Here is a 115,343-nt window from a genome sequence, read left to right as displayed (position 1 = left end):
GAGTATAGGTCACGCGGCTGCGAGTGCGTCCGCTCCCCGCTGGCGTAATACAAAACATTCAAAAACCTGCATCCCGCGCGGAAGGCCGCAAGGCTCTACCTCAAATGTCGGGCATTCGCTGGGGTCCAGTGCGCGCGGGACAAGGGGAGCAGGCGGTCATTATGAAGTCTGGCCGACGACGAGTAGCCGGCGTATCGGCTACACTCGTCAGTTGACGGTCTGCGTCAGGGACGCTGACGCGCTGCTCGCGGACTTGTCCGGCGGGCGACCGGACGGGGAGGCCATATGACCAGATTGGCGAGCATCCTCTTGCCCGTGGTGGCAGGCATGGTGCGCGTCGAACGCGTGCCGCGCCTGATTGTCGACGCGCTCCACCCGCTCCCGCAGGGCGTGTGTCCGCTGACCCTGCTACGACAGCGCGCTGCTTGCTGGGCGGAGCACAAGTCAGCAGTATCAGCGACCATCGGCCGGGGTGAACTGGTGGTGCGCAACCCTGTAGGTATGCTGCCGCAGGCGGGACCATGGAGCAGTGAGCCGGAAAAGGCAGTTGTCGCCGTCCAGGACCTGGCCCGATATCTGGAGCGCTTCGGGATTGGGGTGAAGTGGCTCGAACTGCCTACGGAACTGCCCGACGACCAATTCAACTGCAACCGGTCCGTCCCCATCAACTGGACAGAGGTCGCCACCATCACCCACCTGCCGGCACGCGATGCCGTGTTGCTCATGCATGGGCTGAATCCACGGATGCATCGCAATCTCGCGCTTCCTCTTTCGCCCGAACACAGCGATGACGTTGCCCGTTTTTTTGCGACGGTCCGCGACGTGCTTGCCCTTGCGGAGGCTCAGAAAATTGCGGCAAGGCAAGCTTCCGAATGGCTGCAGTGGGCGGATGACCTCGAGATTGTCGTGCATTCGGACTTCCGTCGACTGGTCGAATCGCAGCGGGCATGGCGAGGGACGAGCGGCGCATCGTTGGCGGTGAGCGGAGGCGCGCCGCTGACGCCCGCGAGACCACTCACGGTTTTCCACAAGAATCCTCATAGGAAAGCCAACATCCTGGACGCCCCGGTTGACCTCGCGCGATGCCAAGCGCTCGACCCAGGCGATTACCAGAGCGTTTGGGCGTCGCTGGTGAAAATTGCCCAGGCCCCGAGGCGACCGGCCCCGCTTACCGGCTACGTGGAAACGGAGGGTATCCTGTACCAGGACGAAAACAACCCCTGCAAGCGACTAACCAAAGTGGGATTTGCAAAATATTTTAGTCGCCGTTTTCAGCCCTTGAGCTGATACCTCGTCGCGGTTGTTTTTCCGCTCTCAGCAGCCAGATTCGTCCACATTCGGCCGTTTGCCGCGCGATTGATTGACCGGGGTGACGGGACTCCTATTCTGCAAGCCATGACGAATGGCCGGAGGAAGGAGGGCCCCTCATGAAAAACCTTGAAACAGGATTGCCGGAAGTGCTGCCGACTGATGCTGCCGCTGCTGCACTTAACAGAGCTCCCCAGACTCTGCGCAAGTGGGCGTGCCTCGAAACCGGTCCAATTCGGCCGATTCGTATCAACCGTCGCCTCGCTTGGCGAGTGGATGACCTGCGCGTGCTGCTCGACGGCTCTTCGGCTGCTGGCCCAGCGCGACAGGCGCGACGTTCACCGTCTCGGCAAAGACCTCGCGATGTCGTATGAGGCGTCCGAGGGTTCCCTAGACCAGTCCGGGCCGATTAGAAAACCGGCCTCCAGTTGAAAGTATGACTTGGGGTCGTGGCCAGCCTCTCGCGGGGAATTGCGGGGAATGCACGTCAGGCAGAGGGCGCACGTTTTTTATCATCGACCGGCTTCCCAGGTTGCAGCAGCACAATCGGCGACACCTCAAGGGCTTCCGCAAGCCTTTGCAGGTTATCGACGCTGACGTTCGCCAAGCAGCGCTCGACCTGACTGACATACGTGCGATGAAACCCGCATTGTTCGCTCAGGTCTTCCTGCGTAACGGCCTTCTCATTTCGGATACGACGAAGGTTGTGTGCCAGCAACCCGCGCAGCCATGGGTCAATTTCTTTCTTATTCATGGGGCTGAAGATTCAACCAACCACAAGAGGTTGTCTACCGCCCTATGCTCTACTGCTTTTTTCCATACTGGATTTACACATACTGCTTTTTTCCATACAATGGTCTCAACAGGGCGGCAAGCATCGCGTGCCGCTAGCCCAATCTGCCAGCTGATGTGTTCGGCGTGACGTATTTGGGTCGCACTCTTTCGCGCGCATCTCAAAGCCCGTTCGCTGGGCCCGCAACGGTGAACGTGCACGGCGCGGAGCAATGGTCGGAGTCAGATTACAAATGGAAGCAATCTATGACCTGGGGGCGTTGTTGCCCAAGATTTATCAAATGCCCCCCAGAATCTGCTTCCTGCTTCACCTGCGGGACAATCTCGGTGACGAAATGCGCGTCGTAACATCCAGCCCGAACGTGATAATAAGCCTGCTTACGGCCCCCGATGCGCTGTCGGCAGAAATACACATGCTTCTACCGATAGCTGACCGGGAAGACGCCCCAGCGCTTCAGCGAATTACCGAAGTGCATCTTTGCAATGACGGAAAATGTGTTTTCCGGGTGGAAACCGGCGAGCAGTTTCTCAGCGTGGACGGCGAGGAGCCGATAGCAATGTTGTGTCTTTGCTGTGATTCCGAGCATTCCGAGCCCCGGGAGCGCCGAGCAATGTGAAATGCACGGGTGCTCGTTTTTGAAATTATTAGCATGACGAATCATAGGATTTCCGCTGTTCAGCAATGGAAATCCAGGCATCTGTCGGGTCGTCCGATTGGCAGGAGGCTATTGAAAATGGAAGTAGTGGAGTTCGGTAGTGAGGACGCCGTGACGATGTGGGAGCAGCCATCATCATCGGCTGATGGTCGTCTACCACTGGTTAAGCTCAAGTGTACAACCGTCTTCCTCGTCGAGCTTGCAGTGGTCAAGTCAGGGGAAGACTTTGTGACATGGCGGCGCTTGGCTACGTATTCGCTTCTTAACGTCGCACGCTTGGTAAATGGACCTGATATCGCAAGTAGCTCGATATATATGCTTCCCTTCAAATCTCACCTATCCCAGCCTCAGACGTGCATTCGAATCACTGAGCTGCATACTACCGCATACGGCGAATGGCTTATCCGCACCGAAGATGGAGAGCAGCTACTCAAATCGGTGCCGCACCGAGAGCCGGCTCATCTTCAACGAGTCTATGAACTGAGTCAGAGTTCTGAAGAAAACGCGCAATAGCGCGGAGCCGATGTCGCATCAGGGATACTTCGTCATTAAGTTCGTAATCCTATGTGGATGTCCGTGCGACCACGCGTTCGCTTCCTAGGAAGCCAGGCAGTCGATGGACAAAGAGGAAGCGTGACGATGCGGGACGAAAGAGCGAGAGCCTCTCGCTGACGCGCGGAGCTCACTTCTGCAACTGTCCCCTGGGCGACCCAGCAGTAAAGAACCATCTCGCCAGCGATTGCGACTGTCATTCTGAAAGGCACCTATACATGACACCAGTGAGTATGCCGGAGGAGCTCGAAGAGCTCTCGCTTGATGCCACCGCGCGACTACTGGGCGTTCCGCGCATAGTCGTCAGGAAGCTCATCGAAGACAACGTGCTCCCGAGTCGCATCGTCAAGACGGGTTGCCGAGAGATACGACGGATACCGACGGTGGCCGTACAGGCGCATCGAGAGAAAATGCGTGCAATACACGATGCGGGGTTGCGTCGATTTTTGGACATCGGGGCGTGCGGGCCTCGACGACGCGGAGAATGAGGCCTTCCCGAAGCACATGAAGTCTGATGACGAGAAAGAATTAAGAGTGGTTACTTATCTCCGCGCACTAGAAAGGCCGCGCTCGCTGATGAAAAATTGCGGTGCCTCCGGCGAGCCGGGTCCCAACCGGAGTGGGAGTTCTGTTGCTGCAGATAGAGAGCCCAGCGCTACGGCGGCAGCGTTTGCTGGTCGCCCGGTCTCATTCGCATCTTACCCACAGCGAAAATAGGAGTTAAGTGATGGAACAAGGTGGCGGTACCGAGCAGCCCACCCCCCTAACTCAGCGAGGTCTATTGCCCGTTAGAGTCTCCCATGGCGCTTTCTTTTATGTTCGCTACGACGGAAAGACCTGTGATGCCTCACAGAACGAGAACGCGTTTATTGCACACACGCTCGACAGCGTTCTAACTTTGCTGGCGACAGCGAACTGCGATACGCCCGCTGTGTATCTCTGTTCAAAGAGAGTCGATGGAGACATTGCGGTCCGGCGCATAACAGCACTCAGTGAGCTTCCGGACACAGAAATGTGCATCCTTTTTTTCGGGGACGGTAACGGTGTGCTTTGGGATGAGAGCAAGCATCTAGGGGCCGTCAGCACTTACGCCGATGTAAATGCGCCGTTGAGCCTGAATCAATTGGCCAACATTGCGGCTCGTGTGGCAAGCGCCAGCGATGCCGAGCGTGACCCGAATGATACGGGTCAAGACGGAGGCTGACATTCAGCGGCTGCAATGAACAGAAAGGTCGACAGCATCGGCAAAACGGAGCGGAATCGCCAGGTCTTATTTCTGGATTTCGACGGAGTGCTTCACCGCTTCGGGGCGGTTCGCACCCGGAGAGGCATCGTTAGTATCTCCCCGGCCGTTCAGCTATTCGAGTTTGCTCCGATACTCGTGGAATGCCTTGCCCCGCACGACCGTTTGGAAATCGTTCTTTCGACGTCGTGGGTATACCTCTTGGGTTACCAGCGGGCAAAAAATGCGTTGCCCGGGGCATTAAGTGAGCGCGTGGTCGGTGCAACATATCATTCGAAGTATTTCGACTCCGACATGTGGGCATCGAAGGCGCGCGGCACCCAGATTCTGCGCTACGTGTTAACTCATCGTCTGACGAGGTGGCTCGCAATTGACGACGAAATCGTCGGTTTCGGTGAGCATTTGTCTCACGTCGTCAGGTGCGATGAGAATTCTGGCTTAGGTGACGTCAGCACTCAGACGTTACTCCGCACTCGACTGGCGGAGCAATTTGGATAACGAAATCTCCGGAAAGTAGAGAAATGCGAAATGTGCTCTTTCTTGATATCGATGGCGTGCTTCACCGAGGTATCGCTCGTCGTTCTGGAAACCGTGTGATGAGCAGCGCGCCTGACATCAAGCTTTTTGAGTATGCCACTGTGCTTGATGACTTGCTAACTCCTTATCCTGATTTAGAAATTGTCCTGTCTAGTGACTGGTCGTTGGTCTTCGGGACCGAGTTGACGCGCAACGCAATTCCGTCTCCAAGTCTACAGAACCGCATCGTCGGTGCGACCTTTGATGGATGCACTTTGAATCCCGTCGTTTGGCCGCTTCTTCCACGCGGAGAACAGGTTTTGGACTACGTCTCGCGGAACACACCACTGAGATGGCTCGCCGTAGACGACCGTGCTGACGGATTCGAAGCGCACCGGCAGAGACTCGTCCACTGTCAGACCGATGTAGGACTGGGCGACAGTGCAGTCGTCGAGCAATTCCGCGAGCGCCTACAGCGCTTCTTCACTAGAGCTCCTGATGATGACGCCGAGAACTGACGCGCACCGGAAAGCCGCCAATCCTGACGAAGGCTCCGCCCCGATATCTCAGAGCCAACCGGACAGGCGATTGAAAAGGCAGCTATCGTTTGCAATTGACCTCGGTCTTGCTCATGTCTTGACTGAGATTACTCCGCGCCGCTACGTCGAGTGGAGGACAACGGGGAGTGCCGAAATTGGGCGGGCGCTGAGGCGGGCGATTCTAGACGAACAGTTTGAGCGGCGACGAAAAGCAAGAGCAAAGACTGGTTTGTAGTTGTTGTGAATCGCCCTTTATTCGGAACGACGTTGAGGAGAGAAAGTATGTCCATCTACCTCGAGCTAGCTGGAGAGGGTGCTGAAATTGTCTGGCTCAAGGATTGGTCGATACGCGAGTCCGCTGACGGTTCGTGGCATTTCGTGGGTTACAGCCTTGAGACGTCTAACGGCCGTCTCAGTACAAAAATCGTTCACTTAGATAGGGCGACACGTACCGCGCAGACATTGAATGGGCAAATCTACCAGCTCGTTGGTGCGAGCGGGCATAACCTCGATGCCGAGTTTGTGTTCAACTCGTTCGCCAAAGGGCTCGGCAACGGAAAACCATGGCGGAATGTGTCGGCCGAGCTGATTCCTGATTGTTACGAGCGCAAGCATGTAACAGCTAACTGCCAGGAGGTGACGCTCGAAGCCGCTGCACGTTTGCTCCTTCTATCGCGCTCATATGTGAGGTCACTCATCAGTGACGACAAACTCCCAGGTCGAGTAGCCGAAGACGGTGTCCAATGGATACCGATTGACGCTCTGACGGAGTACCGCGCGAGGATGCGTGCCTCGCTACAAGAGGCGCTCCTTGCTCTGATGGAGACATCACAGCGTATGGGGCTTTACGACCCTGAAGCTGAGGAGCTTCAAGAGCATCAAAAGCTTGACGTAAACAACAAATAGGTGCTCCTCAGCACGGGCGGGCTGTTCTATCGTTGTCCGGTTGGTGAAGATAGAAAAGCGGCGTAACCGTCGAGGCGATGCAAGTGCGGTCCGTTCGGTCACATGTCCGTTGAAGTGGGCCGATTCATCTATAGACGAAGGGACTGATGCATTGCTTCGACTGCTCGGGTCCGAGTAGTGACATGCGAAGGGAGCCGAACATGAAAGTTTGCGAACTGCTTGCTCTGCTGCGGGACGTTGACCCGAGCAGCACTGTGCTTTTCCTCGAAGACTATTCGGACCTGAGCGAGACCGATGAGATTCTCGACGTCATCGTTCCTGACCAAGTTTGGACTTATGAGACGGGGCGCTGTGGTCGTGAGCGATACAGCGTGCGATATCCAGAACCGTTCGAGCAGCGCGGCGAAGCGGATGGTTACCGCGACGTGGCTCACACTACCGAACGGGTCGTCTTGCTCGTCAACGGCGTTACGAACTATCGGCGTATGAGGCTACCGGAGCGCCTTCCACCACCGAGAGGGCTGGACGATGCGAAGACTTAGCGAACTGTCGAAGGTCAACATGAAGCTCGCGCTCATGCAGGCGCAAAGCTACGGATGGCGCACTCGATTCAGGAACTGGAGCAGTTGTTGAATACGTGTTTGTTCGGGCGGCAAGCTTGTGTTCAACGTCCACGCTCAGACTCTAGGAAATCGCGACTTGTTATGCCGCGAGCCGGTGCTCGTAGTACGGACGGTCCCTGTCATCAAGTATTGCATACATGCGCTCAAGCTCCGATGCCTGCGGGTTGAGCCACGCGTCGATATTCTCAAGCTTGATGGGAATGATGCACCGGTCGTGCCCCGCAGCGGCAACCTCTGGCGGGGGCTCGTCTGTGATAGCCGCAAAGGAGAGGAGGTCTGGCTCATTCGGCGCACTCCATCGGGACCACAGACACGCGACGTGCATCAGTTCGCCGTTGCTAGGACGGAACTCGAGAACGACATTCTCATCGCGTTCATGTGTCTCCAGCAATGTTCCCTCGAACTTTGCCTTGCTCACATTTTCGTAAAACACTTCGACGAGTAAGACGCCGTGCGTGTGCCCGAAGCAAGGTTTCCAGAAGCCTTCCAGGTTATCCCGTCGAGCGTTATACGTTCCAGGAAATTTGACATCGTAAGAAGCAGGCTTGCCGGCAATGCGGCACTGGTAACGCATTGGCTTCACGACGCGCTTTCCGTTTTCCATAACCATCACGGGCGCAAAGCTCGCGGGGAATATGCGCGCGTCTCGCGGCTGCAGTTCGGGTCGCTGCAAATCGTCAAGCTTGCTTTTGGTCCACGCAATCTTGTCAGTCGCGATGCGCTGGTGTTCCGTTGCCGCTTTGGTAACCTTAGTCTGCAAGGCTCTTTCCGCATCGGCCAGACGTTTGCGCTGCTTGAACAGTTCCTGTTCAAGCTTAGTAGTTTGGTCAGAATTGAATCTGCGAATGAGCGCTGCAATCTCAGCCTGCTCTTCATTCTCTGGATACGCGAAAGCATTGCGAATTTGAGGACTCCCTTCGGTCAGCCAGCTTCGGCGCGTCGACTATTGACTTACTGTTTGCGAGGTCTCATGTCGACTCCGACCATCTTCAAGGTGGCATCTATGAATTGCAGCTCGGGTTTGAAATCAAGCGCCCACTCCTCACCGTCGCACCGCACGGTCATGCCGTTGTGTTTCACGCTCGGCCTCGCGAACCCAGTCGGTTGCGTTCACGATAAAAACTCCTAGTAGTGAATTGTTCAGTCGATGTATTGCGGCTCAGGCGAATGCGTCGGCAGTAATTCGGTTCTTGGCTGGCATGACCGCACGGCGCTGTCTTCCATGGGGGCTCAAGAGCGTTGCTCCGGGTCGAAGCTCAACTGTCAGGTCGCCTTCAAATCGTGGCCCCTTGCGTTTCACTATGTCCACCCGCACGCCTCGCTCGGCTGTGCGGAGCGAGATTCGCAGTTCTGCGGGGGATGCATCGCAGGCTTCCTGTAGGGGACGAAAGACGAAAAACAGCGATGTGCTCGAGCGCGAGGCCAAAAGCAGTCGCCGAAGTGCGTCCGTTCGAGCGTGGGTTTGCCAGAGCAAGACCGCGCCGCACGTGCCAGCCTTCAAAGACTGTTCCGTTGCCCACAACTGGTCGCTCATGCTCTTCGCCCGTAACAACAGAACCTGGGCCACCGGAATACCTGAATACGCGAAACCTTGGCCGGACGGCTCACATGGAGGTGCCACCAGGACGATGGGCTTCTTGAGTGCTGACAGTGCCGGCGCTAGAACCCGTAGCTCCCCCGACCCCGTCGCTTGGGGCAAGACTTCCGTGAGCGCGCCGACCGGCCATCCTCCACCTGGAAGCTCTCGAGACAATGCCGGATAGCCCGTATCCACAGTCGACAGGCGTCCGCGCGCCAGCTTCGACGCCCGCCACAGGGACGGGTGGATTGATTCCGGTAGAGGTTCGGGAGCGCTGTTCATGGCTTTGAAAATACTGTATGGATATACAGTACCGCACCGACGGTCCGAATGCAATCGTGCACCAATTCAACGCTACCGCCTCTGGCTGACCGCGCCTGCGGCAAACCTAGCCGACCCGAGAATTCCGGAGACGCCCAATGACCTTCCGGAGCGTTGTCCGACATATCGAAGCGTGTCTGATTCGCGGTACGGCAGTTGCTAGGCGCTATTTATACTGAACCCAACGGAGGCGACGATGGCAGGCGACAACTCATATAAACCAGGAGAGATAGTGAAGGTCGCTTTCATTTTCTCTCCTTTATTGTTCGACCTGTAAATCGGTCAGCGCAGAGTGTAAGTTGGAAGTCAAGGCCTCGTGTGTCTGATAGAACACGTGTCCTTCGCGATGGGCTGGCCTGGACCTTAAGACGAAATCAGGAATCCGACCAGGCGGCGCTCATTTGGTCGGGCGCATATGTTAGAGTCCGAGCGCTCTTTTGGAGCGGAGTATCTACTTGATTGAATAACTAAAAATGAGCGACGAAAAACTAACCACGGAAGAAATCGAACTTCAGCGGAGTAAGGCAGGCCTCGTTTTGCAGCAGGCTGCAACGGTTTGCGATGCGAATCGAGATGCACTTCTCGCCGTCTGCAAGCTGAACGCACCTGCATTCGGAGGCGACGACCAGAACGCACGGGTACTAGTCGAATCGATAGTGCAGATGTTGTATAAGTTCGGCTATCATCTGCGCCCCCGAAACCCGCGTCGGGTCGAAGCCGGAATCGAGAAGCTTCCCAAGGAGAAAGTCCGAGCCATGATGAGCAGAAGCGGGCGCGCTGTGCGAAATGCAGCCTCCATATGCAAAGCTAATCGCGACATGCTTGTTTCTCTCTTGAAGACACAGGCAGACGCAGTGACTGATTCCCCGGCTCTTCCAGCATTGGTTGACAATGTGGCCGCAGTCTTACTCGCTTATGGGCTTCAGCTAGAGTACGATAAAGGTATCGAGGGCTTCGAAATAGCTGACAATCCGTTTCGGTTTTAATGGCTTTCGCACGCCCCCGAGACCTATTCTTCGTCATTACGTCGACGCGGTGACGGCACGCCGCATCTTGAGTGCAGGCAGGGGGCGGGCGGCTGCATGGCGCTAACTTACATGCGAGGCGGGCGGGACAATTGTACACACACCGAATGCTCCGGAACGCATGGATACAGCCGAGAAACACGTGATGGTCGTGTCAGCACTGAGATAGTCCAGCTCGATGTCGCTGCACGGATAGGGCGCACCGCCAGCGGCCGCGTCTATTGCCCGATACTTCTCAGTGGCTGGAGCAGCGACAGCAAGTACGTGTTCAATCGTGTCGCGGATATTGTCGGTGACGGTGACCCATGGCACGACGTGACTGCTGAGTTGATTCCTAATTGCCGGTTGCAGGGCCGGACAACTCCGAAGAGCTTTCGCTCGAAGTGGCTGCTTCAATGCTTTTCGTTTCGCGTGCTTATGTGCGGCGGCTCATCGACGATTGGACTACTTCCCGCTCGCATAGATAAGTACGGCAGCCACGATGCCCTTCGTAGCAGGCTGGTGACCCTATCGTTTTAGCGTTTTATACGCGGCCCGAAGCGGCCTTGTACTTTTGCATGATGTCCTTGATGTACTGCGACTTGCCAATCAGCGAGAGCATGTCTTGGCCAAAGGAATACGGTAGAGGATGAGTCATTACCGTGATGCCGCCGTTGTTTCTGACCGCAACGGCCACGACTTCCTCACCGCCTAAACGCACATAGCCTGCGTACAACACGACAGGCGTGAGCATCGACTCGAACTTCTTTTCCGTGGTGCCGTAGACTTCAAAAAACTTCGAAGCGGCAGCCGTTGTCCCCGTCGCGACGGTCACGGGCTCGTCTGTTGCAAGGGATTCATTGGCTGCGTCGTGGATGAGCTCGAAGTTCTGCGCGTTACGGGCGCTCCAGGACTTGGCGTAAAAGTAGAAAATCACCAACGCGACAAGAATCAGAATCAGGAAGAGCATTTGTTTTTCGTTTTGGAGGAGTTGGCCATTGGTGCCATGGCGCATCACGAACGCGACGGCTTCTTGTGGACATGAAGTGTACGTCTTGCACTCTGTTGACGGAACGAGCTTTCATCAAGTTTTTCGTAAGTTCCGCACATATCATAGCCTCAACGACCTGAACGGCAGTTGGAAGAAAGGGGCAACTCGACGGCACTCCTCCTTGAAAATCGCTTGTCAAGATGCCGGACAAAACCTTATCGACATAAATATCGCCTCGCCTCCCGTACCACTAAGGGCCCGGGGCGGCGCAACAACGTATCCGCCAGCATCTATCCCATTCAGCGCGCGTTTCCATAGGTTGGTCCTGCGGGAGATTGGCTTGAGCGAAAGTGACCCCGACTATGCGTGTGAGGTGGCTTTGTCGAATCCCTCGTGGAACCCATGACCAATAGACCAAAAGCCGCTTCGAGCGCTTCTGGGCCGCGCGCTTGGGAAGGCGCGCGACCATCTGCTTAACTGCGCGCATGCATCCCAAAGCGGCGAGCTCGTCTCATGAGGAGTGCGGCCGCCCTTCTGTGAGGGCGGGGCAAGAAGGTCTTTCTGTCCGATGACGGGCTTCAGAACGTTACCCCATTTGTCCCTCAGATGGGGAAGGGCTAAACAGATGCGGGTGGCCCGCAGACACGCCTAGCGATAATCCGGCAGGGTTCGAGCAATGAGGCCACATAGTTGGTCGCGTCAGACCAAATGTGGTACCGAATAGCGCCTCTTGTGTTTAAATTCCACACAAAAGTTAAGCACACTCGGGGGCGAATATGCGCATCGAATCAATCCGCATTAAAAACCTTAGGTCCATCAAGGACGCGGAGGTTTTCCTTAACCATTACAACTGCTTTGTCGGACCGAACGGCGCGGGGAAATCCACATTTCTGTTCGCACTGAATGTCTTCTTTCGTGAGACTGATGGTGCATCTACCGACGTAGCTCTTTTGTCGGCCGAAGACTTTCACCGAAAGGACACATCTCAGCCTATCGAAATCACAGTCACGTTTTACGACCTTGACGCCGAAGCAAAGGAGGAATTCAAAGCCTACTTCCGAATGGACCGGCTGACTGTGACCGCGAGAGCAACGTTCAATGCCGCGACAGGAAGGGCTGAGGTTCGGCAATTCGGCCAGCGCCTCGGGATGGCGGAGTTCATGCACTTTTTCGAGCGGATGGGCGACAAGGCCAAGGCCGATGAACTGAAGCAGATATACGGAACTCTACAGACCCAGTTCGAGCTTCCGAAAGCCGCAAGTCAGGCTGCGATGGCAGATGCCCTCAAGTCCTACGAGGCAGACCGGCCCGGTGACTGTATTCTGATTCCCAGCGAAGACCAGTTCTACGGCGTCAGTAAAGGCGCGAACCGACTTCAGAAGTACCTCCAATGGGTCTATATTCCTGCAGTCAAAGATGCTACCGCTGAGCAATCTGAAGGGAAGGCGACAGCGCTCGGCAAATTGGTCGCCCGAACTGTCCGTTCCAAGGTGAATTTCGTTGAGCGTCTGACGGAAATGGCGCAGCGTGCGCGAGATGAATATCAGCAGCTTCTCGACGAAAGTCAGGGCGCGCTGGCAGATATATCTGACTCGCTACAGAAGCGTTTGATGCAGTGGGCGCATCCTGACACCAGCCTGCGCGTGAGTTGGCAACAAGACCCGGACAAGTCGGTCAGGGTTGAGGAGCCGTTCGCAAAGATAATTGCCGGCGAGGGGACTTTTGAAGGAGACCTCGTTCGCTTCGGTCACGGTTTCCAACGCTCCTTTCTGTTAGCCCTGCTGCAGGAGCTGGCAAATCAGGGAGAGACGACCGAGCCTCGACTCATACTTGGCTGCGAGGAACCGGAACTATACCAACACCCACCACAGGCTCGTCATCTCGCAGGCGTTCTGAATGCATTGGCTGAGGGCGGTTCACAGGTTCTGGTAACGACCCATAGTCCCTTGTTCGTCTCGGGCAACTCGTTCGAAAGCGTTCGGATGGTGCGACGCGATTCGGACACGAAGGCTTCTTACACCACCCAGCCGCTACCAGCCAAGATTGGTGAGAGGTACGCGGAGCTGACCGGCGAAAAACCGCTCGACCCACGGGGGTCGCTTGCGCGTATCGCACCGATATTGCAGCCGACACTGACCGAAATATTCTTCGCCCAGCGGGTAATCCTGGTGGAGGGTATCGAAGACGTCGCGTACATCAACTCGTGGTTGACACTCACGAACCGCATGCCCGAGTTTCGTAAGGCCGGATGCCACATTGTTCACGTCGATAGCAAGAGCAACATCCTGCGTCCGGCAATCATCGCCCAGCAACTAGAAATCCCGGTCTTTATCGTCTTCGACGGCGACGCGGACTGCAAAGAGGAGTACAAGCACCATCATGTGAGAGATAACACAGCCCTGCTGAAACTAGTGGGCGGCGACGACAAGACGCCGATACCGGCAGCCACTGTTTGGGCCAGCAACTACGCAATCTGGCGCACAAACCTCGGAGATACTGTCGACGCGGAGCTATTAGAGGGCATGGGCGCAAAGGCCTACGAGAAAGCGAGGAACGAGGCTCACGCATCCTATGGAAACGCCAAAGGCCTTCACAAAAATCCATTGCTCATTGGGGCAAAGCTCGCTTTAGCTGTCGACAATGGGGGCAAGTCTGCGTCGTTGGACAAGCTCTGCGACCTCCTCCTCGAATTCGGCAAACGCTGACCAGTGAAGACTATGAGTCAGACCAGGCAACCGTAGAGGCTGATTTGACCATCGCTGCTGTCTGTGATTCTCTGCGACGACGATGAAGCGTGGGCAACGCTGATTTAGACTTGCCCACGGTCGCCAGCCGACACTTATCAACGCAGTTGCGATGAAGCAGGGCAAGCGGTACGCTTGACTACAACCCTGCCTCCGCACTCCATTTCAGTCTGCCCCAGCCCCGGTGCGAATGTTTCCTCCGTCAGGAATCAACGGCGAGGCGGAGGTAAAATCAACGCTACGTCCACCGCTGCCGACGGCACATGGCAGCGGTACCCCCTGCACCCGGTTGCTCCAATAACGAGCATATAGGCAAAGCCAAAATAGAATGAACCACCAGGCACTATCGTCATTTATCTGGTCCGTAGCGGACCTATTGCGCGGTGATTACAAACAATCCGAGTACGGGCGCGTGATTCTGCCCTTCACAGTGCTGCGACGCTTGGATTGCGTGCTCGAATCCACGAAGCCGGCCGTGCTTGCGGAATTCGACGCAAAGACAAAGATGGGACTCAATCCAGAGCCCTTCCTGTTGCGCGTCGCCGGCAGCGCGAGGTTCTACAACACATCGTCGCTTGACCTCGTCAGGCTGCTGGGCGACCAGGACAATATTCGCCAAAACCTGTACTCGTACGTTCAGGCGTTCTCGCCAGCAGCGCGCGATATTTTTGAACGCTTCGACTTCTACACGCAGGTCGAACGGCTCGCCAAGGCCAACCTTCTCTATCTGGTGACGGAGAAGTTCGCGAATATTGACCTGCATCCGGATGTGGTCGACAACACCCAGATGGGTCTCGTGTTCGAAGAGCTCATCCGGAAGTTTGCCGAAATCTCGAACGAAACTGCTGGGGAGCACTTCACCCCGCGTGAAGTCATCCGCTTAATGGTGAACCTGCTGTTTATCGAGGACAGCGACGTACTCACAGCAGGCAACGCTGTCGTGCGAACCATTTACGACCCTACGGCCGGCACGGGAGGCATGCTTTCGGTTTCCGACGAATACCTGCGTGAGCACAACCCAGCGGCACGGCTGACCATGTTCGGCCAAGAGCTGAACGACGAGTCGTACGCCATCTGTAAGGCGGACATGCTCATCAAGGGCCAAGATGTCGCGAACATCGTCGCGGGCAACACGCTGTCTGACGACGGCCATGCCGGTCGCAAGTTCGACTACATGCTCTCCAATCCGCCGTTTGGCGTCGAATGGAAGAAGGTTGAAAAAGCAGTGCGCACCGAGCATGAACAGAGAGGCTTCGCAGGCCGCTTCGGTCCCGGCTTGCCGCGCGTCTCGGATGGCTCGATGTTGTTCCTACTGCACCTCATCAGCAAGATGCGCCCGGCGCAGGACGGCGGCAGCCGATTCGGAATCGTGCTGAACGGCTCGCCGCTTTTCACGGGTGGCGCAGGCAGCGGCGAAAGCGAAATCCGGCGCTACGCGCTAGAGAACGACCTGGTCGAAGCCATTGTCGGCTTGCCAACTGATATGTTCTACAACACCGGTATTTCGACATACGTGTGGATTCTGTCGAACAGGAAGCCCGTGGCGCGCAAAGGGTTCGTCCAGCTCATCGACGCGTCGAGCTTTTGGCAGAAGATGCGCAAGAGTCTGGGCAGCAAACGCCGGGAGATGTCGGACGAGCAAATCGCGACGGTTACCCGGCTATTCGGGGACTTTGTCGAAGCAGAACTGGCAACTGTGTTGGATGCTAAAGGTGCCGAGGTCGGGCGCTGGGTTGTGCCGGCGGGCAGCAATGCACCTGACTTGCCTGCGGGCGGCACGGTGAAGTCGGTCCCGATTTCCCGGATTTTCCGGAACCAGGACTTTGGCTATACGACGATTACGGTGGAGCGCCCGCTGCGCGATGAACAAGGCAACATTGTGCTGGGCGTCAAGGGCAAGCAAAAAGGCAAGCCGCAGGCGGACAGCGCGCTGCGCGACACCGAGAACGTCCCGCTTTCGGCGGACATCGGAGCGTATTTCGCGCGGGAGGTGCAGCCGCACGCGCCGGATGCTTGGATTGATGAAGAGAAGAGCAAGGTTGGCTACGAGATTCCGTTCAACCGGCACTTCTATGTGTTCGAGCCGCCGCGCGACCTGCACACGATTGACGAGGAGCTGAAAGCAGTGTCGGTCAACATCATGAAGATGCTTGAGGAGTTGGCGGAATGAGCTTGCCTAGCTACCCGGAATACAAAGACAGTGGCGTAGATTGGTTGGAGAAGGTGCCAGCGAATTGGTCTATCGCCCCGCTAAAATGCTGCTTCATGATTTACGGCGGCTCAACGCCAAAATCAGACGAGACGAGCTTCTGGGATGGGGAAATAGTTTGGGTTAGCCCTGCAGACCTGAGCAAGCTGTCGACCCTCTATATTAACGATTCTGCTCGCAAGATTACTTACGCGGGGCTCAATTCTTGCGGCACCACGTTAGTACCCGAGGGAAGCATTGTTTTATCGACACGAGCACCGATTGGTTCCCTTGCCATTGCAAAGACAGAGCTGTGCACGAATCAGGGCTGCAAGTCACTCGTACCAAAGGCAGGTATCGACGAGCTTTTCTATGCCTACTGCCTTCTGGCGTCCACTAAGGCCCTCAACCTCCGAGGAAAGGGCACGACCTTCCTGGAGTTGTCTGCGGACGAACTCGGCGCGTTCAAAGTGCCCCTTCCGCCGTTTGATGAACAAGCGGCGGTTGCCGCCTTTCTAAACCGCGAGACCGGCAAAATCGATGCGCTGATTTCCGAGCAGGAAAAGCTCCTCATCTTGCTGGCGGAAAAGCGCCAGGCGACCATCTCGTATGCAGTAACGCGCGGACTGAGTGCAGGGGCACCGATGAAGGAGTCTGGCACGAAATGGCTGCAAAAAATACCAAGCCATTGGGATGTTCGGACGATAGCGAAGTGCACTACGAAAATAACCAATGGCTATGTCGGGCCGACTCGCGACATACTCGTTGACGAAGGCGTTCCATACATCCAAGCCACGCATATCAAGAACGGGCGAATCAACTTTGGGAACGACTATTTTGTTACGCGGGAATGGAGTCAAGGTCGCGCGAAGTCAATATTAGAGGACGGCGATGTGTTAATTGTACAGACTGGGGCCGGTACAGGAGATGTTGGGCTCGTGTCTAGTCAGGAAGCCGGATTCAATTGCCACGCCTTAATTATTCTCTCTCCCGACCCTACCGTATTAAGTGGAGCATTTTTATGCGCGACTCTACAGTCAACGTACGGGAGAGAAACGTTGGCTTCCATTCAAACGGGTGCAATGCATCCTCATTTGAACTGCGGCGAAGTTAAGTTTGTAGACTTGCCGGTACCACCGCTTGTTGAGCAAGCGAAAATCGTCGACTTTATTCTTTCGGAAACCGCAAAACTAGACGCCCTCAAGTACCAGGCCGAACGCGCTATCAAATTGCTCACGGAGCGCCGCGCTGCTCTAATTGCCGCCGCCGTCACCGGCAAAGTCGACGTCCGCAATGCCGCGTCCGAGGAGCTGGCCGCATGAGCGACGTTCAGTTGTTCCGCCTGTCGAACGGTTCCGCAAACGAGCTGCCGAGCCAGGCCGCGAAACTCGAAAAGCAGCTACAAGGCCTCGTCGAAGCGAACATGCCAACCTTTCTCGGCGCTCGATTCCTGGCCAGCGAGTACGTAACCGGCAAGACACATAAGGGCCGAATCGACTCGCTGGCTCTCGACGAAAACGGCTGCCCGGTCATCATCGAGTACAAGCGCCACAGCAACGAGAACGTCATCAACCAGGGGCTCTTCTATTTGGACTGGCTGCTGGACCATCAGGCGGAGTTCCGCTGGCTGGTGATGGAAAAGCTCGGGAAGGAAGTGGCAGACCAAATCGAGTGGACCGGCACGCGCCTGCTGTGCATTGCTGCTGATTTCACGCGCTATGACCAGCATGCGGTACGGCAGATTCCACGTAATATCGACTTGATTCGCTACAAGTTGTTCGGCGATGACCTCTTATTGCTCGAACTCGTCAACGCGCAAAGCGTTCCGGATGTCACCGCAGTCAAGCCTGCGCAGCCCGCCCTAGTCGCTGAGCCTGAAAAGCCGAAGGCGGCGGGCAAAGACAAATCAGTGGACGAACAGCTTGCCATTGCGTCCGCCGAGATTCGTGACTTGTACGGACAACTCGCAAGCGCCCTGACTGCGTTGGGCGACGACGTACAGGAAAAGCGCCTGAAGCTCTACACGGCCTTCCGGCGTCTGAAGAACTTCGCGTGCGTCATCGTCTATCCGAACAGGCTCCTCGTGACGCTCAAGCTTGACCCTGCCTCCGTCGAGCCGGAAGAAGGGTTTAGCCGTGACGTCAGGCAGGTCGGGCATTGGGGCACCGGCGACGTCGAACTGACATTGCGCGGGCAGGCCGACCTGGAACGCGCCAGGCCGCTTCTCGAACGAAGTTACGACGAGAGCTAACCGGCCTACAGGCCTGTGCCGACTATCTCAAAAAAGCAAAAATCGAACGCATAGGGGGCATCCATGAGCAACCTGCACCAGGAACATCACTTCGAAGCCGCAATCTGCCAGTCCCTTGCCGCTAATGGATGGCTTCATGCTGACGGCGACGCCGCCAATTACGACCGCGTCAGCGCGCTCTTTTTGCCTGACCTGCTCGCCTGGGTAGAGACAACGCAGCCTGACGCCTGGCAGCGCCTGACGAAGACGCATGGCCCAGCGCTCTCCGAGCGTCTTGCCGAACGGATGCGTAAGAGCCTCAACGAACGCGGTACTCTGGATGTGCTTCGCCGGGGCGTCGAAATGCTTGGTCTCAAGGAGACGCTCTCGCTGGTGCAGTTCAAGCCCGCGCTGGCCATCAACCCTGTCATCCAGCAGCGCTACACATCCAACCGGTTGCGCGTCGTGCGCCAGGTTCGCCATTCGCCGAATCACCCGCAGGACGCGGTGGACCTCGTGTTGTTCGTCAACGGCATACCGGTTGCAACCGCCGAGCTAAAGTCTGACTTCACCCAGAAAGTTGAGGATGCAGTTGACCAGTACCGATTCGACCGGAACCCCCAACCGAAGGGTGGACAGCTTGAGCCGCTCCTTGGCTTCCCAGGCGGTGCGCTGGTGCACTTCGCAGTGAGCCAGACCGAGGTCAAGATGTGCACGCGGCTCGCAGGTCCGTCCAGCAGGTTCCTGCCGTTCAACAGAGGCAACCACGGCGCGGCAGGCAACGCGCCGAATCCAGACGGCTTCGCGACGGCTTACCTATGGGAGGACGTCTGGTCACGTGACAGCTGGCTCGACATTCTGCACCGCTATCTCATCGGCAAGCGGAACGAAAAGCAGCAGCTGAAGACCGTGATTTTTCCGCGTTTTCAACAGCTCGATGCGACCCGAAAGGTCGTCGCGGACGTCCTCGCTCAGGGACCTGGCCAGCGATACCTGATTCAGCATTCCGCTGGCTCGGGTAAGACGAATTCAATTGCCTGGACCGCGCACTTCCTCGCGGACCTGCACGACGCCGAACACAAGAAGATGTTCGATAGCGTGCTTGTGGTGTCGGACCGCACCGTGCTCGCCGCCCAGCTGCAGGAGGCCATCTTTGATTTCGAGCGCACGACTGGCGTTGTAGCCACCATTACCAATGAGCACGGAAGCAAGAGTGCGCAGTTGAGCCAAGCGCTCAAGGGTGGCAAGAAAATCATCGTCTGCACCATCCAGACGTTCCCCTTTGCATTGCAGGCCGTGCAGGAACTCGCGGCGACCGAAGGCAAGCAGTTTGCGGTCATTGCCGACGAGGCCCATGGTTCGCAGACCGGCGAAGCGGCGGCGAAGCTCAAGCAACTGCTGTCAGCCGAAGAATGGGCCGCCTTCCAGGATGGCGGCGAAATCGACACTGAGGCTTTGCTGGCCGCCCAGATGGAAGCGCGCGCCGGCGGCAAGGGACTGACTTACGTCGCCTTTACGGCCACGCCCAAGCAGAAAACGCTCGAACTGTTCGGCCGGCCGGGTCCGGATGGATTGCCGCAACCCTTCCATGTCTATTCGATGCGACAGGCCATCGAGGAAGGGTTCATTCTCGACGTCCTGAAGAACTATACGACCTACAAGCTGGCTTTCAGACTCGCGCACGACGGGCAGGAATATGACGAGAAGGAGGTCGAGCGCAGCGCCGCGATGAAGGGCATCATGCAGTGGGTCCGGCTGCATCCGTACAACATTGCGCAGAAGGTGCAGATTGTTGTCGAACATTACCGCGAGAACGTGCAGCCACTGCTCGATGGGAAGGCGAAGGCGATGGTGGTCGTCGGCAGCCGCAAGGAAGCAGTGCGCTGGCAGAAGGCCATTCGTGCGTACATCGAGAACCGGGGTTATCCGCTCGGCGTGCTCGTGGCGTTCTCTGGCGAAATCGACGACCCCGAGAGCTACCCGGTGCCGGTGACCGAAACAAGCAAGGAGCTGAACCCCGCGCTCAAAGGACGCGATATTCGCGATGCCTTCGCCGAACGTGAGTATCACCTGCTGCTTGTCGCCAACAAATTCCAGACCGGCTTCGACCAGCCGCTGCTCTGCGGCATGTACGTCGACAAGATGCTTGGCGGCATCCAGGCTGTGCAAACGCTCTCTCGCCTGAACCGTGCACATCCGGGCAAGGACGACACATACATCCTGGACTTCGTAAACGACGCGGATGAAATCCTCAAGGCATTCAAGACCTATTATGAGACCGCAGAACTCGAAGCCACGACCGACCCGCATCATGTCTATGACCTGCGCGCAAAACTCGATTCCGGTGGCTATTACGACGATTTTGAGGTTGACCGGGTGGCCAAGGTCGAACTGGACCCGAAAGGTACCCAGGCTCAACTGCAAGCTGCTATCGCACCGGTAGCCGACCGGCTGCTCAAGCGCTACAAGGCGGCACAACTGGACAATGTTGCGGCAGAGGCACAGCAGGACGGGAAGGCCGCCCAAGCAGCCAAAGACACGCTCGACGCGCTGGTGCTGTTTAAAAATGACATGGGTGCGTTTGTACGTCTCTACGCGTTCCTCTCGCAGATTTTTGACTACGGCAACACGGACATCGAAAAGCGCTTCCTGTTCTACAAGCGGCTCATCCCGCTGCTGGAGTTCGGTCGCGAGCGCGACTCCGTAGACCTGTCAAAGGTCACGCTGACGCACCATAGTCTGAAAAACACGGGTCGCCAGAATCTGAATCTGAGTCACGGTGAGGCACCTAAGTTGCCTCCGATGGATGCCGTCGGCAGTGGTGCAGTTCAGGAGAAAGAAAAGGCGCTGCTCGACGAAATCATCCAGAAGGTCAACGGCCTTTTCGAGGGAGAGCTGACCAACGACGACCAGCTTGTGTACGTGAACGGCGTGCTCAAGGGTAAGCTGCTCGAAAACGAGCTACTCGTCCAACAGGCTGCGAGCAACAGCAAGGAACAGTTCGCCAGCTCACCTGACCTGAAGGACGCGCTGATACACGCCATCATTGATGCGTTCGACGCTCATACGACCATGAGCAGACAGGCGCTCGATTCAGAGCGCGTGCGGGACGGCCTGAAGGACATTTTGTTGGGGCCAGCCCAACTCTATGAGGCGCTACGAGCTCGTTCTGGTTCCTCTTCGAGTCCTGGGGCATAGCCTCCTTGAAGTTATGGGAGCGTCAGAGAATTTTTGCGGTGAGCTGGCAAGTGGCATAGCGAACGCGGTGCACACCTGTGTCCTATGTCACGCCACACCAGCGTCGATAGCGTTGGCCGTGGAGGTTCGTCGGATGGGGGCTTAGCTTCTGGGTGACCGCACGACGAGGCCTTTGGACCGCTGAGCGAAGCATGTCCAATCGTGCCAAAAAGCGCTATTTCCAAGAAATCGCCCGACTTCTTGTGTTGGGCACACGCATATCTGCTCATTGCCCTGAGAAGGAGGCCCACCAAATGCCAATCGACATCAACGGATACCTAAAATCGATTACTGCGGAGTTCATGGCTCAGAAGAATCGCGTGCGACATTTCATTGGGCTAGACCACCTTCCGTCTGACGGAGCATGGAAAGAAGCGGTGCTGCGCGCGATGATTTCAAGGACTGTCCCCAGCCGCTATGCAGTGGCGTCTGGCTTTGTTATTACCGAAGAGGCCGCATCTTCGCAGATTGATGTGTTGATTTACGATACGTTGGTTCCGGTCTTGTACAAGGGTGGCGACCTAGTCTTTGTCCAACCATCTGCCTGCGCTGCCGTTATCGAGGTAAAGTCAAGTCTGAACGCGACTACTTTTCGGAACGCTGCGAGAAAGCTGGCGGATATCTGCGACCTAATCCACCAGTACGAGAGAGGTACTCCGTTATTTAGCGGGATATTTGCGTACGAAGAGGACGGGGGGAGCAGCAGCACACTGTTGCGGCATATCGCCTCCGTCGCTCGCCGCGACCACAACCGCGTCGTCAATCACGTTTCAATCGGCCCCGACACATTCATCAAATATTGGAATCGTAACCCCGACGACAGATTAGCCGATTACAACCATTGGCACCATTACACCCTCAGGCGTATGGCACCAGGCTACTTTCTACATAATTTGATGTCGTTTCTGGCGGGTGAGGAATTGGTTCGCGGAAACAATATTTGGTTTCCTGCGGAGGGTAAGGAGGCGAGGCGCAATGACAGGCAGCCATTGCGTTGAATGTCTGTCGATGCTCGTACATCGGTTACTCATCCCAGAGTGGAAACGTCGACTCCAAATGGGGCGCACCAATTCTCAAGAAGCACTCTAGTATCGCGCACAACTGCTAGTGTTCCCCTCCGCAAGCCGCTCTGATGGGACGTCAGAATATGCGACCACTATTCTGAGAGAGCTGCAGCTTTTCGCTGGATAGATATCTGAATTGATTCAGACGCTTTTATCTCGCCAATTCACTATCGTAACGCCGTCGAACGAGCCGTAGTGAGCGAATAAATCCGTATCCAGTTCCACTTTGCCGTCGTCGCTTATACGCAGAAGTCCTCGGTCGTAAAGCGCGTGCAGGTCGCGGCGAAGCAAGATGCCGTCGGAAGCACTGTTATGACCCTGTCGCCAGTCTCTGCCGGCTAAATGCGCGGCCTCGAGGGCCTCCGGAACGGAGCAGCCGCTAATAGCGCAACGTCCTGCATATGCGTAAAACACCGATTCGCGAAAGGTCCTTTGTTCTGGGCGCACTGGGACCCTTGCAAAACGGGCTGCGCGAATAGCGAGGTCCTCGTCGGAAGCTAACGGTCGTGCAGTATCAGACGCCCCTGCTGGAATCGGAGGAGTCGTTTCCCCTGTCCAGTAGGTATAGCAACGTTGCCGCTCCTTCTCGTCATCGTCGATGCCAAACTCAGCGAATAGTCCGTCTGAGCAGCGCCCGGTCTCGTTAACGATGAGCGAAGTGATGACGGGAACGCCGGAATCTATACATTCGTGACCTAGCTTGCTCATAGCGTTGCGCAGTGGATAGAACGTCAATCCGAAGCGGTTCATGACTTCGGAATATGTCACTGTTCCTCTGCTGCGGCTTATTTCCTCAAGCCACGCGCGCACGGCTGGTATCTTTTGCAGGTATGTATTCGTGGATAGCCCGGACCGTTGGGAATCATCGATGGGGAAGGGACCTTCCGCAGGCTGAGTTCGATAAGATTGCGCATGCGCAGTTAGCCTGGTGACGGGCACAAGCTCGTCTAGTGCCGCCGCTATAGACCCATCGCTAATCATCTCGAGGCGGCGAATTGCAAACACCGCATCGTCTCGATAGTCTGCGATATGTCGCGGCCGAGCGTCTTTGTCGGTCGCGGTTGCGATGACGGTGTAGCCGGCCACATCGCCATCCCAGAGGGTGCGCAAATGAACAATGCGTTCGTCTAGGCCGAAAGACTCAGACTCATCGCGAGCGGCGGGTTCGCGAAGGACTAGCACCTTGCGAGTTTTGCTGGAGTAGTCGTCGGCCCATGTTCGCAACAAGATTGTGCTTCCGTTTCCTGCGCCCCAGGACCAGCGAACGTTGCGAAGAGGAAGGCCCAACCGTGAAAAGAACTGACTGATTGGCTGCGCCATTACGCCCCTCCATCCCTGTAGTACGTTGTCTCGGTGATATTGCCGTTGGCAGTCAACGCTTCGCAAACATGTATGACACAGTTCTAGTAGGTACAGTCAATGGCGAAGGGGTTAGCGCTGCCCCCTCAGCGGAAGCAGCGTCGCATACTGCGAAAATCGCGTCGTAGCACGCATTGAATGTCTTGCCCGGCACGAGTTTTCGCGTTTCCTGCTTTCTACGGTCGTCATTGGCCCACCTGTCGCACAGAAACCACATGACTAGGTAGATGCCGTAGGCGGCGCTGTACGCCTTCATGTAGTTGTCGCGCAATTGTGAAGCTGGAGCCGTCATCAGCTCTTCGTTCCAACAACCCTTGACCTCAATCACTAGCCGAAGAATGTTTTCGGAATTCTGGCTATTTGCCCGAGGTGCTAGCTCGATGAGAATATCAGTTCGCTCGCCCATGCCTTTAGGGTTATGAGACCGCACCTGAACTTCTCGGTTTACGACTGCACCCTTATACGATAGACGGTCCTTCAGTTCGCCAGCGAGCCAATCGCACAGTCGAGGTTCATGCTTTGGGCGTCGGGATGTCTCGTCCCACAAATGGTAGACGGCAGGCAACGAAGCGCGCGCCGAGACCTTAGCCACAATCAGCTGAAGCTCATCAAGAACAGCATTGTGCAATTCAGCTTCCGTTCTAATAACACGACCCGCCAACATCCCCAAGGCGGCAGCGACTTCCAACACTTTATAAGGGACCCACGAGTCGCGGGCGGCCCGCTGCTCCGCGTCATGTCGCATTCGCGCAATCCAGGGAAGATGTGGATGCCGTGCGGAAATTCTATCGAGCGCGGCGATACCCGCAGCGTCCGCACGGTCACGCAGGCTGACGATGCAACAGTTCCTGAAGTCTTGGATATGGTGCCGAGCGGTAACGATACCGTTAGTCTTTATGTCGGCAGACGTCGGATACTGTTCCTCGAGAATCTCGAAGAACTCCTCAGTGACAGTTGTGTCAGCACGCAACAAGAGTACATCCTGACTAGCCACGATAATTTGCATTTCAGCTGCCAACAGCGTTACCGCTTCCGGAAGCGCTCGCAATTTTTCCCAGACGTGTTTAATCAGTTCGTCGGGAGCGTGCTTGGCTAGGAGCGCCACCAACTTGACTGCCGATGTGGACGACAGGTCCGAGGACAATTGAATTCGCTGAAGCAGGCTTCCGATTGCACGTCGGCTTTTTCGGTTGATGAGGAACGAGACGAGTGTCAGAAAGCCCTGCTCACTTGTCATACCAGGCAGCATTGCTTCCAGTATGCTGAGAAGTGGCTCCGGCATGAAGTCCGCAGTGAAATCTGGCAGTCGAGGAAGTCCGCCGCCCGACAAGCACTCGTCACAAGTCTCCGACAGCAGCGGTAGCACCGAGGCCTCCGCGCGAGCGAAAGCCTGCCGGATGAGCTCATTTACAATCGGGCGCGGTTGCTCCTCCGGCAGATATCGAGCGAGACCGCGAACCCACTTCACGACTAGTTCGCCGAACTCATCAGATTTGTCGTGGCCAATCGAGTGTAGGAACACGAGCGCTGCGATACCGGCATCTTCGAGGTTGTTTACTTCAGTTGAAGAAAGGGAGGCTGCGGGGCGCATATTGCGCAGATACGCTAGCGCAATGTGAGCCAGCCGCGATTGCATTCCGGCAGCTAGCGTTTGCCACAGAGGCGACGTCGTAACCTCGGGGAAGGGAAATAGATAGTGCTCGAAATCACCTTCATAACGGAGGTAGGACAGGATGTTGACCCACTGCTGCGTGTCCCCGCACTCGGCCCGTGTCAATGCGGCCGACAGCAAATCCACCGACTGCATCCTACCGACGATGGGCTCAGGCGGCGAACTGTGTTTGAGCCGCAAAGCCAGAGATTTCCGCAGGCTATCAGCTACCGAAGAATCCAGCGGAACAAAGTCGACGTGTTCGGCCGCAACTTCAGCTAACAGCGCGTCTCTATCCTCAGCATTCGGCCCCGCCATGTTAAGCAACCACTCACGGACATCATCATTGTCGAATATGTACCAGAGAACTAGGCTAGCGATTATTCGCTTCTTGAGTCCGGTGCTTGCCTCTCGCTGGTACGCGTCTATTAAGTAGTGCCCATCGGCGTCTGTGAGCAAGCCTGTACCAAAACGCAGTTGACCGGCCGCGATGCGTGGGTCCCCTTCGGCCGCACGCAGGATTGAATCCAAGAGTTTTAGGCGTCTTTCGGGATGTGTCTCGAGCTCAAGTCCTTTGTCAAAGCCCCGGGTGTCCAGTGATGACGAAAGATTGTGGTGATTGCAAATTGCTAGCCAGGCAGCTTTTCCCAGGGCAGTCCACCCTTCGTCGAACGACATGACGGCAAACGCCGCCTTGCTGAACATGTGGATGACAAAACTTTCCCACGCTGCGTTCAGGCTCTGCCTTCGAAGTTGTTGCTCTAACCAAGTGAGCAGTGGCGCGATGTCCTGCGCTTGCAGGTCCACGTTCTCTAACTGACGTAGAGCCAGCGCGTACATTCCCGTGAAATTCGAGCGCCGCTCTTTCGTGAGATGGCCAATGAGGTCCCCCACAGGTACTCTCGCGTCAAGCGCGCAAATTAAGGCGATGCCCCTCAACTCATCATCGGGGTCGTCCGGACGGTCGCCTTTCATCAAGGGTAAAAGTGCCAATCTCGAAGCTAATGCCCCGCCGTCATGCACGGCACTCGCAGCGCTCTGCCGTACTTCATAGTTTTCGCTTGGGTCAAGCGCTATGTCGAGCAGCACCGGGATGTCGTCGACAAGCCCGCAACCATGTGCGACGTCAGCCGCGAACTGACGCAGGGCACTAACGCGTGTGTGGTCAGCAAGAATACTCTTCAGTCGCTCACTCAGAGTGCGATGGCGCAGTTTGTGGTATGACCGTATCAGTCGGCGGTCGTATATTGGAAATTTGTGTCGCTCTACAAGCGTTGTCAGTTCGTCGAAAACGGCAGAAACCTGCTCTTCGTCAACGAGCGACACGCTGCTGTCAAACACCATTTCCGGCTCAGTGCATAGCACCAGCGCGAGCACTTGGGGATTGGTGTGACTCAGCCAAGCAGATAGCTCACGGAGTTGCGGCACTAAGCGACCGGAGTCGTCTGCAAGACTGAGAACGGTCATTACCTGTTTGACCGATGTGCCAAGTGACGAGATGAAGTGTGCCGCGAGAAATTCGGCGTACGTCCTGTGGGCGAAGACGAACACGCCGTCCTCTTTTGCTGTAAACAAGCCAGACTGCAGGGTTTCCGCATACTGCTCAATGGACGCATGCCAATCGCCGCTTTCGGACGTAAGTGGGAGTGCCGTCAGTCGCGCGATATCCAGGCACAGCGCACCCTCTGGCGCAAAGTCACCTGTGCTATCCAGCACAATGTCTGCAGAATTTGTTAGTAAAACGCACGTTGCTATCAGCCCGGCGAGTTGCAGCCGAGACTGCACATTTGGGAGTGAGAGGCTATGCCCATCGAGTCGACGCTTACTACTTTCTTTCAGTAGTGCGGCGCAGCCCCGCTCATAGAGCCCCCATCTGTTGGTCGAGAACGCAGGGACGTCTTTGAACTGGGACATCAAAAATCCAAGACCCAATGGCTGCAGCGCGAGACCGTGTGCGCCGGAACTATCAAGGGCTTCAAAGAAGGTGTCCTTGTCGATTCCGTTGTCCTGCAGGCGTGCCGACACCTGACCCCGAGTATATGGTGCGATTTCTAAGACTGAAACAGCAGACTCTTCGGTGTCGTTCCAATGCTCTCGCAGGAATTCTTCCAGCGAGTCCGGCCACGCAGGCGTGCGGCAAGTGACAACTAGTTGAAGTGCGCTTTGAGGGACATCACGAAGGACATCCTCCACCACTGTTTCCGCGCACTTGATGTTGACCCGAGATTCATCCAAGGCGTCAAGAAATAGAACAGAGCGAACTCCATCGTTTATGCAGCCTTTCAACAGACGACGTAGCGCTGAATCCAGAAGTCCCGCGTCTGCATATTTTCCAAGGTCAAGACTGAGCACTTGCCGACTTGCGATAGCTTGCGCGCGAGTACGAAGGAGGTCGAGTTCAAACGACTTGCCAGAGCCTGGTTCGCCGAGGAGGACGATAACATCCGATGCGTCTGGCAGTTCGTGCGTCTGCTTCACGTGGGCGTTGAAGTACTCGCGCCATTTCCCTTCTGCGAACACCGTGTAGCCATGCTCGTCTGTTTGGATGATGTGTCCGCGCGGAGCCCAGAGCCGTCCGCCTTCTGGCAAAGCGATATTCATAGTCATTTAGTACGTCGTTCCAAGATTTCCTCTGAACCCACGGTGCCGAAAACCCAAACCAAGTCGGGCTATGCATCAGCGGGGGTGCCAGCCCTCAAGTTAAGCGCGGAGTTGCCGATATGGCAGAGGAACAGTATAGACAAGGTCATTCTTTGCCCGGACTCGTTTCAACATGCAGCCAGTACGTTTTCCTCGCTATTTGCATCAACGTCAAGCGACCAAGCCTCAAGAGACCACGAAGCCGGTGGTTACCTGGGTTGCCATTGCAACGGTATTCATCAGCAGCCTTGCCTTGTTGGGCACGCTTTTCTATTGGACCCAAAAGAATGCTGGACGTGCCTATCGGGAGGCGTACCTCGAGATGTTTGGATTTCGTTCGGACGCGCTTCCATGGAATACCGACGACCTCGCACTGTTGGGCTATGTCGCTCAAGCGGATGTAATCGTGAAAATGCTATTTGCATTTTCTGCCTTAACCTTATTTGCGGTGGTCGTGATGCTCGCGGCCAACTGGGCACGTCAGTACTTTTCCAAAATCAGGGAGAGAGAAGACGTTAAGTCGGAGCGAGACAAAAGGGATAGCATCGTAACTTCAGAGGTCGTCGTTTGTTGGGCGATTGTCGTGGCCCTTGTAGTTCTGGGATACTCCGTTGTCGTTCCCTTGGTGCTTTTTCAGCAAGCGAGAGCCGAGGGATGTCATGACGCGGAGCAGCAGATGAGCGCCATTCGGACCTTGAATCTGGCTGCCCTCAGGGAATATCGACTCAACTTTGTTGAGATTACTCGCGAAAAGGCGGAGACGGTCTCGGGTGCCGCAATTTCATGTACAGAAAAATTCTGCGCCCTTTACTCGCCTGATGGTCCCATTCATGCACGCATAGTGCCACTCTCTGATGTAAAAATGTGGTCGAAGCTGGAGTGGGAGGATGTGCTCGCTCGTAGGCAAACCGAAGCAAGTGAAAACAGCAAGACGGGCGCGGAGCGAGCGGCGAGACCGTCGACCCAACCCACTTCGGGACTTCAACGTGCACAGGACGGGGCGCGCGGCACGCGCCCCGTTTCGTCTCACGCGCCCGACCAGAGAGGGAGTCAGGTTTAAATGGCGGATGAATCTACTTTTGCAGCCAACACAGGCATGACTAAAGACATCAAAATTAAGGAGCACCATCTCGTCAAGGCTGCTGACAGACACCTCCGCAGCTACTTTCAGTCAATAGGTACTGCGTACTCGTCATGCCTCCCCGCCAACGCCGAGCAGAACTTCTTTGACCTCGGTCAACACTGCGCTGATTTGGTTAGTTGCGTCGGCGATTGGCAGACACTGTTGCTCGAGTTCAAGGTCCGTCATGAAGGAATTCTGCCGTCATTTGACAGCGCGCAGCACGCGGGACTCGTCGTTCTGAACAACTTCGGCATTCCCGTCGAGTATTGTTTCAATAAGTCCGTGCCGCTCCCCAAGGCTTCGGATGAAGCATTTTTAGGCAATCTCTTGGTTTGCGAGGCGTTACCCTTGCCTAACGAGACGCCGGCTCTGACTCATCCGACGTTGCTGCAACGGATAAGTAGTATGGGAAGTGGCGTACCGCCTTCGCTCAGCCCCTTAGCTATTTGCGACAGTGCGCTGTACGAAGAAGAACGCATGGGCCAGTTGAACACCGCGCGGCTCCTCATCCTAGCCGATGGTACCGCAACGCATCTCGGCCTTGCGGAGGGCACGACTTTGGTCGAGATGCTTCTTGCAGACAAGCGGTGGGCCAAAGAGAAGAATCTCGCCCGCTTGCAGCGAGACATTGAAGGATTATTGAAATCGAGGGACAAGCTGCTTCAGGAACTAACCACCGCCGGGTGGGGCTCCGTACAGTCGCCTCGAGCCGCACTCCCGGGCAAGCTTGGGGAGCCGAGTGGCAGTGAAAAATCGTCCAATAACAGATTTAGCCCCTTCTAAGAATGAACTTCTGCGACAGTGGTGAGATGTTTTCGATACTAATGGAAGACTAATCGACAATGGCAAGGTCCACATTTCAAACCAATCCGATAGACCTCCGAGAGCTTCTCGACGATTGTCACCGGGGTGCCCTTCAACTTCCTGATTTCCAGCGTAGCTGGGTATGGGATGAAGACCGCATCAAGAGCCTAATCGCGTCAATCTCGCGCGCATTCCCCGTTGGCGCGCTGATGACGCTTGAGACCGGAGGCGAAGTCGAATTCAAACCGCGCCCTGTTGAAGGTGCACCGAGTGACGCACGGGCAGTCCGACCACGCTCTTTGCTCCTCGACGGCCAGCAGCGGATGACGTCGCTCTATCAGGTAACGCTTCGCGGTAAGGTCGTGGAGACCGTCACTCCGAAGAACAAGAAGGTCAAACGCTGGTTTTACATCGATATAAGGAAGGCGCTTGACCCGTCTTGTGACCGGGAAGACGCAATCATCGGCGTCCCGGAGGACAGGGTCATCCGTGCAGATTTTGGTCGCTCCGAAGTTCTTGACCTCGCAACTCCGGAGCGCGAGTATGACGCGCTCATGTATCCCGTATCGCAAGTGTTTGACTGGGACTCGTGGCAGGATGGCTTTCACGAACATTGGCGCGGAGACGCACACACCGAAATCCGCCAACTCTTCCGTACGTTCAAGCAGACAATCCTCGATAACTTTAAACAGTATCGGGTGCCGGTCATCGCTCTCGACCGTTCGACTTCCAAGGAGGCCGTATGCGTCGTGTTCGAAAAGGTGAACACCGGCGGCAAGCCACTTGATGCCTTTGAGCTGGTAACTGCGATGTATGCGGCAGAGGGACATGAACTCCGCAAAGACTGGTACGGTAACGAGAATGTCAGGGGACGCCAGAGCCGGTTCGCAGAAACATTGCGGCCTGCGGGCGCAACCTCCGGCATCATCGCCGATGTGACGAACACAGACTTCTTGCAGGCAATCTCGCTATTTCATACTCGCGAGAAACGACGGGAAGCGGAGCGGTCCGGAAAATCCGGAAGAGACCTGCCGGCCGTTACCGGCAACCGGCAGGCGCTCTTGAGCCTGCCACTCAGTGCCTACAAGAAGTATGAGGCACAGGTTGAGACCGGCTTTGTACACGCAGCAAAGTTCCTGCACATGCTGCACATCTACCGCGTGTTCGACCTTCCCTATCAGTCACAAATCGTCCCGCTAGCGGCGATTCTCGCCGACATCGGGAACGCTTGGGAACATGACACCACCCGCGCAAAACTGGTGCGGTGGTACTGGAATGGAGTGTTCGGCGAGCTCTATGGTTCGGCAGCCGATTCGCGTTTTTCTCGGGACTTCCTGGAGGTCCCGGCGTGGCTCAACGGCGGACCGGAACCGACGACGGTAAGCGAAACCATTTTCCGCGCCGACCGATTGAAAACGATGCGAATGCGTCTGTCAGCCGCATACAAAGGGGTAAATGCCCTGTTGATGAAGAGGGGTGCACAGGACTTTCGCTCGGGTCAGGAATTCGACCATATTGTGTTCTTCGGCGAAAACGTCGACATTCACCACATTTTCCCTCAGGACTGGTGCAAGTCGCACAACATCAAACCCGCCGTGTTCGATTCGATTATCAATAAGACGCCATTGTCCTATCGAACCAACCGGATTATCGGTGGAGTCGCACCGTCGGAGTATCTCGCGAAGCTTGAATCAGGAAACGCAACGTCGCCATCAATTGAGCGTGGGCGGCTAGACGAGCATCTCCGCTCACATTTCATAAATCCAGAGCTGCTTCGCGCCGACGCCTTCGAAGCCTTTATGACTGACAGGCAAGGCAGACTTTTGGCATTGATTGAAGAAGCGATGGGCAAACCAGCTTACTCGGGAGAAATTCGCGAAGAAGGTGAAGACTACGAGTCAGACCAAGCAACCGTGGAGGCTGATTTGACTATGGCCGCTGTCTGAGACTCGTTGCGACAAAGCGTGGGCAAGACTAAATAAGCTTGCCCGCGTCCTCAGCCGACACTTGTCAACGCAGTGGCGGGAAGCAGGCGAGCACTCGCGCTTAGGCCCCGAACTCGGCGGGGAAGAGGGAGCGGTTGCACTGGCAATCGAGACCGTCGAGCAGCGGTGGTTCAATTCAACTTCTGAGCTCATTGCGGAACGCAATCGTCTACTCTCTAGATTGCGTCTCGTATCGCATGGCCGAAAGCTTGCATCGGGAAACCTCCCTTCCGAGTAGGTAGGTCCGCTCCGGTCAACGGCCACCCAGCAGGGAAATTCGCCGAACGGCACCTCTCCGAGACAAAGTCAACTCGGCCCGCTTCAAGCTTGCGTCATGCCTTGAGTTTGTCTGTGCGATAGCACACTGTTCGTAGCCGTCTGCACTAGTTGCAATTGACCTCATTCTTTGACGACCTTCGAGCGTCGCTGGCGTCCGAGTCAGGTGGCGGTGACAGACGCGCCAATTCTCGGCCTGCATCTACGCGTTTTGCATGAAAATCGTCTGAACGGCAGCTTCAACGTTTGCGACGGGCGACGCGACCATTCTTTCGAAGATTATGTCCGGTCCGACGTCTCGATAAGAAGGATATTTGAAGTGGCAAAGGCGTCTTGGCAAATAAAGAAAGGTAACCGTTAGTGTTGGCTGCCATTGAGTTTCCTTGTTCGCAACGGCTCCCGTTAGCTTGGTTGGTTGGGCCTCATTGCATCGTTGCATAGGGTCGGCTGCCGATGTATTGTGAAGCGCAATACACTACGAATACGCTATGGGACCAGAAAAAAATATTGGCCTGACTTTCCGTGTCACGCCAAGAACAAAGCGCATGCTCGAAGCTGCCGCGACTCACGAACGGAGAAGCTTGACCAATATGTTCGAAATCCTCGTCGAGGATTATTGTCGCCGACAGGGCATTGGAGCAGAAGATTGTGTCAACTCGAACGAAGATAAAAGCATGGGAACGGGGGCTGCATGAATGCTATTGCTGGGGTGCTGGGGACAATTTATCCTTCGCTCGGGACTTTGCACGGATTTCCGCTTTATATTTTCCTGACGGTGATTGTCCTGACCGGCGCATTTTTGCTTGGGTACCTCGTCCAGGGAACGAGGGTTTGGCTGCAGCTTCGGTCTGTGGTCCGAGCCATTCAATCACACTCGAGCGATAGGGCTCCTCCTCAACCGGCGGACGTCGGACGAGCCTTTAAATGGGAACCGCTCAAGCATCTGTGGGAGGAGTACGCGGACACTCTTCACGAATTGCGGAAGGCCGGCTCTGGCGAAGCCATGCTGGCTGAGGTGCGCGCCACGGTTCCTGCAGACACGATGTTCACGCGGGAGGCGCTGGTCGACAGTAGGCTGTTCGACGACTTCACGCGTCACCTCCCCGGCGTGCTCACTGGACTGGGTATCATTGGAACGTTCTCCGGGCTCCTTAGCGGGCTGAGCAAGTTCAAACCCACCCCAATTGAGACCGCAGTCAACGGTCTGGGTCCATTGCTGTTGGGGGTCCAGCATGCTTTTATTGCCTCAGGCTTCGCCATTGCCTGCGCGATGGGTGTCGTCTTTATCAGTCGTCTCGTATTGGCGTACTTCTATCGACTCGTCGAAGAGCTGACTCGAGGTATCGATAGCCTGTATGCCACCGGCGCTGGCGAAGAATACCTTGCACGCCTCGTCAAGTCGTCGGAGCAAAACTCCGCGAGCACTGCTCAATTGAAAGACGCGCTTGTTGAGGACCTCAGCAAGATGATGACGAACTTGGTCGATAGGCAAATTGCTGCCCAGGAGGCCTCGGTCGCTGCTCTTGGTCAGCGCATTGGCGAGAGTATTTCTGCAGCGATTGCCGAACCTATGAAACGCGTGGGCGAAGTGATGGAATTGACCAGCAAAGGAAACGGTGAGCAGGTCAACTCGATGCTTGAGACGCTGCTGACCGGCTTCATGGCGAAGCTGGAAGATGCGTTCGGCGGCCAGATGCGAGGCATCAACGACCAGATGCAACGGTCCGTCGACGCCATGGCTTCAGTTCAGTCTTCGCTGCAGGGCCTGCTGGCCGATATAAAGCAGACCAACGAACAGGCCGCGAGCGCGATGAGCGGCACCCTGGAAGAGGCGATGAAGAAGGCCGCTGATAACCAGCAGCTCCTCACCGACCAAATGCGTGAATTCGTTCAGGATTTCCGTCGCCTAGTGACCGAGGAGCAGAACAAGTCCAAGGAGGCAATGAACGAAGCCGTAATGAAGATACTCGGAGAGGTCACTGCTGCGATGGAAAATTTGGAGGGCTTACGCAAGGCAGCGGCCGTCGATGAAGCCGGGCGTGCGGACAAGCTTGCGAACCAAACCACCCAGCTCGTGGGAGGACTGACGAACCAGGTGGAGTCGCTTCTTGGCGCGGTTTCCGAACAAGTATCAAAGACCCAAAAGAATATTGAGGTTTTCGGCCAAGTGTCGCTGCGCGCCATTGACGGCATGAACCAAGGCGCGTTGACCATGGGCACGGCGGCTCAGCGATTTGAGACCGCAGGAAACGCGGTCAACACAGTCTTCGAGCGCTCATCCAAGGTCGTCGAAACACTGGTTACCGCCTCGTCGGCCTTACAAGCGGCATCCACTGCGGTTCAGCGAGGGTTTGAACAATATGACTCCACACGCAAGACCGTAGAAGGGCACGTTGCGGCGCTCACTGCCCTAATCGAGTCCGCAAAGAAAGAAGCCGGTGTGTCCCGGCAACTCGTTGCGAGCATCAAGGAAAGCGCCGAGGCCATGCGCGAGTCGGAAGCCGAGAGTCGTGCGCATCTGGAGAATGTCAATTCCGCCCTTGTTAAAGCGTTCGCCGAATTTGGGAATCAACTCGTTAGTCAGGTTAAGTCCACCATTGCTGAGACAGACCGACATCTGGCGAATGGTACCGGCCATCTCAACGGGGTTGTGCAAGAACTCGCCAGCGCAGTTCAACGCATGAAGAGGGCGTGAGATGTTATCTAGCATTGTCCTCAAGCGAGGAGCCAAGCATGAAGGCGAGAGTCCTTTCTGGATTTCGTTCTCCGACCTCATGTCGGCGCTTATGGTCCTGTTCCTGGTCGTGATGGCAGTCACGTTGGTGGCGGTCACTCAGAGCATTGATGCGGCGACTCGCGCGAACATTGAACGAAGCGCGGCGATTAGCAAGATTATGGCTATGATTGCAGATGACCCCAAGAGTGCCGGCGTCGGCGTTGACCAACAAAACTATCGTATTGACCTCGGCAAGGAAGTTCGTTTCGACAGTGGTAGTTACACCATTAGCGTGCCTGCTGCTCAGTTCCTACGAAGCTATCTCCCCGTGCTCTTGAAGGCCAAAGATACCCCGGAGGGGCAGCGCTGGATGCGCGACGTTGTGGTCGAGGGTTTCACTGACGAGGATGGAACGTACCTGTACAACCTGCAGTTGAGTTTGGACCGGAGTCGCAGTGTGGTCTGCTCGCTTTTCCAAAACGCCCACGGGAGCGACGCGCTTTCGCCCGAACAGCTCCACAAGGTTCAGGAACTCTTCCTTGTTGGTGGTTATTCGTTCAACTCCATCAAAAAGGACAAGTCAGAGAGCCGGCGTGTCGAATTTAAAATCGACTTCTGGGGGCTTGATGAAAATAGGCCAGCGCCGAACGACGTACTGAACGGCAAGGAGTTTGGTAAATGCTAGCCGTCGAAGCTTTGGAAGTCCTCAGTCGCAAATTGGGCGTCGCCATCGGGGCCATGGGCTTGCATGCGGGCGAATTCGGCAAGCCGGAGTTAGTAGAGAAACCGGTTCGAGAAGCCGAGCGCATCTTTCAGGGATATTCCAAAGCGACGCCTAGCGGAGAAGATGCATATGACGCTGCGAGAGCTTTTCTGCGCGGCAAGGAGCTAGACCCCTGGCAGCGCGAATTTGTCGCTTCAGCGCTCGCGACCCCTATCCGCGAGCAGAACGGCAGGATGGTCCTTGGGGCCAGGCGGTTTCCGGCGCTTCTTGCAGAGTACGAGAAGGAAGCAAAACGTGGCGACCTTTGGCGCTTGACCTGGTATGGACTGCTCTATTCGTACTTTCAGTTCGACCCAGTTATCTCCAAGGACGAGGTCACGCACAATGGTTGGGAAGCTCTTCGGTCTTTCCTGGAACAATCCTGGCCACTTATCGACCGCCAGGCGGGCGAAGCCCTTGTGCCCGAGTGGGTAAAAGTCCTGCGAAAGGAATCTTCTGTCCTGACTCGCACGCCGGTAGAGAGATATACCGCTGCCTATCTAAGAGGGGATACAGCGGCGGTAGAGCAACTTTCTGCTGACTTAGGTATCCCGTCGTCTAGCTGGTTCTGGCACGCTCTGGTGCTTGGCGTTGTGAAGCGTGCGAGTGAAATCAAAGATGATGCAAGGTTCCGACAGCAAATTCCATTGCTGCTGCGTCTAATCGAGAGCAAGCCAGCTTTCCGGGATGACGCGCTGGAAGCAATATTGATTCGGTATGAAGCGAGTAAGGAGGCACCCCAAGATGAGCGTCTGCGGGACTACGTGTGCCAGCCATCAGTGTGGAAGAATCCCAAAAACAGGGACGAAGGTCTTGCGCCAGCATGGAATCGCGTCCCGGACGAGGTGTGGCGCATGGTGCTCAGCTGGGTCAACGAGCAAAACCTAAAGGATTTCTTTGACATTCTTGCCGCGCGAAATAACGCAGATGAGGGCCGTCTGGCGTTCTGGTCGAGCTATCTGAAGCAAATTACCTGGACTCGGCTCATTTTTGGAGCCGAAACGATGATGCTCAGGCACCGAAATCCGGAGGTTCGCGCTCTCATTGCCCGCGAGGAAGGCGCTTATGCCCAGTTGACCGCAAAGAGAGAGGTCGATGCCTTCATGATGCAGATTGGTTCCTACGTCATCGTTGAGTTCAGTAAAAAACCCAACGCCTGCTATGTCTACAATGTTGGTTCGCTGCCGTTTGGGCGCTACGACAAGTACTACCACGGTGGGACGTCGGACCTAAGCACGGGCTTTCACCAAAGCTGCCCGGCCCGCATCGTGCATACCCCGGGCTGGCAGAAGCGAGCGGATATGGAGCTCAGAGACCTCGGTATTCGGCCGGACAATCCCAGCGCCCACCGAGAGCTATCGACGGGCGCTACTCAACCGGCGTCCATATCGAAGCGCTGGAGCGGTGCCCCTGCGAATCATCGCGATGGAATCCAGCAAGGACCTGATTTGGCTGTGCTTCGAGCCCTGCTTAAGCGCTTCGGCGGCGCTTCGATTGACGATAGACGCAAATCGGAGACGAGTGGGGGGCGACTTTGGGTCGAGGACCCAATGCAGCGAATGCTCCTAGCGCGGGAGCTCAAGGCAATGGGCTTCAAGTGGGCGAATAGCAGGCAAGCCTGGTACTTTCCGGAGTCTTGATGGGCTTCTTCGATTTTTTTAAAAGAGTTGCAGCACAGAAGTCGGATGAGCCGACCCTGAAAACTACGTGGACCGCTGAAGGCGTTCGTGTCGAGTTTGCTCGGCATTTGCCGGAGTCGACTGCGGAAGGCCTGCTGGAAGCTATTCACGAAGCGGGTCCCGAGGACACCGTACTCGGGGCCTATGTTGCGCAGCTTGCCGCAGAAGCGAGATGTCAGCTCGACAGCAAGGGGGCTTTGATTCGCTGGCAGAACGTGTATGAATTGCAGGGTACGGCGGAACACGTAAGCGCACTTCGACTCTTGGCATTACCGCCGCTGGGGCAGATGCGGCCAATTCTGGATTGTTCGGGGTCGTTGTCGGAACCGGAATTTCAGCTCGCGGTTACGGGTTGGACGGATGGAGTTCAAGAGGTCCAGCCTGAGCGACTGGATGGCGCAATCGCCACAGTCAATGGTGAAGCACAAATGCTCACGGCAGCGGCATGGGCAACGCTGAGCGAGATTGCGCGCTTTGGAATGCGCGGACAGGACGAGAAAAGACAACACTTTCAAGAACTCGCGTGGGGGCGGATTCGCCACTTTGCAGACCAGGCAGGCGCTTTATACGCGAGCCGATTCCTCGAAACGACGTATGTTCTGACTCCCGAGACGCTCCGGCTTCCTCTTTCAAGGACAGAGACCCCATTCGGTCGAGTGCTTACAGTCTGCCCAACATTTGACGGCGCGCCCGATGGTTGGTTGAACGCCTTCGACGGTTTCAATTCGGTCCAGCCGCACTATAACCTCACTCGGGGCTCCGGTCGCGTTCGAGTTGTTATCTCGGAACCGGTCCGCAAGGTGCTTGACATCATCAAGCGGGAAATGCCCGGTCGCAAGGTTGCCGGGTCCAAAGCTGAAAAATTCGTGCACAACCCTTTCGCCTTCCTTGGTGAGAGCGCCTATGACGTTCTCCGTGAGGATGAGTTTGAAATAGACCGCGCAGCGGCGGGGCCTGTGGCAGCTGTTTTCAGTCTTGTCGGGCGGTTCAATAGCGGCAGGATAACTAAGGTAGAGCTCCTTGTTACAGAACACTACGGGGGCGGTGGCGCAAAGACTGACATTGAGGCATTTAGCGCACCGGAGCCGCTCGAGGACTTCCTGAAAAAACTGAAACATGCGCTCGAGCAGGAGCGAGAGTTCTTTCCCTGGAACGAATTCGACCTAACCTTGGATGCCGACTCGACGTTGCAACTCGAGCAAGGCTTACAGCTTTCTCATCTTTGGCGGACACAGCCCGACGAACGCATCGACTTTGACGATATCTACGAGCTCGACGGATATAGTGGTCGAATCGAAGGTATTGGGGCCGCAAAGCCCATCTACGTCCCGGTGTTTCAGAGGGACAAGAACGAAGGAGAAGAGGGCAGCGGATGGCTGCCGTCGGACCTCATCCCCATGGTAAAGGTCACGCTTCAAGGCCATGAGGGCCAGGTTCTTGTCCCTCTAACGAAAGAGTGGGCACTCGAGTTTGATAAGCAGGTGCGAGAGGCTGAGGTTAGTGGACAGGCGGAGATAAAGAACGCCAGCCTGCCCACGGCCATCGCGACGCCGCAAGCGCGAACGCTCGCCGATAGCTTCTTAAGTATGATGGGCGCGCAAGAGCGTGTTAAGGGTGAGAACGCCAGCCGCCCGAAGGAAACGAAGAAAGCGCAACAAACGCTGCTGGTTAAAACGAACTTCCATGGTGTCGACTATTTCGAGGAACGGCGTGCGTCTTTGGCGCTGCCGGAAGGCCGGAAGCCACACCTGCCGCGATGCCTGCGCCCTGGAATCGAGCTGAAGAAGCATCAGTTGCACGGGGTCGCCTGGTTTCAGCATCTCGTGTCGAAGGCACCAACCGAATGTCGTGGGGCCCTGCTGGCGGACGATATGGGGCTCGGTAAGACACTACAACTGCTGTCTCTTTTGGGTTGGTACTACGAAGCCAACCCAGATGCGGCTCCTTCAGTCATTCTTGCGCCCAAAAGCCTTCTCGACAATTGGGCGAATGAGGCGAAAAAATTCTTCACCCCGTCATTCCCGGAACTGCTGGTTCTCTATGGTGAGGAACTGATATCTCGCAAACAGCCGGTTGCACTCATCGATAATCGACTGCAGGAAAAGGGTATTGTCGAATTGCTCAGGCCGAGCTGGGTGGGCATGGCAAAGGTCGTTATAACTACATACGAAGTGCTGACATCCTACGAGTTTTCGTTCGCAAAGCAGGCGTTCGCATTTGTTATCTGCGACGAAGCGCAGCGCATCAAGACTCCTGGAACGCTGGTTACCTTGGCGGTCAAAAAATTGAAGGCTGAGTTTCGCATCGCGTGCACTGGAACGCCGGTCGAAAATTCGTTAGCGGACCTGTGGTGTCTCTTCGACTTTGTGCAACCCGGATTGTTGGGTGCCCTTGAGGAGTTTGGCAGGACCTACCGACGTCCCATCGAGTGTAATACGGAAGAGCTCAAACTCGTGCTGAAGCGCTTGCAGGATGCCATCGCACCTCAGACACTGCGCCGTACGAAAGCTGACATCGCTGCTGAGCTTCCTAAGAAGTATTTCGCCGCCAAGAAACTTGACCAAAACACGCTAGAATTTAAGGCGCGCTTGGAAGAGGACGAACGGCTCGAAATCGCCATTACTGAGCATCAGCGCATCCTTTACAAGGGTGGCCTCAAGAAACTTCAGGATGCCGCGAAGGAGTCGAACGGTCGCAAGCGGGCGCAGCTCTCGTTCGGGGCATTACATTTAATGAAGGCAGTTTGCGCTGAGCCGTACTGCTTGCCCGGGACGAAATTTCTGGTCGATAAGTCCGGGCGCGAGTCTCATCTGGGCAACTCGCCGAAGTTACGCTGGTTGCTGGAACGCCTGGCCGAGGTTAAGTTGGCACAGGAAAAAGCCATTGTATTCACGGAACTACGTGAGACCCAAGCTGCGCTCTACTACTTTCTGAAAGAGACCTTTGGAATCCGCCCGTTCATAATTAACGGGGACTCTCAGGGGAGACAAGGCAACATCGACAAATTCTCCGCAAAACTAGGCTTCGACGTCATTATCTTGTCCACCTTGGCTGCTGGCGCAGGTCTAAATGTCACGGCGGCGAACCATGTCTTTCACTTCACGCGCGCGTGGAATCCATCTAAGGAGTCCCAGGCGACTGACCGGGCATTTCGCATCGGACAAGAACGAGACGTTTTCGTCTACTGCCCGACGGTAATCGCGGACGATTTCAATACGTTCGAGGTTCGTTTGGACCAACTGCTTAAGCGTAAGGCTAGATTGGCAGGCACTACGCTGGACGATGGTGGCCTCACCGCAATGCTAAATGGAACTGGCAAGGACGCCGCCTTTTCAGAACTAGTGGGCGACGGCGACGGCGGTGAGGAGCTTCCGAAACGCTACCTAACCCTGGACGACGTCGACCGCATGGACGGCGATGGTTTTGAGGCGTTTTGTTGCCTCCTGTGGGGCAAGCAGGGTTTTCAGGCTAGCGTTACGCCCAAGCGGGGCGGGGACGGCGGTATCGATGTAGTTGCGCTCAAAGGACGTGAGGGAGCGCTTCTACAGTGTAAAAGCTCGAGGTCCGCTGATATTGGTTGGGACGCAATCAAGGAGGTCACTGCTGGCGCAGCAAAGTATCAGGCTCGATATACCGGAACACGCTTTAGACGGCTTGCCGTCACGAACCAGCATTTCACAAGTGGTGCCATTGCGCAGGCGGAAGCAAACCACGTCGAACTCGTCACTAGGTCGAAACTCGAGGAGCTTCTTGGCCAGCACCCGCTGAGCAATATTGAATTTGATGAGGCTCTGCAGGATTGGTTCCACGCGGCATGAACGGCATTTTGGTTGGGGTATTCCGACAGGTGACTATCGGGAATTGACGAAGAGGCCGTGACAAATCCCTTCGCTGCTGGGCCGCTAACGTTGGGCTATCCTGCGCTTGTCTCGCTGCGCAACATGCTGAACGCAAGAGTGTCGTCTAGGAGGAACCTGATATGGGAAAACCAACGGCGGGCATTCGGTCCGATATGGGAAAACCGGGGACACGCAGTCGGACCACTGTTGACGAGAAAAACGTTTCAAGTCTCCATCAATATATCGAACTCGTAAATAGGGAGACCGATAGCGACGCAATGCCACCCAGCCTCTTCCGTGGTCAACGACAGGACTTCCCCCTGTTGCCGAAGCTTGCGCGACTCTACAACGAGAAGCGTTTGAAGGGCCGCTTTCGCGAGGTTGAAGAAGCGATGGTGCGAGAGTTTGCCCGACAGGCGGGTGTATACATAGCGCAGGAACAGACTCCATGGGACTGGCTCGCCATCGCACAGCATCATGGGATGGCAACGCGTCTGCTGGACTGGACCGAGAACCCTTTGCTGGCATTGTGGTTCGCCGTTCAGAGGGAGTCAGAGAAGGGGCAGCCCGGCGTCGTATGGATATTCAATCCGACCACTGACGACTACGTGGACCCTGCTTCAAGCGCGTCGCCGTTCGCATTGGGCCGAACAAAGGTGCTGCAACCGCGACATTCCAATATGCGATTGCGAGTGCAGTCCGGGCGATTTACGGTACACCACTTCCGCGAGCAGGACGGGCGTTTCATTCCCCTAGAGAAGCACAGGCGTTATGGAGGCCAGCTTAAGAAGGTCTTGATAGACGGCGGTTCATTTGTGCAGATACGATGTGACCTCGACCGATGCGGCGTGAACGCGGGAACGATGTTTCCGGACCTGGGGGGCTTGGCACAGCACGTCGAATGGCAGTTTTCTCTGCTGGATGACGAGCGGTAGTGGCTTGGGCCTCACTTCGCGTACGCGAGGGTGCCATATGACAAACCTGTGGGCACCGCATCAAAAAGTTACCCTGAGCGCATCAGGCTTGCACACCGAACAGACGAGCGAGCGCCGCGTGTGCCTTTTGAGCTTCCTCAGCGGTGCGCTCGGCCGCCGGGTCCGGTGGAAGCTCGATTCCTGCCTCGTTCAAGACCCAATCTTCCACGCGCTGGAGCCACATCCGGAGCATGCTGATTGGGCGAACGGTATAGTGCCTTTCCGCGATGGCACTCGGCGCATGCCCCATGATTTGGGCGACAACGCCTGCGGGGCACTCTATCCACTCGGAATTGGTCTTGAAAGTCCGGCGCAGTCCGTGCGTTGAGACATGCGGGAGTCCGGCCGCTTTCGTCGCGGCATTGATTGCGTACCGAGCCTCCATCAGGTGTCCACTTTCAGAGTTGGACGCAAACACAAATTCGCTTACCTGCGGTAGAGCACTCAGGAGCAAGGCCACGTAGTTTGTCAGCGGAATAGTTCGCGTGCCGATTGCCGGGTTCTTGTCATGCAGCTTCACCGTTTTCCACTTGAAGTCGATGTCCCCCCAGCGAAGTGCTGCCATTTCCTGTCTTCGACTGCCTGTAAGCAGTGTCGCCTGTATGTAGGCGCTCATCGTCTGACTGGGCCCCGCGCGCACGGCCGTGAGAAAGGGCTTCAGTTGCTCGCGTTGCAGGCAGTCGGACCGGGCCTTCGTTTGAGGTACCGCTTGCCTCACCGTTCTCGAGGCAAATAGACGCGGGTTTAGCAGCCCGGCGTACTCGGGCTGGTCCTCGCACCAGTTGGCGAAGGTCCTGAAGAGGCGGAACGCAATCGCGACGGCGCTTGGGCGGCGTGCACTTTCGCTCTCTAACCAGTTGGTCAACTCGGCCGGCGTAAGGCTCGACAACGTTCTGATATAGAAGACGGCAAGCGGACCCGCGACCCTGAATCCCTCTCCCTGTTTCTTGGGTTCCCCCTCGAGTCGCATCGCGTTTTCATGGGCTTCGCGGTGATGAGCGCCGGCATACTTCTTGACGCGTCTCTCGTAGTAATCCTCCCACGCCTGCCCGACCGTGACACCCGCGCGGCGCGCGACTGCAGCCTTGGCATCCGCCTGCCTTTGACGCTCCTTTTCGACCTCGCGCGGGTCTTTGCCAAGGTCGGTGAGGCGGCGCAACTCATGGGCGCGCTTCCGCGCCTCTTCTAGGGGCCAGTTTGATATGTTCCCGATTGTTGTCCGAATCGGGCTTTTTTGGCTATCAGTGCGGGCTTCAAAGATGTACGTCCGCGCGCCGCCGGCACTGACACGCAATCCAAGTCCCGGCGCTTCGGAGTCGTAGTAGAACGAGGATTTGTGTCCCGGTTTGCAGGGCCGGGATTGGACCTCTTTGGCTGTGAATTTAATACGGTTGACGGTCGGCATGTCTGCCTCCTCGTGCAGCGAATAGTCACTGCGTAGACATAGAGTAGGTCAATCAAGCAATGCTGGGGAACACCATTACGGCCCTCCGCAGGGAGCCCGGGGGGTCTGAGGCCTGTGATACGGGGCCTTGGGCATCACAATCAACGTACCGGAAAAAAACGGAACACATGACGAAGTATCACTTGTAATCATGAGGTGGCGGGTTCGAGTCCTGCAGCCGCACCAGTAGTACGAAACGGGGTTTCTGTTCAGTCAGAAACCCCGTTTTTTATTTCGGGTTCGTGAACTGTCGCCCAATCGATCGCAAGTGTGCGAGGGCGATCAAATCGCTGGCGAAAAAGGAGTTGCGGACGTGTGGGAATCCGCAACTGAAGCTTTTGTTTTGACCGATGCGCTGCCCATGCAGGCCTGTCGCACCGCTGTCGATCTCTCAGGTTCTTTTTGCGCAGCCGTTTTGCTCCCCGGCGACTATACGCAGCCGATATCTATCGGCTCGCCGGAAACCCTGTTAAAACTTGATCTGGTGCAATAAACAAGTGAAAAAAATCAAGTCAATCGCTTTTTTAATCATTTCGCATATTTTATCGACTAGGGCTGTCGCTTCGGACAGGCACGGATGGGTTTTTGACGTCGCGCCGATCCCCGATTCCATTCAGCGAGCGTTCGGCCCTACGACTGTGGCCTGACTAGCATGAGCGCGAACTTCACCGCCAGCACATTCGCATATGCCGCTACGTTGCGGCTTGGCGCAGTTGAGGATCGCATCGGTGAAGCCGAAGGTGGCCCAAAACCACCATATCTCTTTCACCTTGTCGATAATGGACTTTCTAGTCTACGTTTTCCGGAGCATCCATTTCAAGCACACTCTGTCGAATAGCGCCCCGCTAATCCGCGCGACGGCGGTACTATTCGGGCGTCAGTCGGCATCGCTATCAAAGTACTCCGGCGGGCATTCCCGACGACGCAACGTCTCATCGCGTCACGCCCGCAACACCGATCCCCCTCATCATGACCAGCCCTGCAACCATTACCTGGCCCGAAGCCGACGGCCCGCGCACCGCACGTTGGCGCTCCGAAGCGGCGGTGCCGCCACCCAGGCGCGTTATCGTCGCGGATGACCGCACCACCGCCGATTCGGCCTACCGACTCGCCTGCGAAGGAACGGCGCTGCTCTGGAATGGCGACTTTCAGAACGCTCGTCAATTGCTGCAGGCGGTCACGCGCCGGCTCGAGCGCAAACCGCGCAAGCAGGGTCAAACGCCGATCGACGCGTTCAACCTGCATCGGCAGGCGCAGTCGCAGCGTGCGCGCACGCTCGGCATGATCCTGATCCCGCTTGACGCCAACTACGTCATTCCGCTGCGTCGCGCGCCCGATGTGCAGCAGGCCTGTATCGAAACCTACGGACCCTCCGCCGACGAAGCGTCGGTCGTGTCGTTGCGCGAACTGCTCGGGATGATCGGCGCGCACGAGTGGCGCAAGAAGGGTGTCGAGATTCCCGCACTAGGCGAGCGGATTCATCCGCACTACGGGGTGTTTTCGCCGGTGCGCGGCGAATACGTCGATCTCGTCGCGCGCGCGCCGCTGCCGTCGCTGAACGAGGCGTTCGATATCGGCACCGGCACGGGTGTGTTGGCCGCGCTGCTCGCCAAACGGGGTGTGAAGAAAATCATCGCCACCGATCAGGACCCGCGAGCGCTGGCGTGCGCACGTGAGAACCTGACGCGGCTCGGCTTCGACCAGCAGGTCGAACTCATGCAGGCGGATCTGTTTCCGCAGGGCCGTGCGCCGCTCGTCGTCTGCAATCCGCCGTGGGTGCCAGCAAGGCCCGCGTCGCCGGTCGAATACGCGGTCTACGATCCGGAAAGCCGCATGCTGCTCCGCTTCCTGAACGGGCTTGCGGAGCATCTGTCGCCGGGCGGGGAGGGCTGGCTCATCATGTCGGACTTCGCAGAGCATCTTGGCTTGCGCACGCGCGAGTGGCTGCTCGCCGCGATCGACAAAGCGGGGCTGACCGTCGCAGGGCGCGACGACATTCGTCCGCGCCATCCGAAGTCGACGGACGAAACCGACCCACTGCATACCGCGCGTGTCGCTGAAGTGACGTCGTTGTGGCGTCTCAAGGCGCGCTGACGGGCGGGCCGATGAATTGCGTTGCGACGAGGCTTGGCTGCAACGCAATTGCGAGTCTGGGAGGCCGGACGGCAGAACAGCAGAACAGCAGAACAGCAGAACGCCGGCGCGTCACGCCGATCCGCGACGCGCCTCCAGATACGCCGACGCGCCCCGACCAGCCACCAGCCCACTGGCAAAACAGGCGGTGAGCAGGTAACCGCCGGTCGGCGCTTCCCAGTCGAGCATTTCCCCCGCGCAAAACGCGCCGGGCAGTTGCTCGATCATCAGTCGCTCGTCGAGCGCTTCGAACGGTATGCCCCCTGCGGTACTGATCGCTTCCGCAATAGGCCGGGCTCGCGTGAGCCGTATCGGCAGCGCCTTGATGGCCTGCGCGACGCGGTGCGCATCGGTGAACGCTTCCTTCGACAGAATCTCGTGCAGCAAAGCCACTTTTACGCCGCCAATCCCGATTCTGCTGTGCAAATGACTCGACATCGAACGTGAGCCGCGCGGCCGGGTGACTTCGGCGACGACACGCTCGAGCGCCAAGCCTGGCGCAAGATCCAGCGCGATCGTCACGTCGCCGTCCGCCAGAATCCGCTCGCGCATCGCCGCCGACAGTGCGTAAATCAGACTTCCTTCGAGGCCAGTTTCCGTCAGAAGTATTTCACCTTGTCGATTGTGGACTTTTTCGTCTATATCGGTGAGCGTAATGGCGACCGGCTTGACGGGTTGGCCCGCGAAACGCTCGCGCAGATAGGGACTCCAGTCCGCGTCGAAGCCGCAGTTCGCGGGCCGCAACGGCGTCACCGGGACGCGGCGCGAGGTCATCAGCGGCACCCAGGCGGCATCCGATCCGAGGCGCGGCCAGCTTGCGCCGCCAAGCGCGAATATGACGGCGTCGCAAATCACGGTGCGTTCGCCGTCGGGCGTCGCAAACCGCAGCGTATGGGTGGCGCCCCGACGGGCCGGGTCGGCGTTCGCTGCATCGGTGTCCCAACCGCACCACTTGTGGCGCATGTGAAAATGCACGCCCGCTTCTCGCAGTCGATGCAGCCACGCTCGCAGCATGGGCGCGGCTTTCATATCGGCGGGGAAAACACGCCCGGAACTACCGACGAAGGTCTCGATGCCGAGCCCTCGCAACCAGGCGCGCAACGCGTCGGGTCCGAACGCATCCAGCAGCGGCGCGATCTGTGCGCGACGCGCGCCATAGCGACTGAGAAACGGTTCGAGCGGTTCGGAATGCGTGATGTTCATGCCGCCTTTGCCCGCCATCAGGAACTTGCGGCCGACCGACGGCATGGCGTCGTAGACGTTCACCTGGATGTCGCGCTGGGTCAGCGCTTCCGCTGCCATCAAGCCGGCAGGGCCGCCGCCTATCACGGCGACGCGGACGGAATCGAAGGAGGAGGGCATGCGGGCTTGCGGATCAGCGGAAGAGTGACGGCACACCGGCCTGGATCGAAGGCAATCAGGCGGTGCGAAGGGCGCTATTTTCACACCGCGCGCAGCGCAGGGCAAACGCGCGGGCGAGACGACAGGCCGAAAAAGACTCGGCTTGGTCGTTTCACGTGCCGTCTGACGTGCGTTCGCCGCTTTGTTATTCAACTGCGCGAACTATACTTTTCAAACACCTTCCATCGGACGCCGTTCGCGTCTTTCTCGCGTTAAACCAGCACACCGCCTTTTCGCGGCCCCACACGGCCCATGCTGCGAGCGCAGCGGCGCAGTCGTTGTCGCCGTGCCGCAACCAGTGACGCGGTTCGCGGATTCGCTCATCTGCGTCCGCTGTTGGCGTGGAGGTTGATCGTCTGGATCAAGGAGACTGCCATGACCCGCAAATACATCGACTGTCGCGAATTTCCGAGCGAAATGAATTGCACCGTCGCCATGTCCGCCGACAGCGAAAGCGAATTGCTAGAGGCCGCCGTCCAGCATGCGGTCACCGTCCACAAACATGCGGATTCCCCGGAACTGCGTTCGCAACTCAAGACGCTGTTTCATGAAGGCACGCCGCCGGTCGAAGCACCGCGCGCGTAAGTAATCGTCACTGCGAGTCACTGCGAGTCACTGCGAGTCACTGCGAGTCACTGCGCGTCACTGCGAGCGGAAAGGGCCGCGCGGCCCGCGCGAGCGGCGCAACGCCGCCCGCGGGTTGCGGCGTGGTCGCGTGACGGGCGTGGCTGTCCTAACCGGGATAAGCCTCGTCCACCTTTAGCCCGGCGAGCTTGAAGATGACCCGCAGCGTTTGTGGCTTGATGTCGCGTCGCGATGCAAGCGTCGTCATCACGAAATCGAGCACCTTGGCGTACTTCAACATGGTCAGGCACGTTTCCATGTCGACATTGCCGTCGCGCATGACTTCCGCAAGCCGGAGCATTTCAGTGGAGATGTCGCGCGCCATCTCCAGTTCCAGCTGTTGCTTCTCCGACCAGACCGGCGTCGTGGTGAGCTTAGCCAGCATTTCCTGAAACTTCTGTTCGACGTTTCCGTTGGGTACCGTATCCATTGCCGCCTCTTCTGTCATCCGAGCGCGCAGCCGTTTGAGATCCCGGCGCGCTGCTGGTTACGTAACGTTCGGCCCATGTTGCTGGGGCCGTCCTCCCCACATGCGTTCGGTGAGCGTGACCGGTACTACGGCCGGCAGCTTCCTGTTCTTGGTGGCGACAGGGCTTGCGCCGTTGGTAGAGTCGGTGCGCAAGCTGTTTTCAGCCGCTTCCGAAAACGTCCTGTCCGATGGTTTTGCGGGCAGGAAGCGTCCCAGTCGACGGCCATTCTTGTATGGTTCGGCTGACTCCCTCGGTCAGTAAGCCGCACTTTGGGTAAACTGGCAGCAACTTTTTCCTTTTTCCGTCACCTGTCGCACGTTCGCGGTGCAATCGGTGGCCGTCCACACGATGTCCAGCCAAACCCACGAAATCCGCCCAAACCAGTCCGTCGAGTTGTTGAAGGAACTGCATATCCTCACGCGCGACGGCAAGATGAATCAGGACAGCCGCCGCAAGCTGAAACAGGTCTACCATCTGTTCCAGTTCATCGAGCCGTTGCTGAGAGACCTCAAGGACACGCAGGGCGACGTGACACTCGTCGACCACGGCGCCGGCAAGTCGTATCTAGGTTTTATTCTCTACGATCTTTTCTTCAAAGAGTTTCAGGGCGCCGCAGGTGGGGCTTCGCACATATACGGCATTGAAACCCGCGAGGAACTCGTTACGAAGTCCGAACAATTGGCAGCCCGGCTGGGGTTCACGGGGATGTCATTTTTGAACCTGTCGGTGGCGGAGTCGATTACTTCGGCGCGCTTGCCTGCACAGGTCGACATCGTCACGGCGCTGCATGCGTGCAATACCGCCACTGACGACGCGATTCGCTTTGCGCTCGAGAAGCGGGCGAAATACATCGTCGTGGTGCCGTGCTGTCAGGCCGAGGTGGCCGGCGTGCTGCGGCAGAACAAGGGCAAATCGCTCGGCAATGCGTTGACGGAGATCTGGCGACATCCGTTGCACACGCGCGAATTCGGCAGTCAGATCACCAATGTGCTGCGCTGCCTGCAGCTCGAGGCGCATGGGTATCAGGTCAGCGTGACCGAACTGGTCGGATGGGAGCATTCGATGAAGAATGAACTCATCATCGCGCAATACAAGGATCTGCCGAGGCGCAGGCCGGCCGAACGGCTCAACGAGGTGATGCAGACGCTCGGCATCGAGGAACTGAAAGAGCGGTTCTTTGTTACTGGCTGATTTTTTGTCTTTCGCGGCGGCGAACTTCTGCTACCGAACGCAGCCGCGCTGGCGGGGCTACCAGCGGGCCGCCAGCGGGGGCTACCAGCGCGGCCATCACACTCGCCGCCACCAGCATCACCGCTTCATCAGCTCGTTCCAGCCGGCCAGGCCGATCCGCCGCAGGGTGGCCTGATTACGCTCGTAAATATCCTCAGCGTCGGGAAACGCCTGAACAGCACGCTCGATGCTGTCCTCGCGCAGCAAATGCAGAATCGGATACGGGGCGCGGTTCGTGTAATTCTCGATGTCGTCAGGCTCGCTGCCTTCGAACTGATAGAACGGATGGAAGCTCGCGATCTGAACGATCCCTTCGAGCCGCAGCTGCTTGACGAGCCGTTCGGCAAAAAACACACAGCCGTTGAAGTCGAGAAAATCGCCGAGCGCGTGCGGCAAAATCAGCAGCGTGGTGTCGACCTCGTCGGGATCGGCGGCGACCAGCGTCTGAAGCTCGGCTTCGAGATCGGTCAACACGGCTTCCATGTCCACGGCGTCGCTGACGGCGTAGCGGATCTGTCCCTTCACGTGCACAGCCTTCGCAAACGGACACAAATTAAGTCCGATCACGGCCTCGGTCAGCCAGTGACGAGTAGCGGCAACGACGGCTTCATGGGATTCGGCAGGCGACGACATGGCAAGCAGGGCGGCGAATAAAACCGCCATTTTAACGGCGCGGGCTGACCGCGCTTTGCGGCGCAAACAGTGTCGCGGCGAATGCAAACCATGGCATCTACTGCGCGCAAACAATGCCGATCTACGCCCGCCGCAAACGGCGGTGCGCAAAAGCGTAGCAATCAGGCTCAAGCAGCCCCTCTTTGCCGACACGCGGCGGCGATCAACTGCGCGGCGACCTTCGGCGCGGCCAGAATCGGCCCGCATCCCGGGCCGTAAGTCTGGCTGGCCGCATATACGCCCTCGATCAGCAAACCGAGCGCATTGGCAAGTGCCGTCGGGTCGTCGGCGCCTGCCGCTGTCGTGAGTTCGGTGAGGCGCGCCATCAACCGCTGCTTGTTGCGGAATACGAATTGTCGCGCTGGATGCGCGGTGTCAGGAAACTCCACCGACACGTTCACGAAAGGACAGCCACGATAGTCGTCGATCGACGCGCGCACCGCGAGGTCGTCGAAATACTGTTGAAGCTGGCGTGCCGGCTCGCCCGGATATTTGGCGAAGCTTTTCTCGACGTAACCGAAGAACTGCTCATCCTTTTGCTCGAGATAAGCCATCACCAATTCATCCTTCGACGAAAACTGGCGATACAGACTCATCTTGTTCACGCCCGCGCGTTCGACCACCGCGTCGACGCCGACCGTTCGCACCCCTTCGCGATAGAACAGCTCAGCGGCGGCGCGCAACAGATTCTGCTGCGCCTGCGCGCCGGCCGTCTGCGCGCTGCGCACACGCTTTGCACCTGACGGGTTGAGGGTTTCGCTGCCGGACATGATGGTCACCTGAATTCAATTGACGCCTTGACATGTTACCGACCAGTAACTAAGATCGCAACACCATTGTGACTGATCAGTCACTAGTCATTTACCGAAGCCGTAACAATGCGAGCGACGTGCCTTGTGCGGGCTGAAGCGTCGACTGGAGAACCGATGAACTGGGCAGCGAGACTGATTGGCGGACGTTTCCATTATGGCTGGTTGACCGTCGCGGTGGTGTTTCTGGTATTGCTGGCGGCGGCCGGCACGCGCGCCACGCCGAGCGTCATGATGGTGCCGCTCGAGCATCAATTCGGCTGGAGCCGCGCGACGATCTCACTCGCGATTTCCGTGAACATCGCGCTCTATGGCCTGATGGGACCGTTCGCGGCGGCGGCGATGCAGCGCTTCGGCATCCGTCCCACGCTGCTGGTTGCGCTTGGCACGATGGCTGCGGGCGTCGGGCTGTCGTCGCTGATGACGCAGCCGTGGCAGATGGTGTTGGTCTGGGGCGTGATGGTCGGCGGCGCGACGGGTGTCGCGGCGCTGTCGCTGTCGGCGACCGTGGTGACACGCTGGTTCACGACGCGTCGCGGCTTCGTGATGGGCATTCTCACGGCCAGTTCGGCCACTGGCCAGCTGGTATTCCTGCCGATGCTCGCGGCGATCGCCGAGCATTACGGTTGGCGTCAGGTCGTCTGGGTCGTCGCGCTCGCGGCCGCGGTCGTGATTCCGCTGGTCGCCTTTCTGCTGCCCGAGCGCCCGGCCGACATGCAGTTGCGCCCGTACGGCGAGCCGCACGACGCGCCCGTCGCCAGCACCGTGACCCGCCAGAATCCGCTTGCGATTGCGTTCGGCACGCTGGCGACGGCGAGCAAGACCCGCGACTTCTGGCTGCTGTTCTTCAGCTTTTTCATCTGCGGCGCGAGCACCAACGGCTATGTCGGCACGCATCTGATCGCGATGTGCGGCGACTACGGTATGAACGAGGTGCAGGGCGCGTCCCTGCTCGCCGCGATGGGCATCTTCGATCTGTTCGGCACGACGCTGTCGGGCTGGCTGTCGGACCGCTTCAATAGCCGCGTGCTGCTGTTCTGGTATTACGGTCTGCGCGGCCTGTCGCTAATGTATCTGCCGCACGCTTTCGGCATCGACTTCTTCGGTCTGCCGCTGTTCGCGGTGTTCTACGGGCTCGACTGGATCGCCACCGTTCCGCCGACCGTGCGTCTGGCGACGGATGTGTACGGCAAGGAATCCGCGCCGGTGGTGTTCGGCTGGGTGGTCGCGGGCCATCAGCTCGGCGCGGCGTTTGCGGCGCTCGGTGCGGGCATGCTGCGCGCGAGCCTCGGCACCTACACGGTGGCATCGATGATTTCGGGTGGTCTGTGCCTCGTCGCCGCGCTGATCGTGTTGCGCATCAATCGGCCCGAGAAGGTGCCGCAGCCGCAGACTGTGTGATGCTTCTCAGCACTTACGGCAGGCCGCAATAAGCGACGGCCCCGGGTTCAGTGACCCGGGGCCGTTTCCTTTTGCAGCCAGCGTGCAAACGAACCGCTCGCTTGTTGGAGCGCCTGCGCCGAAGCACGGGTATGCTATGTGGCCGCGGGCAGCCCGCCCGTTCATAAATTCGACCGAGAGACGCGCATGACCCACAAACCCGCCCCTACTGAAGTTGCCATTCACGAACTGATTGCCGGCCGCTGGAGCCCGCGCGCCTATTCGAGCGAGCCGGTGAGCCGCGAGCATCTGCGTGCCGTGCTCGAGGCGGCGCGCTGGGCGCCGTCGTCCTATAACGCGCAGCCGTGGCGTTTCGTCGTATTCGATCGCAGCGTCGATGAAATCACGTTCAAGCAGGCGTTCGCGACGCTGGTGCCGTTCAACCAGGGCTGGAATGCACGCGCGCCGGTGCTGATCGCCGTGACCGCACACACGCTGACCAGCAAGGGTGAAGTGAACCGCTGCGCGCCGTACGATGCGGGCGCCGCGGCGATGGCGCTAGTGTTGCAGGCGCATGCGCTCGGGCTTGCCGCGCACCAGATGAGCGGGTTCGACGTGAACGCGTTCCGTAGGGCATTTGCGCTGCCGGACGACGTCGAAGTGATTGCGATCATTTCGCTCGGCCACTATGGCGAGGTCGACAAGCTGGATCCAGTGCTGCGCGAGCGCGAGAAATCGGTGCGCCAGCGTTTGCCGCTCGCCGATATCGCATACGGCGGCGGCTGGAAAAAAGCGTTCTGAGCGGCTCGCGGCGCCCGCTGCCCGTAACACGCAAAAAAGCGGGGAAAAACCAGGAAAAAACGCGCGGCCCGCTGCCTGCACCGCGCATTTTTTTATTCCGCGTCGTCCAGGACGCTCGATAGCGGCCTCGCCACGTGCTCGAGCGGTTTGCGCTCCGCATCCACGCCCCAGATCGCCGCGACCACGGCCGCCCCGAACATCAGCGCCGAGCCCACCAGATAGCCCGAAAACACTTCGCTGCGCTGATGCGTGTCGATCAGCCGGCCGAAGAACGCCGGCCCGACGATACCGCCAAGCGCGGTGCCGAATGCGTAGAAGACGGCAATCGCCAGCGCGCGGATTTCGAGCGGAAACGACTCACTGACCGTCAGGTACGCCGAACTGGCCGCCGCCGACGCGAAGAAGAAAATCACCATCCACGAAATCGTCTGGGTGACGACGGTGAGCAGTTGCTGCTCGAACAGGTAGCCGCTCAGTGTCAGCAGGACCGCGGACATACAGTAAGTCCCGGCGATCATCTTGCGCCTGCCAATCACGTCGAAGAAGCGGCCGAGCACCAGCGGTCCGAGAAAGTTACCAAGCGCGAAGGGCAGCAGATACCAGCCGATGTGATCGCCCGGCACCTGATAGAAATCGGTGAGCACGAGCGCATAGGTGAAGAAAATCGCGTTGTAGAAGAAGGCCTGCGCGGTCATCAGCGTGAGGCCGACTAGCGAGCGACGCCGGTGCGCGTTGAAGAGCGTGTGGAATACCTCGCGCAGCGGCGTGTGTCGGCGGGCGCGCAACCGGAGTTGCGTGAGGTTGTCGTCGGACAGGGCGTGGCCTTCGTTGCGAAAGCGCGTCTCGATTCCTTCGACGATCGAGCGCGCGTGGTGCTCGTGGCCGTGTGTCAGCAGCCAGCGCGGGCTTTCGGGCAGCCAGATGCGCATCGGCAAAATCCCCAGCGCCAGCACTGCGCCGATGAAGAAGCATGCGCGCCAACCCCAGTCGGTCGGCAGCAGCTGCGGGTCCAGCAGCACTAGCGAGCCGGCTGCGCCGAGCGCCGCGCCGACCCAGAAGGTGCCGTTGATGCCAAGATCGGTCCAGCCGCGCACACGAGCCGGTGTGAACTCCTGGATCGTCGAATTGATCGCCGTGTATTCGCCGCCGATGCCCGCGCCGGTCAGGAAACGAAACAGCAGGAAGCTGGCCAGATTCCACGACAGCGCGGTCGCCGCGGTGGCGGCGAGATAAATGGCGAGCGTGATGAAAAACAGCTTGCGGCGCCCCAGCCGGTCGGTCAGCCAGCCGAAACCGAGCGCACCGAGCACTGCGCCGGCGATATACGCGCTGCCCGCAAGACCCACGTCGGCGTTGGAAAAGCGCAACGACGGGCTGGACTTCAACGCGCTCGCGACGGCGCCCGCCAGCGTCACTTCCAGACCGTCGAGCAGCCATGTCACGCCCAGTGCCACGACGATCAGCGAATGAAAGCGGCCCCACGGCAGGCGGTCGAGCCGCGAGGGCAGGTCCGTTTCGAACAGGGTGGCGTTTTTTTCGTGGACGGCGGTAGTTGGCGGCGCGCTCATTGCTGAAAGTCTCCTGATCTCGAAATTTGTCGGCGTATCCTGTGCGAAAAAGCAATCTTCGTTCCGTCGAGTGCCATTCGGCGATGTCGCGGCCGTCCCGATAGCGCGAGTTGAGCCAATTGAGCTTTCGTGATACAAAGCCGCTCCCCCTTCTGTCCGCGCCAGCCGTGAGCGGCGATTCCTGCCATGAACTATTGCGCGATTGACTTTGGTACTTCCAACTCGGCCGTGGCCGTTCCCGACGGCGCTCTGCTGAAGCTCGCCCCCGTCGAGGGCGCTTATACGACGCTGCCGACTTCCGTCTTCTTCAATACCGACGAAGACACGCGCGAATTCGGCCGGGCGGCGCTGGCGGCTTACATCGACGGCTTCGACGGCCGCCTGATGCGTTCAATGAAAAGCATTCTCGGCTCGCCGCTCGCCGAGAACACCACCGATCTGGGCGACGGCTCCGCGATCAAGTACACGGATGTCATCGCCATTTTCGTCGATCACCTGAAGCGCGCGGCCGAAAAAAGCGCCGGTGGCGCGATCGAGCGCGCCGTGTTGGGCCGCCCGGTGTTTTTCGTCGACGACGACCCGCGCGCCGATCGGATGGCGCAGCAGCAATTGGAAGCCGCCGCGCGATCGGTTGGTCTGCGGGACATTCACTTTCAGTATGAGCCGATCGCGGCCGCGTTCGACTACGAATCGCATCTGACAGAAGAAGGACTCGTGCTGGTGGCCGACATCGGCGGCGGTACGTCGGACTTTTCGCTGGTGCGGGTGGGGCCGGACAGGATGAAGCGCGTCGAGCGCAAGGATGACGTGCTGGCTCACCATGGGGTGCACGTCGCGGGCACGGATTTCGACCGCCGCGTAGAACTGTCGACGATCATGCGCGAACTTGGCTATCAGACGCTCGATCCAGAGGGGCGTGAGATCCCGAACCGGATCTATTTCGATCTGGCGACCTGGCATCTGATCAACACCGTCTATGCGCCGAAGCGCGTCAGCGAACTCGCGCTGATGCGGCACCTGTTTACCGATGTCAAGCACCACGACCGTCTGATGCGCGTGGTGGAGCGGCGTCTCGGGCACGCGCTGGCGGCGCATGCGGAAGAGGCGAAGATCGGCGTGGCGGCGGGCGGCGAGACCGTGATCGATCTCGACGAAGTGGAAGACGACCTGCGCCTCGCGTTCGATGAAGCTCAGCTCATCGAGGCGGGTCAGGATGAAACGCAGCGCATCGTGCAGGCGGCACGCGACACGGTGCAGTTGGCCGGTGTCGCTGCGCGCAACGTCGGTGCGATTTACTTTACCGGCGGCTCGACCGGTCTGGCGTTTCTATCCGGCGCCCTTGCGGCTGCATTTCCGGATGCCAAAGCGGTATTCGGCGATCGTCTCGCCAGCGTTGCAACGGGACTCGGCATTCACGCCCGGCGTCTGTTCGGATAACCAATCAATTAATCGGCCGCATATTGCGAAGATAATCGACCTATTCAGTTGTTATGCAAATAAAAAAACCCCGCCGAGGCGGGGTTTTTTTGCGTCCAGAAGGAAGCGAGTTGCTTACACCGGCTTGATGTTAGCAGCTTGCTTGCCCTTCGGGCCCGTCTTCACTTCAAACGTAACCTTTTGGTTTTCTTGCAGCGTCTTGAAGCCTTCCGTGCGGATTTCCGAGAAATGCGCGAACAGATCTTCGCCACCGCCGTCCGGCGTGATGAAGCCAAAGCCCTTTGCGTCATTGAACCACTTGACGGTACCGGTTTCCATATTACTTATTCCTAAAAATGGTAAATAAGGCCGAAGCCCAGAGAGTGCATGAAAATCAAGGAAGGGGTAATGGGACCAACCGGAGTACCGTTGATGGGCGAACTACGAAAGACCAATTCACTCGCCACTTGAAATCCTGCCCGAACGTTATACGGCGATTTCGCTCGAAGGTCAACACCTGCGTCAAATCTTTACGAGTTTTTGGCTCGAATGTGCAATTTTTGCTTACAAAGCTTGCCATTCACCAGAAGTTTTTGCTAGGGATAACCCTTGGTTTCGCTGCAGCCGGACGGTGCAACCGTTAAACTACGCGCCGCGCGTCCGGTTGCACTCAAGCAGGGCAACCGCCGCGCATGCATGCGCGTCACCCGTCTCCAACGCCACAAGCGATGTCACGCGGTGCCGACGTGGTTTTGATTTAGGAGAAGATGTGAAAAGTTCTATACAACGGAACATTGGGCCGTTCGCGCTGTTGCTGACCGGCCTCGGCTCGATCATCGGATCGGGCTGGCTGTTCGGCGCGTGGAAGGCCGCAAAAATCGCCGGTCCGGCCGCTATCTGCGCATGGATCATCGGCGCGGTCGTGATTCTCGCGATTGCATTGACCTACGCTGAGCTGGGCGCGATGTTCCCGGAATCCGGCGGGATGGTGCGGTATGCGCGCTATTCGCACGGTGCGCTGGTGGGCTTCATCAGCGCGTGGGCCAACTGGATCGCGATCGTTTCGGTGATTCCGATCGAAGCGGAGGCATCCATTCAATACATGAGCACGTGGCCCTACCCATGGGCGCATGCGCTGTTCGTCGACGGATCATTGACCACCAACGGGCTATTGCTGTCCGCCGTGCTGGTGATCATTTACTTCCTGTTGAACTACTGGGGCGTGAAGCTGTTCGCACGCGCCAATTCGGCGATCACGATCTTCAAGTTCCTGATCCCCGGCGCGACGATCATCGGCTTGATGGCGACGGGCTTCCATAGGGAGAACTTCGGCGAAGTGAGTACGTTCGCGCCGTACGGCTGGTCTTCGGTGCTGACGGCGGTGGCCACGAGCGGCATCGTGTTCGCATTCAACGGTTTCCAGAGCCCGGTCAACCTCGCCGGTGAAGCGCGCAATCCGGCCAGGAGCGTGCCGTTCGCGGTGATCGGTTCGATCCTGCTCGCGCTGGTGATCTACGTGCTGCTGCAGATCGCGTATATCGGCGCGGTGAATCCGAGCGACGTGATGAAAGGCTGGAGCCACTTCAACTTCGCTTCGCCGTTCGCGGAACTGGCGATCGCGCTGAATCTGAACTGGCTGGCGATCCTGTTGTATGTCGACGCATTTGTCAGCCCGAGCGGCACCGGTACGACCTATATGGCGACCACCACCCGCATGATCTACGCGATGGAGCGTAACAACACGATGCCGAAGATGTTCGGCAACGTGCACCCGTTCTATGGCGTGCCGCGCCAGGCGATGTGGTTCAACCTGCTGGTGTCGTTCATTTTCCTGTTCTTCTTCCGCGGCTGGAGTGCGCTGGCGGCGGTGATCTCGGTCGCGACCGTGATCTCGTACCTGACCGGTCCGATCAGCCTGATGGCCTTGCGCCGCGCGGCGACGGATCTGGAGCGGCCGCTGAACATCGGCGGCATGAAGGTGATCGCGCCGTTCGCGTTCGTGTGCGCGTCGTTGATCCTGTACTGGGCCAGGTGGCCGCTCACCGGCGAAATCATTCTGCTGATGGTTGTCGCATTGCCGGTGTACTTCTACTTCCAGGCGAAGTCGGGCTTCGCCGGCTGGGGCCGCGATCTGAAGGCGGCGTGGTGGATGGTCGCCTACCTGCCGATCATGGCGCTTCTGTCGCTGATCGGCAGCAAGCAGTTTGGCGGCTACGGCATCCTGCCGTACGGGTGGGACATGCTGGTGGTGATCGCGTTCTCGCTGGTGTTCTATTACTGGGGCGTGAATAGCGGCTACCGCTCTGAGTACCTGGACGAGCGCGAGGTCCACGACGAAGTGCTCGAAGGCATCGGCGTGCATTAAGCGCGCGCTGAGTTTCAACCGGATCACGCGTGGTCCGGAATAAAAGAAAGCCCGCCTGATTGCTCAGGCGGGCTTTTTGTTGATGGCCAGGTGTTGGGTGGGGCCGCGTGTCAGCGCGGAATCAGGCGGTGCCGAATACGTAGTTGGTCATCGCGAGCGAGCGCTGGTACGTCCCGAGCGACTGGACGGCCAGCGAATAATCGTCGTCCGCCGCGCCCAAGGCGGCGAATACGGGCAGCAGATGCTCGTCGGTCGGGTGCATCAGCACCGCGTGCGGGGCCTGCCGGCGGTAATCGAGCAGCGCGTCGATGTCATGCGCGGCGAGCCGGGCCTCGAACCAGTCGGTGAATTCGGCGACACGCGGATCGGCGTCTTCCGGGCGCGCCGAGAAATCGGCGGCGCGCAGGTTGTGCGTGATCTGGCCGGAGCCGATCACCATCACGCCTTCGTCCTGCAGCGAGCGCAGCGCGCGGCCGACGCGGAAGTGATGCGCGGCGTCCTTGTGCGGCTGGATCGACAGCTGCGCGACCGGCACGTCGGCATGGGGGAACATCAGCAGCAACGGCACCCACGCGCCGTGATCGAGCCCGTGCGGCTCGACATCCGCGACGATGCCGCTGTGCGCGAGCAGCGCGGCGGCGCGGCGCGCGACATCGGGCGCGCCCGGAGCAGGGTACTGGATTTCATACAACTGGCGCGGAAAGCCATAAAAATCGTGGATGGTTTCCGGCGCCGTGGCGATGCTCGCGATCGGCTGCGCGGTGCCCCAGTGGGCCGACAGCATCAGCACGGCTTGCGGACGCGGCAGCTGTGCGCTGAGCGCGCCGAATTCCGCGGACGGCATCGATGGATCGATCGGCAGCGTGGGCGCGCCGTGGGACAGGAAAAGCGAAGGCAGACGATTCATGGCAGCAGCGCCGCCGCAAGGGCGCGGCGAAATAGGTTGGGTTGGTATCAATATAGGTCCGCACTTCCATTTGATAAACGGGCGGAAACGGAATTGATTGTGTCGCTGCTGTTATTAATTGAGCGTGTATTCGGGGATAGAAACTTCGCGGATAGAAACGCATAACGCGATACCGCGGCGCGTAATGCGATACCGCGACGCGTAGTGCGATACCGCGCGCTACTCCTGCGCGTCGCGCAATCCCGACCACGCGGGCGACAAAGCCGGCCCAAGCGCGAACAGATCGAGCACGCGCGCCACGGTGTGATCGACCATCTCGTCGATGGTGGCGGGTTGGTTGTAGAACGCGGGCAGCGGCGGAAAGATCACGCCACCCATTTCGGTGACGGCCGTCATATTGCGCAGATGCGCGAGGTTGAACGGCGTTTCGCGCACGAGCAGCACGAGGCGGCGGCGCTCTTTGAGCGTGACGTCGGCGGCGCGCGTGATCAGGTTGTCGGAGAAACCATGTGCGACGCTAGCGAGCGTCTTCATCGAGCAGGGGGCGATCACCATGCCGTCGGTGGCAAACGAGCCGGACGCGATGCTGGCGCCGACGTCGCGCACCGAATGGACGACATCCGCGAGCGGATGCACGTCCTCTTTGCCCAACTGAAGCTCATGCTGGATATTGAGCCAGCCGGCGCTCGAAATCAGCAAATGGCTCTCGACGCCGCCTAGTCTGCGCAACGTCTCCAGCAGTCGGATGCCGTAAATGGCGCCGCTCGCGCCGGTGATCGCGACGATCAGCCGGCGTGGCGCCGCAGCGCGTGTTTCCATGGCTCGCGGCGCCTTGGGAAGCAAAGGTTCGAACCGTGGGCCGCTCAGGCCGCGGCGAACAGTTGCTGCAGTTCGCCCGATTCGTACATTTCCATCATGATGTCCGAACCGCCGATGAATTCGCCCTTCACGTAGAGCTGCGGAATGGTCGGCCAGTTCGAGAACTGCTTGATGCCCTGGCGCACGTCGTCGTCTTCGAGCACGTTGACGGTCTTGATATCACTGACGCCACACGCCTTCAGGATCTGAATGGCGCGGCCCGAGAAGCCGCACATCGGAAACTGGGCGGTGCCCTTCATGAAGAGGACGACGTTGTTTTCGTCGACGATTTGCTTGATGCGTTGTTGCGTATCCATGACTGACCTTGCGGTTCGGTGATGTGTGGGGAATAGGCTGAAATGATAGCGGATTTCGGTACGGAAGGCCGGGGCCGCTTCGTCGGTCTTTGTCCCCGTGTTTGTCCGCTTTGGTCCGCCTATCGACGATGGGCGCGACCATGCGTCGGCCATGGGTATTCAGGCTGCGCGACCTGGCTAGCCGGCGAGTCGCCCGCCGCTGATCCGTTCGATTCCAGCGAGATCGCGTGCCGAGCGTACCTGCGCGAAACCTTGCGCGCTGAATAGCGCGCGCACGGCTTCGGCCTGATCGTAGCCGTGCTCGATCCACAAGACACCATTGCTGACGAGGCGTGCGGGCGCGCCGGCGACGATCTCCCGGATCGCGCTGAGGCCGTCGGCTTCGTCGGTAAGCGCGCCGCGCGGCTCGAAGCGCAGATCGCCTTGCGCCAGATGCGGATCGCCGCTCGCGATGTACGGCGGATTGCTGACGATCACGTCGAAGCGCAGCGTGGCGTCGAGCGAGTCGTACCAGTCACTTCGCGTCAACGCGACGGCGCCGCCCGGGCGTTTCGCATCCAGCAGGCGAGCGGCGTTGCGGGTGGCCACCGCCAGCGCTTCGGCCGAGCGATCGAGGGCCCAGACCCGCGCGTCGGGCCGCATCGACGCAATTGCCACCGCAATCGCGCCGGTGCCCGTACCGAGATCGAGCACGCGCGGCCGCGAGATGTGTTCCAGTGTCGCCAGAGCGGTTTCCACCAGCAATTCGGTTTCGGGCCGCGGAATCAGCACGTGCGGCGTGACTTCGAAATCCAGCCCGAAAAACTCCCGCGCGCCGACCAGTTGCGCCACCGGCTCCCCCGCGATGCGCCGCGCTTCCAGCGCCTGATAACGCTCGACGCTGGTTCGTTCGAGCGGTTCATCGCCGCGTGTGATCAACTGCGTGTGTCGCCAGCCGAGTACATGCGTGAGCAGAATCCGCGCTTCGAGCAGCGGCAGCGGCGACGCGCGCAACAGCGCGGCGGGCGTGGTTGGCGTGGTGGGCGTAGGAATGGCCGGCATGGCGGGTGTTATCGGCGCGTCAGTCCGCGTCGCCCAGCGAAGCGAGCAACTCGGCCTGATGCTCGCTGACGAGCGCCGCGATCAGTTCGTCGAGATCGCCGTCCATGATTGCGTCCAGGCGATACAGCGTCAGGTTGATCCGGTGATCGGTCAGGCGCCCTTGCGGGAAGTTGTAGGTGCGGATGCGCTCCGAACGGTCGCCCGAGCCGATCAGGTTCTTGCGCGTGGCGGCTTCCTTCGCCTGCTGCTCGTGCGACTGCTTGTCCTTGATGCGCGCGGCGAGCACCTTCAGCGCGCGATCCTTGTTCTTGTGCTGCGACCTGTCGTCCTGACATTCGACGACGATGCCGGTCGGCAGGTGCGTGACCCGCACCGCGGAGTCTGTCTTATTGATGTGCTGGCCGCCCGCGCCGGACGCGCGGAATGTGTCGATGCGCAGATCGGCCGGATTGATTTCGACTTCGCCGATTTCGTCCGCTTCCGGCATCACCGCGACCGTGCAGGCCGACGTGTGAATGCGCCCTTGGGTTTCGGTCGCCGGCACGCGCTGCACGCGATGTCCGCCGGACTCGAACTTGAGCTTCGAATACGCGGCTTCGCCGGCGATCCGCACGATCACTTCCTTGTAGCCGCCGAGATCCGACTCGCTCGCGGACATCATTTCGACCTGCCAGCGATTGCGCTCGGCAAAGCGCAGGTACATGCGCAGCAGGTCGCCCGCGAACAGCGCGGACTCGTCGCCGCCCGTCCCAGCGCGGATTTCGACGAAAATGTTGCGGTCGTCGTTCGGGTCTTTCGGCAGCAGCATTTTCTGCAACTCGGCGCCGAGCGTGTCCATGCGCTCACGCGCCGCGCGGATTTCCTCTTCCGCGAAATCGCGCATCGACGCATCCGCCAGCAGTTCCTGCGCGGTATCCGCGTCGGTCATCGCCTGACGCCATAGCGCGTAATGCTCGACCACCGGCCCAAGCTCCGCATGCTCGCGCGTGAGCTTGCGGTATTGATCGAGATTCGAGGTGATGTCCTCGCGGCTCAACAGGTCGTTCAGTTCGGCCAGCCGGGTGGTGAGCTGGTCGAGCTTGCGTTGCATGCTCGTTTTCATCGGACGGGTATCGGAGCGGGCTCCGGCAAGGACGGCAACTAGGGGATGGGCGGCTGCCCAGGTCAGAAGCGCGGCGTGGGCCACTTGCGAGTGGCGCGGACCGCGCGGCGCTGGCGACGCCGCTAACGCTCGGTGGAACCGGAGTGTTTGTAGAAACCGCTCATCAGTTCGATGAGCGTGTCACGATTCTCGCTGCTCGCGCGATTGAGCGCGTGCGTCGGACCGTGGATCAGCTTGTTGGTGAGCGCCTGCGACAGCGCGTCGAGTACAGCGGCCGGGTCGTCGCCGCGCGCCAGCATTTTCTGCGCGCGTTCGAGTTCAGCGCGCCGCAGCACGTCGGCCTGCGTATGCATGTGGCGGATGACCGGAACGATGCTGCGCGTGTCGAGCCATTGCATGAAATTCTGCACGCGCGTTTCGATGATCGTTTCGGCCTGCGCGACCGCGGCTTGCCGTGACGCGTTGCCTTCGCGCACGATCGCGCCGAGGTCGTCGACGGTGTACAGGAAGACGTCTTCGAGCTGGCCGGCTTCTGGCTCGATATCGCGCGGCACCGCCAGATCGACCATGAAAATCGGCCGGTGACGGCGTGCTCTCACGGCCCGCTCGACCGCGCCCAGACCGATGATCGGCAGCGTGGAAGCGGTGCACGACACGATGATGTCGAATTCATGCATCCGCGCCGGCAGTTCCGACAGTGGAATGGCCCGGCCGTTGAAGCGCTCGGCGAGCCGCGAGCCGCGCTCGGCCGTGCGGTTGGCGACCACGAGTTCACGCGGCTGCTGCGCGGCGAAGTGCGTCGCGCACAACTCGATCATTTCGCCCGCGCCGATGAACAGCACGCGCTGGTTCGAGACCTTGTCGAAAATCCGCTGGGCGAGCCGAACTGCGGCCGCCGCCATCGAAACCGACTGCGCGCCGATTTCGGTGGTGCTGCGCACTTCCTTGGCGACGGCGAAGGTGCGCTGGAACAACTGGTTCAGATAGGTGCCGAGCGCACCGGCTTCGGACGCGGTACGCACCGCATCCTTCATTTGCCCGACGATTTGCGTTTCGCCCAGCACCATCGAATCGAGCCCGGACGCGACGCGAAACGCATGGCGCACGGCTTCCGACTGCGGCAGCGCATAGACGTGCGGCGCGAGTTCGTCGATGGGCAGATTGTGGTACCTCGAAAACCACTGGATCGCGGCTTCGCGTGCGGCGTGCTCGTCGGTGACGCAGTAGAGTTCGGTGCGGTTGCAGGTGGACAGGATCGCTGCTTCCGGCGCGGTGCGGGCCGTACGGACAGGCCAGACGCTTTTGAACGTGTCCAGTGCAGGCTTGATCTGTTCGAGCGGAAACGCCACGCGTTCGCGCAAGGCGACAGGCGCGGTGTGGTGATTGATTCCGATCGTTAGAAGCTGCATTTGGGGGAGCTATGGTTTAGCGCAATATTATAGCGTTTCCACGATTCTCACATCCTGCACGCGTTACCCGGTTTGCACGGCGGCTTCCTGCGGGATCGCGTCGAGCTGGTAGCCGTAGCCGTACACCGGTGTCAGGCAGTAGCCCAGTTCGGGGCGCAGCTGCAGTTTGCTGCGCACGCGCGAAACGTGGGTGCCGATGGTACGCGACCTTACGTCGCGGCGACGGGCCCAGACGGTCTCGAGAATATGTGCGCGCGATACCGGGCGCGCCAGATTGTTGAACAGCAGCAGGGCGAGGCGGAATTCCTTGGGCGTGAGGATCACGGTCACATCGCGGAAGCTGACCGCGAAGTGAGCCGCGTCGAATGCATAGCCGCCGATCACATCGTGCCGCCGGTTGGCCGGCCGCCGCAGGCCCGCGCGGCGCACCAGCGCTTCGACCCGGGCCAGCATTTCAGGACCGCGGACCGGTTTGCTCAGGCAGTCGTCGGCACCGGCATGAAGTGCAGCGACGATCTGGCTTTCGCGCGGCGCGGACATCATCACGATGACCGGCAAGCCTGGCAGGATTGCACGGGCGTGCGGGATCACGTCTTCGGCGGGATGATCGCCGGCCCAGCCGGCGGTGATCAGAAGATCGAAGAACTCGTCCACGGCCTGCTGCAGGAACGGGGCGCTGGTGGTGAAGTGCCGGCACACATGTCCGCCGGCGAAGATCAGCCGGTCGACCAGTTTGGCGTGTCGCACGTCCGGCTCGATGAGGGCGATTCGCATGGAGCGGTTTCAGCCTGGCAACGACCGGGAAACGGGTTCTTTCGTGAGGCCTGCAGCTTGCCTAACACTACCCCGGCCCCTAAACTCAACCGCTATGCGGAAAGCGCCGTGCTGAACTTCTTTAGTTAATGAGGCAAAAATGCTAGCTGTCTTGGTCCTTTGCGCCTATAAGACGAATCCTAAAATGCGCGGGACCGACTGCTGATGGGGTGGCCCGGTATCATCGTGTTGGGTGCGGCGATTGGTTTCGCGGGCTGGTGGCTGCATCCGCTGTGCCGTTCGAGCCGCGTCCGCTGGTGGTGGGCGTTGCTGACCGGCGTGCTCGGCGCGACTGTTGCGCGCATGGCCGGCAATGTAACCGGTCTCTTTCATGATGGCGAAATGCTCGAGTGGCCCGTATGCACGGCCGTCGCGTTGGTCGTCGTCGCCGTGACGGTCGGCTTGCTTTCCCGTCGATGAATCTTTGCAGGTGACTCCAATGAATGTCCGACTCCCCGAAACTTCCTCCATTCCCGAACGGCTCGCGAGCTTGCGCAACGCGATGGCCCGCGAAGGCGTCGCCGCCTGTCTTGTGCCGTCCGCGGACCCGCATCTGTCCGAGTATCTGCCGGGACGCTGGCAAGGCCGGCAGTGGCTGTCCGGTTTTACCGGTTCGGCCGGCACGCTGGTCGTGACTGCAGACTTCGCGGGTCTCTGGACGGACAGCCGCTATTGGGAGCAGGCCAATGCGCAACTGGCCGGCACCGGCGTGCAATTGATGAAGATGACCGGCGGGCAGCAGACCGCGCCGCATGTCGAGTGGCTCGCGCAGCACGTGGCGCGGGGCGGCACCGTCGGTGTGGACGGCGCCGTGCTCGGCGTGGCGGCGGCGCGCGCATTGAGCGAGGCGCTCAGGGTGCGCGGCGTGCAATTGCGCACTGACGTCGATCTGATCGAAGCGATCTGGCCGCAGCGTCCGTCGCTGCCGGAGGCGGTCGTGTTCGAACACGCCGCGCCGCATGCGAGCGTCGCTCGCGCGGACAAGCTGGCGCAGATTCGTCGCGCGATGGCGGACATCGGCGCGCAATGGCACTTCGTCTCCACGCTCGACGACCTCGCGTGGCTCCTGAACCTGCGCGGCGCCGACGTCAGCTACAACCCGGTGTTCGTCGCACACGCGCTGATCGGTGTCGATCACGTGTCGCTCTTCGTCGCCGACGGCAAGGTGCCGCAAGCGCTGACCGATGCGCTGGCGCGCGACGGCATCCGCGTCGAGCCGTACGCGAAGGCGGCGGACGCGCTCGCCGCGCTGCCCGCCGGCAGCACGCTGCTGATCGACCCGCGCCGCGTCACCTATGGCCTGCTGCAATCGGTGCCGTCGACGGTCAAGGTGGTCGAGGCCGTCAACCCGTCGACGTTCCTCAAGTCGTGCAAGACCGCGGCTGAAGCCGCGCATGTGCGCGACACGATGGAACAGGACGGCGCGGCGCTGGCCGAATTCTTCGCGTGGTTCGAAAGCGCGCTGGGCCGCGAGACGATCACCGAGCTGACCATCGACGAACGCCTGACGGCAGCCCGTGCGCGCCGTCCGGGTTTCGTCTCGCTGAGCTTCGCAACGATTGCGGGTTTCAACGCGAACGGCGCGATGCCGCACTACCGCGCGACGGAGGAATCGCATTCGGTGATCGAGGGCAACGGTCTGCTGCTGATCGATTCCGGTGCGCAGTACGTGAGCGGCACGACCGACATCACGCGGGTCGTGCCGATCGGCACTCCCAGCGACGCCCAGCGGCGCGATTTCACGACCGTGCTCAAGGGCATGATCGCTTTGTCGCGCGCACAATTTCCGCGTGGCATCCGTTCGCCGATGCTCGACGCGATCGCCCGCGCGCCGATCTGGGAAGCCGGCGCCGATTACGGCCACGGCACCGGTCACGGGGTGGGCTACTTCCTGAACGTGCATGAAGGCCCGCAGGTGATCTCGCACTACGCGCCGGCCGAACCGTGGACCGCGATGGAAGAAGGCATGATCACGTCGAACGAGCCGGGCCTTTACCGGCCGGGCAAGTGGGGCGTGCGGATCGAGAATCTCGTGCTGAACGTCCCCGCCGGGAAAACGGAGTTCGGCGACTTCCTCAAGTTCGAAACGTTGACGCTGTGCCCGATCGACACCCGCTGTCTCGACCTTTCCCTGTTGCGCGACGACGAGCGCGCGTGGCTCAACGCGTATCACGAGACGGTGCGCACGCGCCTGTCGCCGCACGTGTCAGGCGACGCGAAGGCGTGGCTGGAGTTGCGCACGCAAGCCATCTGAGTGCGGCAAGCACTTTGCTAACGGAGAGCGCATGGCTATCAAGGCAGTCGTGTTCGATTTCGGCGGTGTGCTGATCGATTGGAGTCCTGAGTATCTGTATCGCGAGCTGATCCCCGACGAAGGCGAGCGCCGCTGGTTTCTGACGCACGTCTGCTCGATGGACTGGGTGGTCCGTCAGGACGGGGGCCAGCCGATCGTCGAGGCCACCGATGAACTGGTCGCGAAGTTTCCCGAGCACGCGGCGCTGATCCGCGCGTTCTACGAGCGCTGGCACGAGATGGTGGCTGGCGTGCTGGAAGACGGTGTCGCGATCATGGAAAAGCTCGAAGCCGCCGACGTGCCGCTCTTCGGGCTGACCAACTGGTCGGCGGAAACCTTTCCGTACGCGTGGGAGCATTACCCGGTGTTGCGGCGGTTTCGCGACATCGTCGTGTCGGGACAGGTGAAACTGGTAAAGCCCGACCCGGCGATCTTCGCGGCGATGCTTCAGCGAATCGAAGCGCAAATGCCGGGCATCCAGCCGGCCGAACTCGTCTTCATCGACGACAACCCGAAGAACGCGCAAGCCGCCACCGCGCTTGGCTGGCAGGGCGTGCATCACACTGGCGCCGCGCAGACCGAAGCGAAGCTGCGCGAGTTGGGGCTGCCGGTCTGAGCGCGAGTCCGATCTAACGGCGTGCGGGGCGTTAGCTGTTTATAGCCGCGCATAGCCATTCGTGCGACGCCGCTGCGTGGTTCGCGCCAGCGTTTGGCCGGATGGCCCAGACCTCTCGGACCGTTTCGAGCCTACTGCTTGTGCCTTACTGGCCACGCTGTCGCCACAGCGCGACCACAGCGCGACCACAGACCACAGCGTGACCACCACAGCATGACCACAGACCACAGCGTGACCCCAGTGCGACCACAGCGCGACCACCTCGCACCCACTGCGTGTCCGCTGCGCCAATGCAAGGCAAGCGACCGCATCGACAGTCACCCGCGCGGCCACCGGCCCACCCGGCAAGCCGCGGGACTTCGCACTTACCGCGTGATCGGCTTATAGCGCAGACGCTTCGGACGCGCACCCTCTTCACCGAGACGCGTGCGTTTGTCCGCTTCGTATTCCTGGTAGTTGCCGTCGAAGAACGTGACTTGCGAATCGCCTTCGAACGCCAGGATGTGCGTCGCGATCCGGTCGAGGAACCAGCGATCGTGCGAGATCACCAGCACCGAACCCGCGAACTCGAGCAGGGCGTCTTCGAGCGCGCGCAGCGTTTCGACGTCGAGGTCGTTGGACGGTTCGTCCAGCAGCAGCACGTTGCCGCCTGCGATCAGCGTCTTGGCCAGGTGCAGCCGGCCGCGCTCGCCACCCGACAGGTTGCCGACATTCTTCTGCTGATCGCCGCCCTTGAAGTTGAAGCGGCCGATATACGCACGCGACGGCGTTTCGTACTTGCCGACCGTCAGCACGTCCGCACCGCCGGAGATTTCCTCGAACACGGTCTTCGAGCCGTCCAGCGCGTCGCGGCTCTGGTCCACGTAAGCGAGCTTGACGGTCGGGCCTTGCACGATCTCGCCCGAATCCGGCTGCTCGCGGCCGGTCAGCATGCGAAACAGCGTCGACTTGCCGGCGCCGTTCGGCCCGATGATGCCGACGATCGCGCCCGCCGGAATCTTGAAGCTCACGTTGTCCAGCAGCAGGCGGTCGCCATACGACTTGCTGACGTTCTTGAACTCGATCACTTCATTGCCGAGGCGGTCGCCGACCGGAATGAAGATTTCCTGCGTTTCGTTGCGCTTCTGATAGTCCTGGCTGTTCAGCTCCTCGAAGCGGGCGATACGCGCCTTCGACTTCGCCTGACGGCCCTTCGGGTTCTGGCGCACCCACTCCAGTTCCTTCTTGATCGCCTTCTGACGCGCCGATTCCGACGACTCTTCCTGCTTCAGGCGTTCTTCCTTCTGATCGAGCCAGCTGCTGTAGTTGCCCTTCCACGGAATGCCTTCGCCGCGGTCGAGTTCGAGAATCCACTCGGCGGCGTTATCGAGGAAGTAGCGATCGTGAGTCACGGCGACCACGGTGCCTGGGAAGCGCGTGAGGAACTGTTCGAGCCAGTCGACCGATTCCGCATCCAGGTGGTTGGTCGGCTCGTCGAGCAGCAGCATGTCCGGCTTCTCGAGCAGTAGCTTGCACAGCGCGACACGGCGTTTTTCGCCGCCCGACAGATGCTCGACCTTCGCGTCCCAGGCCGGCAGGCGCAGTGCGTCGGCGGCGATTTCGATCTGCTGCTCGGCGCTGCCGCCGTCCGAGGTGGCGAGGATCGCTTCGTACTTCGCCTGTTCGGCGGCGAGCGCGTCGAAGTCGGCATCCGGCTCGGCGTAGGCCGCGTAGATTTCGTCGAGCTTCTTGTGCGCGTTGAACACGTCGCCGAGACCTTCTTCGACCGCTTCACGCACCGTCTTTTGCGGATCGAGCTGCGGTTCCTGCGGCAGATAGCCGATGTTCAGGTTCGGCATCGGCGTGGCTTCGCCTTCGATGTCCTTGTCCACACCAGCCATGATGCGGATCAGCGTCGACTTGCCCGAGCCGTTCAGGCCGAGCAGGCCGATCTTCGCGCCAGGGAAAAACGATAGCGAGATGTTCTTGAGGATTTGACGCTTGGGCGGCACGATCTTGCCGACCCGGTTCATGGTGAAGACGTATTGGGCCATTTGCTTGCTATAGACGTTGACGACGCCGGCCGCGCGGGGGGCGGGCGATCGTGGTGGATGGGTAGTCGGTGTTGGGGCCAGGCGGAGCGCCTGGCGCCGGCCGGCGCGGCATCGAGTTTAACGATGCACCGCACGCGGGCGGTTGGTTCAGGTGGCATTGTACTTCGGGGCGGGGGTGGGCGGCAGAGGGAGTCGGTTCGCGCGCCGGCCGATGCGTCTTCAAAGCCAGGCCGCCACGCCTGCGTGCCGCAGGCGTGTTGCCGCCGTGCCTCAGTTCGCGCGCAGTCCCGTCGCGGGATCGAAGAAGTGCAGATGCCGCGCGGGCAGCGCCACCTGCAGCGCTTCGCCCGCCGCGGGCCGATGCGCGTGCGGCAATCGCACCGTCACATCGTGCTTGCCCCAGCGGCCGTGCGCGAGATTGTCGGCGCCGAGCAGTTCGCAGGAGTCGACGGTGAGCGTCGCGTGCGGTGTGTCCGGCTGAGCCGGGCTCATGTGCTCGGGGCGAATGCCGAGCGTCCATGCGCGTCCTTTGACGACTTCCCGGCCGATCGATGCGACGCCCGTCAGAGGCAATTTCGGACCGTTGCCGGCGACCTCGAAGCTGGCGCCGTCGTCCGACACGCGGCCTTCCAGCAGGTTCATCCCCGGCGAGCCGATGAAGCTCGCGACGAACACTGTGGCCGGCCGTTCATAGACCTCGGTCGGTGCGCCGATCTGTTCGGCGTGGCCCTTGTTCATCACGATCACGCGCTGCGCCAGCGTCATCGCTTCGATCTGATCGTGCGTCACGTACAGACTCGTGGTGGCAAGCCGCGCATGCAGACGCTGGATTTCGAGGCGCATCTGCACACGCAACCGCGCGTCGAGATTCGACAGCGGTTCGTCGAACAGAAACACCGCTGGCTCGCGCACGATCGCGCGGCCCATCGCCACGCGCTGCCGTTGCCCGCCGGACAACTCGCGCGGCTTGCGTTGCAACAGCGCTGCGAGTTCGAGGATCTGCGCGGCGGCGTGCACGCGCTTCGTAATCTGCGCCCGCCCGACGCCCGCGATCTTCAGTGCATAGCCCATGTTCTCGGCCACGCTCATATGCGGGTATAGCGCGTAGTTCTGGAACACCATCGCGATGTTGCGATCCTTCGGCTCCAGCGCGTTGACCACTTTGCCGGCGATCGAAATGTGGCCTTCGGAGATGCGCTCGAGTCCGGCCACCATCCGCAGCAACGTGGACTTGCCACAGCCGGACGGTCCGACCATCACGACGAACTCGCCATCGGCCACATCCACGTCGATGCCGTGCAGCACGAATTGTTTGCCGTCGTAGGTTTTTTTAACGCCTTGCAGAGTCAGCGCAGCCATGCTGTTTTAGCCTTTTTTGCTTGCCACCGGGTGAGCGGTGTGTGTGCAGTGTTGTTTATTTCGATGCCGCAGGAGGCGCGCCCAGGTGAGATCGCCGGGTGGGATCGCCAGGTGAGTTCGCCAAGTGAGTTCGATCACTTTTCCGAATCCACCAGTCCGCGCACGAACCAGCGCTGCATCGTCAGCACGACCGCGAGCGGCGGCAGCATCGCGAGCAGCGTCGCGGTCATCACGAGATGCCATTCGGTCGCGGTGTCGCCGGACGCGATCATGCTGCGGATGCCGATCACGGCAGTCGTCAGCGACTGCTGGCTCGTGATCAGGATCGGCCACAAGTACTGATTCCAGCCGTAGATGAAGGTGATCACGAACAACGCGGCCATGTTCGTTTTGGACAGCGGCAGCACCACATCCCAGAAGAAGCGCATGGCCCCCGCGCCGTCGATGCGCGCCGCTTCCATCAATTCGTCCGGCAGCGTCATGAAGAACTGGCGAAACAGGAACGTCGCGGTGGCCGAAGCGATCAGCGGCAAGGTCAAGCCGCTGTACGTATTGCTCAGATGCATCGACGACACGACTTGCACGGTCGGGAAGATCCGCACTTCGACCGGCAGCATCAGCGTGATGAAGATCAGCCAGAACGCGAGATTGCGCAACGGAAAGCGAAAGAACACGATCGCGTATGCGGAGATCATCGAGACGGCGATCTTGCCGATCGAAATCACCAGCGCCATCACGAGGCTGTTGAACAGCATGCGGCCGAACGGCGCTGCCGCGTTGCCGCTGCCATGCGACCAGATCGTCGCGATGTTTTCGAACAGATGCGTGCTCGGCACGAGCGAAAGCGGCACGTTGAATACCTCGTGCTCGCTCATCGTCGCCGCGCAGAACGCGACGTACACGGGAAACACCACCAGCACGACACCGAGAATCAGCACAGCGTGGCAGAAGAGGTCGAAACCGCGGCGGTTCTCGATCATGAGTATTGAACCTTGCGTTCGATGAAACGGAATTGCACGACCGTCAACACGGCGACGATCACCATCAGGATCACCGACTGCGCGCCCGAGCTGCCGATATCGAGCCCCTGGAACCCTTCGGCGAAGATCTTGTAGATCAGCGTGCGGGTCGCCTGAGCGGGACCACCGCCGGTCGCGGCGTCGATCACCGGGAACGTGTCGAAGAACGCGTAGATGAGGTTGATCACCAGCAGGAAGAAACTGGTCGGCGACAGCAGCGGTAGCGCGATGCCGAAAAAGCGCCGCACCGGACCGGCGCCGTCGATCGCCGCCGCTTCGACCAGCGAGCGCGGAATCGCCTGCAAGCCCGCGTAGAAGAACAGGAAGTTGTAGCTGATCTGTTTCCAGACCGACGCGAGCACGACCAGGAACATCGCTTGACCCGCGTTCAGCGCGTGATTCCACACGATGCCGTACTTCGCCAGCGTGTAGGTGATGAGGCCGATGCTCGGGTTGAACAGGAACGACCACAACACCGCGGCGATCGCGGGCGCGACCGCGTATGGCCAGATCAGCAGCGTCTGATAAGTCTTTGCGGCGCGCGTCACGCGATCGGCGCAGACCGCCAGCAACAGTGAGATCACAAGCCCCGACACTGTGACGAGCGCGCAGAACACCAACGTCGTATTGAACGACGACAGATAGAGCGGGTCGGCGAGGAGCTGCCTGAAATTGGCGAGTCCGACGAACTCGCTCGACGTGCCGAACGCGTCCTGGCTCTGCGTGGATTGCCAGAGCGCCTCGCCGGCCGGCCAAAGGAAGAACAGCGCCGTAATCACGAGTTGCGGCGCGACGAGCAGGTAGGGCAGCACGCTAGTGCCGAAGCTGGAACGTTTTTCCATCGAGAATTTCCAAGGTGTGCTGCAACCAGGGTTCCGGCGAGCGCACCGGAACCCTGCTAGCGAATGGCTAGCTGCCGGCCTTCTCGAAGCGGCGCAGCAATTCGTCGCCGCGTGCGACGGCCGAGTCGAGTGCCTGTTGCGGCGTCTTCTTCTCTGCCCACACCTGTTCGAGTTCTTCGTCGATGACCGTGCGGATCTGCGGCATGTTGCCCAGACGCAGGCCCATCGTGAACGGCAGGGGCGGCTTGTTGAGCATCTGCCGGATCGCGATGTCGCTGCCGAGGTTCTTCTCGTAGAAGCCTTGCTGCCGGGTCAGATCGTACGCGGCCGTCGTGATCGGCAGATAGCCGGTGTCCTGATGCCACTTCGCGGCCACCGGCGCCGACGACAGATAGGCGAGGAATTTCGCCACGCCCTTGTAGACAGCCGGGTCCTTGCCCGACAACACCCACAGGCTCGCACCGCCGATGATCGCGTTCTGCGGCGCGCCCTTCACGTTCGCGTCGTACGGCAGCATGCCGACGCCAAAATTGAACTTCGCGTATTTCCTGATCGTGGCGAGCGAGCCTGACGAGTTCGTGATGATCCCGCAGTCGCCGCTATAGAACTTCGAGATCGGTTCGTCCTTGCGGCCGACGTAGGTGAAGGTGCCGTCCTTCTGCATGCTCTGCAGGAACTGGATGTGCGCGACCTGCAGCGGCTTGTTGAATTCGAGCTCGGCGTCGGGGCCCTGGAAACCATTGTTCCTCGATGCGAACGGCGCGGCATGCCACGCGCTGTAGTTCTCGAGTTGAATCCAGCTCTGCCAGCCCGACGAATAACCGCACGCCATGCCCGACGCTTTCAGCTTCTGCGCGTCGGTCTGCAATTCGGCCCAGGTTTTCGGCGGCTGATTCGGGTCGAGCCCGGCTTTCTTGAATGCGTCCTTGTTGTAGTACAGCACCGGCGTCGAGCTGTTGAACGGCATCGAAATCAACTGGCCGGTTCTGGCGTCGCTGTAGTAGCTCGCGATGGTCGGCACGAATGCCTTCTGGTCGAGCGGCATGCCGGCTTGTTTGAACACATCCGTGACTGGGACCACGGCCTTCTTCGCCTGCATCATCGTCGCGGTGCCGACTTCGTAGACCTGAAGAATCGCCGGCGCATTGCCGCTGCGATACGCAGCGATGCCGGCGGCCAGCGTCTGGTCGTAGGTGCCTTTGAACACAGGCACGATCTTGTAGTCGCTTTGCGATGCGTTGAAGTCGTTGGCGATGTCGTTCAGACGTTCGCCCAGCGCGGCTTCCATGGCGTGCCAGAACTGGATTTCAGCGGCAGCATGGGCTGTCTGACTGATGCCGATGCCCAATACGGCGGCAACGGAAAGCGAACGGAACAGCGGCTTGCAATTCATCGATTTGTCTCCTGATCGGAACGGGCGCGAAAGCGAATCGCGCGATTCTAGTTGTGTTCGATGACAGTCCGGCGTCGGTGACCGGGCCGCGCGCACGGTTTCTGACGGGCGCCGGCAGCCGCAATGTAACACCGGCTGTCATGAAACAGAAAGTATCGAGGCCGATCGGGTGGACGGATGCGATGTGAAGAAGAGCGAGTGCCGGCGGCGCGCAGACGTCGGGCGCGCTCGTGTAGCAGGCCGTCACCAAGTTCGTTCGTGGCTAACCATTGGCGTGGCACGCGGTCAAGACGCCTTTTCTCGCCAGAATGGCAAAGTAAACATCTGCTTCAATCGGCTCGCATCTGGCAGCCATTCCATGCACCTCGAATCGGGGAAAATCAGAATACAAAAGTGTAGACACTCATGTAGTCTAAAAGCGTTTTCGCGCAGCTATGCCCGCAAGCGCAGGTGGCGTAAGCGACAGAGAACGAGTCGAATGAAGCATGCCAGAATCCGCGAAAGCCTTGTGCTGGCGAGGCATAACGGCCTCGGGCTGACCGGCGGCATCCTTTCGGCTTCCGATGTTTTTTATTGACACAGTTTTTTTACGCTAAATTGTCGACACTTGTGTAGTTTGACTGTCATCGTTGAGAGGAGCGTCACCATGAAGTTTGCGAAGGAGCTGTGCATTAGCGCTGTTGCGAGCGCGTTGCTTTCTATTGCGACCGTTTCAGTCGCGCAGACGATCTCGCTGGGCGCGGTGTTGCCGCTCACGGGAGCAAGTGCCTCAGTTGGCGAGGACCAGCGGCGCGGCATGGAGCTGGCAGTCGAGCAAATCAACGCAAACAAGGGGGTGCTGGGGCAAAAGCTCCAGGTCATCGTCGAGGACTCAGGCGGAACGGCGGCAACGGCCTTGAGTTCAGCGCGAAAGCTCGTGTCGGTGAACAAGGTTCCGGTGGTGATAGGCGAGTTTTCATCGGGAATCTCCATTCCCGTCGGTGAGTACGTGGTTCAGCAAGGTGACGTACACATCAACATCGGCTCGTCGAGTCCGGCCGTTCGCAAAATCGGCGACGGGTCGTTTAGCGTCATCGGATTGGATGACCTCTCGGCGAAGTTTGCTGCAGGTGACATCTTTGCCCAGAACCTGAAGGATGTTGCGTTCATCGCGCCAAACAACTCCTACGGTCAAGGCGTGGCCTCAGAATTCAAGAGGCGCTTTGAGGCACTGGGAGGCAAAGTGTCGTCGGTAGTGCTGTACAGCGAGGGACAATCCACCTATCGGCGCGAGTTGCAGCAGATGTCTCGTTCATCCCCGCAGGCATACGTCTACACCGCCTACGGACAGGAGGCCGCGACTATCAATCGTGAAGCGTATGAGCTGGGTCTGGGCAAGCAGAAGTGGTATGGCATCTACCTCACGATGTGTACAAGCGACACGGTGCCCCAGGCCGCTCAGGGACAAGAAGGCCTCGAAGTTGCGTCGATTGGCGTGGGTGGTAAGTCCTATGAGCAGGCATACCGCGCGAAATACAAAGAAGCTCCAAAATCCTCGTTTGGAAGCTACGCATACGACGGCGTGATGGTCGCTGCAGCGGCAATCAACAAGGCCGGTTCAGCCGACGCTGCCAGGATTCGTGCCGCGATGAAGGCGGTCGTTCCGTACAACGGTGCCACGGGCACGATCGCTTTCGACGATGCGGGCCAACGGAAAGAGCAGCCGTACGACAAGGTGAAGTTCGATACCAAGGTCGTTTCCCGCTAAGCTCCGCCGCGCTGCGCCAGCAGCGCGGGCGCCTCAGGAGGACCCCATGCTTCAATTCATCGTCGATGTACTCATACGCACCTCGGACATCATGCTGGTGGCGGTGGGTCTGAGCGTCGTGTACTCGCTGGTCAAATTTCCGAACGTTGCGCATGTTCAATACGCGATGCTAGGTGCTTTCTCCACGCTTGGTCTGACTCGCGCTGGATTGCCGTTCTCGATAGCGCTGATTGGTGCGTGCGCAGTAACGGGCATCATCGCAGTGCTGCTGAACGTGCTCGTGTTCCGACGGCTTCTACGTTCTGGCAGCTCCATCGCAATGATTGGCTCGCTCGCCATCTCGATGATTGTCATTGCGTTCATTCTCGGCGTCGCCGGTTCGCGTCCTTTGCGGTACTCGTCGGGACTGTCGAGTCCGATAACCCTCGGCTCCACGGTCATCTCCGTCGACCAGATCACGTCGATTGCTTGCGGGTTTGGCTGCGTCGCGTTGCTGGCAATTCTGCTGTTCAAGACGGGCGTTGGCCGTTCGATGCGTGCCATGTCGTCGAACCCCGCACTTGCCGCGGCCACGGGCGTTGACGGTGCGCGGGTGGTCAATGGCATCACCTTCCTTAGCGGTGCTCTGGCAGCCCTGGGCGGAACAATGTTGGGGCTCACCGAAACGGTCCATGTGGGGCTCGGGACGAACCTGTTACTTCCCGTGTTTGCAGCGGCCATCCTCGGGGGGCTCGGTAACCCGCTCGGAGCCGCAGCTGGCGCCTTGCTGATTTCCATCGCTGAGACGCTTGTCACCAATCTCGACTTCGGATGGATGTTTGGAAGGTCCGACGTGTATGTGCCAGTCACGTACATCAGTGCGGCATCATTCCTGATTCTGCTCATCGCGCTGCTTTTCAAGCCGTACGGACTCTTCGACCGGGAGGTGCGTCGTGTCTAGCTTCCTTCTTCACGTCGCGACGCTCAGCTGCGTGTATGCGTTGCTCGCATTGGCGCTCAATCTCCAGGCAGGCTTCGCGGGTCTCTTGAACTTCGGCTTCGTGGCATTTGCGGGCGTCGGTGCATATTCGTCGGCCATCATGTCGTCGCTTGGATACCCCGCACCAGTGGGTATGCTCCTCGGAGCCGCAGTCGCGATGGCCGTGGGTTTTGCTATGGCGCGGTTGGGTCGAAACCTCGCATCAGACTATTGGGCCATTGCCACGCTCGCCATCGCGGAGTTAATCCGCACGGTTGCGCTCAACGAGAACTGGTTGACAGGAGGCGCCCAAGGTATGAGCGGGGTGCCGACTCTCTTCAGGAGCGCGTCTGGCGTCCAGAATGACCTCGCATTCTTCCTGCTCGCACTGGCGATGGTCACGGTCGCCTTATTTGCCTGCGTTCGACTGACACGCGGACGTTTCGGTCGTGCCATCAGGTTGATGCGGGAGGAGCCGGCGCTCGCTGCCAGTCTTGGCTACCAGCTCGTTCCGCTCAAGGTCAAGGCGACGGTGACAAGCGCGGCGCTTGCGTCGGTTGGTGGTTCATTGCTAGCCCACTACATGAGCTTCGTTGGCCCTGACTACATGCTCGCTTCCGAGACCTTCGTCATCTGGACGATGGTGATGATTGGCGGCCTTGGTAACAACCTTGGTGTCGTGCTTGGTGCGCTTCTCGTCGAAATCATCTATAGCGCGGTCCCGTTTGCGAAGGACTACCTCAATATCAACAGCGACATTGCAGGCGCAGTCCGATTGGGCACCATCGGCGTCGTCCTCCTTGCCTGTCTTCTGGTTCGTCCTGCTGGCCTGCTTCCCGAAAAAATCCGGAGCGCTACATGAACACAATGCTTCGCTTGCACGACGTTCACAAGTCCTTTGGCGGCAATACCGTACTGACTGGCCTTAGCTTTCAGGTACGGGCGGGCGAAATCGTAGGCCTGCTCGGACCGAACGGTTGCGGCAAGAGCACGGTGCTCAACACTATCACCGGCTACTGTCCCATCGATAACGGTCTTATCGAAATCCGTGGAGAGCCGGTCAACGGTATGTCGTCGCATGAGATTGCTGCGAAAGGCGTGCGCCGGACGTTTCAGCTGCCGTCGATGCCCACCCGCATGAGCGTAGAAGAAGTGGTGATGGCAGCGTCGATTCAGAAGCACGGCCTGTTTAGCACGTTCTGCAGGTCGGGTTCGACTCGCAGGCTTGAGCGCGACACACGCTCGCGAGCCCAGCATCTCCTCGCAGAATTGCTACTCACGAAGGTGGCGCACCTTCCCGCCGCGTCCATCTCTGGTGGCCAGAAAAAGTTGCTCGGCATCGCGTGCGCGATGATGGAGCAACCCGCGCTGCTTCTGCTCGATGAGCCAATGGCCGGCGTTCACCCCAATTTGCGCGCGGAGCTTGTATCGACACTCAAGCGCATCAACGAGCAAGGCATCACGCTCGTCATTATTGAGCACGATATGCACTTCATCTCGGAAACGTGTAGCCGTTGCGTCGTGCTGGACAAAGGCAAAACGGTTGCGGACTGCCTCCCGTGCGAACTCGAGAGCCACGAAAGTGTTGTGGAGGCTTACCTTGGCAAGAAGCCGAGTGGCCAATACCAGGTCGCGGGGGTGACTGCATGATTGCCGTCAACAACGTCGTCGCCGGTTACACACGCGATGTGGACATCCTTCGCGGCATTTCAATCATCGCGAAGCAGTTGGAAATCGTCACAATCCTCGGTCCGAATGGCTGCGGGAAATCGACATTACTCAAGACCGTTGCCGGCTTCCTGCATCCGCGCGAAGGAACAATCACCCTGGACGAGAAAAATATCGGTCAGGTCCCTGTCTTCAAGAAGGTCAGGAAGCACGACATCGGCTTCGTTCCACAAACGGATAACGTCTTCGGGTCACTCTCGGTATGGGAGAACCTGGTCTTGGGTGGTCAGTTCATGCAGGAGCATGACAAAAAGCAGCGACTTGATGAACTGTGCATCGCGTACCCAGTCCTCAAGCGGAAGTTACGTGCACGTGCATCCAGCTTGTCTGGCGGAGAACGCCAGATTCTGTCGCTTGCCCGTGCGCTGATGCCTCGTCCGCGTTTTCTGCTTCTCGATGAGCCGTCGGCCGGGCTCTCTCCGAAGATGCTCGGCGAGGTATTCAATGCCATCGTCGAACTGCGGAACACGGAGCGTATCGGTGTGTTGATGGTCGAGCAGAATGCGACGGAAGCTCTGCGCATATCCGACCGAACCTACGTGCTCTCAATGGGCCAGGTCGCCCTCGAGGGCAAGGCGTCGGAGTTGCTGGAGAGTGACGAGATGCGCAGACTCTATCTCGGTGGACGCCCGCATTAGCGACAACTCGCAAAAGTCAGGTTGGTGGTCGCTGCGTCAATACGCAGGCAGCGCCACCATTTCCTCATTCCGGTGGACAAGCTGTCTCACTCGTCGAGTTCGGTGTTCACGCGCAGGCGGGGACTTGATGGTGGCCAGGGCTGGTCCAAGACCGTCATTGCGGCCATGACGCCCCATTGCAGGAGTTGTGTATGAGCAAGCTTGAGAATACGAAGAATGCGGTCTCAGGACTGCTGCATGAATCGACAGTTCCGAGCCGCGAATCTATTGGCATTGAAGGTCTGGCGGATGACGGCGCGCTCGCGCGGGTCGGCAAGTGGCTAGCCCTGCACGACATCTCGGATTCGCGGGTCGCCCGGGCATCGCGATTGTCCGGTGGTGCAATCCAGGAGAACTGGCGGCTCGAAATGACCGATGGCTCCTCGCTGGTCCTACGTACCGATGCGGACGCGGCTATTCCGACAAGTTGTACGCGAGAGGAAGAGTTTTACCGTTACCGGTTGGCGTTTGAGAACGGTGCACGCGTGGCGCGGCCCGAGGGCTTTTGTAATGACCCACGTGTCATCGGGAAGCCGTTCTTCATTCTGGAATTCGTGTCCGGCATCACCGCTGGCCATCTGCTCGCAAAGAACGACGAGTATGTGCCCAACCGCGAGGCACTCTCATTCGAACTCGGTGTGCTTCTCGGCACCGTGCACCGTACGCCGGCCAATCATGCACGCGCCGTCTTTGGTGAGCCTCCCCGATTTCCCGCGTCTGCATCGATTGACCATATTCGCAAACAGCTCGATGATCAACCAGAACCTCATCCCGCGCTCGAGTTGTGCCTGCGCGAACTGGAAGTAAGGCTGGGCGGCGTAACGGAGGCGGTTTTCTGTCACGGCGACTATCGGACCGGCAACTACATGGTCGACGAGGGTCGCGTGACGGCAATTTTGGATTGGGAGTTCTCCGGATGGGGGCATCCCAATGAAGACCTGGGGTGGTTTACCGCTCCGTGCTGGCGCTTTGGCCGTAACGAGATGGGCGGCGGCGGTGTCGGTCCGCTCCAGAACTTTCTGGACGGATACCACGAAGCAACAAGGCGCCGCGTTGAGCCTGCTGAGCTGCTCGACTGGCAAGCCCTTGCGCAGGTCAAGTGGGCAGTCATCGCGCTTCATCAGGAGCAGCGCCATGTATCTGGCGCTCAGCGCAGCCTTGAGCTCGCGCTATCGGGTCGTCTCGTGTCGGCCCTCGCTTTGGAAGCGCTGAACCTTCTGGAGATTCGCTGATGGATGCCACGAAGAAGATGGTCGACCTCCTCGACATTGCGCAAAGCACGTTGACCAGCGAGGTCGTTCCCGCTCTGACAAAGCACGGCCGCTACAACGCCTTGATGGTTGCCAATGCTTTGCGCATCGTCGCGCGACATTTTGGCGTTTCAGAGCACGACAGCTCTGGCTTCACGTGTGCCGACGACTTGCTGGATGACGCTGCGGTGGTGTGCGGCATCCGTGCGGGGCAGTTCGATGAAGGCTCCGCGATGCGCGAAACGTTGGTCTTGAGTCTTCGCAAGCGGCTGGTTCGACAACTCCTGGTCGACAACCCGCGGGTCCTCGAACAATTCGTCAAAAACTCCTCACAGGCGCACTGAAAATGGATTTCTCGATTGACAGCACCACGCGCAAGTTGCGCGACCAGATTCGCAGTTTCGTCGACGATGTTCTCATTCCTCTCGAATCGCGTTCCGAATCCTACGATGAGCACGAAAACATTGAAGAGGGACTGCTCGAGGAACTGCGCGCTCGAGCTCGCGAAAGCGGCATGTGGGCGCTGCAGATGCCGCGCGAACGCGGCGGTGGTGGGTTGTCCGTCGCGCGGATGGCAGTCTGCTACGAGGAGATGAACCGTTCGATTTTCGGACCGGTCGTGTTCAACTCAGCCGCGCCGGACGACGGCAACATGATTCTCCTCAACAAGGTCGCGACGCCGGCTCAAAAGGACCAGTGGCTGCAGCCCATCATCGATGGCAAAGTTCGCTCCGCGTTCGCGATGACAGAACCGGCTCCCGGCGCTGGCTCCGACCCGTCGATGATGCTGACGACGGCGCAACGCTCAGGCGACAAATGGGTGATTCGCGGGCGCAAATGGTTCATCACCGGCGCAGAGGTAGCGACCCACTTCATCCTCATTGCGCGCACCTCTTCCGATTCGCGCAAGGGTCTCTCTGCATTCCTCTTCCACGCGGACACGCCGGGTTGGCGTATCGTTCGGCGCATCCCGATTATGGGACCGGAGGAGCACGGTGGTCATTGCGAAATCGAGTTCGATGGTCTCGAGATTCCGGACGAACATCGACTGATGGAAGTCGGCGATGGTCTGAAAGCCACCCAAATCCGGCTGGGTACCGCCCGCCTGACTCACTGTATGCGGTGGAATGGTATGGCGCGCCGAGCCCTTGAGCTCGCTGTCGGCCACGTCAATTTCAGAAGAACTGGTGCAGACCTGCTCTCAGCGCGCGAGGGCGTCCAATGGATGCTTGGTGAAGCCGCAATGAAGCTGGACGTGGCTCGCCTGCTAACCATGCGTGCCGCTTGGTGCCTCGACACCGGGGACTTCGCTCGGCCGGAAATTTCGATGGCCAAAATCGCGGCCTCCGAGACGTTGCATCAGGTCATTGATACCGCCATTCAACTGCACGGTGCCAAAGGTTATTCCAAGGACACTGTCCTCGAGTGGATGTATCGGTATGCCCGTCAGGCGCGACTCGTCGACGGCGCTTCGGAAGTTCATAAGATGGTCGTGGCGCGCTCGCTTCTCGAGCCCGAAAGTACGATGTGGGACTGGCAAGAGCAATCAGCCGAAGGCGTTGCCTCGAAGGAGGAATCGTGACTCTGCGCAAAGTAACCCTCGACGACAAGTTCGCACTCGACGACGGACGGATTTTTCTGACCGGCGTCCAGGCACTTGTCCGGCTGCCTCTGATGCAGCACCGCCGAGACAAGGCGAACGGCCTGAACACGGCCGGGTACATCTCGGGCTATCGTGGTTCGCCGCTCGGCACCTATGACGCCGAGTTAGGCAAGGCCAAGAAGTTTCTAGGCGAAGCGAACGTCGTTTTCGTGCCTGGGGTGAACGAGGACCTCGCAGCATCCGCTGTCTGGGGAAGTCAGCAGGCCGAGCTGACTGGCGAAGGCAAATACGATGGCGTCTTCGGAATCTGGTACGGCAAAGGCCCGGGCGTTGACCGAAGCGGTGACGCCTTCCGCCACGCAAATCTGGCCGGTAGCTCAAAGCACGGCGGTGTCCTGCTATTGATGGGCGATGACCACACTTGCGAGTCGTCGACGACATGTCACCAGTCCGAGTTCGCATTAGTCGATGCGTGCATTCCTGTTTTGAGCCCGAGCGGCGTGCAGGAAATCCTCGACTATGGTCTGTATGGCTGGGCGTTGTCGCGGTACTCCGGGTGCTGGGTTGGCCTCAAGTGCGTGAAAGACACGGCAGACGCGTCAGCGGCAATCGACGTTGAGCTCAATCGTGTGGCACCGGTGCTGCCCGAGGCGGTCCCGATGCCCGCGGGCGGCCTCAATGTTCGTCAGCCCGATACCCCGCAGGAACAGGAATTCCGCCTTCACAATTACAAGCTCGATGCTGTTCGTGCTTTCGTTCGCGCCAACCACCTCGATCGGGTTACGTTGGGCAAACCGGGCGCGCGAATTGGTATCGTCACGCACGGCAAGAGCTACCTGGACCTATTGCAAGCCATCGACGACCTCGAGATTTCAGCGGCCGAGCTCGAGTCCATGGGCGTGTCCATTTACAAGGTCGCGTGCACCTGGCCTCTCGAACCGGAAGGGCTTCGTGAGTTTGCCGCTGGCCTCGACCTGCTCATGGTCATTGAAGAAAAGCGAAGCCTTCTTGAGTTCCAGGTCAAGGACTTCCTGTATCGGGAGCCCAATGCGCCTGTCGTCATCGGCAAGCACGATGAGAATGGCAAGAAGCTATTCGCTGTCGAGATGTCGCTGAACTCGCTTGAGGTCGCTATCGCGCTGGGACAAAGGCTCGCGCAACGTACCGGCGACAAGCGCATCACCGACCGTGTTTCGTTCCTCACCGAACTGAGCAAAGTCGAGTTCGCGCCCGAAGCCATGCTGCGCAGCTTCTACTTCTGTAGCGGCTGTCCTCATAACTCGTCGACCATTATTCCGGAAGGCAGCAAGGCATACGCCGGTATCGGCTGCAGCTGGATGGCGCAGACGATGGACCGCAACACGCTGGGTTACACGCAGATGGGCGCCGAGGGAATGGCATGGGTCGGAGAAGCACCGTTCTCGAAGCGGCAGCACATGTTCCAGAACATGGGTGACGGGACGTATTTCCACTCTGGGCTGCTTGCTGTTCGGGCAGCGGTCGCGGCGAAAACGAACATCACGTTCAAGATTCTCTACAACGATGCGGTGGCGATGACTGGTGGCCAGCGCCACGACGGTACGCTCAATCCGATGACCATCACGACTCAGGTCCACGCCGAAGGTGTGAAGAGGATTGCTGTCGTGACGGATGACCCCTCGAAGTACCCGGCCGACGCTGGCTGGGCTAAGGGCGTCACAATTCACCACCGGTCTGAGCTGCAGAAGGTACAGGAAGAACTTCGAGACATCCCCGGCGTGACGGCGCTCGTCTATGACCAGACCTGCGCCGCAGAGAAGCGCAGGCGTCGCAAACGCAAGCAGTTTCCCGACCCGGCCAAGCGTCTTGTCATCAATGACTTGGTTTGCGAGGGTTGCGGCGACTGCGGCGTCAAATCCAACTGTGTGTCGCTTTTGCCTCTCGAGACGGAATTCGGGCGCAAGCGCGAAATCGACCAGTCGGCGTGTAACAAGGATTATTCGTGCAACAACGGCTTCTGCCCGAGCTTTGTCACGGTCCACGGCGGCAGCTTGCGGAAGGCCGGAACAGTCAAACCGAATGTCGAGTTTTTTCCGGCCTTGGTTGAGCCGCAACTTCCGTCTCTCGAAGATGGTGTGTATTCCATCATCGTGACGGGCGTGGGGGGCACTGGTGTCGTGACTATCGGTGCAATCCTCGGCATGGCCGCGCACCTCGAAGGCAAGGGTTGCGGGATTCTCGACATGGCCGGTCTCGCCCAGAAGGGCGGCTCGGTGTGGTCGCACCTCCGATTCGGCAAGAGTCCGGCGGATATCAAGGCCATCCGGATTGCTGCGGGCGGTGCCGATGCAATTCTCGGCTGTGACATGGTCGTCGCGGCCAGTCGAAAGACGCTCGCCGCGACGCGTAAGGGCTCGACTCGCATGCTCATCAATACGCATGAAGTCATGACGGGCGAGTTCACTCGACACCCTGATCTCAAGTTTCCGGCTTCGGAACTGTGCGACAGCATCAGGAAAGCCGTTGGCAGCGAGTATGTCGAGTTCGTAGACGCGACGAAATATGCGCTCAACGTCTTCGGCGACACAATTGCCGGAAACATGTTCATGCTCGGCTACGCTTTTCAGCGGGGCCTCATCCCGATTGGCTCCGACGCAATTGACGCTGCTATCGAACTGAACGGAGCCGGCGTGAAGATGAACAAGGAAGCGTTTCTCTGGGGACGACGTGCGGCGCTGTCTCCGAGTTCTGCTGAGCGGGCGCTGGTTGCAGCAAAGCCGGTTCGCGAGTCGCTGCGTATTTCGACTTCACTCGACGAACTCATCGAGCGCAAGGTGAAGTTCCTGACTGAGTACCAAAACGCAGCTTACGGGGAACGTTTCCGTGCGCTCGTGAGCCGGGTCCGCGACTGGGAGCGGAAGGTTTCGCCGCGTCAGGACACCGTTACTCGAGCGGTCGCCAACAGCTATTTCAAGGTCCTGGCCTACAAGGACGAATACGAAGTTGCAAGGCTCCATTCGTCGCCCGAGTTTGTCGAAAGCCTCAAACAGCAATTCGACGGCAACTTCCGAATCTCGTTCAATCTGGCACCGCCGCTGGTCGCACGCAAGGACGAGCTGACCGGGGAGCCGCGCAAGAAGGAATACGGGGCATGGGTACTTCCTGCGTTCCGCCTGCTTGCACCGCTCAAGGTACTGCGGGGCACGCCGCTCGACATCTTCGGCTACACCGCCGAGCGCAGGATGGAGCGCGGTTTGATTGCTCGCTACGAGCAGACGGTCGACGAGATTCTTCGCCACGGCAATTCGCGAAACTACCAGGCTGTGATACGAGCCGCGACGATGGTCGAGAAAATTCGCGGGTACGGGCACGTCAAGGAGCGCAACTTCAAGTCGGTTGACGCTGAGTGGACCAACGCCGTCGCTCAGTTGTCCAAACCGTCCGTCATTGAACTTGAGCAGGTCGCGTGATTGCGAAAAAAGGACAGCCATGCCATTTGACTTCGAACTGACGGGCAAAACAGTGTTGGTGACGGGCGCGTTCAGCGGACTAGGACTTCACTTCTCCAAAACGCTGGCGGCGCAAGGGTGCCAGGTTGCAATGTGCGGGCGTCGCATTGCGCTTGGCACCGGTCATGCCAGCGCTCTTTGCGAGGAGGGCTATACTGCGCAAGCTTTCGAGTTGGATGTCACCGGTACCGACTCGATTGCACGTTGCTTGCAAGAAGTGAATGAGCGCTTCGGACCTCCGGCGGTGCTCGTCAACAACGCCGGGGTTGCTCATCATTCTCCCGTGCTCGCTGCAACGGACGAGTCATGGAACCAGACGCTCGAGGTCAATCTCAATGGCGTGTGGAAGATGACTCGAGCCTACGCAACGATGTTGAAAGACTCGGAGGTCGCGGGAAACGTAATCAACATTGCATCCATCCTCGGTTTGCGCGTGGCGCAGCAGGTCACGGCATACGCTGTCTGCAAGGCAGGCGTGATTCAACTCACCAAAGCGTTGGCTTTGGAGCTCGCTCGCTACCGAATCCGAGTCAACGCTCTTGCGCCGGGGTATTTCGAAACCGACCTGAATCGCGATTTCTTTGAGACCGACGCAGGAGCCCAACTCATCAAGCGCATCCCCATGCGCCGGCTTGGAGCTCTATCGGAACTCGACGGTCCGCTCCTCATGTTGGCATCCAGTTGCTCCTCGTTCATGACGGGTTCGGTCGTCGCGGTCGATGGAGGCCACCTGGTCAGCTCACTTTGAGAAGCGACCGACACTATTGCGGTTCAGCGCGTAATGCGCTCAGGAGGTTGAGGGGTCGAACTCGCCGTCGATGGTGGCATATCGGCCTTCTGAAAAAATCATGAAGGCCTGACCGTCGGCTTAGTGCGAGTTCGTTTCTTAGCTGTTATCGGGAGAAGAGTCTGACGACGCCCGCGTCGACCACTTTGGCAATCTCTTCCATCCGCCACGTAATGTGAGTTTCAGTCAGCTCACGGCAGCGCTTTGCGTCGCGAGCTTCGATGGCGTCGAGAATATCGAGATGCTCGGCAAAGGCATCGTGTCCGCGTTGCTCGAGGTCAATCCAGCGAACGAAGTGTATGCGAGCGTTGATGCCGTACATCGTGCGAACCATTTCGTTGTTGCCGGACAGAGCGACCAGGCGTACATGGAACTCCTCGTCACGCGCGACCAGCTGTGCTGCCGGTGCCTGTGCCTTGTGCTTCATTGTGTCCTTCCAGAACTTGCGCAATGCGCGCACGTCCTTGACGTCAGCACGCTCGACGGCAAGCTGCACGGCCGAGGCTTCGATGCTCCGGCGAAGTTCGAACAAGTCGAAGATGTCCTGGCGGTGCAGCTCGCGGACGAAGAACCCTCGATTGGGGACGAAGGTCAGCAGGTTTTCTGCGACCAGTCGGTTTAGAGCTTCACGAAGTGGAGTGCGGCTGACGTCGAATCTCTCGGCAAGCTCGAGTTCGTTCACCCGTTCACCTGGGCGAATTGTGTACAAGACCGCCATTTCCTTCAGGTGCTCGTACAGGTCGTTGACGGTGAGCCCGGCGCGTTTGGGAGCGCTGGTCTCCCGGACACGCGGTTTCGAGTCCCGGATGAGAGAAGAGTAGCCTGCCATGGTGACTTTCCTTCCTGGCGCGCGTTGCACCTTTGTCTATTGCTGAGTACCTGCCGCTCCCCAGGCTTACTTTCGGACGATTCTCGTTCTGTGGCGAACGCGTTGCTAAGAAGCGTGCGCGCACTGCATGTGCTTCTACTTCCGGTAATGCATCCGTAGCGGGCGAAAAGTGTCGGCAACACTGTATTCTATATCACGCTGTGAACTGCCGCGCGTGCCGGATGCGCGCAACGCCACCCGCCTGGCCCGATGATGTTGCCCCGTGACCAGGACTGAGTCTGCATCGCCCACTGTTTGACAGCCCCAGGCTACCGAGCGCGCGGGAACCGAATTTTTCCCACTGCCTGGAGCCGGAAGTGGCCCGAGAAACCTTCCAAAGGCACCGTGCCGTCGATGACAGCGCTGTTATCGGCAGGGGGCGAGCCTGCGAGCAGACTGCAGGAGATGTGGTGTGTGGTGGTGGGGAGTCATGCAAGCAGACCTTCCATCGGAATCTCTGGCGTACGCCGGGCAATCAGGTCTGCCGTGATGCGTGCCGACCCGTGGGACATTGTCCAACCGATGTGGCCATGTCCTGTGTTCAGGAAAAGGTTCGGATACTTCTTCTGGCCGAAGAACGGCAAATTATTGGGCGTCATCGGCCGCAGGCCTGCCCACATCTCGGCACGGCCGTAGTTGCCCCCGTCAGGATAGAGTTCCTGCGTTACACGCTTCATGAATGTGAAGTCAGACGGCTTATGCGTGGTGTCATAGCCAGCAAACTCTGCCGTAGCTGTAACGCGAATCCGGTCACCAAATCGAGAGATAGCGACAAGGTTGTGTTCGTCGACGACGGCCACATTGGGAGCATGCGCGTGGCCTTCGATGGGCACCGTCAGAGAGTAGCCCTTCACGGGGTAGATGGGCAGGGCAATGCCGATTTGGCGCGCGAGAATCGGACTGTAGCTGCCTAACGCGAGTACATAAGCGTCGCCTTTCAGGACGCCCTTGTTCGTTCGCACGCCGGCGATTTGGCCGCCTGCGACATCCAAACCTTGAATGTTTGTTTCGGTGAGAACGGTCGCGCCTCGAGAGACGATGATGTCCGCCAGCGCTCGCGTGAACTTTGCGGGGTCGCCCGTTTCATCCGTCGGGCAGTGTATTGCGCCGACGATTTCATCTTTCGCCGAGGTGAGCGAGGGGTCGAGCGCGACAACTTCGTTTCGGCTCAAGACCTTGATGATCTGGCCGTCCGATTCCAGAAGCTTCATCTGGGCAACGCCGCGGTCGAGGGCTTCCTGGCTCCGATGAAAGTAGATGATGCCCCGGTCGTTGCGGTCGTAGCTGACAGATTCCGTCTTGATGACGTCCTGCAAGACAGACTGTGAGTACGCAGCGAGTCGATGTTTGAGCAAAGTATTACGCCGAGCCTTCTGCGCATTGCACTCCATCAGGAAGAGCCATGACCAGGTGTAGAGCTTCGGGTCCGCGGAAAATTTAAACCGCAGTGCCTGGTCCTTTTGCACGAGCGATTTCAGCAAAATCATCGGCGCCTTCGGTGACGACCAGACGAAAGAATGCCCGGGTGCCACCATTCCTGCGTTTCCCCAGCTGGTTTCACCCGCGACAACAGATTGCCTGTCAACGACAGTGACGTCATGTCCATCCCTTTGCAACTGATACGCAGTAGTGACTCCGACCACACCGCCGCCAAGCACAATGACCTTCATAACGTCCTCGATGTGAAACGTTGAATGACTTCGTACCGCTGCGGCTGCTCGCTGCATCGCGCCGCCGCGTGACACGGTGGTGACCGTGTTCGAAGTGTCGACACTGTTGTATATGACGAACAGAAAACCAATGCAATGGGAGGTATCGCTAACCCGGGATTTTCCTGGGATGTGTCGATAAAAGTGTCGACAATTGTGTGTGATGTGCGTTAGGCTAATTGAACTTTCACATCACCCGATCGGAGGGATTATGCAAATCAAGCGTTACGAGAACGGCAAGCGAATGAGCCAGGCAGTCGTCCACAACGGGTTCGCGTTCCTCGCCGGGCAAGTCGCCGACGACCCGAGCCAGGACATAAAAGGGCAGACCATGCAGATTCTCGCGAAGATTGACAGGTTGCTTCAGCAGGTCGGCGCGGACAAGACAAAGGTTCTCTCCGCAAGCATCTGGCTTGCCGACTATAAGACGTTCAACGAGATGAACGAGGTGTGGGACGCCTGGGTTCCGGAAGGCGAAGCGCCGGCGCGCGCCTGTGTCGAATCGAAGCTCGCATTCCCTCAGTACACCGTGGAAATTGGAGTCATCGCCGCGGTCTGATGGGCGTATGCAGCCGGAGCGGACCGCATCTTCAGACCTGAGTTTGCGAGCAGGACAATCTGACAACGTGAATAGGCAGAATATGGAAACTCTCGAAGATGCCGAGCGCTATGTGAAGCTCGATTTCGCCCTGGATGCGGGAATTTCTCACCGCGCCGCAATCGGTCTGGTCGTGCTGGCGACGGACCATACGATTGAATACGAATGGCGCAAGCTGCTGGCCATTGACGGTGTCGGCTTTTACGAAAGCCGAATCTTGAATTCGGCAGAAATCACGCCCGCAACGCTTAAAGAGATGGACCACCTGATTGCGCCAGGCGTTGCGCTCATCCGGCCGGGTGAGCGGCTCGATGTTGTGGCATTTGGCTGTACGTCCGCGTCCATGGTGCTAGGCGAGTCCCATGTGATAAACCGAATCTGGGAGTCGCGGCCGGATGCCGCGTGCACGACCCCCATTACTGCTGCGCGGCTTGCGCTGAACTCATTGGGCGCAAAGCGGGTCGCGCTGCTGACGCCCTATCTGCGCGAGATTACCGAGTCGATGAAAGACTACCTTGTTGCGCGCGGTATCAATGTCGTACGAATGGGTTCGTTCGAGCACTCTGACGACAATGAAGTTGCGCGAATCGATGCGCAATCTGTTCGCGCTGCAGTTCTCGAGCTCGGCAGGCATGATGACGTCGACGCAGTGTTCGTCTCGTGCACTTCGGTGCGGTTGGCCGACCAGGTCGCAGAAATCGAGCGCGAACTGGGCAAGCCCGTAACGTCCAGCAATCACGCAATGGCATGGCATGCGTTACGGCTCGGCGGGGTGAAGGACGAGTTGCCGCAATTTGGGCGGCTATTCACTGTCCAGAACGCTGCCTAATACCCCGCTCCCGGTGGTCGCTTCGTCTGGCCGCCTCTTGCGCGACGGTCACCTTGGTGCGCAACGTTCGGTCGGTTGTTCCGGACAACGCCTTCCGACTGAGCCGCGGTTTCCAGGCGACAAGCGCGCGCCACGGCTGTTCCAAGACATCGGTGCTCGTTAGTGTGCGGCTCGATAACGCGCATTGAATCGAACCGAGACAGCCTCCCGTCGGGTCTTGAGAGACTCATTCAGACGGCTACAGGCGCCCTCAGCGTACGAGCGACCTGGAAACGGGGCTATCCCCAAGACTTGGCAGTAGACCAGCTTGGTCATGAATTCCGTCGGGAGATGGACAATGAAACAGGTCGAGCATCATTGGCACAAAGTCTCCAGGGAGGCAACGGTATGTTATCCAACCCTCACCGAGCCCCAGTCTGCTGACTACGTTGTCGTTGGTGGAGGCTTGTCTGGTTTGAACGCAGCCATCGAATTGGCAGGTCTCGGTGCGTCGGTGGTCGTGCTCGAACAAGACAGCATTGGCCAAGCTGCGTCGGGACGCAACAACGGTCAAGTCATCCCTCATCATTCGAAGGCTAGCCCCAGTGAGATTGAGCATCTGCTGGGTCCCGTTCGCGGCCAAAGATATAACGGGCTCGTTGCAACGGCTCCGATGAAGCTTTTCGATTTAATCGACCGCTACGACATTTCATGTGACTCGGTACGCAACGGCTGGATGCAGGCCTGCCATTCCACACGGGCGCGGGAAAGGGGGCGAGTCTTTTATGAGGAGTGGAAAAGTTTTGGCGCTTCGGTGGAGTGGCTCGACCGCGACGCCTTTGGTGAGCGAATGGGAAGCGCTAACTATCTGGGAGGATGGAAGGCAATCAATGCCGGCCATCTAAACCCGTACGCCCTTTGCAGAGGACTAGCGCGGGGAGCCGCTAGTGAAGGTATTCGCCTCTTTGAGACGTCTGGGGTGACTTCCCTGGTTCGGGATGGAAGCAGATGGCGAGTTCGAACCTCTACTGGCGAAGTCTTGGCGAAGGGTGTCCTGATAACTACGAACGCCCTGACTGGGAATTTCTGGCCAGGGCTACGCCGCTCGCTGATACCAGTGCGAATTTACCAGGTCGCCACCGAACCGTTGAGCGAACTTCAGCGCAAGAGTGTGCTTCCTGGAAATGAGGGTGTCTCCGACACCCGAAGAGACCTCTTCGCGTGCCGCTACGACAGCGAAGGCAGGCTCGAAGCAATCGGAACCCATACGCTCTGGCACGACGCTGCGCAGCGAGGTCAGACTGCGGTCATGCAGAAATTCCGGGCTGTGTTCCCGCAGTTTAAGGGCCTGAAGGCCGCGGCGTATTGGGAAGGCACCCTCGCTGTGGTTCCTGACCGTATTCCGCGACTGATGACCCTCGGGCCTAACCTGCTCTTCGCCGGGGTTTATTCGGGACGTGGCGTTGCCATGAGTACGGTCTGGGGAGCCAGTGCTGCACGCCTGCTCGCCGGGGCTGCACGCGAGGAAGATATGCCCGTGCCCGTTACCTCGCTGAAGCAGATTCACGGACATGGAATCGCCGTTCGTGTGGCCAGCCTGGTACATCCGTGGCATCGATTTGTAGACAAGTTCGAAGCGAAGATTGCCAAAATCTGAGGCTCGGTCCAGCTGAGGCGCTGAACTATCCAGTGATATGAAAAGCCTGAAATCCTCGAAAACCTCACGACGAGATTCTCGAAATGTCGTCCATAGTGCGGCCAAAGAGGCGCCAATCATCGATTGGGAGCCTGCGACGGAATCAGCGTGCCATAAACCAGATGTGGTGACCCATGGCATATGTCCATAGGCACCAGGTTCTCGGGTGGATGTCCATACCCCTTTATGTGCGGCTGAACAGGAAGTTCATCACGTCGCCGTCGTGCACGATGTATTCCTTGCCTTCCGCGCGCATCTTGCCGGCTTCCTTCGCGCCTTGTTCGCCCTTGTAGGTGATGAAGTCGTTGAACGAGATCGTCTGCGCGCGAATGAAGCCGCGTTCGAAGTCGGTGTGAATCGCGCCGGCCGCTTGCGGCGCGGTGTCGCCGATGTGGATCGTCCACGCGCGCACTTCCTTCACGCCGGCCGTGAAATAGGTTTGCAGGCCCAGCAGCTTGAAGCCCGCGCGAATCACGCGGTTCAAACCCGGCTCGTGCATGCCCATGTCGGCAAGGAACACTTCCATGTCGGCTTCATCGAGGTCGGCGATGTCGGCTTCGATCGCCGCGCACACGGCCACGACCGGCGCGTTCTCCGTAGCCGCGAATTTCTGCACCGCTTCCAGGTGCGGATTGTTTTCGAAGCCGTCTTCCTTCACGTTCGCCACGTACATGGTGGGCTTCGCCGTGATCAGGCAGAACGGCTTGAGCGTGGCCTTTTCTTCGTCCGACAGATCGAGCGCACGGACCGGCCTGGCCTGGTCGAGCTGGGCGCGGACCTTTTCCAGCACCGCGACATTGCGGGCGGCCTCCTTGTCGTTGCCCGACTTGGCGGCCTTCGAATAGCGCGCGAGCGCCTTCTCGACGGTCGCGAGGTCGGCGAGCGCGAGCTCGGTGTTGATCACTTCGATATCCGACAGCGGATCGATCTTGTTCGCGACGTGAATCACGTTGTCGTCTTCGAAGCAGCGCACCACGTGCGTGATTGCATCGGTTTCGCGAATGTTCGCGAGGAACTGGTTGCCGAGGCCTTCGCCCTTGCTGGCGCCCGCCACCAGACCGGCGATGTCGACGAACTCCACCACCGCCGGCAGGATGCGCTCCGGCTTGACGATTTCGGCCAGCGCCTTCAGCCGCGCGTCTGGCACTTCGACGACGCCGACGTTCGGCTCGATCGTGCAGAACGGATAGTTTTCGGCGGAAATGCCCGCCTTGGTCAGCGCGTTGAACAGGGTGGACTTGCCGACGTTAGGCAGGCCGACGATGCCGCATTGGAGGCTCATGAAAATCCTTCAGTGAATCAGTAAGTTGTGTGATGCGCTCGACGCTGGGTGCGGATTCGGGAAGCCTGCGCGAAGGCGCGGCGGGGCAAACGCGGCGGAGCGGGACAAGTCACCGGATCGGGGCGTTGGCCCGACGATCGAGTGCAAGTTTTCACGGAAACCGCAATTGTAACCCGTTCGGATCGGCTTACCGGCGGCAGCGGGAGAGTGGGCCCGATGGGCGAGGGGCATCGCGCATCCTGTCGTCCGACGCCGCGTTCATGCGTCTGCGCAAGGCGAATGCGGCGCTCACGGCGGGCGCAAAGCAGCGGACGTCCTTCGATTTCTCGGGCGCAAATGCCGCACGCGCCGATCCGTCCCTCGCAACCCCCGCAGCTATAATGCGCGGATGAACCCACACCACCAGACCTTTGATGCCGCCGTGGTCGGCGGCGGGCTCGTCGGCAAGACCGCGGCGCTCGCACTCACGCAAGGCGGACTGCGCGTGGCGCTGCTCGCGCAACCGTGCGCGCTGCCCGCCGGCGCCGCCTTCGACTCGCGGGTCTACGCGCTATCGTCGAGTTCCCAGGCGCTGCTGGAACGGTTACGGGTCTGGCAGGCACTCGATCTGTCGCGGCTCGGCCCCGTCTACGACATGCGCGTCTACGGCGACGCGCACGCCGAACTGCATTTCTCCGCGTTTCAGGCTTCGGTGCCGCAACTGGCGTGGATCGTCGAGTCGTCGGTGATCGAGCGCGCGCTCGATGCGGCGCTGCGCTTCCAGCCGAATCTCACCTGGATCGACGCGCGCGCGCAGGCGCTCGACTTTGCCGCGGACGGCGCCAGCGTCGGTCTTGCGAACGGCAACGTGCTCGAGGCCGATCTGGTGGTCGGCGCGGACGGCGCGCACTCGTGGGTGCGGGCGCAGATCGGCTCGAAGATGGTGCGGCGCGATTACCGGCAAACCGGCGTGGTCGGCAATTTCAAGGCCGGCAAGCCGCACGGCGAAACCGCTTACCAATGGTTCAGGGACGGCGAGATCATCGCGCTGCTGCCGATGCCGGACGGCTACGTGTCGCTCGTCTGGTCGGCGCGCACGGAGCACGCCGAGCAACTGCTCGCGCTCGATCCCGCGCAACTCGCCGCCGAAGTGGAGCGCGTGAGCGGCGGCCAGTTCGGTGCGCTCGAATGCGTGACGCCCGCGCAAGGCTTCCCGCTAGCGCTGCAAACGGTGGACCGGCTGGTGGCGCCGCGCGTCGCGCTGGTCGGCGATGCGGCGCATCTGATTCATCCGCTGGCGGGGCAAGGCATGAACCTCGGTTTGCGCGACGTCGCGGCGCTTGCCGACACGGTCGCCGGCAAGGAATCGTTTCGCGATCTGGGCGACATGGTACTGCTGCGCCGCTACGAGCGAGCGCGCCGCGAAGATATCCGCGCGCTGATGATCGCCACGGACGGGCTGCAAAGACTCTTCTCCGTGCCTGGACCGTTCGCCAAGGCGATACGCAATACCGGCTTGGCCTTCGTCGGCGCGCAGCCGCTCATCAAGCGCTGGCTGGTGTCGGCCGCGCTGGGGTAACGCAGCGAACGCAGCGCGCTGGCCGCCGTGGCCGGCGACACGGGTATCATAAGCGGACGAACGGCGGACGAACGCCGTTCCTCCGGGCGGACACGTGATACAACGCGCAAGATGCGCGCTCGAACTCAGGAACACAGCATGAAAAAAACCTTCCGCATGGTAGCCGGCGCGCTCGCGATCGCCGCCGTCACGCTCGGCTGTTCCGCACAGGCCGACCAGACCACCGACAAGCTCAAAGCCACGCTGCAAACGCGGCTGGCCGACGTGACGATCAAGAGCATCACGAGGTCGCCGATCGCCGGCCTGTACGAAGTGAACCTCGGCACGCAGATCATCTATAGCGACGCGAACGGCGATTACCTGATGCTCGGCGACATGCTCGACGCCAAGACCCGCAAGAATCTGACCGAAGCGCGTCTGTCGGAGACCAACCGCATCGATTTCGCCAGCCTGCCGTTTGCGAACGCGGTGAAGGTCGTGCGAGGCAACGGCGCGCGCAAGATCGCCGTGTTCTCCGATCCGAACTGCCCGTATTGCAAGCAGTTGGAAACATCGCTGAAGTCGATCGACAACGTGACGGTGTACACGTTCCTGTACCCGGTTCTGTCGCCGGACTCGACGGCCAAGTCGAAGTCGATCTGGTGTTCGACGGATCGCGCCAAGGCCTGGGAGTCGTGGATGCAGGACCGTCAGGCGCCCACCGCCGCCGGTACGTGCGACACCGCCGCGATCGACAAGAACCTCGCGCTCGGCCATGCGATGAATGTCGAGGGCACGCCCACGGTGTTCCTCGCCGACGGCCGCCGCCTGCCGGGCGCCGTGCCGGCGGAGCGGCTGGACAGGGAAATCTCCGCAGTCCACTAAGCCCCACACCACCCACCGAACCAGGAGGCGCATAGTGCGCCTCCTGTCGTATGCAGCCCCGAACTTCACCGCCTCAATCTCCTGGCCGCCGCCGATGAAGCCGATCCGCTACACCATTGTTCCCAGTCAACCCGCCGCCCACCTGTTCGAAGTCACCGTGACCGTCGCCGATCCCGATCCGGCCGGCCAGCGTTTCTCACTGCCAGCGTGGATTCCGGGCAGCTACATGGTGCGCGAGTTCGCGCGCAACATCGTCACGCTGCGCGCGATCAACGACGTGGGCCGCAAGGTGCGGATGGAAAAGATCGACAAGCACACGTGGCAGGCCGCGCCGGTCAAAGGCGCGCTGACGCTGCGCTACGAGGTGTACGCGTGGGACCTGTCGGTGCGCGCCGCGCATCTGGACGATACGACGGGCTTTTTCAACGGTACGAGCGTATTCCTGTCGCCGCTCGGTCACGAAGAAGCGCAGTGCGTGGTGGATATCCAGAAGCCGCAAGGCGCGGCGTATCGCAACTGGCGCGTCGCGACCGCGCTGCCGGAAGCGCGCGGCACCAAGCGCTACGGCTTTGGCGAGTACCGCGCGCAGAACTATGACGAGTTGATCGACCATCCGGTTACGCTCGGCGAGTTCGCGCTGGCGACCTTCAACGCGCATGGCGTGCCGCACGACGTCGTGATCGCCGGGCGTGTGATCGGGCTCGACATGGCGCGCCTGTGCGCGGACCTCAAACGCATTTGCGAAGCGCAGATCGCGGTGTTCGAGCCGAAGACGAAGAAAGCGCCGTTCGATCGCTACGTGTTCATGACGCAGGCAGTCACCGACGGTTACGGTGGCCTGGAACACCGCGCTTCGACGGCGCTGATCTGCAATCGCGGCGATCTGCCGGTGCAGGGGCGCGACGCGATGAGCGAAGGCTATCGGACCTACCTTGGCCTGTGCAGCCACGAGTATTTCCACACCTGGAACGTGAAGCGCATCAAGCCGGCTGTGTTCGCGCCATATGACCTGCGCGTCGAGAACTACACGTCGTTGCTGTGGCTGTTCGAGGGCTTCACGTCGTACTACGACGATCTGATTCTGGTGCGCAGCGGCCTGATTTCGCAGGACGACTATTTCGGCTTGCTCGGCAAGGTGATCGGCGGCGTGCAGCGGGGCAGCGGCCGCCTGAAGCAGACCGTCGCCGAAAGCTCGTTCGACGCGTGGATCAAGTACTACCGGCAGGACGAGAACGCACCGAACGCGATCGTCAGCTACTACACGAAGGGCTCGCTCGTCGCGCTCGCGTTCGATCTGACGATTCGCGCACAGACCCGCAACCGCAAATCGCTCGACGACGTGATGCGTCTGCTGTGGCGGCGCTTCGGGCGTGATTTTTATCGCGGCAAGCCGGTCGGCGTCGATGAGGGCGAGACTGAAGCAATTTTCGCCGAAGCGACCGGCGCACAACTGGACAGCGTGTTCGCCGACGCCGTGCATGGCACGCGCGATCTGCCGCTCGACGCGCTGCTCGCGCCGTTCGGTGTATCGCTTGCACCCGATCTGGACAAGAACGGCAAGCCGTCGCTCGGTGTGCGGCTGCGCGGCTGCGCGGATTGCACGCTGGCGGCAGTTCACGAAGACAGCGCGGCACAAAAGGCCGGGCTCTCGGCCGGCGACGTGCTGATCGCGCTCGACGGTCTGCGCGTGACTGGCTCGAATCTTGACGGCCTGCTTGCGCGCTACGAGCCGGGCGCGAAAGTGGAAGTCCACGCGTTCCGCCGCGATGAGTTGCGCACCACGCAAGTCAAGCTCGATGGGCCCGAGACGTCGCGCTACAAACTCTCGGTCAGCGACAAGCGGACCGCCGCGCGCAAAGCGCGCGAGCACTGGCTGGCGGGCTGACCGTAGTCCGGGCTGGCCTAAATGGGCAGGCGAGGGCGTCGGATTGTTCTATCAGTGCAACAATCCTTCGCCGCCGGATGGCTTTTTCCCGGATCGGTAAAAAAACACAATGGCTCCACTCGCGCAACACTGCGCGCCCCCAACTGGAGTCAACCATGACCACGATCCTGCAAATCAACTCGGCAGCCCGCTCGCAAGGCGCGAACTCGACGTTGCTCGTCAACGAGCTGACCGCCAAGCTGCAACAATCGAATCCGGGCGCGCAAGTCGTCGTCCGTAATCTGCAAGCAGAGCCGCTGCCGCATCTGGACGACGCCGTGCTCGGCGCGTTCTTCACGCCGGCTGACGAGCGCACGGCCGAGCAAGCCGCAATCGCCGCACGCAGCGAAGCGCTGATCGCCGAACTGCAAGCAGCCGACATCGTCGTGATCGGCGCACCGATGTACAACTTCGGCATCTCGTCGCAGCTCAAGACGTACTTCGACTTCATCGCACGCGCTGGCATCACGTTCCGGTACACGGCGAACGGCCCGGAAGGTCTGGTGAAGGGCAAGAAGGTTTACGTCGTGTCGGCTCGCGGCGGTAAGTACCTCGGCACGCCGAACGACAGCCAGACGCCGTATCTGAAGAGCTTCCTGAGCTTCCTCGGCGTAACCGACTTGAACTTCATCTACGCTGAAGGCCTGAACATGGGCCCGGACGCAGCGGGTGCCGCGCTGGCTTCCGCACGCGAAGCGATCGCCACAGCGTAAGGTCTGCCGTCACACCGCTGTGCCGCCGCTGTGACGCTTCAAGGCAGCAGCTGGCGATGCAATGAAAAACGCCACGGACGTGAGTCCGTGGCGTTTTTTCTATTGCGACGCGGTCCGCGCCATCACGCCAGCATTTGCGCTTCGTCGGGCAGACGCCAGTCGATCGGATCGCGACCGTGCTTCACGAGATATTCGTTTGCCTTCGCGAAATGCCCACAGCCGAGAAAGCCGCGATGCGCGGACAGCGGCGATGGATGCGGCGCTTCCAGCACGTAATGCGACTTGCCGCCGACCAGCGCGCGCTTGGCTTGCGCATGCGCGCCCCACAGCATGAACACGAGGCCCTCGTGGCGCATCGCCAGTTCATGGATCAGCGTGTCCGTGCATTTCTCCCAGCCGCGTTTTGCGTGACTCGCCGCGCTGTCGCGTTCGACGGTCAGCACCGTGTTCAGCAGCAGCACGCCTTGCTTCGCCCACGTGTCGAGACAACCGTGACGCGGCGGTTCGTGGCCGAGACTCGCGGCAATTTCCTTGAAGATATTGCGTAGCGACGGCGGCGTGCGCACCTTCGGCGCGACGGAAAACGCGAGTCCGTGCGCTTGCGGCGTGCCGCGATCTTCGCCGTGATACGGGTCCTGGCCGAGGATCACGACCTTGACGTCATCGGGGCTGGTCAGGCGCAGCGCACGGAAAACGTCAGCGGGGTAGACGATTTTGCCGGCGGCGCGCTCACCGTCGACGAAACGGCACAGGGGCGCGTACGCGTCGCTGTCGATGAAAGGCTGCAGATGCTTGCGCCATGCGCTCGGCAACGCGGCGAATTGGGCTTCGAGCGTCGGCTGGATATCGGCGCCGGCGGAGCGCGGCTGATTGGTCATGGCTTGGGCCGGTGTGGATGCGGCGTCGCCGAACAGCGAGGCTTGCGACGGGTTCGAGCGGGTTCGGGAATCGGAGGTCATGGCGGAGAAGTGTCGCAGCAAACGCGCCCAGGCTCAAGGTGCCGCGGCGCGCGGCAATGGTGCGTGGTGACGTGTAGCCGATGTAGCCGCTCAGCCGGCGCGCAACTGATAACCGCGCTGCGCCTTGCTGACGTCGTCCGGCACGAGGCCGGCGATGTGCTGGCCGAGTTCCGTCGCGAGTGCGTGAAGGGCGGCTTGGTCGCCGGACTTCAATTCGAGCTCGATCTCCGAGATCGGTGCGCGGCGCGTCTCGCCGCCCACTTCTGCGAGTACGTCGCCTTGATCGATCGCCGCCTCGATTTCCGACCCGTCCGCTTCGACGTGCCACACCGTGCGCGTGAAATTCGTGCGGAACAGTTCGATCAAGGCCGGCGCCGCCTGACGCAGCGCTTCCTCGGCAGCCGGGTCGTCGCAGGTACGCAGCAACGTGTCGATTTCCAGCTTTGCGCCCGCGACCGGCATTTCCCATTCATGCCGGCTGTGCAAACCCTGCTTCGCATTGCCCATTGTCTTGAAGGTTTGCAGCCAGCCATCCGGCGTCTGGCGCAGACGCAGCGCGCTCTTCGACGCCGCCAACGCGAGCTGCGGCGTATCGAAGTAAATATTCACCAGCTTGACCGGGCGTCCCGCAACGCCCGTGCGCGCGACGAACCATTGCATTGCCGCCTGCACCTGCCCGGCCGGCAGCGCCAGCTTGATTTCGTGTTCCATGCCCATGGTCTGTTCCAGCCAACTATGGCTCACCGTGCCGATACCGTGCACTACGCAGATAGCGTGCCTAGAAAAACATCCGCGCCAACTCTACACCCGGCTCTTGCGCGCGCATGAACGCCTCGCCGACGAGGAACGTATTCACGTCCATCGCACGCAGCCGTTCGACGTCGTCGCGCGACAGAATGCCGGATTCGGTGACGACGATCCGGTCGTCGGGAATCGACTCGAGCATGCCGATGGTCGTTTCGATCGACGTTTCGAAAGTACGCAGATTGCGGTTGTTGATGCCGATCAGCGGCGTCTTCAACGTGAGTGCTTCCTTCAGCTCGTTGCTGTCGTGCACTTCGACCAGCACCGCGAGGCCCAGCGAATGCGCCAGCGCTTCGAGGTCCTGCATCTGCGAGGTGTCGAGCGCGGCAGCGATCAGCAGGATCGCGTCGGCGCCCATCGCGCGTGCTTCGACGATCTGATACGGATCGACGATGAAGTCCTTGCGCAGCACCGGCAGCTTGCACGCGGCGCGCGCCTGCTGCAGATACGCGACGCTGCCCTTGAAGAACTGCACGTCGGTCAGCACCGACAGGCAGGCCGCGCCGTGCTTCTCATAGGAACGTGCGATCTCGGCCGGGTCGAAGTTTTCGCGCAGCACGCCTTTCGACGGGCTCGCCTGCTTCACTTCGGCGATCACCGCCGCCAGGCCCGCGGCATGTTTGGCGCGCAACGCGCCGACGAAATCGCGCAGATCGCGCGACGACGCTTCGAGCCGCAATTCTTCGAGCGGCGCGCTTTGTTCGGCCGCGCGGACTTCTTCGCGTTTGACCGCGATGATGCGGTCGAGGATGTCGCTCATAAGTGTCTCGCTACGTGATTACTGCTTGAATTGCTGGGTGAAGCGGATCAGCTCGTCGACCTTCGCGCGAGCCTTGCCGCTCGCGATCGCTTCGCGTGCGAGCTGGATGCCATCCGCGATCGACGAAGCCACGTTCGCCGAATACAGCGCCGTGCCCGCGTTCAGCGTGACGATTTCGCGCGCCACGCCCGGCTTGTTGTCGAGCGCATCGAGCAGCATCGCTTTGGATTCGCTCGCGTCGGCCACTTTCAGCGTGCGGTTCGACACCATCTGCATGCCGAAGTCTTCGGGATGAATCTCGTACTCGTGCACCTCGCCGTCGCGCAACTCGCCGACTTGCGTCGCCGCGCCGAGCGACACTTCGTCCATGCCGTCCATGCCGTACACGACGAGCACGTGCTTCGCGCCGAGGCGCTGCATCACACGCACCTGAATACCGACCAGGTCGGCGTGAAATACGCCCATCAGCTGGTTCGGCGCGCCGGCCGGGTTGGTCAGCGGCCCGAGGATGTTGAAGATGGTCCGCACGCCGAGTTCGCGGCGCACCGGCGCAATGTTCTTCATGGCCGGATGATGGTTGGGCGCGAACATGAAGCCCATGCCCGTTTCCGCAATCGACGCAGCCACCTGGTCCGGCTGCAGATCGATATTCACGCCGAGCGCTTCGAGCACGTCCGCGCTGCCCGATTTGCTCGACACGCCGCGGTTGCCGTGCTTTGCGACTTTCGCGCCGGCCGCGGCCGCCACGAACATGGTCGCGGTGGAAATGTTGAACGTGTGCGAGCCGTCGCCGCCGGTGCCGACGATATCGACGAAGTTCGAGTTGTCCTGCACTTCGACGTGCCGGGCAAATTCACGCATCACCGTGGCGGCCGCGGTGATTTCGCCGATGGTCTCTTTTTTGACGCGCAAGCCGGTGATGATCGCGGCCGACATCACGGGCGAGAGTTCGCCGCGCATGATGAGCCGCATCAGATGCAGCATTTCATCGTGGAAAATTTCGCGGTGCTCGATGGTCCGTTGCAGCGCTTCCTGGGGCGTAATCGACATGGATCGTCTCTCTATCAAGCGTTGCGTTGGGAGGTCTTGCCGCTCGCGAGCTTCGACTGCTTGATGAAGTTTTCCAGCAGCGCATGGCCGTGTTCGGACAGGATCGATTCCGGATGGAACTGCACGCCTTCGACGGCCAGTTCCTTGTGACGTACACCCATGATCTCGCCGTCGTCGGTCCATGCCGAGACTTCGAGGCAGTCCGGCAGCGACTCGCGTTCGATCGCGAGCGAGTGATAGCGGGTCACGACGAAATGCTTCGGCAGGTCGGCGAACACACCTTTGCAGTCCGTTTCGATCGTGCTCACCTTGCCATGCATGATGGTCTGCGCGCGCACCACGCGGCCGCCGAATGCCTCGCCAATGGCCTGGTGGCCGAGGCAGACGCCGAGAATCGGAGTCTTGCCGGCGAACTCGCGCAGCACGTCGAGCGTGATACCCGCATGTTGCGGATTGCTGGGACCCGGTGACAGGCAGATGCGCTCGGGGTTGAGCTTCGCGATCTCGTCCAGCGTGATTTCGTCGTTCCGATAGGTGCGTACGTCTTCGCCGAGTTCGCCGAAGTACTGCACCAGGTTGTAGGTGAACGAATCGTAGTTGTCGATCATGAGCAGCATGGTGTGTCTCCGGTCAGAAGTCGCTATCGAGGCCGTCTTGAACCTGTTCGGCGGCGCGCAACACAGCGCGTGCCTTGTTCTCGGTCTCTTGCCATTCGGATTCCGGCACCGAATCCGCGACCACGCCCGCGGCCGCCTGCACATACAGATTACCGTTCGCGATCACGCCGGTGCGGATCGTGATGGCCAGATCCATTTCGCCGGTGAACGACAGATAGCCTACCGCACCGCCGTACAGGCCGCGCTTCACGGGTTCCAGTTCGTCGATCAGTTCCATCGCGCGGACCTTCGGCGCGCCCGACAGCGTGCCGGCCGGGAACGTGGCGCGCAGCACGTCGAAATTGGTGGTGCCGGGTTTCAGCTTGCCTTCGACCGAACTCACGATGTGCTGCACATGCGAGTATTTTTCGATCACCATCTTGTCGGTCACGACCACCGAGCCGATTTGCGCGATGCGGCCCACGTCGTTGCGCGCGAGGTCGATCAGCATCACGTGCTCGGCGATTTCCTTCGGGTCGTTCAGCAGTTCGGTCGCGAGTTCCGCATCGCGTGCCGGCGTGTTGCCGCGCGGACGGGTGCCGGCGAGCGGCCGGATCGTGACGATGCGATCCTCGCCGCGCTTTTCCTGACGCACCAGAATTTCCGGCGATGCGCCGACCACATGGAAGTCGCCGAAGTTGTAGTAATACATATACGGCGACGGATTCAGCGAGCGCAACGCGCGATACAGCGACAACGGATTGTCGCGGTATGGCTTGGTCAGACGCTGGCCGACCTGTACCTGCATCAGTTCGCCGGCGGCGATGTATTCCTTCGCCTTGCGCACGGCGGCCAGATAGTCGTCTTTTGCGAATTCGCGGTAGGTCTCCGTGCGCACGCTGGCCGATGTGACCGGCGGCTCCACGGTCGCGCGCAAACGCTGACGCAGCTCACGCAGACGTTGTCTGGCTTTCGTGTACGCCTCGGCTTGCGTCGGATCGGCATACACCACCAGATAAAGCTTGCCCGCGAGGTTGTCGATCACCGCGACTTCTTCGGTGAGCAGCAACTGGATGTCGGGCAGATTCAGATCGTCTTTCGGCGCGCTATGCGCGAGCTTTTTCTCAATGTAGCGCACCGCGTCATAGCCGAAATAGCCGGCCAGACCGCCCGCGAAACGCGGCAGTCCCGGGTGCTGCGCCACTTTGAAACGGCCCTGGAATTGCCGGATGAAATCGAGCGGGTCGCCCTCGTGCGTTTCGACGACCTGGCCGTCGCGCACCACTTCCGTCACACCATTGCGGGTGCGCAACAGCGTGCGCGCCGGGAGTCCGATGAACGAGTAGCGGCCGAACCGCTCGCCGCCCACCACCGATTCCAGCAGGAACGAGTTGGCGCCGTTGCGTTCGCTCTGCGCGAGCTTCAGATACAGCGAGAGCGGCGTTTCGAGGTCGGCCAGCGCTTCGGCGATCAGCGGAATGCGGTTGAAACCCTCGTTGGCGAGGGACTGGAATTCGAGTTCGGTCATGTTCCGATCCTGTACGGTGGTCCGGCGGCAGCGTGCGTCGGACAAAGCGGGGCGTTGCGCGACCGGTCAGGGTGTTCGTCGGCATTGCGACACGTGATACCGACCGGCGCGAGTTTCCCATCGACGCGAGCAACGGGTTTCAGCGCGTAGACGTACTTTGTGGGTACACGCAGGCTGAATCAACCGATGCAGCGAAACAAGATGATGGAAAAACGCGTGAGCGCAGCGAAGTAAAAAACGGTTGCCGAAGACGAGCTTCAGCGTACCTCAGGCGAGGTTAGCGTGACCAGCGACGCCAGGGCCAAGCTCCCCGGTCGATGCTACTCAGACTCCGTTTTTTATTCAGAAACATGAGGATGAAGGACTTTTCAAGTCGTGGAATGGTGCGCTGCGATCGCCTTGGCGGCGTCGAGCAGCGAGGCAACTATACCATCGGATTTTATTGTTTGTATAGCTTGGCCGTGGTTGTAGCCGTATGGCACGGTCAGCGTTGCCATGCCCGCCGCACGGCCTGCCAGCGCGTCGTTCTCCGAATCGCCGATGGCCACCGTCGCCCGCGGTTCGACACCGAGCTGCGCTGCGGCGGTGAGCATCGGCAATGGGTCCGGCTTCTTTTTCGCGAGGCTGTCGCCGCCGAGCACCACGCTGAAATACTGCGCGAGCCCGTACTGCTGCAGCAGTTCGAGCGCGAACCGGTGTGGCTTGTTGGTCACGCAGGCGAGCTTCAGGCCGGCCTCGCGCAGCGCGATCAGGCCGGCTTCGACGTCGGGATAAAGCCGCGTGTGCAGCCCGTTGATCTTCGCGTATTCCGCCTGATAGATGGCGAGCGCTTCGTCGAAGCGATCTTGCGCATGGTCCGCTTCGAAGCGCGGCGCCAGCACGCTGCGGACCAGGTGCTCCGAACCCTTGCCGACATAGCCGACCACTTCCTCGCGCGACGTTTCCATCGCATCGAGTTGAGCAAGCATGCCGTTCAGGCCGGCGGTGAAGTCGTCGGCGGTGTCGATCATCGTGCCGTCGAGGTCGATGATCGCGGCTTGCAGGCGCGGGCCGGTGAAGGTCGGGGCGGCGAACGGAGCGGTCATAGGGCTGCGGGTATCAGTGCTGAACGTTGGCGAGCGCCGCGCGCATCTTGTCGATCACGACCTTGTGGTCCGGCGCGCCGAAGATCGCCGAACCCGCCACGAACGTGTCCGCGCCGGCCGCCGCGATTTCCGCGATGTTGTCGACCTTCACGCCACCGTCCACTTCCAGGTGAATCTCGCGGCCGGTCCGTTCCTTGTACGCGTCGATCCGCTTGCGCGCTTCGCGCAGCTTGTTGAGCGCTTCGGGAATGAACGACTGGCCGCCGAAGCCCGGATTCACCGACATGATCAGCACGAGATCGAGCTTGTCCATCACGTGATCCAGATAGTTCAGCGAGGTGGCCGGATTGAACACCAGGCCGGCCTTGCAGCCGTGATCGCGGATCAGCGACAGCGTGCGGTCGATATGGTCCGAGCCTTCCGGATGAAAGCTGATCAGGTTCGCACCGGCCTTGGCGAAGTCCGGCACGATGCGGTCCACCGGGCGCACCATCAGATGCACGTCGATCGGCACGTTCACGTGCGGGCGGATTGCTTCGCAGACGAGCGGGCCGATGGTCAGGTTCGGCACATAGTGGTTGTCCATTACGTCGAAGTGAATCCAGTCGGCGCCGGCGGCGACGACGTTGCGGACCTCTTCGCCGAGGCGGGCGAAATCGGCGGACAGAATGCTGGGGGCGATGCGGAATTGCGTCATGAGGAGAGCGGATGCAAGCGGGAAAGGGCCATTTTACCGTTTTGTGCGCGGCGGGACCGGCTCGCGGGCGGTGCAAGGCCCGCGCCGGCGAGCCGTGGACGTGACAACGCGTCTGAGCGGCCCCTGGCCGAAGGATTTGCCCGGTTGCGGGCGTGCCGCGCATCAAGCAGAATGCCAAACCATCAGCGCCGCTTTGCCGCTGCACCCGCAAACCATTGGCGTGAGGGTGTTGCCGCGATTTTTTACACCCGCTTCAGCAGACCGGAATCAGGATGAGCCAGTACGAATTCAGCGTCTCGGCGCAGGTGCAATATTTGCCAGAAGAGTCGGACCCGGAGCGCCGCCAGTACGCGTTTGCCTACACGCTGACTATCCGTAACACCGGCCAGGTGCCTGCCCAGTTGATTGCGCGTCATTGGGTCATTACCGACAGCGACAACACCGTGCAGGAAGTAAAAGGCCTCGGCGTGGTCGGCCACCAGCCGCTGCTCAAACCGGGCGAGCATTTCGAATATACGAGTTGGGCGGTCATCGCGACGCCGGTCGGCACCATGCGCGGCGATTATTTCTGCGTGGCCGAGGACGGCGAGCGTTTTGATGCGCCGGTGCCGGAGTTCATCCTGCGCATGCCGCGGACGTTGCATTGAACCGGGGCGCGAGCCCGCGGTCTTTAATCACTTGTATGCACGCTCGTACGTACGGTTGAAGGCGCACTGCAGCGCACGGTCGATCGGTTAGCGTTATTGCGGTTTTTGCTGCCTGGACCGTTCACTCGTGTTGGCGCGCGTCGCTTTCTTCTTGCCGGACGACGTCCACACAACGATAAACACGAGCAGGAAGAGCGCGAGGAGCGATTCCAGCGCGAAGATGAGCATCGGGTATTCGTCGAACAGATCAGACATGGCGGTTTCCATCAAGAACGAACATTGTATGCGTTTTGTCCGCACGACCGGAGCATGGCTCGGAGCGCTTTCGGTTGCGGTGTTGCTGGCGTCCTGCGGTGGGGGCGGCGCGATCCGGCCGTCGGTTTCGCCACCCACGGGTGCGGCGATCATACCTGGCCAGATTGCCGCGACGCGACTTACGGCAGTCGCCTGGCAGCAGGTGCCGGGCTGGCAGGACGATTCGCTGATCGGTGCGACGGCCGCGTTGCGGCAGAACTGTGCGAGACTCGCGCGTCAACCGAACTGGTCGCGTGCGTGTGCTGCGGCGGCGCAGCTCGACGATCTCGACGTCACCGGCGCGCGGGCCTTTTTCGAAGCCTATTTCACGCCTTTCCAGCTAGCCAATAACGACGGCACGCTCGACGGTCTCGTCACCGGCTACTACGAGCCATTGCTGCGCGGTTCGCGTACCCGGCATGGCATGTATCAGACGGCGCTGTATCGCTGGCCCACCGGTTATCGCGCGGGCGCGCCGCTGCCGGCGCGTGCGCAACTCGAACGCGCGGGCGTGCTCAATGGCAATGAACTGGTGTGGGTCGACGATCCGATCGAAGCGTTCTTTCTGCAGGTGCAGGGGTCGGGGCGGATCGTGATGGAAGACGGCAGCGTGATGCGCGTCGGTTTCGGCGGCACCAACAATCAGCCGTACAAGTCGATCGGACGCTGGCTGCTGGATCGCGGCGAGCTCACGCCCGCGCAAGCGACCATGCAAGGCATCAAGGCATGGGCGCGCGCCAACCCGAGCCGGGTCGATGCGCTGCTCGACACCAATCCGCGCTTTGTGTTTTTCCGCGAGATGCCGTCCGGCGAAAGCGTGCCGAGCGGCGGTGCTGACGGTCCGATCGGCGCGCTCGGCGTGCCGTTGACACCGGAGCGCTCGATCGCGGTCGATCCGACATCGATACCGCTCGGCACGCCGGTGTTCTTGCAGACCACGCGTCCGTTGACGAACTCGCCGATGAACCGGCTTGTGTTCGCGCAGGATACGGGCACGGCGATCAAAGGCGGTGTGCGCGCCGACTACTTCTGGGGTCTTGGCGACGACGCCGGCGATCTGGCGGGCAAGATGAAGCAGGGCGGCCGCATGTGGTTGTTGCTGCCGAACTCATGAGTGTTCGGTGACGGGGGCGCGCGGGTGGCTTCGGAATCGAAGCCACCGCACGACTTGCAGTTCGAACTCGCGCGTTCCTGACCTGAACGCCCGATTCCGGCGAACTTCTCTGAGTCGCCGAAACGGCGTCGCGCCCGGGTGCAGATCCGTAACGCGAATGACGCCGTTTTTCCTTGCCTGAATCAAAGTCCCGGCTTGCGCTTGTCCACCACGCGTCGCGCCTTGCCCACCGAACGCTCGATCCCGTTTACGGCCAGCACGTTGACCACCGCGCTCACACCGATCAGCGCCTTGATCTCGTAAGCCAAGGTCTGCCTTGCCGTGTTGAGCGCGGCCGTATCGGGTGCGGTTTCCGGGCAGGGCTCGACATTTAGCGTCATGACGTCGAGCGGGCCTTCCTTGGTCAGCACGATCTGATAGTGAGGCGCGAGCGCATGCTGCTTGAGCAGCAGTTCTTCGATCTGCGTCGGGAACACGTTCACGCCACGCACGATCATCATGTCGTCCGAGCGGCCGGTGATTTTCTCCATCCGCCGCATGGTGCGAGCGGTACCCGGCAGCAGGCGCGTCAGGTCGCGCGTGCGGTAGCGGATGACCGGCAACGCTTCCTTGGTCAGCGACGTGAACACCAGCTCGCCGAGTTCGCCGTCAGGCAGCACCTCGCCGGTTTCGGGATCGATGATCTCCGGATAGAAATGATCTTCCCAGATGGTCGGGCCGTCCTTCGTCTCCACGCACTCCGATGCAACGCCGGGTCCCATCACCTCGGACAGCCCGTAGATGTCGACGGCATCGATGCCCATGCGCTTTTCGATCGCCTCGCGCATCTCGTTGGTCCACGGCTCCGCGCCGAAGATACCGATGCGCAGCGAGCAGCTGGCTGGATCGATGCCTTGACGTTCGAATTCGTCGGCAATCGACAGCATGTAGCTCGGCGTCACCATGATGATGTCCGGCCGGAAGTCCTGAATCAGTTGCACCTGCTTTTCCGTCTGGCCGCCGCCGAACGGGATCACGGTGAGGCCCGCGCGCTCCGCGCCATAGTGCGCGCCGAGGCCGCCGGTGAACAGGCCGTAGCCATAGCTCACGTGAACCTTGTCGCCGCGCTTGGCGCCCGCGGCGCGGACCGAACGCGCGACGAGATTCGCCCACGTGTCGATATCGCGTGCGGTATAGCCCACGACAGTCGGCTTGCCCGTCGTACCGGACGACGCGTGAATCCGCGAGATCCGTTCCTGCGGCACGGCGAACATCCCGAACGGATAGTTGTCGCGCAGATCCTTTTTGCTGGTGAAAGGAAAGCGCGCCAGATCCGCGAGGGTCTTCACTTCGCTCGGATGCACGCCGGCTTCGTCGAACTTGCGTCGATAGACCGGCGAATTTTCATAGGCGTGGTTCAGCGACCATTTGAGTCGTTCGAGTTGAAGCGCAGCAAGTTCGTCACGGCTGGCGGTCTCGATCGGGTCGAGCGGAAGGGAGGGGTTCATCGAATGTCTCCTTGGTGCGTCAGTGCCTGACGTCTGATGTACAGCACGCTTGTGCGCAAAAAAAAACGAGACCGGCTGCTCCCGGTAAATGTGGCGACCGTGAATCGCTGCTTTGTCGCGCGTTCTCCGCGCGGTTGCATGTCTGCCTGTCAATCGCCCATGGGAATCAGCTTGCCTTTGATGTGTGCCGATTTGCCGCGAAACATGGCGACGGTTTCGCCAGCGCGATTCGTGACGCGAATATCGTAGATACCGGTACGGCCGCTCAGTATCTGCTCGACGGCTTCCGCCGTCAGCACGTCGCCGCCTTGCACCGGTCGCAGGTATTCGATCGAACAACCGGCCGCGACCGTGTTGATGTTGTATGTATTGCAGGCGAACGCGAACGTCGAATCAGCAAGCGTGAAAATCAGGCCGCCGTGGCAGATCTGATGGCCGTTCAGAAAGTCGTCGCGCACGGCCATGCGCAGACGCGCATACCCTGGGCGCACTTCGAGGATTTCGAGGCCGAGTGCCCGGCTGCACGCGTCGTTCTCGTACATTGCGGCCGCCGTCGCGCGGGCGAGTTCGTCCGGTGTCATCTGGTGCGGGTGGTAGCTTTGAGTCGGCATGTCAGCGGCCCTCGAAGCGTGGCGCGCGCTTTTCCACGAACGCCTGCACGCCTTCGGTGTAGTCGTGCGAAGCGCCGAGTTCGCGTTGCAAATCGCGCTCGAGGTCGAGTTGCCGGTCTAGCGATTGCGCGTTGCCCGCACGCATTGCCCGCTTGATCGCGGCGATTGCGCGCGTGGGTTGCTGCGCGAGTTGGGCCGCGAGTTTCGCCGCGGCGGCGGACAGTTCCGCGTCGTCGAGCACTTGCCAGATCATGCCCCAGCTTTCGGCTTTTTCCGCGCTGAGTTTGTCGCCGGTAATGGCGAGCCCCAACGCACGGGCCATGCCGACACGCTGTGGCAGGAACCAGGTGCCCCCCGAGTCCGGCACGAGGCCGATCTTCACGAACGCCTGAATGAAGCTGGCGGAGCGAGCCGCGAGCACGAGGTCGCAAGCCAGCGCCACGTTGGCGCCGGCGCCGGCGGCCGTGCCATTGACTGCGGCGATCACCGGTAGCGGCAGCGCTTGAAGACGGCGAATCAGCGGGTTGAAGTGCGCCTCGATCGGCTCGCCCAGATCGGCCGTCGCGCCTGGCGTGAAGTCCAGGTCGGCGAGATCCTGGCCGGCGCAGAAGCCGCGACCGGCACCGGTCAGCACGAGCGCACGAACGCCGGACTTTTCAACCTGATCGAGCGCGTCGCTCAACTCCCGATGCATCGCACGGGTGAAACTGTTCAGCTTGTCAGGTCGGTTCAGCGTGATGGTTGCTACGTGGCTCGATGTGTCGATGTCGAGGCGAATCGCTTCATATGACATTAGGTGTCTCCTCAAAGTCTCGTTAGCCGATGGGTTCTGCAGCGTTGGCCGGCGTTGCTGTCAGAGCCGCTCGATGACCAGCGCAATGCCTTGGCCGACGCCGATACACATCGTGCACAGCGCGAAGCGACCGTTGATCCGTTCCAGTTGATACAGCGCGGTCGTGATCAGACGCGCACCCGATGCGCCCAAGGGGTGGCCGAGCGCAATGGCTCCGCCGTTTGGATTGACGCGCGGATCGTCATCGCGCAGACCGAGCGTGCGCAGCACGGCCAGCCCTTGCGACGCGAATGCTTCGTTCAGCTCGATCACGTCGAATTGTGCGAGCGTCATGCCGAGTTGCTTGAGCAGCTTTTGCGTGGCAGGCGCGGGTCCGATGCCCATGATGCGCGGCTCGACGCCCGCGGTCGCCATGCCTACCACGCGAGCGCGGCGCCGCAGGCCATACTGGTCCGCCGCCTGCTGATTCGCGAGCAACAGTGCGCAGGCGCCGTCGTTCACGCCGGACGCGTTGCCTGCCGTCACACTGCCGTCCGGGCGCACCACGCCTTTGAGCTTGCCGAGGTTTTCGAGCGAGGTTTCCCGCGGATGCTCGTCGAGCACCACGCGCACGGGGTCACCTTTCTTCTGCGCGATCTCGACGCCGACAATTTCCTGAGCCAGCGTGCCGTCCCGTTGCGCGCGTGCCGCTTTTTGCTGGCTCGCGAGCGCAAACATGTCCTGATCCGCGCGGCTCACGCCGAACTCGACGGCGACGTTTTCCGCGGTCTCCGGCATTGAATCGACGCCGTACTGGCGTTTCATCAGCGGATTGAGGAAGCGCCAGCCGATGGTCGTGTCATGGATCTCGGCTTGACGCGCGAACGCGCTGCTTGCCTTGCTCATGACGAACGGTGCGCGCGTCATGCTTTCGACGCCGCCGGCAATCATCAGGCGCGCTTCGCCGGCTTTGATCGCGCGTGCGGCGGTGCCGACCGCATCCATGCCCGAGCCGCACAGGCGGTTGATAGTGGTGCCCGGCGCATCCGTGGGCAGGCCGGCCAGCAATGCCGACATACGTGCGACGTTGCGATTGTCTTCGCCGGCCTGATTGGCGCAGCCGTAGATGACGTCGTCGACGGCGCGCCAGTCCACGCCAGGATTGCGCTCGATCAGCGCCCTGATCGGTACGGCGCCGAGATCGTCGGCCCGGACATCTTTCAGGGCGCCGCCGTAGCGGCCGATAGGGGTGCGAATCGCATCGCAGATGAAGGCGTCGTTCATGGGAATTCTCGCTGGGACGGATCGGCGTGTCATGCCGATCCGCTGTCTCATGTTAGTTGGGGCGCACGACCTGGTCCATTCGGCCAAACGGCATAGGAATGAAGCCGTGCGTTGTCTTATGCAGTCGTCTTATGCCATTCAGCCAGCTACCGCCGGCGCCGCTTTCGGTTCAACATGAACGCGGCTTTGAACGACGCGGAAGCGGTTGGCGACAAAGGCTGCATCGGCGAGCGCGGCATTCGCTGCCGGATTCGCTCCCGTGCCGTGGAAGTCCGAGAAGGCTGCGGACTGGTTGACGAACACCGCGCCGGTCAGATTGATCGACAGTGCTACGCCGCCGCGAATCGATGCCTCGTGTGCTTGGTCGAGCACGGCTGCGTCGGTGCTGTAGGCCGACAGCGTCAGTGCGCCGTGTTCGGCGGCAATGGCGCCGGCAAGATCGAGCGACTGCGCGGTCGAATCCGTCGCGATCACGAACGAGATCGGGCCGAACCATTCCCTGGTGAACTGCGCGTGGTCGGTGGCGGCGTCGAGTTGCAGCACGAGCGGCGTGCGCACGCGAGCGCCAGCGAAAGCCGGATGTTCGAGCGCGTGGCTCTCGACGAGAACGCGGCCGAGCCTCGCCGCTTCGTCGATGCGTTGGATGACGCCTTCGTTCTGAATGGCGCCGAGCAGTTCGACCGCGCGGGCCGGGTCGGCAACGAGCTTTTGCACGGCGCCAGCAATGGCTTGAGCGACTTCGTCGAAGCTGAGTGTGCCGTCGGCGGTGCGGATGCCGTTGCGTGGCACGTAGATGTTCTGCGGTGCGGTGCACATCTGGCCCGAGTACAGCGCCAGTGAAAAGGCGATGTTGCGAGCCGCCGCTTTGATATCGTCGACGGAGTCGATCACGATCTGGTTGACGCCGGCTTTTTCGGTGTAGACCTGCGCCTGGTGCGCATTGCGCTCGAGCCACGTACCGTTCTGGGTACTTCCGGTGAAGTCGATGAGTTTGATTTCCGGGCGCAGCGCGAGGTCCTGGACGAGCGCGCCGTCATTCGGGTCGGTGGCCAGCAAGGTGACGACGTTCGGATCGAAGCCTGCTTCGCGCAACACGTCGCGCGCAATGCGTACGGTCAGCGCGAGCGGCAAAATCGCGCCCGGATGCGGCTTGACGATGACCGTATTGCCCGTGGCCAGATCGGCGAAGAGTCCCGGATAGCCATTCCAGGTGGGGAACGTGCAGCAGCCGAGTACGAGGCCGGTGCCGCGCGGCACGATGGAGTACCGCTTGTGCATGGCGAGCGGCGGATTCTTGCCTTGCGGCTTTTCCCAGTGAGCGTCCGCGGGAATGCGGCGCAACTGGTCCCACGCGTACACGACCGCTTCGAGCGCGCGATCTTGTGCATGCGGGCCGCCCGCCTGAAAAGCCATCATGAATGCCTGGCCGGTGGTGTGCATCACGCTGTAGCCAATCTCGAAGCTCGCGCGATTCAGCCGAGAGAGGATTTCGAGGCTCACACCTATCCACGCCTGTGGGCCTGCTGCGCGCCAGTCGCGCTGCGCGGCAGCGGCTGCCGCAATCAGCGCAGCTGGATCGGCCTTCGGGTAGCGTACGCCGAGCGGGAAGCCGAACGGCGACACCTCGGCGCCGACCGTTTCGCCGGTCGCAGGCTGGTCCAGTTCGAACGTTGCATTGAGAAGCGCCTTGAAGGCGGCTTCGCCGTCCGCGTTGGCTGTTTCCCCGTACACTTTCGGGCTGGGCATCTCGACGAACGGACTCCAGTAGCCGCGCGTTTCGACCGCGGTGAGTGCCTTTTGCAGCGTGTCTTCGTGCTTGGTGAATAGCGGATGTGTCATAGCAGAGGGGCCTGGCTGTGTGTTGGGGAAAAGCCTGTCGAATAATTGACCGACCGGTTGGTTGGCGAATGGTAGCATTATTAGGAGAGCCGCGCGAAGCGTTTTCGCGTGTGATTTACCACTAGGAGGCGGTATGGTTTACGAGAACATTCTGGTTGAGACGCGGGGACGGGTCGGTTTGATCACGTTGAATCGCCCGAAGGCGTTGAACGCGTTGAACGACGCATTGATGGACGAACTGGGCGCCGCGCTGCGCGAGTTTGACGCCGACGACGCGATCGGTGCGATTGTCGTGACCGGTAGCGAAAAGGCTTTCGCCGCCGGCGCCGACATCGGCATGATGTCGACCTACACCTACATGGATGTCTACAAAGGCGACTACATCACCCGCAACTGGGAAACGGTTCGCTCCATTCGCAAGCCGATCATTGCTGCGGTGGCGGGCTTTGCGCTCGGCGGTGGCTGTGAGTTGGCGATGATGTGCGACATCATCGTGGCAGCCGACACTGCGAAGTTTGGCCAGCCAGAAATCAAGCTCGGCATCATGCCGGGCGCCGGTGGCACGCAACGGCTGCCGCGCGCGGTCTCGAAAGCGAAAGCTATGGATCTCTGCCTGACCGCCCGCTTCATGGATGCGGCGGAGGCAGAGCGGGCAGGACTGGTTTCGCGAGTTGTTCCGGCTGCCTCGCTGGTTGACGAATCTATCGCTGCAGCGGCGACCATCGCGGAGTTCCCGCTGCCGGCCGTGATGATGGTGAAAGAGTCGGTCAATCGTGCATATGAAACGACGCTCGCGGAAGGTGTGCATTTTGAGCGTCGTCTGTTCCATTCGCTCTTCGCGACGGAGGATCAGAAGGAAGGTATGGCCGCGTTCGTGGAGAAGCGCAAGCCGGTTTTCAAGCATCGTTAATACGCTTGTCAAAATAACGCTTGCAAGCCCC

The 115,343-nt window shown here is 59.9% G+C and carries 95 protein-coding genes and 1 pseudogene; 54 read left to right on the top strand and 42 right to left on the bottom strand.

Annotated features, from left to right (window positions below; translation table 11 throughout):
• Window positions 1–285 precede the first annotated feature (285 nt).
• Window positions 286–1,287, top strand: coding sequence for a hypothetical protein (locus BN2475_RS04170; RefSeq protein WP_094778323.1), 1,002 nt, complete (start codon window positions 286–288; stop codon window positions 1,285–1,287).
• 508 nt (window positions 1,288–1,795) lie between these two features.
• On the opposite strand, the gene BN2475_RS04160 is transcribed toward BN2475_RS04170, so the two are convergent.
• Window positions 1,796–2,062: a helix-turn-helix domain-containing protein gene (locus BN2475_RS04160; RefSeq protein ID WP_094778322.1), complete on the bottom strand. Its 267-nt coding sequence runs from the start codon at window positions 2,060–2,062 to the stop codon at window positions 1,796–1,798.
• Between the two features lie 271 nt (window positions 2,063–2,333).
• On the opposite strand from BN2475_RS04160, the gene BN2475_RS04155 reads away from it, so the two are divergent.
• From BN2475_RS04155 to BN2475_RS04125, 6 genes are all read left to right on the top strand, one after another.
• Complete coding sequence (locus BN2475_RS04155) at window positions 2,334–2,717, top strand: hypothetical protein (protein WP_143325730.1); 384 nt, start codon at window positions 2,334–2,336, stop codon at window positions 2,715–2,717.
• A gap of 1,318 nt (window positions 2,718–4,035) precedes the next feature.
• Window positions 4,036–4,512 carry a hypothetical protein gene (locus BN2475_RS04145; protein WP_094778319.1) on the top strand — a complete coding sequence of 159 codons (477 nt, stop codon included), beginning with the start codon at window positions 4,036–4,038 and terminating at the stop codon, window positions 4,510–4,512.
• Window positions 4,513–4,527: 15 nt separating this feature from the next.
• Window positions 4,528–5,049, top strand: coding sequence for an HAD domain-containing protein (locus BN2475_RS04140; protein WP_094778318.1), 522 nt, complete (start codon window positions 4,528–4,530; stop codon window positions 5,047–5,049).
• A 23-nt stretch (window positions 5,050–5,072) separates the two neighbouring features.
• Entirely contained in the window at window positions 5,073–5,585 is a 513-nt protein-coding gene (locus tag BN2475_RS04135) for an HAD domain-containing protein (RefSeq protein ID WP_094778317.1), read from the top strand.
• 303 nt (window positions 5,586–5,888) lie between these two features.
• Window positions 5,889–6,512 carry a hypothetical protein gene (locus tag BN2475_RS04130; RefSeq protein WP_094778316.1) on the top strand — a complete coding sequence of 208 codons (624 nt, stop codon included), beginning with the start codon at window positions 5,889–5,891 and terminating at the stop codon, window positions 6,510–6,512.
• Between the two features lie 200 nt (window positions 6,513–6,712).
• Window positions 6,713–7,054 carry a hypothetical protein gene (locus BN2475_RS04125; protein WP_143325729.1) on the top strand — a complete coding sequence of 114 codons (342 nt, stop codon included), beginning with the start codon at window positions 6,713–6,715 and terminating at the stop codon, window positions 7,052–7,054.
• A 160-nt stretch (window positions 7,055–7,214) separates the two neighbouring features.
• Here the strand turns inward: BN2475_RS04125 and BN2475_RS04120 are convergent.
• Both BN2475_RS04120 and imuA read right to left on the bottom strand, forming a co-directional pair.
• Window positions 7,215–8,024: pseudogene (locus tag BN2475_RS04120) on the bottom strand (SOS response-associated peptidase family protein); the annotation flags it as partial.
• Window positions 8,025–8,294: 270 nt separating this feature from the next.
• Window positions 8,295–8,996: a translesion DNA synthesis-associated protein ImuA gene (gene imuA, locus BN2475_RS04115; protein ID WP_094778313.1), complete on the bottom strand. Its 702-nt coding sequence runs from the start codon at window positions 8,994–8,996 to the stop codon at window positions 8,295–8,297.
• A gap of 512 nt (window positions 8,997–9,508) precedes the next feature.
• Here imuA and BN2475_RS04110 point away from each other — a divergent pair.
• Window positions 9,509–10,021 carry a hypothetical protein gene (locus BN2475_RS04110; RefSeq protein WP_094778312.1) on the top strand — a complete coding sequence of 171 codons (513 nt, stop codon included), beginning with the start codon at window positions 9,509–9,511 and terminating at the stop codon, window positions 10,019–10,021.
• Window positions 10,022–10,583: 562 nt separating this feature from the next.
• Here BN2475_RS04110 and BN2475_RS04105 read toward each other — a convergent pair.
• Complete coding sequence (locus BN2475_RS04105) at window positions 10,584–11,009, bottom strand: hypothetical protein (protein ID WP_143325728.1); 426 nt, start codon at window positions 11,007–11,009, stop codon at window positions 10,584–10,586.
• 797 nt (window positions 11,010–11,806) lie between these two features.
• Between BN2475_RS04105 and BN2475_RS04100 the strand changes: the two genes are divergently transcribed.
• The 6 genes from BN2475_RS04100 (at window position 11,807) to BN2475_RS04075 (ending at window position 22,427) form a co-directional block, all read left to right on the top strand.
• Window positions 11,807–13,735, top strand: a complete 1,929-nt coding sequence (locus tag BN2475_RS04100; protein WP_094778310.1) for an ATP-dependent nuclease — start codon at window positions 11,807–11,809, stop codon at window positions 13,733–13,735.
• A 367-nt stretch (window positions 13,736–14,102) separates the two neighbouring features.
• Entirely contained in the window at window positions 14,103–15,944 is a 1,842-nt protein-coding gene (locus tag BN2475_RS04095) for a type I restriction-modification system subunit M (protein ID WP_094778309.1), read from the top strand.
• The gene (locus BN2475_RS04090; RefSeq protein ID WP_094778308.1) at window positions 15,941–17,284 is read left to right on the top strand and encodes a restriction endonuclease subunit S; all 1,344 of its coding nucleotides are present in this window, start codon (window positions 15,941–15,943) and stop codon (window positions 17,282–17,284) included. Before BN2475_RS04095 ends, BN2475_RS04090 begins: the two co-directional genes overlap by 4 nt.
• Window positions 17,281–18,213, top strand: coding sequence for a DUF5655 domain-containing protein (locus tag BN2475_RS04085; RefSeq protein WP_094778307.1), 933 nt, complete (start codon window positions 17,281–17,283; stop codon window positions 18,211–18,213). Before BN2475_RS04090 ends, BN2475_RS04085 begins: the two co-directional genes overlap by 4 nt.
• A 63-nt stretch (window positions 18,214–18,276) precedes the next feature.
• Window positions 18,277–21,390 (top strand): type I restriction endonuclease subunit R, encoded by a 3,114-nt coding sequence (locus tag BN2475_RS04080; protein ID WP_094778306.1) that lies wholly within the window; start codon window positions 18,277–18,279, stop codon window positions 21,388–21,390.
• A gap of 293 nt (window positions 21,391–21,683) precedes the next feature.
• Window positions 21,684–22,427 (top strand): DUF6602 domain-containing protein, encoded by a 744-nt coding sequence (locus BN2475_RS04075; RefSeq protein WP_143325727.1) that lies wholly within the window; start codon window positions 21,684–21,686, stop codon window positions 22,425–22,427.
• A 207-nt stretch (window positions 22,428–22,634) separates the two neighbouring features.
• On the opposite strand, the gene BN2475_RS04070 is transcribed toward BN2475_RS04075, so the two are convergent.
• Both BN2475_RS04070 and BN2475_RS04065 read right to left on the bottom strand, forming a co-directional pair.
• A complete protein-coding gene (locus tag BN2475_RS04070; protein WP_094778304.1) occupies window positions 22,635–23,813 on the bottom strand; it encodes an HNH endonuclease in 1,179 nt (392 codons plus the stop codon).
• Window positions 23,814–23,865: 52 nt separating this feature from the next.
• Window positions 23,866–28,110: an NACHT domain-containing protein gene (locus tag BN2475_RS04065; RefSeq protein WP_094778303.1), complete on the bottom strand. Its 4,245-nt coding sequence runs from the start codon at window positions 28,108–28,110 to the stop codon at window positions 23,866–23,868.
• 166 nt (window positions 28,111–28,276) lie between these two features.
• Here BN2475_RS04065 and BN2475_RS04060 point away from each other — a divergent pair, with 166 nt between their 5' ends.
• From BN2475_RS04060 to BN2475_RS04020, 9 genes are all read left to right on the top strand, one after another.
• A complete protein-coding gene (locus BN2475_RS04060; protein ID WP_143325726.1) occupies window positions 28,277–29,203 on the top strand; it encodes a hypothetical protein in 927 nt (308 codons plus the stop codon).
• A complete protein-coding gene (locus BN2475_RS04055) occupies window positions 29,204–30,049 on the top strand; it encodes a hypothetical protein (RefSeq protein ID WP_094778301.1) in 846 nt (281 codons plus the stop codon). It abuts the gene before it with no gap.
• Between the two features lie 59 nt (window positions 30,050–30,108).
• Complete coding sequence (locus BN2475_RS04050) at window positions 30,109–32,016, top strand: GmrSD restriction endonuclease domain-containing protein (protein WP_094778300.1); 1,908 nt, start codon at window positions 30,109–30,111, stop codon at window positions 32,014–32,016.
• An 803-nt stretch (window positions 32,017–32,819) separates the two neighbouring features.
• Window positions 32,820–33,026 carry a hypothetical protein gene (locus tag BN2475_RS04045; RefSeq protein ID WP_094778299.1) on the top strand — a complete coding sequence of 69 codons (207 nt, stop codon included), beginning with the start codon at window positions 32,820–32,822 and terminating at the stop codon, window positions 33,024–33,026.
• On the top strand, window positions 33,023–35,026 hold the full coding sequence (gene zorA / locus BN2475_RS04040; protein ID WP_094778298.1) for an anti-phage ZorAB system protein ZorA: 2,004 nt from the start codon (window positions 33,023–33,025) through the stop codon (window positions 35,024–35,026). The genes BN2475_RS04045 and zorA overlap by 4 nt, the downstream gene beginning before the upstream one ends.
• A gap of 1 nt (window position 35,027) precedes the next feature.
• On the top strand, window positions 35,028–35,732 hold the full coding sequence (locus tag BN2475_RS04035) for a flagellar motor protein MotB (protein WP_094778297.1): 705 nt from the start codon (window positions 35,028–35,030) through the stop codon (window positions 35,730–35,732).
• Window positions 35,726–37,450, top strand: a complete 1,725-nt coding sequence (locus BN2475_RS04030; protein WP_094778296.1) for an EH signature domain-containing protein — start codon at window positions 35,726–35,728, stop codon at window positions 37,448–37,450. The genes BN2475_RS04035 and BN2475_RS04030 overlap by 7 nt, the downstream gene beginning before the upstream one ends.
• Window positions 37,450–41,307 carry an SNF2-related protein gene (locus tag BN2475_RS04025; protein WP_094778295.1) on the top strand — a complete coding sequence of 1,286 codons (3,858 nt, stop codon included), beginning with the start codon at window positions 37,450–37,452 and terminating at the stop codon, window positions 41,305–41,307. Before BN2475_RS04030 ends, BN2475_RS04025 begins: the two co-directional genes overlap by 1 nt.
• A gap of 161 nt (window positions 41,308–41,468) precedes the next feature.
• Window positions 41,469–42,263 carry an FRG domain-containing protein gene (locus tag BN2475_RS04020; protein WP_094778294.1) on the top strand — a complete coding sequence of 265 codons (795 nt, stop codon included), beginning with the start codon at window positions 41,469–41,471 and terminating at the stop codon, window positions 42,261–42,263.
• Between the two features lie 82 nt (window positions 42,264–42,345).
• Here BN2475_RS04020 and BN2475_RS04015 read toward each other — a convergent pair whose 3' ends face one another.
• Window positions 42,346–43,707 carry a tyrosine-type recombinase/integrase gene (locus tag BN2475_RS04015; protein WP_094778293.1) on the bottom strand — a complete coding sequence of 454 codons (1,362 nt, stop codon included), beginning with the start codon at window positions 43,705–43,707 and terminating at the stop codon, window positions 42,346–42,348.
• A 352-nt stretch (window positions 43,708–44,059) separates the two neighbouring features.
• On the opposite strand from BN2475_RS04015, the gene BN2475_RS33400 reads away from it, so the two are divergent.
• Complete coding sequence (locus BN2475_RS33400) at window positions 44,060–44,239, top strand: hypothetical protein (protein WP_143325725.1); 180 nt, start codon at window positions 44,060–44,062, stop codon at window positions 44,237–44,239.
• 476 nt (window positions 44,240–44,715) lie between these two features.
• Window positions 44,716–45,840, top strand: coding sequence for a methyltransferase (locus tag BN2475_RS04010; protein ID WP_094778292.1), 1,125 nt, complete (start codon window positions 44,716–44,718; stop codon window positions 45,838–45,840).
• A gap of 111 nt (window positions 45,841–45,951) precedes the next feature.
• Here the strand turns inward: BN2475_RS04010 and BN2475_RS04005 are convergent, their stop codons facing one another.
• Window positions 45,952–47,241 carry a TIGR03862 family flavoprotein gene (locus BN2475_RS04005; RefSeq protein ID WP_094778291.1) on the bottom strand — a complete coding sequence of 430 codons (1,290 nt, stop codon included), beginning with the start codon at window positions 47,239–47,241 and terminating at the stop codon, window positions 45,952–45,954.
• A 414-nt stretch (window positions 47,242–47,655) separates the two neighbouring features.
• Here BN2475_RS04005 and BN2475_RS04000 point away from each other — a divergent pair, with 414 nt between their 5' ends.
• The gene (locus tag BN2475_RS04000; RefSeq protein WP_094778397.1) at window positions 47,656–47,865 is read left to right on the top strand and encodes a DUF1059 domain-containing protein; all 210 of its coding nucleotides are present in this window, start codon (window positions 47,656–47,658) and stop codon (window positions 47,863–47,865) included.
• 148 nt (window positions 47,866–48,013) lie between these two features.
• Here the strand turns inward: BN2475_RS04000 and BN2475_RS03995 are convergent, their stop codons facing one another.
• Window positions 48,014–48,334 (bottom strand): type II toxin-antitoxin system HicA family toxin, encoded by a 321-nt coding sequence (locus BN2475_RS03995; RefSeq protein WP_094778290.1) that lies wholly within the window; start codon window positions 48,332–48,334, stop codon window positions 48,014–48,016.
• 388 nt (window positions 48,335–48,722) lie between these two features.
• Between BN2475_RS03995 and BN2475_RS03990 the strand changes: the two genes are divergently transcribed.
• Window positions 48,723–49,565, top strand: a complete 843-nt coding sequence (locus tag BN2475_RS03990; protein ID WP_094778289.1) for a class I SAM-dependent methyltransferase — start codon at window positions 48,723–48,725, stop codon at window positions 49,563–49,565.
• A 117-nt stretch (window positions 49,566–49,682) separates the two neighbouring features.
• Here BN2475_RS03990 and BN2475_RS03985 read toward each other — a convergent pair whose 3' ends face one another.
• Window positions 49,683–50,237, bottom strand: coding sequence for a DUF1415 domain-containing protein (locus BN2475_RS03985; RefSeq protein WP_094778288.1), 555 nt, complete (start codon window positions 50,235–50,237; stop codon window positions 49,683–49,685).
• Between the two features lie 167 nt (window positions 50,238–50,404).
• Window positions 50,405–51,046: a TetR/AcrR family transcriptional regulator gene (locus BN2475_RS03980; RefSeq protein ID WP_094778287.1), complete on the bottom strand. Its 642-nt coding sequence runs from the start codon at window positions 51,044–51,046 to the stop codon at window positions 50,405–50,407.
• Between the two features lie 156 nt (window positions 51,047–51,202).
• Here BN2475_RS03980 and BN2475_RS03975 point away from each other — a divergent pair, with 156 nt between their 5' ends.
• Window positions 51,203–52,486, top strand: coding sequence for an MFS transporter (locus tag BN2475_RS03975; RefSeq protein WP_094778286.1), 1,284 nt, complete (start codon window positions 51,203–51,205; stop codon window positions 52,484–52,486).
• Between the two features lie 186 nt (window positions 52,487–52,672).
• Window positions 52,673–53,266, top strand: a complete 594-nt coding sequence (locus BN2475_RS03970) for a nitroreductase family protein (protein WP_094778285.1) — start codon at window positions 52,673–52,675, stop codon at window positions 53,264–53,266.
• A 92-nt stretch (window positions 53,267–53,358) separates the two neighbouring features.
• On the opposite strand, the gene BN2475_RS03965 is transcribed toward BN2475_RS03970, so the two are convergent.
• On the bottom strand, window positions 53,359–54,834 hold the full coding sequence (locus BN2475_RS03965; protein WP_094778284.1) for an MFS transporter: 1,476 nt from the start codon (window positions 54,832–54,834) through the stop codon (window positions 53,359–53,361).
• A gap of 186 nt (window positions 54,835–55,020) precedes the next feature.
• Between BN2475_RS03965 and BN2475_RS03960 the strand changes: the two genes are divergently transcribed.
• Window positions 55,021–56,271, top strand: coding sequence for an Hsp70 family protein (locus BN2475_RS03960; RefSeq protein ID WP_094778283.1), 1,251 nt, complete (start codon window positions 55,021–55,023; stop codon window positions 56,269–56,271).
• 114 nt (window positions 56,272–56,385) lie between these two features.
• Here BN2475_RS03960 and BN2475_RS03955 read toward each other — a convergent pair whose 3' ends face one another.
• The gene (locus BN2475_RS03955; protein WP_007180251.1) at window positions 56,386–56,589 is read right to left on the bottom strand and encodes a cold-shock protein; all 204 of its coding nucleotides are present in this window, start codon (window positions 56,587–56,589) and stop codon (window positions 56,386–56,388) included.
• 430 nt (window positions 56,590–57,019) lie between these two features.
• Here BN2475_RS03955 and BN2475_RS03950 point away from each other — a divergent pair, with 430 nt between their 5' ends.
• On the top strand, window positions 57,020–58,615 hold the full coding sequence (locus BN2475_RS03950) for an APC family permease (protein ID WP_094778282.1): 1,596 nt from the start codon (window positions 57,020–57,022) through the stop codon (window positions 58,613–58,615).
• A 121-nt stretch (window positions 58,616–58,736) separates the two neighbouring features.
• Here the strand turns inward: BN2475_RS03950 and BN2475_RS03945 are convergent, their stop codons facing one another.
• From BN2475_RS03945 to BN2475_RS03915, 7 genes are all read right to left on the bottom strand, one after another.
• Entirely contained in the window at window positions 58,737–59,522 is a 786-nt protein-coding gene (locus tag BN2475_RS03945; RefSeq protein ID WP_094778281.1) for a DODA-type extradiol aromatic ring-opening family dioxygenase, read from the bottom strand.
• Between the two features lie 219 nt (window positions 59,523–59,741).
• Window positions 59,742–60,341 (bottom strand): UbiX family flavin prenyltransferase, encoded by a 600-nt coding sequence (locus BN2475_RS03940; protein ID WP_094778280.1) that lies wholly within the window; start codon window positions 60,339–60,341, stop codon window positions 59,742–59,744.
• Between the two features lie 44 nt (window positions 60,342–60,385).
• The gene (gene grxD, locus BN2475_RS03935; protein WP_094778279.1) at window positions 60,386–60,697 is read right to left on the bottom strand and encodes a Grx4 family monothiol glutaredoxin; all 312 of its coding nucleotides are present in this window, start codon (window positions 60,695–60,697) and stop codon (window positions 60,386–60,388) included.
• A 177-nt stretch (window positions 60,698–60,874) separates the two neighbouring features.
• Window positions 60,875–61,738 carry a peptide chain release factor N(5)-glutamine methyltransferase gene (gene prmC, locus BN2475_RS03930; RefSeq protein ID WP_094778278.1) on the bottom strand — a complete coding sequence of 288 codons (864 nt, stop codon included), beginning with the start codon at window positions 61,736–61,738 and terminating at the stop codon, window positions 60,875–60,877.
• A 19-nt stretch (window positions 61,739–61,757) separates the two neighbouring features.
• Window positions 61,758–62,840 (bottom strand): peptide chain release factor 1, encoded by a 1,083-nt coding sequence (prfA, locus tag BN2475_RS03925; protein ID WP_094778277.1) that lies wholly within the window; start codon window positions 62,838–62,840, stop codon window positions 61,758–61,760.
• 122 nt (window positions 62,841–62,962) lie between these two features.
• Entirely contained in the window at window positions 62,963–64,249 is a 1,287-nt protein-coding gene (gene hemA, locus BN2475_RS03920) for a glutamyl-tRNA reductase (protein WP_094778276.1), read from the bottom strand.
• A gap of 63 nt (window positions 64,250–64,312) precedes the next feature.
• Window positions 64,313–65,023: a response regulator transcription factor gene (locus BN2475_RS03915; protein ID WP_094778275.1), complete on the bottom strand. Its 711-nt coding sequence runs from the start codon at window positions 65,021–65,023 to the stop codon at window positions 64,313–64,315.
• Between the two features lie 204 nt (window positions 65,024–65,227).
• Between BN2475_RS03915 and BN2475_RS03910 the strand changes: the two genes are divergently transcribed.
• The 3 genes from BN2475_RS03910 to BN2475_RS03900 are packed head-to-tail and all read left to right on the top strand — an operon-like array spanning window position 65,228 to window position 67,971.
• Window positions 65,228–65,482 carry a hypothetical protein gene (locus BN2475_RS03910; protein WP_094778274.1) on the top strand — a complete coding sequence of 85 codons (255 nt, stop codon included), beginning with the start codon at window positions 65,228–65,230 and terminating at the stop codon, window positions 65,480–65,482.
• A 19-nt stretch (window positions 65,483–65,501) separates the two neighbouring features.
• The gene (locus BN2475_RS03905; protein WP_094778273.1) at window positions 65,502–67,316 is read left to right on the top strand and encodes an aminopeptidase P family protein; all 1,815 of its coding nucleotides are present in this window, start codon (window positions 65,502–65,504) and stop codon (window positions 67,314–67,316) included.
• Window positions 67,317–67,347: 31 nt separating this feature from the next.
• The gene (locus tag BN2475_RS03900; protein WP_094778272.1) at window positions 67,348–67,971 is read left to right on the top strand and encodes an HAD family hydrolase; all 624 of its coding nucleotides are present in this window, start codon (window positions 67,348–67,350) and stop codon (window positions 67,969–67,971) included.
• Between the two features lie 365 nt (window positions 67,972–68,336).
• Here BN2475_RS03900 and ettA read toward each other — a convergent pair whose 3' ends face one another.
• The 5 genes from ettA to ugpB all read right to left on the bottom strand — a co-directional run bounded on the left by ettA (window position 68,337) and on the right by ugpB (window position 74,617).
• The gene (gene ettA / locus BN2475_RS03895; protein ID WP_094778271.1) at window positions 68,337–70,004 is read right to left on the bottom strand and encodes an energy-dependent translational throttle protein EttA; all 1,668 of its coding nucleotides are present in this window, start codon (window positions 70,002–70,004) and stop codon (window positions 68,337–68,339) included.
• Window positions 70,005–70,274: 270 nt separating this feature from the next.
• Entirely contained in the window at window positions 70,275–71,363 is a 1,089-nt protein-coding gene (locus tag BN2475_RS03890) for a sn-glycerol-3-phosphate import ATP-binding protein UgpC (RefSeq protein WP_094778270.1), read from the bottom strand.
• A gap of 134 nt (window positions 71,364–71,497) precedes the next feature.
• A complete protein-coding gene (gene ugpE, locus BN2475_RS03885; RefSeq protein ID WP_094778269.1) occupies window positions 71,498–72,343 on the bottom strand; it encodes a sn-glycerol-3-phosphate ABC transporter permease UgpE in 846 nt (281 codons plus the stop codon).
• The gene (ugpA, locus tag BN2475_RS03880; RefSeq protein ID WP_094778268.1) at window positions 72,340–73,224 is read right to left on the bottom strand and encodes a sn-glycerol-3-phosphate ABC transporter permease UgpA; all 885 of its coding nucleotides are present in this window, start codon (window positions 73,222–73,224) and stop codon (window positions 72,340–72,342) included. The genes ugpE and ugpA overlap by 4 nt, the downstream gene beginning before the upstream one ends.
• A 67-nt stretch (window positions 73,225–73,291) precedes the next feature.
• Window positions 73,292–74,617, bottom strand: coding sequence for a sn-glycerol-3-phosphate ABC transporter substrate-binding protein UgpB (ugpB, locus tag BN2475_RS03875; protein WP_094778267.1), 1,326 nt, complete (start codon window positions 74,615–74,617; stop codon window positions 73,292–73,294).
• A gap of 646 nt (window positions 74,618–75,263) precedes the next feature.
• Between ugpB and BN2475_RS03870 the strand changes: the two genes are divergently transcribed.
• The 10 genes from BN2475_RS03870 (at window position 75,264) to BN2475_RS03825 (ending at window position 86,816) form a co-directional block, all read left to right on the top strand.
• Window positions 75,264–76,364 (top strand): ABC transporter substrate-binding protein, encoded by a 1,101-nt coding sequence (locus BN2475_RS03870; protein ID WP_094778396.1) that lies wholly within the window; start codon window positions 75,264–75,266, stop codon window positions 76,362–76,364.
• A gap of 46 nt (window positions 76,365–76,410) precedes the next feature.
• Complete coding sequence (locus BN2475_RS03865) at window positions 76,411–77,304, top strand: branched-chain amino acid ABC transporter permease (protein ID WP_094778266.1); 894 nt, start codon at window positions 76,411–76,413, stop codon at window positions 77,302–77,304.
• On the top strand, window positions 77,297–78,184 hold the full coding sequence (locus BN2475_RS03860; protein ID WP_094778265.1) for a branched-chain amino acid ABC transporter permease: 888 nt from the start codon (window positions 77,297–77,299) through the stop codon (window positions 78,182–78,184). The genes BN2475_RS03865 and BN2475_RS03860 overlap by 8 nt, the downstream gene beginning before the upstream one ends.
• Window positions 78,181–78,972, top strand: coding sequence for an ABC transporter ATP-binding protein (locus tag BN2475_RS03855; RefSeq protein ID WP_094778264.1), 792 nt, complete (start codon window positions 78,181–78,183; stop codon window positions 78,970–78,972). The genes BN2475_RS03860 and BN2475_RS03855 overlap by 4 nt, the downstream gene beginning before the upstream one ends.
• The gene (locus tag BN2475_RS03850; protein WP_094778263.1) at window positions 78,969–79,688 is read left to right on the top strand and encodes an ABC transporter ATP-binding protein; all 720 of its coding nucleotides are present in this window, start codon (window positions 78,969–78,971) and stop codon (window positions 79,686–79,688) included. The genes BN2475_RS03855 and BN2475_RS03850 overlap by 4 nt, the downstream gene beginning before the upstream one ends.
• A 191-nt stretch (window positions 79,689–79,879) precedes the next feature.
• Window positions 79,880–80,959, top strand: a complete 1,080-nt coding sequence (locus BN2475_RS03845) for a phosphotransferase family protein (protein ID WP_094778262.1) — start codon at window positions 79,880–79,882, stop codon at window positions 80,957–80,959.
• Window positions 80,959–81,321: a DUF6285 domain-containing protein gene (locus BN2475_RS03840; protein ID WP_094778261.1), complete on the top strand. Its 363-nt coding sequence runs from the start codon at window positions 80,959–80,961 to the stop codon at window positions 81,319–81,321. The genes BN2475_RS03845 and BN2475_RS03840 overlap by 1 nt, the downstream gene beginning before the upstream one ends.
• A 2-nt stretch (window positions 81,322–81,323) precedes the next feature.
• A complete protein-coding gene (locus tag BN2475_RS03835; protein ID WP_094778260.1) occupies window positions 81,324–82,559 on the top strand; it encodes an acyl-CoA dehydrogenase family protein in 1,236 nt (411 codons plus the stop codon).
• A complete protein-coding gene (locus BN2475_RS03830) occupies window positions 82,556–86,029 on the top strand; it encodes an indolepyruvate ferredoxin oxidoreductase family protein (protein WP_094778259.1) in 3,474 nt (1,157 codons plus the stop codon). The genes BN2475_RS03835 and BN2475_RS03830 overlap by 4 nt, the downstream gene beginning before the upstream one ends.
• A 19-nt stretch (window positions 86,030–86,048) precedes the next feature.
• A complete protein-coding gene (locus tag BN2475_RS03825) occupies window positions 86,049–86,816 on the top strand; it encodes an SDR family NAD(P)-dependent oxidoreductase (protein WP_094778258.1) in 768 nt (255 codons plus the stop codon).
• Window positions 86,817–86,961: 145 nt separating this feature from the next.
• Here BN2475_RS03825 and BN2475_RS03820 read toward each other — a convergent pair whose 3' ends face one another.
• Window positions 86,962–87,684 carry a GntR family transcriptional regulator gene (locus BN2475_RS03820; protein ID WP_094778257.1) on the bottom strand — a complete coding sequence of 241 codons (723 nt, stop codon included), beginning with the start codon at window positions 87,682–87,684 and terminating at the stop codon, window positions 86,962–86,964.
• Window positions 87,685–88,151: 467 nt separating this feature from the next.
• Entirely contained in the window at window positions 88,152–89,393 is a 1,242-nt protein-coding gene (locus tag BN2475_RS03815) for a D-amino acid dehydrogenase (protein ID WP_094778256.1), read from the bottom strand.
• 250 nt (window positions 89,394–89,643) lie between these two features.
• On the opposite strand from BN2475_RS03815, the gene BN2475_RS03810 reads away from it, so the two are divergent.
• From BN2475_RS03810 to BN2475_RS03800, 3 genes are all read left to right on the top strand, one after another.
• On the top strand, window positions 89,644–89,991 hold the full coding sequence (locus BN2475_RS03810) for a RidA family protein (RefSeq protein ID WP_094778255.1): 348 nt from the start codon (window positions 89,644–89,646) through the stop codon (window positions 89,989–89,991).
• An 82-nt stretch (window positions 89,992–90,073) separates the two neighbouring features.
• Window positions 90,074–90,859, top strand: a complete 786-nt coding sequence (locus BN2475_RS03805; protein ID WP_094778254.1) for a maleate cis-trans isomerase family protein — start codon at window positions 90,074–90,076, stop codon at window positions 90,857–90,859.
• 337 nt (window positions 90,860–91,196) lie between these two features.
• Window positions 91,197–92,495, top strand: a complete 1,299-nt coding sequence (locus tag BN2475_RS03800; RefSeq protein WP_159444520.1) for an NAD(P)/FAD-dependent oxidoreductase — start codon at window positions 91,197–91,199, stop codon at window positions 92,493–92,495.
• A 223-nt stretch (window positions 92,496–92,718) separates the two neighbouring features.
• Here BN2475_RS03800 and ychF read toward each other — a convergent pair whose 3' ends face one another.
• Window positions 92,719–93,816, bottom strand: a complete 1,098-nt coding sequence (gene ychF / locus BN2475_RS03795) for a redox-regulated ATPase YchF (RefSeq protein ID WP_094778252.1) — start codon at window positions 93,814–93,816, stop codon at window positions 92,719–92,721.
• A gap of 388 nt (window positions 93,817–94,204) precedes the next feature.
• On the opposite strand from ychF, the gene BN2475_RS03790 reads away from it, so the two are divergent.
• From BN2475_RS03790 to BN2475_RS03775, 4 genes are all read left to right on the top strand, one after another.
• Window positions 94,205–95,374, top strand: a complete 1,170-nt coding sequence (locus BN2475_RS03790) for a UbiH/UbiF family hydroxylase (RefSeq protein WP_094778251.1) — start codon at window positions 94,205–94,207, stop codon at window positions 95,372–95,374.
• A 138-nt stretch (window positions 95,375–95,512) separates the two neighbouring features.
• Window positions 95,513–96,238 carry a DsbC family protein gene (locus BN2475_RS03785; RefSeq protein ID WP_094778250.1) on the top strand — a complete coding sequence of 242 codons (726 nt, stop codon included), beginning with the start codon at window positions 95,513–95,515 and terminating at the stop codon, window positions 96,236–96,238.
• 94 nt (window positions 96,239–96,332) lie between these two features.
• Window positions 96,333–98,123: a M61 family metallopeptidase gene (locus BN2475_RS03780; RefSeq protein WP_094778249.1), complete on the top strand. Its 1,791-nt coding sequence runs from the start codon at window positions 96,333–96,335 to the stop codon at window positions 98,121–98,123.
• A gap of 155 nt (window positions 98,124–98,278) precedes the next feature.
• A complete protein-coding gene (locus tag BN2475_RS03775; protein ID WP_094778248.1) occupies window positions 98,279–98,875 on the top strand; it encodes an FMN-dependent NADH-azoreductase in 597 nt (198 codons plus the stop codon).
• Window positions 98,876–98,997: 122 nt separating this feature from the next.
• On the opposite strand, the gene BN2475_RS03770 is transcribed toward BN2475_RS03775, so the two are convergent.
• The 8 genes from BN2475_RS03770 to rpe form a co-directional block, all read right to left on the bottom strand.
• A complete protein-coding gene (locus BN2475_RS03770) occupies window positions 98,998–99,834 on the bottom strand; it encodes a uracil-DNA glycosylase (RefSeq protein ID WP_094778247.1) in 837 nt (278 codons plus the stop codon).
• 90 nt (window positions 99,835–99,924) lie between these two features.
• The gene (locus tag BN2475_RS03765) at window positions 99,925–100,551 is read right to left on the bottom strand and encodes a CYTH domain-containing protein (protein ID WP_094778246.1); all 627 of its coding nucleotides are present in this window, start codon (window positions 100,549–100,551) and stop codon (window positions 99,925–99,927) included.
• Window positions 100,552–100,612: 61 nt separating this feature from the next.
• The gene (gene trpC / locus BN2475_RS03760; protein ID WP_094778245.1) at window positions 100,613–101,398 is read right to left on the bottom strand and encodes an indole-3-glycerol phosphate synthase TrpC; all 786 of its coding nucleotides are present in this window, start codon (window positions 101,396–101,398) and stop codon (window positions 100,613–100,615) included.
• An 18-nt stretch (window positions 101,399–101,416) separates the two neighbouring features.
• Window positions 101,417–102,448, bottom strand: coding sequence for an anthranilate phosphoribosyltransferase (trpD, locus tag BN2475_RS03755; protein WP_094778244.1), 1,032 nt, complete (start codon window positions 102,446–102,448; stop codon window positions 101,417–101,419).
• A 14-nt stretch (window positions 102,449–102,462) separates the two neighbouring features.
• Window positions 102,463–103,065, bottom strand: coding sequence for an aminodeoxychorismate/anthranilate synthase component II (locus BN2475_RS03750; RefSeq protein ID WP_094778243.1), 603 nt, complete (start codon window positions 103,063–103,065; stop codon window positions 102,463–102,465).
• Between the two features lie 13 nt (window positions 103,066–103,078).
• Window positions 103,079–104,572: an anthranilate synthase component I gene (trpE, locus tag BN2475_RS03745; protein WP_094778242.1), complete on the bottom strand. Its 1,494-nt coding sequence runs from the start codon at window positions 104,570–104,572 to the stop codon at window positions 103,079–103,081.
• Window positions 104,573–104,940: 368 nt separating this feature from the next.
• Window positions 104,941–105,657 (bottom strand): phosphoglycolate phosphatase, encoded by a 717-nt coding sequence (locus tag BN2475_RS03740; protein WP_094778241.1) that lies wholly within the window; start codon window positions 105,655–105,657, stop codon window positions 104,941–104,943.
• Between the two features lie 13 nt (window positions 105,658–105,670).
• Window positions 105,671–106,354: a ribulose-phosphate 3-epimerase gene (rpe, locus tag BN2475_RS03735; protein ID WP_094778240.1), complete on the bottom strand. Its 684-nt coding sequence runs from the start codon at window positions 106,352–106,354 to the stop codon at window positions 105,671–105,673.
• Window positions 106,355–106,626: 272 nt separating this feature from the next.
• On the opposite strand from rpe, the gene apaG reads away from it, so the two are divergent.
• Window positions 106,627–107,001: a Co2+/Mg2+ efflux protein ApaG gene (apaG, locus tag BN2475_RS03730; RefSeq protein WP_094778239.1), complete on the top strand. Its 375-nt coding sequence runs from the start codon at window positions 106,627–106,629 to the stop codon at window positions 106,999–107,001.
• Window positions 107,002–107,094: 93 nt separating this feature from the next.
• Here the strand turns inward: apaG and BN2475_RS34575 are convergent, their stop codons facing one another.
• Complete coding sequence (locus BN2475_RS34575; RefSeq protein ID WP_162844457.1) at window positions 107,095–107,256, bottom strand: hypothetical protein; 162 nt, start codon at window positions 107,254–107,256, stop codon at window positions 107,095–107,097.
• A gap of 28 nt (window positions 107,257–107,284) precedes the next feature.
• Between BN2475_RS34575 and mltA the strand changes: the two genes are divergently transcribed.
• On the top strand, window positions 107,285–108,409 hold the full coding sequence (gene mltA / locus BN2475_RS03725) for a murein transglycosylase A (protein WP_094778395.1): 1,125 nt from the start codon (window positions 107,285–107,287) through the stop codon (window positions 108,407–108,409).
• 182 nt (window positions 108,410–108,591) lie between these two features.
• Here the strand turns inward: mltA and paaK are convergent, their stop codons facing one another.
• The 5 genes from paaK to paaN all read right to left on the bottom strand — a co-directional run bounded on the left by paaK (window position 108,592) and on the right by paaN (window position 114,402).
• A complete protein-coding gene (gene paaK, locus BN2475_RS03720; RefSeq protein ID WP_094778238.1) occupies window positions 108,592–109,896 on the bottom strand; it encodes a phenylacetate--CoA ligase PaaK in 1,305 nt (434 codons plus the stop codon).
• A gap of 149 nt (window positions 109,897–110,045) precedes the next feature.
• Window positions 110,046–110,507: a hydroxyphenylacetyl-CoA thioesterase PaaI gene (paaI, locus tag BN2475_RS03715; protein ID WP_094778237.1), complete on the bottom strand. Its 462-nt coding sequence runs from the start codon at window positions 110,505–110,507 to the stop codon at window positions 110,046–110,048.
• Window position 110,508: 1 nt separating this feature from the next.
• Window positions 110,509–111,300 (bottom strand): 2-(1,2-epoxy-1,2-dihydrophenyl)acetyl-CoA isomerase PaaG, encoded by a 792-nt coding sequence (paaG, locus tag BN2475_RS03710; RefSeq protein ID WP_094778236.1) that lies wholly within the window; start codon window positions 111,298–111,300, stop codon window positions 110,509–110,511.
• A gap of 60 nt (window positions 111,301–111,360) precedes the next feature.
• Window positions 111,361–112,563 (bottom strand): 3-oxoadipyl-CoA thiolase, encoded by a 1,203-nt coding sequence (pcaF, locus tag BN2475_RS03705; protein WP_094778235.1) that lies wholly within the window; start codon window positions 112,561–112,563, stop codon window positions 111,361–111,363.
• A gap of 138 nt (window positions 112,564–112,701) precedes the next feature.
• Entirely contained in the window at window positions 112,702–114,402 is a 1,701-nt protein-coding gene (gene paaN / locus BN2475_RS03700) for a phenylacetic acid degradation protein PaaN (RefSeq protein ID WP_094778234.1), read from the bottom strand.
• Between the two features lie 133 nt (window positions 114,403–114,535).
• Here paaN and BN2475_RS03695 point away from each other — a divergent pair, with 133 nt between their 5' ends.
• Window positions 114,536–115,312 carry an enoyl-CoA hydratase gene (locus BN2475_RS03695; protein ID WP_094778233.1) on the top strand — a complete coding sequence of 259 codons (777 nt, stop codon included), beginning with the start codon at window positions 114,536–114,538 and terminating at the stop codon, window positions 115,310–115,312.
• The last annotated feature ends 31 nt before the right edge of the window (window positions 115,313–115,343 follow it).

Origin of the sequence: Paraburkholderia ribeironis (genome assembly GCF_900019265.1) — a bacterium.
Lineage (GTDB): Bacteria > Pseudomonadota > Gammaproteobacteria > Burkholderiales > Burkholderiaceae > Paraburkholderia > Paraburkholderia ribeironis.
This window is presented reverse-complemented; position numbering and strand designations above follow the sequence as displayed.

Excerpts from the sequence above, each read along its gene's own strand:
- BN2475_RS04170 (WP_094778323.1), top strand. The coding sequence starts at position 286 with ATGACCAGATTGGCGAGCATCCTCTTGCCCGTGGTGGCAGGCATGGTG.
- BN2475_RS04160 (WP_094778322.1), bottom strand. The coding sequence starts at position 2,062 with ATGAATAAGAAAGAAATTGACCCATGGCTGCGCGGGTTGCTGGCACAC.
- BN2475_RS04155 (WP_143325730.1), top strand. The coding sequence starts at position 2,334 with ATGGAAGCAATCTATGACCTGGGGGCGTTGTTGCCCAAGATTTATCAA.
- BN2475_RS04145 (WP_094778319.1), top strand. The coding sequence starts at position 4,036 with ATGGAACAAGGTGGCGGTACCGAGCAGCCCACCCCCCTAACTCAGCGA.
- BN2475_RS04140 (WP_094778318.1), top strand. The coding sequence starts at position 4,528 with ATGAACAGAAAGGTCGACAGCATCGGCAAAACGGAGCGGAATCGCCAG.
- BN2475_RS04135 (WP_094778317.1), top strand. The coding sequence starts at position 5,073 with ATGCGAAATGTGCTCTTTCTTGATATCGATGGCGTGCTTCACCGAGGT.
- BN2475_RS04130 (WP_094778316.1), top strand. The coding sequence starts at position 5,889 with ATGTCCATCTACCTCGAGCTAGCTGGAGAGGGTGCTGAAATTGTCTGG.
- BN2475_RS04125 (WP_143325729.1), top strand. The coding sequence starts at position 6,713 with ATGAAAGTTTGCGAACTGCTTGCTCTGCTGCGGGACGTTGACCCGAGC.
- imuA (WP_094778313.1), bottom strand. The coding sequence starts at position 8,996 with ATGAACAGCGCTCCCGAACCTCTACCGGAATCAATCCACCCGTCCCTG.
- BN2475_RS04110 (WP_094778312.1), top strand. The coding sequence starts at position 9,509 with ATGAGCGACGAAAAACTAACCACGGAAGAAATCGAACTTCAGCGGAGT.
- BN2475_RS04105 (WP_143325728.1), bottom strand. The coding sequence starts at position 11,009 with ATGCTCTTCCTGATTCTGATTCTTGTCGCGTTGGTGATTTTCTACTTT.
- BN2475_RS04100 (WP_094778310.1), top strand. The coding sequence starts at position 11,807 with ATGCGCATCGAATCAATCCGCATTAAAAACCTTAGGTCCATCAAGGAC.
- BN2475_RS04095 (WP_094778309.1), top strand. The coding sequence starts at position 14,103 with ATGAACCACCAGGCACTATCGTCATTTATCTGGTCCGTAGCGGACCTA.
- BN2475_RS04090 (WP_094778308.1), top strand. The coding sequence starts at position 15,941 with ATGAGCTTGCCTAGCTACCCGGAATACAAAGACAGTGGCGTAGATTGG.
- BN2475_RS04085 (WP_094778307.1), top strand. The coding sequence starts at position 17,281 with ATGAGCGACGTTCAGTTGTTCCGCCTGTCGAACGGTTCCGCAAACGAG.
- BN2475_RS04080 (WP_094778306.1), top strand. The coding sequence starts at position 18,277 with ATGAGCAACCTGCACCAGGAACATCACTTCGAAGCCGCAATCTGCCAG.
- BN2475_RS04075 (WP_143325727.1), top strand. The coding sequence starts at position 21,684 with ATGCCAATCGACATCAACGGATACCTAAAATCGATTACTGCGGAGTTC.
- BN2475_RS04070 (WP_094778304.1), bottom strand. The coding sequence starts at position 23,813 with ATGGCGCAGCCAATCAGTCAGTTCTTTTCACGGTTGGGCCTTCCTCTT.
- BN2475_RS04065 (WP_094778303.1), bottom strand. The coding sequence starts at position 28,110 with ATGACTATGAATATCGCTTTGCCAGAAGGCGGACGGCTCTGGGCTCCG.
- BN2475_RS04060 (WP_143325726.1), top strand. The coding sequence starts at position 28,277 with ATGCAGCCAGTACGTTTTCCTCGCTATTTGCATCAACGTCAAGCGACC.
- BN2475_RS04055 (WP_094778301.1), top strand. The coding sequence starts at position 29,204 with ATGGCGGATGAATCTACTTTTGCAGCCAACACAGGCATGACTAAAGAC.
- BN2475_RS04050 (WP_094778300.1), top strand. The coding sequence starts at position 30,109 with ATGGCAAGGTCCACATTTCAAACCAATCCGATAGACCTCCGAGAGCTT.
- BN2475_RS04045 (WP_094778299.1), top strand. The coding sequence starts at position 32,820 with ATGGGACCAGAAAAAAATATTGGCCTGACTTTCCGTGTCACGCCAAGA.
- zorA (WP_094778298.1), top strand. The coding sequence starts at position 33,023 with ATGAATGCTATTGCTGGGGTGCTGGGGACAATTTATCCTTCGCTCGGG.
- BN2475_RS04035 (WP_094778297.1), top strand. The coding sequence starts at position 35,028 with ATGTTATCTAGCATTGTCCTCAAGCGAGGAGCCAAGCATGAAGGCGAG.
- BN2475_RS04030 (WP_094778296.1), top strand. The coding sequence starts at position 35,726 with ATGCTAGCCGTCGAAGCTTTGGAAGTCCTCAGTCGCAAATTGGGCGTC.
- BN2475_RS04025 (WP_094778295.1), top strand. The coding sequence starts at position 37,450 with ATGGGCTTCTTCGATTTTTTTAAAAGAGTTGCAGCACAGAAGTCGGAT.
- BN2475_RS04020 (WP_094778294.1), top strand. The coding sequence starts at position 41,469 with ATGGGAAAACCAACGGCGGGCATTCGGTCCGATATGGGAAAACCGGGG.
- BN2475_RS04015 (WP_094778293.1), bottom strand. The coding sequence starts at position 43,707 with ATGCCGACCGTCAACCGTATTAAATTCACAGCCAAAGAGGTCCAATCC.
- BN2475_RS04010 (WP_094778292.1), top strand. The coding sequence starts at position 44,716 with ATGACCAGCCCTGCAACCATTACCTGGCCCGAAGCCGACGGCCCGCGC.
- BN2475_RS04005 (WP_094778291.1), bottom strand. The coding sequence starts at position 47,241 with ATGCCCTCCTCCTTCGATTCCGTCCGCGTCGCCGTGATAGGCGGCGGC.
- BN2475_RS04000 (WP_094778397.1), top strand. The coding sequence starts at position 47,656 with ATGACCCGCAAATACATCGACTGTCGCGAATTTCCGAGCGAAATGAAT.
- BN2475_RS03995 (WP_094778290.1), bottom strand. The coding sequence starts at position 48,334 with ATGGATACGGTACCCAACGGAAACGTCGAACAGAAGTTTCAGGAAATG.
- BN2475_RS03990 (WP_094778289.1), top strand. The coding sequence starts at position 48,723 with ATGTCCAGCCAAACCCACGAAATCCGCCCAAACCAGTCCGTCGAGTTG.
- BN2475_RS03985 (WP_094778288.1), bottom strand. The coding sequence starts at position 50,237 with ATGTCGTCGCCTGCCGAATCCCATGAAGCCGTCGTTGCCGCTACTCGT.
- BN2475_RS03980 (WP_094778287.1), bottom strand. The coding sequence starts at position 51,046 with ATGTCCGGCAGCGAAACCCTCAACCCGTCAGGTGCAAAGCGTGTGCGC.
- BN2475_RS03975 (WP_094778286.1), top strand. The coding sequence starts at position 51,203 with ATGAACTGGGCAGCGAGACTGATTGGCGGACGTTTCCATTATGGCTGG.
- BN2475_RS03970 (WP_094778285.1), top strand. The coding sequence starts at position 52,673 with ATGACCCACAAACCCGCCCCTACTGAAGTTGCCATTCACGAACTGATT.
- BN2475_RS03965 (WP_094778284.1), bottom strand. The coding sequence starts at position 54,834 with ATGAGCGCGCCGCCAACTACCGCCGTCCACGAAAAAAACGCCACCCTG.
- BN2475_RS03960 (WP_094778283.1), top strand. The coding sequence starts at position 55,021 with ATGAACTATTGCGCGATTGACTTTGGTACTTCCAACTCGGCCGTGGCC.
- BN2475_RS03955 (WP_007180251.1), bottom strand. The coding sequence starts at position 56,589 with ATGGAAACCGGTACCGTCAAGTGGTTCAATGACGCAAAGGGCTTTGGC.
- BN2475_RS03945 (WP_094778281.1), bottom strand. The coding sequence starts at position 59,522 with ATGAATCGTCTGCCTTCGCTTTTCCTGTCCCACGGCGCGCCCACGCTG.
- BN2475_RS03940 (WP_094778280.1), bottom strand. The coding sequence starts at position 60,341 with ATGGAAACACGCGCTGCGGCGCCACGCCGGCTGATCGTCGCGATCACC.
- grxD (WP_094778279.1), bottom strand. The coding sequence starts at position 60,697 with ATGGATACGCAACAACGCATCAAGCAAATCGTCGACGAAAACAACGTC.
- prmC (WP_094778278.1), bottom strand. The coding sequence starts at position 61,738 with ATGCCGGCCATTCCTACGCCCACCACGCCAACCACGCCCGCCGCGCTG.
- prfA (WP_094778277.1), bottom strand. The coding sequence starts at position 62,840 with ATGAAAACGAGCATGCAACGCAAGCTCGACCAGCTCACCACCCGGCTG.
- hemA (WP_094778276.1), bottom strand. The coding sequence starts at position 64,249 with ATGCAGCTTCTAACGATCGGAATCAATCACCACACCGCGCCTGTCGCC.
- BN2475_RS03915 (WP_094778275.1), bottom strand. The coding sequence starts at position 65,023 with ATGCGAATCGCCCTCATCGAGCCGGACGTGCGACACGCCAAACTGGTC.
- BN2475_RS03910 (WP_094778274.1), top strand. The coding sequence starts at position 65,228 with ATGGGGTGGCCCGGTATCATCGTGTTGGGTGCGGCGATTGGTTTCGCG.
- BN2475_RS03905 (WP_094778273.1), top strand. The coding sequence starts at position 65,502 with ATGAATGTCCGACTCCCCGAAACTTCCTCCATTCCCGAACGGCTCGCG.
- BN2475_RS03900 (WP_094778272.1), top strand. The coding sequence starts at position 67,348 with ATGGCTATCAAGGCAGTCGTGTTCGATTTCGGCGGTGTGCTGATCGAT.
- ettA (WP_094778271.1), bottom strand. The coding sequence starts at position 70,004 with ATGGCCCAATACGTCTTCACCATGAACCGGGTCGGCAAGATCGTGCCG.
- BN2475_RS03890 (WP_094778270.1), bottom strand. The coding sequence starts at position 71,363 with ATGGCTGCGCTGACTCTGCAAGGCGTTAAAAAAACCTACGACGGCAAA.
- ugpE (WP_094778269.1), bottom strand. The coding sequence starts at position 72,343 with ATGATCGAGAACCGCCGCGGTTTCGACCTCTTCTGCCACGCTGTGCTG.
- ugpA (WP_094778268.1), bottom strand. The coding sequence starts at position 73,224 with ATGGAAAAACGTTCCAGCTTCGGCACTAGCGTGCTGCCCTACCTGCTC.
- ugpB (WP_094778267.1), bottom strand. The coding sequence starts at position 74,617 with ATGAATTGCAAGCCGCTGTTCCGTTCGCTTTCCGTTGCCGCCGTATTG.
- BN2475_RS03870 (WP_094778396.1), top strand. The coding sequence starts at position 75,264 with ATGAAGTTTGCGAAGGAGCTGTGCATTAGCGCTGTTGCGAGCGCGTTG.
- BN2475_RS03865 (WP_094778266.1), top strand. The coding sequence starts at position 76,411 with ATGCTTCAATTCATCGTCGATGTACTCATACGCACCTCGGACATCATG.
- BN2475_RS03855 (WP_094778264.1), top strand. The coding sequence starts at position 78,181 with ATGAACACAATGCTTCGCTTGCACGACGTTCACAAGTCCTTTGGCGGC.
- BN2475_RS03850 (WP_094778263.1), top strand. The coding sequence starts at position 78,969 with ATGATTGCCGTCAACAACGTCGTCGCCGGTTACACACGCGATGTGGAC.
- BN2475_RS03845 (WP_094778262.1), top strand. The coding sequence starts at position 79,880 with ATGAGCAAGCTTGAGAATACGAAGAATGCGGTCTCAGGACTGCTGCAT.
- BN2475_RS03840 (WP_094778261.1), top strand. The coding sequence starts at position 80,959 with ATGGATGCCACGAAGAAGATGGTCGACCTCCTCGACATTGCGCAAAGC.
- BN2475_RS03835 (WP_094778260.1), top strand. The coding sequence starts at position 81,324 with ATGGATTTCTCGATTGACAGCACCACGCGCAAGTTGCGCGACCAGATT.
- BN2475_RS03825 (WP_094778258.1), top strand. The coding sequence starts at position 86,049 with ATGCCATTTGACTTCGAACTGACGGGCAAAACAGTGTTGGTGACGGGC.
- BN2475_RS03820 (WP_094778257.1), bottom strand. The coding sequence starts at position 87,684 with ATGGCAGGCTACTCTTCTCTCATCCGGGACTCGAAACCGCGTGTCCGG.
- BN2475_RS03815 (WP_094778256.1), bottom strand. The coding sequence starts at position 89,393 with ATGAAGGTCATTGTGCTTGGCGGCGGTGTGGTCGGAGTCACTACTGCG.
- BN2475_RS03810 (WP_094778255.1), top strand. The coding sequence starts at position 89,644 with ATGCAAATCAAGCGTTACGAGAACGGCAAGCGAATGAGCCAGGCAGTC.
- BN2475_RS03805 (WP_094778254.1), top strand. The coding sequence starts at position 90,074 with ATGGAAACTCTCGAAGATGCCGAGCGCTATGTGAAGCTCGATTTCGCC.
- BN2475_RS03800 (WP_159444520.1), top strand. The coding sequence starts at position 91,197 with ATGAAACAGGTCGAGCATCATTGGCACAAAGTCTCCAGGGAGGCAACG.
- ychF (WP_094778252.1), bottom strand. The coding sequence starts at position 93,816 with ATGAGCCTCCAATGCGGCATCGTCGGCCTGCCTAACGTCGGCAAGTCC.
- BN2475_RS03790 (WP_094778251.1), top strand. The coding sequence starts at position 94,205 with ATGAACCCACACCACCAGACCTTTGATGCCGCCGTGGTCGGCGGCGGG.
- BN2475_RS03785 (WP_094778250.1), top strand. The coding sequence starts at position 95,513 with ATGAAAAAAACCTTCCGCATGGTAGCCGGCGCGCTCGCGATCGCCGCC.
- BN2475_RS03780 (WP_094778249.1), top strand. The coding sequence starts at position 96,333 with ATGAAGCCGATCCGCTACACCATTGTTCCCAGTCAACCCGCCGCCCAC.
- BN2475_RS03775 (WP_094778248.1), top strand. The coding sequence starts at position 98,279 with ATGACCACGATCCTGCAAATCAACTCGGCAGCCCGCTCGCAAGGCGCG.
- BN2475_RS03770 (WP_094778247.1), bottom strand. The coding sequence starts at position 99,834 with ATGACCTCCGATTCCCGAACCCGCTCGAACCCGTCGCAAGCCTCGCTG.
- BN2475_RS03765 (WP_094778246.1), bottom strand. The coding sequence starts at position 100,551 with ATGGGCATGGAACACGAAATCAAGCTGGCGCTGCCGGCCGGGCAGGTG.
- trpC (WP_094778245.1), bottom strand. The coding sequence starts at position 101,398 with ATGAGCGACATCCTCGACCGCATCATCGCGGTCAAACGCGAAGAAGTC.
- trpD (WP_094778244.1), bottom strand. The coding sequence starts at position 102,448 with ATGTCGATTACGCCCCAGGAAGCGCTGCAACGGACCATCGAGCACCGC.
- BN2475_RS03750 (WP_094778243.1), bottom strand. The coding sequence starts at position 103,065 with ATGCTGCTCATGATCGACAACTACGATTCGTTCACCTACAACCTGGTG.
- trpE (WP_094778242.1), bottom strand. The coding sequence starts at position 104,572 with ATGACCGAACTCGAATTCCAGTCCCTCGCCAACGAGGGTTTCAACCGC.
- BN2475_RS03740 (WP_094778241.1), bottom strand. The coding sequence starts at position 105,657 with ATGACCGCTCCGTTCGCCGCCCCGACCTTCACCGGCCCGCGCCTGCAA.
- rpe (WP_094778240.1), bottom strand. The coding sequence starts at position 106,354 with ATGACGCAATTCCGCATCGCCCCCAGCATTCTGTCCGCCGATTTCGCC.
- apaG (WP_094778239.1), top strand. The coding sequence starts at position 106,627 with ATGAGCCAGTACGAATTCAGCGTCTCGGCGCAGGTGCAATATTTGCCA.
- BN2475_RS34575 (WP_162844457.1), bottom strand. The coding sequence starts at position 107,256 with ATGTCTGATCTGTTCGACGAATACCCGATGCTCATCTTCGCGCTGGAA.
- mltA (WP_094778395.1), top strand. The coding sequence starts at position 107,285 with ATGCGTTTTGTCCGCACGACCGGAGCATGGCTCGGAGCGCTTTCGGTT.
- paaK (WP_094778238.1), bottom strand. The coding sequence starts at position 109,896 with ATGAACCCCTCCCTTCCGCTCGACCCGATCGAGACCGCCAGCCGTGAC.
- paaI (WP_094778237.1), bottom strand. The coding sequence starts at position 110,507 with ATGCCGACTCAAAGCTACCACCCGCACCAGATGACACCGGACGAACTC.
- paaG (WP_094778236.1), bottom strand. The coding sequence starts at position 111,300 with ATGTCATATGAAGCGATTCGCCTCGACATCGACACATCGAGCCACGTA.
- pcaF (WP_094778235.1), bottom strand. The coding sequence starts at position 112,563 with ATGAACGACGCCTTCATCTGCGATGCGATTCGCACCCCTATCGGCCGC.
- paaN (WP_094778234.1), bottom strand. The coding sequence starts at position 114,402 with ATGACACATCCGCTATTCACCAAGCACGAAGACACGCTGCAAAAGGCA.
- BN2475_RS03695 (WP_094778233.1), top strand. The coding sequence starts at position 114,536 with ATGGTTTACGAGAACATTCTGGTTGAGACGCGGGGACGGGTCGGTTTG.